Origin of the sequence: Pseudomonas lini (assembly GCF_964063345.1) — a bacterium.
Taxonomy (GTDB): domain Bacteria; phylum Pseudomonadota; class Gammaproteobacteria; order Pseudomonadales; family Pseudomonadaceae; genus Aquipseudomonas; species Aquipseudomonas lini_B.
Genome location: NZ_OZ061318.1, coordinates 1,659,591 through 1,773,986, shown reverse-complemented (window position 1 = coordinate 1,773,986; position 114,396 = coordinate 1,659,591). Strand labels below are relative to the sequence as shown.

The window sequence follows — 114,396 nt, the reverse complement described above, 5'->3', positions numbered from 1 at the left end:
CTCGACTTCATCCTGGAGGTTTTGCGCCGCTGCCGGCTGGCCGCAGCGCTCCAGCAACTCAGTGAGCTCGGCGCACAGGGTGGCGACTTCGCAATGATGTTGCTGCAAACCGCCGTTGCGGCATTCGTGCAGCACGGTCAGCGGGTTGATCGCACAATTGAGCGCCAGTTTTCGCCACAGCCTTGTGAGGATGTCCGTGCTCCACTCGTGGGGAATGCCGGCGGCACTCAAGTCCTCCAACCAGATTGGCGCCACCGGGTGGCCGGCATCTCCCAACCAGGTGTAGCCATGACCGGCGAACACCACACGCCAATCGCCATCGCGAAACGCGCCTTCGGTGCTTGAGGCGAAGATGCAGCGCGCCTGAGGCACCTGCGCGGCAACCGCGTCCTGACTGCCGAGGCCGTTCTGCAACAGGATCAGTTCAGCGTCGGGTGTCAGACGATGGGCAAGCCTGGCCACGGCTTCGTCGGCGTCGTAGGCTTTGCAGGCCACCAGCAGACGGCTGATGGGCTCGTCGCTGTCGGCTGTTTCGCCGGGCACCGGATACAGCTGCGCTTCACCGTGTTCGACGAGCGTCAAACCGCCCGCCGCCTGATAGGCCTGCAAGCGCGTCGCGTCCCGCAGGATCAGCCTGGTCGGCACGTCAGCCCGTGCCAGACGTGTGGCCCAAAGGGTGCCGAGGCTGCCGGCGCCCAAGATATGCCAAGGGGTAGACATCAGCTTTTTGCCCGGTTTGTCGCTGGCATGTGAGGCTCGCAGTATCGGTTGGAAAAGACCCGTTATAATGAGCCGGATTTTAACCGCAAGCCAAGCGCGCTCCATCATTATCGAGCGTGCCTTTTTATTGGAGAGATTACATGCCGTCGTTCGACGTGGTATCCGAACTGGACAAACACGAAGTCACCAACGCGGTCGAGAACGCCGTCAAGGAACTCGATCGTCGCTATGACCTGAAAGGCAAAGGCACCTTCGAGTTCAAGGAAAAGGACCTGACCGTCAACCTGACCGCGGAAGCCGATTTCCAGCTCGAAGCGATGATCGAGATCCTCAAGCTGGCCTTGGTCAAGCGCAAGATCGACGTGCAGTGCCTTGAAGTCAAGGACGCCTACGCATCGGGCAAGTTGATGAAGCAGGAAGCGGTCCTCAAGGAAGGCATCGACAAAGAGCTGGCGAAGAAAATCGTCGCTCACGTCAAAGACGCCAAGCTCAAGGTCCAGGCCGCCATTCAGGGCGAGCAAGTGCGCATCACCGGCAAGAAACGTGACGATTTGCAGGAAGCGATTGCAGCCCTGCGCGCCAAGACGTTCGACATGCCGCTGCAGTTCAACAACTTCCGCGACTGACTTTTCAAGCGGGAACCTCTTGGCGTTTTCGACGTCCGAGGCCCAAGCAACGGCAGAAACGATTGAATCCCCCCATGGGTTCGGTCTTTCTGCCGCTCATTTTTTGCGTGCCGGGTAGCCGGAAATCAGGAGAAAGAAGATGGATTTGAATGCTGAAGTGGACAACTTGGTCAAGGCATCCCAAGCCTGGATTCCGATGATCATGGAATACGGCAGCCGCGTGCTGTTGGCGGTGATCACACTGGCCGTCGGCTGGTGGCTGATCAACAAAGTCACGCAAAAGCTTGGCGGCCTGCTGGCGTTGCGTAATGCCGACCTGGCGCTGCAAGGTTTCATCAGCAGCCTGGCGAACATCATTCTCAAGGTTCTGCTGATCGTCAGCGTGGCGTCGATGATCGGTGTGGAAACTACTTCGTTCGTCGCAGCCATCGGTGCAGCCGGCCTGGCGATCGGTCTGGCCTTGCAGGGTAGCCTGGCGAACTTCGCCGGCGGCGTGCTGATTCTGTTGTTCCGCCCGTTTCGCATCGGTGACTGGATCGAAGCCCAAGGTGTTGCCGGTACTGTCGACAGCATTCAGATCTTCCACACCGTACTGCGCACTGGCGATAACAAAACCATCATCGTGCCTAACGGCAATCTGTCGAACGGCATCATCACCAACACCAACCGTCAAACGACGCGCAAAGTAGTGTTTGATATCGGTGTGGATCACCATGCGGATCTGCAAAAGGCCCGTGAAGTGTTGCTGGAATTGGCCAAGGATGAACGCGTGCTGGCTGAGCCGGCACCGGAAGCAGTCATTTCTATGCTGGGCGAAAGCTCGATCACTGTTTCGCTGCGAGTCTGGGTCAAGACCGCTGATTACTGGAATGTGCTATTCATGTTTAACGAGCACGCCCGCGATCGTTTGAAGGCAGCCGGTATCGATATTCCGTTTCCGCAGCGGGTTATTCGAGTGGTCCAGGAATCGGCAACGGTGTAAGGATCGGTCTTTCAGTTCATGTTTGACCTTTCGGTCAGACTTGTTCTGCAAGAGGCCCGAACCGTTAAACACAATGCTGTAGCCAAAAAAAAAGGCCCATCCGAAGATGGGCCTTTTTGTTTGTTACCGCAAACTAACTGGATGCGATTACAAAATCGACAGCGGGTAGTCGACGATCACACGGAACTCTTTCACGTCGCCTTCACCTTCGTCGGCGTTAGCAAAGTGCCAAGCTTGACGGAAGCGAACGGACAGATCTTTTGCCGGGCCAGACTGAACAACGTACTTGGCTTCGAAGTTGGTTTCGTTGTGCTTGCCATCTTCACCGTACAGGCCGGCGTAAGCGCTGCCTGCTGGAGTTTTGGTACCGTCGATGTCCCAACCTTTCACGTAACGGGTCATGAAGCTCAGACCAGGAACGCCGTACTCAGCCATTTTCAGATCGTAACGGATCTGGGCAGACTTCTCGCCAGGGGCGTTGAAGTCAGAGTACTGGATGGAGTTGGCGAGGAAGATCGAGTCGCCGCCGCGGTTGTTCTTGCCAATACCGACGTAGTCGAACGGCGTATCGCCATTAACCTTTTGGAAGGCCAGGGTGATGGTGTGTGCTTTCAGGAACGACAGAGCGGTGGCCAGCGAGAATGCTGTGTTGCTGATGTCGCCAGCTTTCGCGTCACCGGTATCGGTGGTGCGATAGATGTTGAAATCGGTGTTCAGCGACGTGTCACCACTGATTGGGGTGGTGAGGTTCACGTTGGCGTAGTACTGGTTCCAGATGTCTTCCAGCTTGGCGCCATACAGCGATGCGGAAAGGTTCTCGGTAATGCCGTACTTGCCACCGAAATAGTCGATGCTGTCGGCTTCAACGCCAGCGTAGTTTGCATACAGGCCGCCGTCACGGGCGTTTTTGTCCTGGCTGGAACCCGAGTAGAAGTGACCGGCTTCGAGGTCAAGGTCTTTGACTTCGCTGCTCTGCAGTTGGAAACCGCTGGCAACTTGAGGAAGGATACGGGAACCGCCAACAGCAAACACTGGAGCAGTGCTTGGCGACATGTCGCCGGCTTTCAGCTCGGTTTTGGAGACGCGGAATTTAATGGCCCCCCCAGCTTTACCCTGGCTGTCGTTGACGTTGCGGCCACCGTTGGCGTTGACGGTGTCGCTACGGCTCATGTTGCCCGAACCGGAAGTGCCATCGCCGCCATCCAGTTTGATGGCCAGGTAACCGAATGCATCAACGCCAACGCCAACAGTACCCTGGGTGTAACCGGAGTTGAAGGTGCCCCAAAGACCTTGGGTCCAGTCTTTAACGTCGCGGGCGCCATCTTTGTTGTCACGGTTGAAGTAATAGTTGCGAATCAGCAAGTCGAACTTGGCGTCTTCAACAAAACCTTTGGCTTCAGCCTGGTCACTTACGAACGGTGCGGCCGTAGCCATTTGAGTACTGGCTGCTGCTGCAACTGCCAGTGCGATCATGCTCCACTTCATCACGCGCATCGTGATTTGCTCCTTTGGTTTTTAGAAGAGTACTGCCGTCCCGCCTGTTTTATTATCCGGGCGGCTCTTTCTTTTTGTGTCGGCGCAAACTTATATCACGCCGACCATGTTGGCGATACTTGCGTATCTAACCTTTCAGCTTCTTTACGACCCTGTCGCAAATGGCTGGGTAGATGTCGCAAATTCACAATCCCGACGCAATCGGACTGACAACTTCAGCGTTGTTTTCCATGGCTTGCGCATCGGTAAAAAAGAGTCCCTGGTCCTGCACTTGAATCTCCATCGGGCAATCCTGCCACTGTTTTTATTGGCCTTAAGGCTTCCACTTCCAGCGGACGCCTTATAGGCGATATAGGTGTGAATGCAACAAGCGTGCACAAATCGGAATTCTGTTGCTGTTTTTTTCCAAAGACCTGCCTGCTGCTGTAAAAACCCCATAAAACCGGGGTGTTCAAGCTCGTTTTACTTGGGCTTGACGCCATGCTTCGCATCGTGTTTACCACATCGAACTGATGGGGGCGACAGCCAAAAACGTTACCGGTTCACCCCGTCAGTGAGTAGTTAGCGGATGCTGACGCACTGAGCGTAGACGCGTTGTGCGGTTTTGGTGCAAAAAATTTCAATTGCTGTACCGAATTCACACAGTATCGCTTTGTGATCGAATCGAGCAGCCCGTTGTTTATCGGTCATTTCGGCATTTTTTGTACGCCGGCTGGTTCTGTCATGGTGCATGCCGGATCAAGATGGCTCATGTCGGGGCGCCCGGAGGACGCTGCAGGCGGCAAGTCGTTGTGAAGCGCGTGGCATTCGCAGGTATGCTGCCGTCCTGTCGCTTGGTGTCGCCGTCTTTTGGTATGGGCGCTAAGCTGAAAAAAGATCACCAGAGGGGAGTGCGCGCTGTGTTCGCTTTAGATCCACGACTTCAACAAGACACCTTGCCTATCGGCGATTTCCCGCTCTGTCGGTTGCTGTTGTCCAATGATTCGAACTACCCATGGTTCATCCTCGTGCCACGCCGCGAGGATATCAGTGAGATATTTCAGTTAGATGTCGCAGATCAACAGCAGCTGTGGCAGGAAACGACCGCGCTGGCGGAAATGCTCAAGGATTCATTCGATGCGGACAAGTTGAACGTCGCGGCCCTGGGTAATGTAGTCAGTCAGCTGCACATGCATGTGATTGTGCGCAAGCGAGAGGACGCGGCCTGGCCAGCTCCGGTCTGGGGCAAGCAGCAGGCTTTACCCTACAGTCCAGAGCAGATCGCGACGATTCGTGAACGGCTGCGTCTGGTGTTGACCGATGATTTCACGTTTCTGGAGGGTTGAGTCATGAGCCTGGAAGAACGCGTTACCGATCTGGAAAGCCAGTTGGCGTTTCAGGATGACACCATCCAGACATTGAATGATGTGCTGGCGGCGCAGCAGCATGCGGTTGAGCGCCTGCAACTACAAATGATGGCGTTGCTCAAGCGGCAGGAGGAAATGGTCGGCCAGTTCGAGTCCTTCGAAGAAGAGGCCCCACCGCCGCATTATTGAGATGCGTTACTAAAAACAGGTCATAAAAAAACCGCGAACAGCCTGGGCTGTTCGCGGTTTTTTTTAGCCTTGAATCAGCGACGCGGCAGTGCGGCGATCACATCTTCGGCTTGCAGGCCTTTGTCACGGTTCATGACAGAGAACTCCACGCGCTGGCCTTCGACCAGAACACGGTGGCCTTCACCGCGAATTGCCCGGAAGTGCACAAAAATATCATCACCGGAATCACGGGAAATAAAGCCGAAGCCTTTGGAGGTGTTGAACCATTTAACGGTGCCAGTATCGCGGTTGCTCATGTCATAGCTTGGCGAGGCGGCGGCCGGTGAGGATTTGTAGAAGCTGACGGCCAGGTGCAGAAAAATGGCGATCAGGGCAGCGACCAGACTGAACAGAACGGCAGGTTGACCGGCGATGACAGGCATCGGGGCGATCAGCGTCAGGGTTTGCAGCACGACAGCCAGAACCAGCAAGGCACTGACCAGGTTTTGCAGTTGATGACGCGGGCCTTTGTTCCAGTAAGGGATAACAGGCGCAAGGGTGAGGTTGAGCAGGCCGAAAAAGGCCAGGTACAGCGCATCAGGTTGTTGCAGGTAAGGTACTGCTTCGGATCGCAGGCTAGGGATGAAGGACAGCAGCAGGGCTGCTGCGCCCATTAGCAGGTGGACGATTTTCAACATTTTGATTAACTCACGTTAAGACGGATCACAAGGAAGAGCTGATGGAGCACGGTTCGCTTCAGAACAATAAGAGGCGTTGGACACGTGCCCGGTATCAGCCTATGCGCAACCCCCGGAAAATAGGCGGTAGCGACACACTGCCTATTTAACAGCAAAGCCCGCGGCTACTCAAATCAGGCAGTCCAGCGGTGCTTTCCACTGGCCCGTGTGCGAATGACGCTTGCTGAGTGTTGTTCGCGCGCAGTGTTCCTCGGATTTTTTACCTTTTCAGTGAGTGATGTTGCGTCAGTTCTTGTGGGAAAACGTCCGGCCTAGGACGTGCTCCATGATCTCCCCTCCGTTGTTGGCTTATCCTACGTTGATGGTCATAAAGTCATCTGGATATGCCTGTGCGCCTGCGCTTTTATAAGGAAACGGAATATGACTCTTATAAGCAGCAAGGATGGCAAAGGAGTGTCAACGGTATGGTTTATGAAGACAGGCGAAACGAGGGGAGGGTCGGTCCACTCAAGGACGTGAGGGTTGATTCATTAGTCAGCGAATTCGATATGGGCCTGGCCCAGCCATTGTCCCGGTCTGTGCGCTTGAATGGCTTTGCGACCTGTTTGCGGCTGGAGCAGGTCTATTGGGATATTTTGGGTGATATGGCCAAGGTCAATTGCTGCTCGGTCAGTGCGCTGTTGTCCCGCGTGGATCGCGAAGTGCATCTGCGTCATGGCGGGGTGAAGAACTTCACCGGGCTGGTGCGGGTTGTCTGCGTCGTGCACAGCCTGAAGGAGGGAAGTTGCCTCGTCATGGCTTAGCGATTGGCGGTTGATCGGGTCGAGTGTCGGTCTGTGCAGTCTTACGGCTGCACAGGCTGCATTTAATGGATATAATCCCGCCCTTTGCCGCAAAGCCCAGCATGCGCGGTAGCAATCTGATCGCCGAGACAACCCCCATGCCGATGTACGACTATCAATGTGCTTCCTGTGGTCATCAGTTGGAAGCCATTCAAAAGATCAGCGCAGCACCGCTGGTCGACTGCCCTGCCTGCCAGGCGCCAGAGCTGAAAAAGATGCTGTCCATGCCGGGCTTCCGCCTCAGCGGCACCGGCTGGTACGAAACCGACTTCAAGACCGGTTCCAAGAAGAATCTGGCCGGTGGCGACAAAGCTGACTAGGGTCTAGCGCCCGGGCTGAATGACACGCGCGAGCTCTTGCATCATCTGGCACCTTGTTTAAGTGCGAGGGTGCGGCAAGACCTCCAACCGAATTTCGAATTACGAGAAGTGAAACCACGACCATGATGCGCAGCCATTATTGCGGCCAACTGAACGAAAGCCTGGAAGGCCAGGAAATTACCCTTTGCGGATGGGTTCACCGTCGCCGTGACCACGGTGGGGTGATTTTCCTCGATATCCGTGATCGTGACGGTCTGGCCCAGGTGGTGTTCGACCCGGACCGCGCTGAATCCTTCGCCGCCGCCGATCGCGTGCGCAGCGAATACGTGGTCAAGATCACCGGCAAGGTTCGCCTGCGTCCGGCCGGTGCCACCAACGCCAACATGGCGTCGGGCATGATCGAAGTGCTGGGCTACGAGCTGGAAGTGTTGAACGAAGCGGAAACCCCGCCGTTCCCGCTCAACGAGTTCTCCGACGTCGGCGAAGAAACCCGCCTGCGTTATCGCTTCCTCGACCTGCGTCGCCCGGAAATGCTCGAGAAGCTGCGTCTGCGTTCGCGCATGACCACCAGCATCCGTCGCTTCCTGGACGAGAACGGCTTCCTCGACGTCGAGACGCCGATTCTGACCCGCGCCACGCCAGAAGGCGCGCGTGACTATCTGGTACCGAGCCGTACCCATGCCGGTTCCTTCTTTGCCTTGCCGCAATCGCCACAGCTGTTCAAGCAACTGCTGATGGTCGCCGGCTTCGACCGTTACTACCAGATCGCCAAGTGCTTCCGCGACGAAGATCTGCGCGCCGACCGTCAGCCGGAATTCACCCAGATCGACATCGAGACCAGCTTCCTCGATGAAAAAGAGATCATGGGCATCACCGAACAAATGATCCGCAACCTGTTCAAGGAAGTGCTGGACCTGGAGTTCGGCGACTTCCCGCACATGACCTTCGAAGAGGCCATGCGTCGTTACGGTTCCGACAAGCCGGACCTGCGTAACCCGCTGGAACTGGTTGACGTTGCCGATCAGCTGAAAGAAGTCGACTTCAAGGTGTTCAGCGGCCCTGCCAACGACCCGAAATGCCGCGTTGCCGCTCTGCGCGTTCCAGGCGCGGCAAGCATGCCGCGCAAGCAGATCGACGACTACACCAAGTTCGTCGGCATCTACGGTGCCAAGGGCCTGGCGTACATCAAGGTCAACGAGCGCGCCAAAGGCGTTGAAGGTCTGCAATCGCCGATCGTCAAGAACATCCCTGAAGCCAACCTCAATGTGATCCTTGATCGCGTTGGCGCGGTTGACGGCGACATCGTGTTCTTCGGTGCCGACAAAGCCAAGATCGTCAGCGAAGCCCTGGGCGCGCTGCGGATCAAGGTCGGTCACGATCTGAACCTGCTGACCTGCGAGTGGGCACCGATGTGGGTCGTCGACTTCCCGATGTTCGAAGAGAACGACGACGGCAGCTTCACCGCGTTGCACCACCCGTTCACCGCGCCGAAGTGCACCCCGCAAGAACTGGAAGCCAACCCGGCAACCGCGCTGTCCCGTGCCTACGACATGGTTCTGAACGGCACCGAGCTGGGTGGCGGTTCGATCCGTATCCATCGCAAGGAAATGCAACAGTCGGTGTTCCGTCTGCTGGGTATCAGCGAAGCGGAACAGGAAGAGAAGTTCGGCTTCCTGCTCGACGCCCTGAAATACGGCGCGCCGCCGCACGGTGGTCTGGCCTTCGGTCTGGACCGTCTGGTGATGCTGATGACCGGCGCCCAGTCGATCCGTGAAGTGATCGCCTTCCCGAAAACCCAGAGCGCTGCCTGCGTCATGACTCAGGCACCGGGTCTGGTGGATGCCAAGGCATTGCGCGAATTGCACATTCGTCTGCGCGAAACGCCAAAGGCTGAGTAAGGCTGACCTAAGGGGCGCATCTGCGGATGCGCCCCTTCTTTTATAGACAGGGTCGAGATTTTTTTTTGCTGGCCGGCGCATCATGGCGTGGCGGGCAATGTTTCAAAGATAATTCGGAGCGAGTTATGGCGGGTCATTCCAAGTGGGCGAACATCAAGCACCGCAAAGAACGTCAGGATGCCAAGAAGGGCAAGATTTTCACCAAGTGGATTCGTGAACTGACGGTTGCTGCCCGTCAGGGCGGCGGTGATCCAGGCTCCAACCCGCGTCTGCGTCTGGCGCTGGATAAAGCGCTGGGCGCGAACATGAGCCGCGACATCATCGATCGCGCGGTTGCTCGCGGTGCCGGCGCCGCCGATACCGACGACATGGTCGAGCTGACCTACGAAGGTTACGGCCCGGGCGGTGTGGCGGTGATGGTCGAATGCATGACCGACAACCGCAACCGCACTGCAGCGGCTGTTCGCCATGCGTTCAGCAAGTGCGGCGGCAACCTCGGCACCGACGGTTCGGTGGCCTACCTGTTCGAACGCAAGGGGCAGATTTCCTTCGCTCCAGGCGTGGATGAGGATGCGCTGATGGAAGCGGCCATGGAGGCCGACGCCGATGACGTGGTCACTCACGAAGACGGTTCGATCGACGTGTTCACCTCGTTCGCCGGCTTCTATTCCGTGCGCAACGCTTTGGAGGCTGCCGGCTTCAAGGGTGATGATGCGGAAATCGTCATGCTGCCGACCACCAGTGCCGAACTGGACCTGGAAGGCGCCGAGAAGGTTCTGAAGCTGATCGACATGCTCGAAGACCTGGATGACGTGCAGAACGTGTATTCCAACGCCGACATTCCAGAGTCGGTGGCCGCACAGCTCGGTTAAGGGCGACTAAGATTCAGTGTGGGAGCGGGTTTGCCTGCGATGGCGGCGTGTCAGGCTACATCATTGTTTGATGTGCCTACGCCATCGCAGGCAAGCCAGCTCCCACATTTGTTATTCGCTGTAATGAATATCGTGCTTTTACTTGATCCGCAGGCGTTATGACTTTAATTCTAGGTATCGACCCCGGTTCGCGTATCACCGGTTATGGCGTGGTACGTGATACCGGGCGTGGCTGCGTGTACGTGGCGTCGGGCTGCATTCGCACGGGCTCCGGCGAGCTGCACGAGCGCCTGCAAATTGTCTATCGGGGTGTGCGCGAAGTCATCCAGACCTACGGCCCGGTGACCATGGGCATTGAAAAAGTCTTCATGGCGCGCAATGCCGACTCCGCCCTCAAGCTCGGTCAGGCCCGCGGCGCAGCCATCGTGGCCGGTGCCGAGGAAAGCCTGGAAATCGCTGAGTACACCGCGACCCAGGTCAAACAAGCTGTAACCGGGACTGGCGCGGCGAATAAAGAACAGGTGCAAATGATGGTCATGCACATGCTGAAGCTGACCAGCAAGCCGCAAATCGATGCCTCGGATGCCCTGGCCATCGCGATTTGCCACGCTCACACCCGTTCCAGTCTGTTGCCTCATGGTCTGGGCACGGCACGCAGTCGTGGCGGGCGCCTGCGTCTCTGATAGCATCAGCAATCATTTTTTATGGAATGAGGGTTTTGCGCCTGTGTTGTCGGCGCAAAATCCTTGTTCTGTCAGTCGCCAGCACTGATCTGGCCAAGGCTCAAGGATCTGAAACGTGATTGGACGCTTGCGCGGCACTTTGGCTGAGAAACAGCCGCCGCACCTGATTCTGGATGTAAACGGTCTGGGGTATGAGCTGGAAGTACCCATGACCACGCTTTATCGTTTGCCGTCGGTCGGTGAACCGCTGACCTTGCACACCCATTTGGTCGTACGCGAAGACGCGCAGTTACTCTATGGCTTCTTTGGCAAGCGCGAGCGAGACTTTTTTCGCGAGCTGATCCGTCTCAATGGTGTAGGGCCGAAACTGGCGCTGGCCTTGATGTCGAGCCTGGAGGTCGACGAGCTGGTTCGTTGCGTGCAGTCCCAGGACACTTCGGCGCTGACCAAGGTGCCGGGCGTGGGCAAGAAGACCGCCGAACGTTTGTTGGTGGAACTCAAGGACCGCTTCAAAGCGTGGGAAACCGTGCCGGCGATGTTCGCCTTGGTGCCAAACCAGCCGGGAGGGCCAGATGCGCCTCCGGTCGCCACCGCCGAAAATGACGCGGTCAGCGCGCTGATTTCCCTGGGTTACAAGCCGCAGGAAGCCAGCAAGGCGATTTCCGCGATCAAGGAGAAAGGTTTGAGCAGTGAAGACATGATTCGTCGTGCCCTTAAGGGAATGATCTAAGTGATTGAAGCTGATCGTCTGATCGCCGCCACGGGAGGTCCCCGTGACCGCGAGGAAGTCCAGGATCGGGCGATTCGTCCTGTCAGCCTGGCCGAGTACATTGGCCAGCCAACCGTTCGCGAGCAAATGGAGTTGTTCATCCAGGCTGCGCGCGGGCGCAATGAATCGCTGGATCACACGCTGATTTTCGGCCCTCCGGGCTTGGGTAAAACCACCCTGGCCAACATCATTGCCCAGGAAATGGGCGTGTCGATCAAAAGCACCTCGGGGCCGGTCCTCGAGCGTCCGGGTGATCTGGCGGCGTTGCTGACTAACCTTGAACCCCATGACGTGTTGTTCATCGACGAGATCCATCGGTTGTCGCCGATCGTCGAAGAAGTGCTGTACCCGGCCATGGAAGATTTCCAGCTCGACATCATGATTGGCGAAGGGCCGGCCGCGCGCTCGATCAAACTCGATCTGCCGCCGTTCACCCTGGTTGGTGCAACCACCCGGGCCGGCATGCTGACCAACCCGTTGCGCGACCGTTTCGGGATCGTCCAGCGCCTGGAGTTCTACAACACCGCCGACCTGGCAACGATTGTCAGCCGTTCGGCGAACATTCTCGGTTTGCCGCTGGACCCGGAAGGCGCCTTCGAAATCGCCCGCCGTGCCCGTGGCACGCCGCGGATCGCCAACCGCTTGCTGCGCCGGGTCCGGGATTTTGCCGAGGTCCGCGCCAAGGGTCACATTACCAAGCCGATCGCCGACCTGGCGCTGAACCTGCTGGATGTCGACGAGCGAGGCTTTGATCATCAGGACCGACGCCTGCTGCTGACCATGATCGAGAAATTCGACGGTGGGCCGGTCGGGGTGGACAGTCTGGCGGCGGCAATCAGCGAAGAGCGTCACACCATTGAAGACGTGCTGGAACCATATTTGATCCAGCAGGGCTATATCATGCGCACTCCGCGGGGGCGGGTGGTCACTCGGCATGCGTATCTGCACTTCGGTTTAAACATCCCGTCACGATTAGGCGAGATGCCCGTGGTAGACGAGTTCCTCGATGCCGTGGACGATTAGTCACCTTTGCGCGCTGATTTATTCGGGGTTTGTGCTGTCCCAGGACCGTACTTTCGCCAGAAAGCCGCGAATCAATGAAAAACAGTTGCCTGGCCGGATTGGCAACCTGAGGAGTAAGCACTAGAGTATGCGCGCGCAAAACGGGCTTGAGCCGTTCGCACATCGTTGTCGCGTTTATTACGAGGACACCGATGCGGGCGGCATCGTGTATTACGTCAATTACCTCAAGTTTATGGAACGGGCTCGAACCGAGCGGCTCCGGGAGCTGGGCTTTGCCCAGTCGGCGCTGGCAGGGGAGGACCTGTTGTTCGTCGTGCATTCCAGCGAAGCGCGTTACCACGCGCCGGCGCGACTGGATGACGAACTGCTGGTAAGCGCTGAAGTTATTGAATTGAACCGGGTCAGCCTGCGCTTCAAACAGCAGGTCAGGCGGGCTACGGATAATGTGCTGCTCTGCGAAGGGCAGTTTCTGGTGGCCTGTGTGCGCACTAACAGTTTAAAACCCCGGGCCATTCCCGAAGCTCTACGTGCGGCCTTTGCCGACGTGAGCGGCGCGGGTACACACTCAAAGCAGGAGATAAAGCGTGGAAGCTAACGTCGTCGACCATTCCTCCATGTGGAGCCTGGTCAGCAATGCCAGTATCGTGGTGCAACTGGTAATGCTGATCCTGGTAGCCGCATCGGTGACCTCATGGATCATGATCTTTCAGCGCAGCAATTTGCTGCGTGCCGGTCGACGCGCCCTGGAGAGCTTTGAAGAGCGCTTCTGGTCGGGTATCGACCTGTCCAAACTCTACCGTCAGGCCGGCAGCAACCCTGATCCGGATTCGGGCGTCGAGCAGATCTTCCGTGCCGGCTTCAAGGAATTCTCCCGTCTGCGTCAGCAGTCAGGCGTTGACCCGGAAGCGGTCATGGAAGGCGTGGCCCGTGCCATGCGTGTGGCCATCTCCCGTGAGGAAGAAAAACTCGAGCAGAGCCTGCCGTTCCTCGCCACCGTCGGTTCCGTCAGCCCGTACATCGGTCTGTTCGGTACGGTCTGGGGCATCATGAACTCCTTCCGTGGCCTGGCAACTGCCCAGCAAGCGACCCTGGCCACCGTGGCCCCCGGTATTGCCGAAGCACTGATCGCTACCGCGATCGGTCTGTTCGCCGCCATCCCGGCCGTTATCGCGTACAACCGTTTTGCTGCTCGCAGCGAAACCCTGCTGGGCCGTTACTACACCTTCGCCGACGAATTCCAGGCGATCCTGCACCGCAAAGTGCACACCAGCGAAGAATAAGCAGGTAATTTCCAATGGCTTTAATCGCTCGAGCTCGCAAAAAGCGCAAGCCGGTTGCCGAGATGAACGTGGTGCCTTACATCGACGTGATGCTGGTACTGCTGGTCATCTTCATGGTGACCGCGCCGATGCTCAATCAGGGCGTGAAAGTTGATCTGCCCAAGGTTTCCAGCGAAGCCTTGCCGCAGGACAACAACACTCAGGTCCTGACCATTTCGATCAAGTCTGACAAGACCTACTACTGGAACCTTGGCAGCGAAGTCGACACCGAAAAGCAGCAGGACAAGGCCATGACCTTGCCGCAAATGACCGACGCGGTGACCAAGATCATTCGCGCCGGTACTGAAGGCGGCAAGCGTACCCAGGTATTCATTCGCGGCGACAAGACTGTCGATTACGGCTCCGTCATGGGCGCGATGGGCGGGTTGCAGAAAGCCGGGGTCGGTAATGTTGGCTTGATTACCGAGGCACCCTGATGCAGCAAATGCGAGAGCCGTCCGCCTCGGAAAGCTATTTCTGGCCTAGTGTCTTGGCGATTGTCTTGCACGTGCTGGTTTTCGGCATGCTGTTTGTCAGTTTCGCCTTCACACCGGAGCTGCCGCCGGCCAAGCCGATCGTCCAGGCGACCTTGTACCAGCTGAAATCGAAAAGTCGGGCGACCACCCAGACCAATCAGAAGATTGCGGGTGAAGCGCAGAAATCCGCTGCGCGCCAGACCGAAGTCGAACAGATGGAACAGAAAAAGATCGAACAGGAAGCGATCAAGGCCGCGGAACAAAAGAAGGAAGATGCGGCTCAAAAAGCCGAAGAATCCAAGAAGGCCGACGAGACGAAAAAAGCGGAAGAGGCAAAAAAGGCTGATGAAGCCAAGAAAGCCGATGAAGCCAAGAAGACCGCCGAAGCCAAAAAGGCCGAAGAGAAACAATTGGCTGATATAGCCAAGAAGAAATCTGAAGAAGAAGCCAAGAAAGCGGCTGAAGAAGAGGCCAAGAAAGCGGCCGCTGAAGAAGCGAAGAAAAAGATCGTCGAAGACGCGAAGAAGAAAGCCGCCGAAGACGCCAAGAAGAAATCTGAAGCTGAAGAGGCGAAGAAGAAAGTCGCCGAAGACGCGAAGAAGAAAGCTGCTGCCGATGCCGCGAAGAAAAAATCGCAGGAAGCGGCACGTAAATCCGTCGATGAGAAAAAGGCTCAGGCCCTGGCAGATTTGCTTTCCGACACGCCGCAGCGTCAGCAGGCCTTGGCCGATGAGCAGGGTGACGAAGTCGCCGGCAGTTTCGATGATCTGATTCGTGCTCGTGCAGCGGAAGGCTGGGCTCGTCCACCTTCGGCACGCAAAGGCATGACGGTCGTGTTGCAAATCGGCATGTTGCCGGATGGTACGGTGACTTCGGTTGGCGTGGCCAAGTCCAGCGGCGATGGTCCGTTTGACGCTTCCGCAGTAGCGGCGGTCAAGAACATTGGACGTTTGACAGAAATGCAGGGAATGAAGCCGAGCGATTTCGCTCCGTATCGTTCATTCAAGATGACATTCACACCTGAGGATCTAGCCTTGTGAGAAACCTTCTTCGAGGAATGCTTGTCGTTATCTGCTGCCTGGCAGGGATAGCGGCAGCAGATGAAAAAAACATTCTGGTCACCAGCGGCAGTGATCGGGCCACCCCGATTGCAGTCGTTCCGTTCGGCAACCAGGGCGGCAGCGTGCTGCCGGACGACATGGCCGAAATCATCGGTAACGACCTGCGCAACTCGGGTTACTACTCGCCGATTCCAAAACAGAACATGATCAGCCAGCCAAGCCAGGCGAGCGAAATCATTTTCCGTGACTGGAAGGCTGTTGGCGCCCAGTACATTATGGTCGGCAGTATCGTTCCAGCGGGCGGTCGCCTGCAGGTTCAGTACGCACTGTTCAACGTCGCCACCGAGCAGCAAGTGCTGACCGGCAGCGTGTCGGGCAGCGTCGATCAACTGCGTGACATGGCGCACTACATCTCCGACCAGTCGTTCGAGAAACTCACCGGTATCAAAGGTGCGTTCTCGACTCGTCTGCTGTACGTGACGGCCGAGCGGTTCTCCGAGAAGAACACTCGCTACACGCTGCAACGTTCGGACTATGACGGTGCCCGTGCCGTGACCCTGCTGCAATCGCGCGAGCCGATCCTGTCGCCGCGTTTTGCACCGGATGGCAAGCGCATTGCCTATGTGTCGTTCGAGCAGAAGCGCCCGCGTATTTTCATGCAGAACATCGACACCGGTCGCCGTGAGCAGATCACCAACTTCGAAGGCCTGAATGGTGCGCCAGCATGGTCGCCGGATGGTCAGCGCCTGGCATTCGTATTGTCGAAAGATGGCAACCCGGACATTTATGTGATGAATCTGGGTTCACGTCAGATCAGTCGCGTCACCAACGGTCAAGGTATCAACACCGAACCGTTCTGGGGTAAGGATGGTTCGACCATCTACTTCACCTCCGACCGTGGCGGCAAGCCACAGATCTACAAGACCAGCGCAAGCGGTGGTGGTGCGGAGCGTGTGACCTTCATCGGTAACTACAACGCCAACCCTAAACTGTCGGCCGATGAAAAGACCCTGGTGATGATCCATCGTCAGGAAGGCTTCACCAATTTCAAGGTGGCGGCCCAGGATTTGCAGCGAGGTAGTGTAAAGATCCTCACTGATAGCACTCTGGACGAGTCGCCTACTGTTGCGCCCAACGGCACCATGGTAATCTACGCCACCCGCCAGCAGGGCCGGGGAGTCTTGATGCTCGTGTCCATTAATGGACGCGTGAGGCTCCCGCTTCCTACCGCACAAGGCGAAGTCAGAGAACCGTCCTGGTCCCCTTACCTGAACTGACGCGGCGCTACACGTTGTACTTAACACACTGGGGTTCATTAGGAGTTTCACGATGGAAATGCTGAAGTTTGGTAAATTTGCTGCGCTGGCTCTGGCCATGGCTGTAGCTGTAGGTTGCTCGTCCAAAGGCGGCGACAACGCCGGTGAAGGCGCTGTTGATCCAAACGCTGGTTACGGCGCTAACACTGGTGCTGTTGACGGCTCCCTGAGCGAAGAAGCTGCTCTGCGCGCAATCACCACCTTCTACTTCGAATACGACAGCTCGGACCTGAAGCCAGAAGCCATGCGCGCTCTGGACGTTCACGCCAAAGACCTGAAAGCAAACGGCGCTCGCGTTGTTCTGGAAGGCAACACCGACGAACGTGGTACTCGTGAGTACAACATGGCACTGGGCGAGCGTCGTGCGAAAGCCGTTCAGCGCTACCTGGTACTGCAAGGTGTTTCCCCAGCTCAGCTGGAACTGGTTTCCTACGGCGAAGAGCGTCCAGTTGCTACCGGCAACGACGAGCAGTCCTGGGCTCAAAACCGTCGCGTCGAACTGCGTAAGTAATTCGTCATGCGAACGTGCCGTCGTGCTGTAACTGTTTTGGCTCTCAGCCTCGCACCGCTTGCGGTGTGGGCTGCGGTTCCTGTGGTCGAGGACAACTCCGGCTATAACAATAGCGGGAGTAGTTATCCGCCTGCGGGTTACGGTACGAACGGCGCCTATGCCGGGGGAGGGGTTTCGGCCCCTGTCTCGGCACAGGGCGAGCTGTTCAACCAACTGCAATCGATGCAGGAGCAGATCTCACGCCAACAGGGTGTGATCGAAGTTCTGCAAAATGATGTAGCGCGCATGAAGCAAGAGAACCTGGAGCGATATCAGGATCTTGATCGGCGCATAGGAACCGGCGTTGCACCAGCCGCGACTCCTGATAATTCTTCCACCGGTGGCAGTTTGAATGCCCCCGGTGCAGCAGCCGGCGCAGGAGCGGCAGCCGCTGCCACTTCCACACAAGCGCCTGCCGCGGGTGGCGAACCGGCTGATCCGGCGAAGGAAAAACTGTATTACGATGCAGCCTTCGACCTGATCAAAGCCAAGGATTTCGACAAGGCCAGCCAGGCTTTCGCCGCATTCCTGCGCAAATACCCGAACAGCCAATACGCGGGCAACGCTCAGTACTGGTTGGGTGAAGTGAATCTGGCCAAAGGCGATCTGCAAGGTGCAGGTCAGGCTTTTGCCAAGGTTTCGCAGCTGTACCCCAAGCACCCTAAAGTGCCTGATTCGCTGTACAAGCTCGCTGATGTAGAACGCCGCCTCGGTCACACCGACAGGGTCAAAGGCATTCTGCAGCAGGTTGTGTCCCAATATCCGGGCACTTCCGCCGCTCAGTTGGCGCAACGTGACTTGCAGCGCATGTAAGCGTGCTTGACCCGTTTTGAAGAAACCCGCGCTTGTCGCGGGTTTTTTCGTTAGAATTCATCCCCTTTTTCTGAAACACGCTTTTTGGGATCTGCGCGTTGGCGGGGTTCCTTGAAGTGCCTGACGGAGGCGGACAGCCTGTTTAGCTGTTACGCCCGTGGCGACTATGCAAGACACATTGAGAATCACCGAAGTTTTCTACTCGTTGCAGGGTGAAACGCGGACTGCCGGGCTGCCCACTGTTTTTGTGCGCCTGACCGGTTGCCCATTGCGTTGCCAATACTGCGACAGCGCCTACGCGTTCACTGGCGGCACCCTTCGCACGCTCGACGACATCCTCGAGCAAGTCGCCGGTTTTCGCCCGCGTTATGTGTGTGTCACGGGCGGCGAACCCCTGGCGCAACCGAATGCCATTCCCTTACTCAAGCAGTTGTGTGACGCCGGCTATGAAGTGTCGCTGGAAACCAGTGGCGCGCTGGATATCTCAGCGGTCGATCCACGGGTCAGTCGCGTCGTCGACCTGAAAACCCCGGGTTCGAAAGAAGCGCACCGCAACCGCTACGAGAACATCGAGCTGCTCACGCCTAACGACCAGGTAAAGTTTGTCATCTGCTCGCGGGAAGACTACGACTGGGCCGTGTCCAAGCTGATTCAGTACGGTCTGGATCAACGTGCCGGCGAAGTCCTGTTCTCGCCGAGTCACCATGACCTGAACGCGCGTGATCTGGCGGACTGGGTGGTGGCGGACAATCTGCCTGTGCGTCTGCAATTGCAACTGCATAAATATCTTTGGAATGACGAGCCGGGGCGCTGAAATGACTGAACAAACAAACACCACCGAAAAACGTGCGGTCATCTTGCTGTCCGGTGGCCTCGACTCCGCGACTGTCGTGGCCATGGCTCGTGCCGAAGGCTATAGCTGCTACACCATGAGCTTCGATTACGGTCAGCGCTCTCACGCCGAATTGCACGCCGCCGCACGTGTTGCCCAAGACTTGGGTGTGGTCGAGCACAAGGTGATCGGCCTGAACCTGAACGGTATCGGCGGCTCAGCGTTGACCGACACTAGCATCGATGTGCCGGAAACGCCGGGTGAAGGTATCCCGGTGACTTACGTGCCGGCGCGCAACACCGTGTTTCTGTCCCTGGCGCTGGGCTGGGCTGAAGTGCTGGGCGCGCGTGACATCTTTATCGGCGTTAACGCGGTGGATTACTCCGGTTACCCTGATTGCCGTCCCGAGTTCATCGAAGCCTTCGAGCGCATGGCGAACCTGGCGACCAAGGCCGGGGTAGAAGGGCAAGGCTTCCGCATCCAGGCGCCACTGCAGAACCTGAGCAAGGCGCAGATCGTTCAGGCCGGCGTGAAGCTTGGCGTCGATTACGGGCTGACCGTTTCTTGCTATCAGGCAGACGATAATGGCCGTGCCTGCGGTAAATGCGACAGCTGCCGCCTGCGTGCAGAAGGCTTTGCGGCGGCCGGTGTGACTGACCCAACACCTTATTTTTGATTTATTTCAAATTAGGTGTTGAATAGTCCTTAAAAATCAGTATTATACGCGCCACCACACAGCGGGTCGTTAGCTCAGTTGGTAGAGCAGTTGGCTTTTAACCAATTGGTCGTAGGTTCGAATCCCACACGACCCACCATTTTAAAAAATCTGGAAGGCCCACGTAAGTGAGGATTTCCGGGTTTTTTTTTGCCTGCGATTTGAGCTCGGCTCAGTCTGGGTGACGCAGGTCAGAATCATCTTTTGCATCCACGGGATATTCTGTAGCCTTGCGCAGCTTCAACACTGTCCACGCCTGATGAACACTCACTCTCCCGGCGGTACCCTGAAGGGTCCGGAGCCGGGTGTATACTCGACTTTCGCGCGAAAGCGCCTGCAGGTCTTGCGAACATGACGCAGATTTCCGAACGCCTTCTGGTTCAAGCCCACCTCGACGCCAAGCAGCCCAAACCGCTGACCGCCGAGGAAGAGGCTTATTACCGTACTGCCATCGCTGCGGAGCTCAAAGCTCAGGACGCGGTGCTGGTTGCCCACTTCTATTGCGATCCGGTCATTCAAGCCCTGGCTGAAGAAACCGGTGGTTGCGTGTCCGACTCTCTGGAGATGGCCCGCTTCGGCAATGCTCACCCGGCCAAGACCGTGGTGGTCGCCGGCGTGAAGTTCATGGGCGAGACCGCGAAAATCCTCAACCCTGAAAAACGCATACTGATGCCGACCCTGGAAGCGACTTGCTCGCTGGACCTGGGTTGCCCGGTGGACGAATTCTCGGCGTTCTGCGATCAGCACCCGGAACGTACGGTGGTGGTGTATGCCAACACGTCGGCGGCAGTCAAAGCCCGGGCGGACTGGGTGGTGACTTCCAGCTGTGCGCTGGAAATCGTCGAAAGCCTGATGGATAACGGCGAAACCATCATCTGGGCCCCGGACAAGCACCTGGGCACCTACATCCAGCGCAAGACCGGTGCCGACATGCTGCTGTGGGACGGTGCCTGCATCGTCCACGAAGAGTTCAAGGCCAAGCAGCTCGAAGACATGAAAGCGCTGTACCCGGATGCGGCCATTCTGGTGCACCCGGAGTCGCCGACCGCCGTCATCGAGTTGGCCGACGCGGTAGGTTCCACCAGTCAGCTGATCGCTGCGGCGCAAAGTCTGCCGAACAAGACCCTGATCGTCGCCACCGACCGCGGCATCTTCTACAAGATGCAGCAGCTGTGCCCGGACAAGGTCTTTATCGAAGCGCCAACGGCCGGTAACGGCGCAGCGTGCCGCAGTTGCGCGCATTGCCCGTGGATGGCGATGAATACGCTTGAGCGCACGCTGAAGAGCTTGCGTGAAGGGACCAACGAGATCTTCGTTGATCCAGCGTTGATTCCGCAGGCGGTGCGGCCGTTGAAGCGGATGCTTGATTTCACGCAGGCGGCGCGGATGAAGTTGGCCGGAAACGCCTAATACTTACTGTGGCGAGAGCTGTTGTGGCGAGGGAGCTTGCTCCCGTTCGGTTGCGCAGCAGCCGCTTTGGGGGCGCTGCGCACCCCAGCGGGAGCAAGCTCCCTCGCCACAGTTACTTGGTTTTCTTTGGAATGCGCACCAGCTGGGTATTGGAGTAGATGTCATGCCAGCTGCGCTTCTGCTTGTCGAGCAGCGACCAGAAGAACCCCAGCCCGATACATAGCCAGGACGCGATCGACACCACAAAGCGCAGCAACGCCTGCCACAGGCTGATGGATGAGCCATCGGCGTTTTGCACGCGAATGCCCCAGACCTGCATCCCCAGCGTCTGCCCCGACCAAGTCCAGAACTTGGCAAAGAAGCCGAACAGCACGAACAGCAGCACCGTCGACAGCAATGGATCACCATCCAGCGCGCCGGCTTCGGTCAGGGCGTGCATTTTCTCTTCGCCGATGATCGCCATCTGAGTCATTTTATAAATGCCGCTGGTGACGATCAGTAAGGCAGTGCACAACAGAAAATCGTAGAACATCGCTGCCAGGCGACGACCCAGGCCGACGGCGGGGAAGTCGCCCTGTGGGTTGAGCAGGTGTTTCGACATGGCAGCCTCTGAACGGAAAAAGAAGCCATTTTACGGATTTGTGCGCACAAAAAAGCCCCTGATATCAGTATCAGGGGCTTTTTCGTTACAGAAGATCAGGCTTCTGCTTGTACTTCGTCAGCCTGCATGCCTTTCTGGCCTTGCACAGCAACGAAAGTCACTTTCTGGCCTTCTTTCAGGCTCTTGAAGCCGTTGCCCTGAATAGCGCGGAAATGTACGAACAGATCCGGACCGCTTTCTGGAGTGATAAAACCAAAACCTTTCTCGTCGTTAAACCACTTGACGGTACCGCTCTGACGTTGGGACATTTCTTATTTCCTTTGACGCAAAAATGAATGACAGTCTCCTTCTTGTGAAAGAGTACTGGGGCTGGTTGCAGGAGAGTAAGAAGACGTCGAACGGGATGTAGCTAACTTGTAGGCTACTGCCCAGGTCACGATTCCAAGCGACCCATGCAAACACAGTGAACAAACTCTACGCCAACTACGGGAGAAAAAACAAGCCCTGCGAAGGCGCGGATTTCCTTGGGTTGTGACAATCAAGGGGGGCACTAACGCAGGCTTATTCGATAGAGTTGTTCAGTTGCTTTCGATCGTTATAAGTAACGTTCATAAACGAAACGTACGCACTGTTTTATGGCGGCTGCGTTACAGATTAGTGCACTGTTAACGCAACCGCGTTACTTATAGAAACAGTCAATCAACCGCGATAGTAGCGTTGTGGAACAAATGGCATTTTGCTTACAAGCAAAGGCACCTTTTTCCCACGAACAATTGCCCAGACCGGCGTATCCAAACCGATATAAGCGTTGTCGAGGTAACCCATGGCCAAAGGACCGCCAAGGGTCGGACCGAAGCCGCCACTGCACACGCTGCCGATGATTTCGCCGGCTTCGTTGACGATTTCCGCACCTTCGCGCACTGGCGTACGTTCCTGCGGCAACAGGCCAACGCGTTTGCGGCTGATACCAGTTTGCTGCTGGGCGAACACGGTTTCAGCGCCGGGGAAACCACCGGCCCGCGCGCCATCGGCACGACGAGGCTTGGAGATGGCCCACAGCAGGCTCGCTTCGATTGGGGTGGTTTCGGTATTCATGTCGTGGCCGTAGAGGCACAGGCCGGCTTCCAGGCGCAGGGAGTCGCGAGCGCCGAGGCCGATGGCCGCCACTTCCGGTTCGGCCAGCAGGGCGCGAGCCAAGGCTTCGGCGTTGACCGCTGGTACGGAGATTTCGAAACCGTCTTCACCGGTGTAGCCCGAACGGCTGACAAAGCAGTCCACGCCCAACAGCTTCACGCGGGCGAATTGCATGAAGGTCATTTTCGCCACTTCAGGCGCCAGGCGTGCGAGCACGGTGACGGCGGCCGGGCCTTGCAACGCCAGCAGTGCGCGTTCTTCGAACAGCGGCTCGATGGTGCACTGGTCACCGATGTGCTTGCGCAGGTGCGCCAGGTCCTGATCCTTGCAGGCCGCGTTGACCACCAGGAACAGTTCGTCGTTACCCAGGTTGGCGACCATCAGATCGTCGAGGATGCCGCCGTTCTCGTTGGTGAACATCGCGTAACGCTGCATGCCCACCGGCAAGTCGATGATGTCCACCGGCACCAGGGTTTCCAGAGCTTTGGCCGCGTTGGCGCCGGTCAGGCGGATCTGGCCCATGTGCGAAACATCGAACAGACCGGCCTGATCACGGGTGTGCTGGTGTTCTTTCATCACGCCCAACGGGTATTGCACCGGCATGTCGTAGCTGGCAAACGGCACCATGCGGGCGCCGAGTTCGAGGTGCAGTGCGTGCAACGGGGTTTTCAACAGTTGTTCGGTGGACATATCCAGCTCCTGAAAATAGTGCAGATGCGCGCATCAGCACTCGATAATGTTGACCGCCAAACCGCCACGGGCGGTTTCCTTGTATTTGCTTTTCATGTCGGCGCCGGTCTGGCGCATAGTGCGGATGACTTTGTCGAGGGAGACGAAGTGCTGACCGTCGCCGCGCAAGGCCATGCGCACCGCATTGATGGCCTTGACCGAACCCATGGCGTTGCGCTCGATGCAAGGCACTTGCACCAGCCCGCCAATCGGGTCGCAGGTGAGGCCGAGGTTGTGCTCCATGCCGATTTCGGCGGCGTTTTCCACCTGCTGCACCGTGCCGCCCTGCACTTCACACAAGGCGCCGGCGGCCATGGAGCAGGCGACGCCGACCTCGCCCTGACAGCCGACTTCGGCGCCGGAGATCGAGGCGTTTTCCTTGTACAGAATGCCGATCGCGGCGGCCGTCAGTAGAAAGCGCACGACGCCATCTTCGTTGGCGCCTGGGATGAAGCGCATGTAGTAATGCAGCACCGCCGGGATGATTCCGGCCGCACCGTTGGTGGGCGCCGTGACCACGCGTCCGCCGTTGGCGTTTTCTTCGTTGACCGCCAGGGCGTATAGGTTGACCCAGTCCAGCACCGACAGCGGATCGCGTAGCGAGGATTCCGGGTTGTTGCACAGTTGCCGATGCAGCGCCGCGGCCCGACGTTTGACCTTCAATCCACCGGGCAGGATGCCTTCGTTGCGGCAACCGGCGGTGACGCAGTCTTGCATCACTTGCCAGATCTTCAGCAAGCCAGCACGGGTTTCCGCTTCGGGGCGCCAGGCACTTTCGTTGGTCAACATCACTTGGCTGATGGATAAACCGTAGGTGCTGCAATGACCGAGCAGGTCCTTGGCGCTTTTGAACGGGAAGGTCAGCGGTGTGGCGTCTTCGACGATGCGATCGGCGCCGGCGGCGTCTTCATCGACCACGAAGCCGCCACCTACCGAGTAGTACTCGCGGCTGCGGATTTGCAGACCCGCGGCATCGAACGCGCGGAAGATCATGCCGTTGGGGTGATAGGCCAACGGTTTGCGAATCATCGCCAGGTGTTCTTTCTCGTTGAACGCAATGCTGTGTTCGCCGAGCAGGTTCAAGCGACCGTTGCCGCGAATTTCTTGCAGGCGAGCGGCGACGGTTTCGGTGTCTACGGTGTCCGGGTGTTCGCCTTCCAGGCCCAGCAACACAGCCTTGTCGCTGCCGTGGCCTTTGCCGGTGGCGCCGAGCGAGCCGTAGAGCTCGACTTTGAGGCAGGTGGTTGCGGCCAGCAGCCCTTCACGGCGCAGACCTTCGGCGAAACGCGCAGCGGCACGCATCGGGCCGACGGTGTGGGAGCTGGAGGGGCCGATGCCAATCTTGAACAGGTCGAACACGCTTAACGACATGGTTGTTCTCCGGTTTCTTGTTATAGGAATTGGCGAAAATTTTTTGACTAAATACGATCCTGTGGGAGCTGGCTTGTCGGGTCGCCGCATCGCTGCGATGGCGGTGGGTCAGTCAGCATCCCGGTTGCCTGACACACCGCCATCGCAGGCAAGCCAGCTCCCACAGGATTTTGTGGTGTTCTTGAAAATGGGGGCGAGTAAACCCGCCCCCCTCATTCGTTTAAGCGTAGCTTTCGATCGACGGGCAGGCGCAGACCAGGTTGCGATCGCCGAAGACGTTGTCGACGCGACCGACCGGTGGCCAGTACTTGCCTTCGATCAGCGACGCTACCGGGTAAACCGCTTGCTCGCGGCTGTACGGGTGAGTCCACTCGCCGACGATTTCCGCGGCGGTGTGCGGTGCGTTTTTCAGCGGGTTGTCGTCCTTGTCCAGCGTGCCGTTTTCCACCGCGCGGATTTCTTCGCGGATGCGGATCATGGCGTCGCAGAAGCGGTCCAGTTCTTCTTTGGATTCGCTTTCGGTCGGCTCGATCATCAACGTGCCGGCCACCGGGAACGACATGGTCGGGGCGTGGAAGCCGAAGTCGATCAGGCGCTTGGCAACGTCATCGACACTGATGCCGCTGCTGTCTTTCAACGGACGCAGATCGAGGATGCATTCGTGCGCCACCAGGCCGTTGCTGCCGGTGTACAGCACTGGGTAATGCTCTTCGAGGCAACGGGAAATGTAGTTGGCATTCAGGATCGCCAGCTGCGAAGCACGCTTGAGACCCGCGCCACCCATCATTCGAATGTACATCCAAGTGATCGGCAGAATGCTCGCGCTGCCGAACGGTGCCGCGCAGACCGCGCCTTCCTTGCGTTCCATCTGGGCGTGGCCCGGCAGGAACGGCGTCAGGTGCGACTTGACGCCAATCGGGCCGACGCCCGGGCCGCCACCGCCGTGTGGAATGCAGAAGGTTTTGTGCAGGTTCAGGTGGGACACGTCGCCGCCGAACTTGCCCGGTGCGCAGAGGCCGACCATGGCATTCATGTTGGCGCCGTCGATGTACACCTGGCCGCCGTTGTCGTGAATGATGCCGCAGATTTCGCGGATGCCTTCTTCGAACACGCCGTGGGTCGACGGGTAGGTGATCATCAGCGCAGCGAGGTGTTCGCGGTGCTCGATGGCCTTGGCACGCAGGTCTTCGATGTCGACGTTGCCGCGGGCGTCGCACGCGGTCACGACCACACGCATGCCAGCCATGTTGGCGGTGGCCGGGTTGGTGCCGTGGGCGGACGAGGGGATCAGGCAGATGTCGCGACGGTCTTCGCCACGGCTCTGGTGGTAGGCGCGGATCGCCAGCAAGCCAGCGTATTCACCTTGGGAACCAGCGTTCGGTTGCAGGGAGATCGAGTCGTAACCGGTGGCAGCGCAGAGCATCGCTTCCAGTTCATCAGTCAGCTGCTGATAACCGGCGCTTTGCTCGGCCGGGGCGAACGGGTGCAGGGCACCGAATTCGGCCCAGGTCACCGGGATCATTTCGCTGGCGGCGTTGAGTTTCATGGTGCAGGAACCCAGCGGGATCATGGTGCGATCCAGGGCCAGGTCCTTGTCGGCGAGCTTGCGCAGGTAGCGCATCAGCTCGGTTTCGGAGTGATAGCGGTTGAACACCGGGTGGCTGAGGATCGGCGATTGGCGAACCAGAGCGGCCGGGATCGTGCTTTCAATGCTTGCGGCCAATGCGGCGAAGTCAGGCAGGGTTTTGCCGTCTGCCAGCAGGGCCCACAGGGTTTCCACATCAGCTTGCGAAGTGGTTTCGTCCAGGGACAGACCCAGACGCTCGCCATCCACAACACGCAGGTTGATCTTCTGAGCACGCGCCTTGTCGTGCAAGGCAGCTGTTTGCGCGCCGGTCTTGAGCGTCAGCGTGTCGAAGAAGCTGGTTTGCTCGACGGTCAGGCCCAATGCGCTCAAGCCTTGGGCGAGGATCGCGGTCAGGTGATGAATGCGCTGGGCGATCTGCGTCAGGCCTTTCGGGCCGTGGTACACAGCGTACATGCTGGCGATGTTGGCCAGCAGCACTTGGGCGGTGCAGATGTTGCTGGTGGCTTTCTCGCGGCGGATATGTTGCTCGCGGGTCTGCATGGCCAGGCGTAGGGCCGGCTTACCGAAACGGTCTACGGAAACACCGACCAGACGGCCTGGCATGTCGCGCTTGAACGCGTCCTTGGTGGAGAAGTAGGCCGCGTGCGGACCACCAAAGCCCAGCGGCACGCCGAAGCGTTGCGCGCTGCCGATGGCCACGTCGGCGCCGAACTCGCCCGGCGGGGTCAGTACGGTCAGGGCCAGCAGGTCAGCGGCGACTGCGACCAGCGCATTGGCGGCGTGGAAGCGCTCGGCCAGTTCGCGGTAGTCGAACACGTCACCGTTGCTGGCCGGGTATTGCAGCAGGACGCCGAAGAACGGCGTCACGTCAGTCAGTTCGCGCTCATCGCCGACCACCACGTCGATGCCCAACGGCTCGGCACGGGTGCGCAGCACGTCGAGGGTTTGCGGGTGGCAATGCACCGAGGCGAAGAACGCGTGGCTGCCTTTGTTCTTGCTCAGGCGTTTGCAGAAGGTCATGGCTTCGGCAGCGGCGGTGGCTTCGTCGAGCAGCGAGGCGTTGGCGATCGGCAGGCCGGTCAGGTCGCTGATCAGGGTCTGGAAGTTCAGCAGCGCTTCGAGACGGCCCTGGGAAATTTCTGGTTGGTACGGGGTGTAGGCGGTGTACCAGGCCGGGTTTTCCAGCAGGTTGCGCAGGATCGGCGACGGCGTGTGAGTGCCGTAGTAGCCCTGACCGATGTAGGTCTTGAACAGCTGGTTTTTGCCGGCGATGGATTTGATCAGCGCCAGGGCGTCCGCTTCACTCAGGCCGTCTTCCAGGCCGAGGACGCTGGTGCCTTTGATGCTGTCGGGAATGACGCTGGCGCTCAGGGCTTCCAGGGAGTCAAAGCCCAGGCTGTTGAGCATGGCTTGCTCGTCGCCGGCACGCGGGCCGATGTGGCGCGCGATGAATTCGTTGGCGGTGCTCAGATTTACAGAAACAGGAAGTACTTGAGTCATGTCAGCGCTCCTCAGGCTTCGGCGTTGGCTTTGATCAGACGGTCGTAAGCGTCTTGATCCAGCAGTTGGCCGACAGCCGAGGCGTCGGTTGGCTGGAAGCGGAAGAACCAGCCTTCGCCCAGCGGATCTTCGTTGACCAGTTCAGGGCTGCTGTCCAGCGCAGGGTTCACTTCCAGCACTTCGCCGTCGAGGGGCATGTACACGCCGCTGGCGGCTTTTACCGATTCCACGGTGGCGGCTTCAGCGCCTTTGTCGTAGGACTGCAGCTCAGGCAGTTGTACGAAAACCACGTCGCCCAGGGCGTTCTGTGCGAAAGCAGTGATGCCGACGGTGACGGTGCCATCAGCTTCGGTGCGCAGCCATTCGTGATCTTCAGTAAAACGCAATTCGCTCATGGAAACTCCTAAGGGGGCCAGACTCGTCTGGTGGACGCGATTGAATGCTTGGGCAAAAAGCCCTTCTTTATGGGTGGTTACTAAGCAAAAACGCGGCCAATGTTGTTTATTCTTTATAAATCAATGAGTTATTGGTTTTTACGAAAGACTGGAAGGAGCTGACTGTAGCGAAATCGCTACAGCGCGGACTGAATAAAAAAGCTGAGGTGGATCAAAGCCTTGCACAGCGGTGATCAGGAGAGGGTGTAGCGATATCATTCCACTGTAGCGCTTTCAGTACAGGTGGAGGTCGCTTTTAAAGACGATTTTGCGAAGCAGCGCAGACCCCTGTGGGAGCGGGCTTGCCCGCGATGAGGCCATCACATTCAACATTTATACTGAATTTTATATCGCCATCGCGGGCAAGCCCGCTCCCACAGGGTTTTGTGGCGTTGAGAGGATTTGTGTTTCAGCCACAAATCTTACGGCTTATTGGGTATGCCGTACTTACGCAATCGATGGGCAATCGCGGTGTGGGAGGTTTGCAGGCGGCTGGCCAGTTGGCGGGTCGAGGGGTAGCTGACGTAGAGCTTTTCCAGCAGGGTTTTCTCGAAATCTTCCATGGCCTGTTCGAGGCTGTCGACCTCGGTATCGCTCTGGCGCGCGACAGAGGTGCCGGCGATATCGAGGTCGCCGATGTCCACCAGGCTGCTTTCGCAAATCGCCGCGGCACGGAAGATTACATTCTGCAGTTGCCGCACATTACCCGGCCAGCGATTGCCTAGCAGCGCCGGGTAGGTGCCGGGGGCGAGTCGACAGACCGGGCGCTGGATCTGCGCGCAGGCCTGCTGCATGAAGTAGCGCGCCAGCAGCAAAATGTCCTGACCCCGTTCGCGCAGGGGCGGGACTTCGACGTTCAGCACGTTTAGGCGATAGAACAGGTCTTCGCGGAAGGCGCCTTCGCTGACCATTTTTTCCAGATCGCGGTGGGTCGCGCTGAGGATCCGTACATTGACCTTCACCTCGCGATCGCCACCGACCCGACGGAAGCTGCCGTCGTTGAGAAAGCGCAGCAATTTCGCCTGCAAGTACGGCGACATTTCACCGATCTCGTCGAGAAATACCGTGCCCTGGTTGGCCAGTTCCATCAGCCCCGGTTTGCCGCCTCGCTGCGCGCCGGTGAAGGCGCCGGGGGCGTAGCCGAACAGTTCGCTTTCGGCGAGGTTTTCTGGCAGTGCGGCGCAGTTCAAAGCCAGGAACGGCGAACTGTGGCGGGCGCTGATGGCGTGGCAGGCGCGGGCCACCAGTTCTTTACCGGTGCCGGTTTCGCCCTGGATCAGCAACGGTGCATCAAGGGCTGCGACCCGTTGAGCGCGCGCCTTGAGTGTACGAATCGCCGGGGATTCGCCGAGCAGGGCATCGAAGCCTTCGGCGTGATCGTGGTGCAGCGCCGAAAGACGTTCACCGATGCGGTTCGGTTGGTACAGGGTCAGCAGCGCACCGGCGTCGGTGATTGGCGTGGCATCCAGCAGCAGGGTCTGGCCGTTGACGGTGATCTCGCGCAGCGGCAGGCGGAAGCCGTTTTCCAGCAAAGTGTCGAGCAGCGCCGGGTCGGCAAACAGCTCGCTGATGCTTTCACCTGCCGGTTCGCGGCCGTACAGGGCAATCAGCGCCGGGTTGGCCAGCAGCACCTTGCCGGCGCTGTCGAGGGCCAACACCGGGTCGGTCATGGCGGCGAGCAACGCATCGAGTTGCAAGTGACGGCGCTGGCCGGGAAGGATGTCGACCACCGTCACCGCTTGCACGCCGCGCACGCTGAACAGCGCGTCGCGCAGCTCTTCGAGCACTGCCGGGCTCAAGGTCGGGGCGTCGATGTAGACGTTGGGCGGCACCATTTCCACCGCATCCAGATTGAGATTGCGCCCACCGAGCAGGGCCAGGACTTCCTGGGTGATGCCGACGCGGTCGATGAAACTGACGTGGATACGCATGGGGCGGTTGGGTTCTGGAGTGCGGAGGGTGGCAAGTATGCCTTGGGGCGGGCCAATGGTGAAATCCAGCGCAGGACTTCGGGGCAACGATGATCCCTGTGGGAGCGGGCTTGCCCGCGATAGCGGTGTGTCAGACAACATAGATGTTGAATGTTAAACCGCTTTCGCGGGCAAGCCCGCTCCCACAGGTACAGCGTTTATCCAGGGGAATAGGGTTATTCGAAGTTCTCAAGGTTTACCGGGTCGCCGGATTTCATATCCAATTGCTTCCGGATGTCTTCAAACATTAAATCGTAATGCTTGTGAATCGAGCCGATCTGGCTGTGTGTCTTCGGGATTCCATACTTCTCGGCGATTTTCGTCACGTTGTTGGCGAAGTTGTAAGCCTCCTCCTTGGGTAGAAAGAAGGTCTCCGTCATGTCCTTTCCCTGCATGCTGCCGTGCAGGGTGAACAGCATCCCTTTGCCTTTCTTGGGATCCTGCGCGACCTCATAGTCGAGGTGCACGTTGTAGTTGACATCATCCGGGGTCAGCGCGTGGCGCTCGATGTGCAGATGACCGGGCTCAAACGTTGCCATTGACGTCTCTCCTTACAAGTAAGTTATGCCAGGTGTCGCCGTACTGATGCGGGTGCCGGCCTTGCCCTGGACGATCGCCTCGATATCCGAGAGTGAGCCGATCACCGCGGTTTTTCCAGTATGGCGGGCAAACTCGCAGGCCGCCTGGACCTTTGGTCCCATGGAGCCGGCCGCGAAGCCGAGTTTTTCCATGTCATCCGGATGGGCCTGGGCGATGGCTTTCTGGGTGGGTTTACCGAAGTCGATGAACGCCGCGCTGACGTCGGTGGCGATCACCAATAGATCGCTTTCAAGCTGTTCGGCCAGCAGCGCCGAGCACAGGTCCTTGTCGATCACCGCTTCCACGCCCTGCAGTTTGCCGCTGGCGCCGTACATCGTCGGGATGCCGCCACCGCCCGCGCAAATCACGATGCTGCCTTTTTCCAGCAGCCACTTGATCGGGCGAATTTCGAAGATGCGTTTTGGTCGAGGGCTGGCCACCACGCGGCGGAATTTGTCGCCGTCCGGAGCAATCGCCCAGCCTTTCTCGGCAGCGAGTTTTTCCGCTTCGGCCTTGGTGTAGACCGGGCCGATGGGTTTGCTGGGGGTCTGGAACGCCGGGTCGTTGGCGTCGACTTCGACCTGGGTCAGCAGGGTGGCGAACGGGACTTCGAAGTCCAGCAGGTTGCCCAGTTCCTGTTCGATGATGTAGCCGATCATGCCTTCGGTTTCGGCACCGAGCACATCCAGCGGGTAAGCGGAAACCTGGGTGTAGGCCGCCGCTTGCAGCGACAGCAGGCCGACCTGCGGGCCATTGCCGTGAGCGATCACCAGTTGGTTGCCGGAATAAACCTTGGCGATCTGTTCGGTGGCGATCCGGATGTTGGCGCGCTGATTGTCCGCGGTCATGGGTTCACCCCGGCGGAGCAGGGCGTTACCGCCCAAAGCAACGACGATACGCATAATGCAGTCCTTCTAAACAGAGGTTGCGGGCGATTCGGCCCCGGTTGGAACTCGGTCAATGTGGGAGCTGGCTTGTCGGATCGCCGCACCGCTGCGATGGCATCACCTCGGTGTATCTGACAGACCGAGGCGATGCCATCGCAGGCAAGCCAGCTCCCACAGGGGCTTTGTTCCTGCAGGAGGAACCGGATCGGTCCTTAGATATCCGCCAGCGCCGACACCAGAATCGCCTTGATGGTGTGCATGCGGTTTTCCGCTTGCTCGAAGGCGATGTTGGCCGGCGATTCGAAGACTTCTTCCGTCACTTCGACGCCGTTGGCCAGGTGCGGATAGCGCGCGGCGATGTCTTTGCCGACCTTGGTTTCGCTGTTGTGGAACGCCGGCAGGCAGTGCATGAATTTCACGCGCGGGTTGCCCGAGGCCTTCATCATGTCGGCGTTGACCTGGTAGGGCAGCAGTTGTTCGATGCGCTCGTCCCACGCCTCAACCGGCTCGCCCATCGACACCCAGATGTCGGTGTGGATGAAGTCCACGCCCTTGACCGCCGCTTTCGGGTCTTCGGTGATGGTGATGCGCGCGCCGCTTTCGGCGGCAAAGGCCTGGCACTGATCGATGAAGTCCTGATGTGGCCACAGCGCTTTCGGAGCGGCGATGCGCACGTCCATGCCGAGTTTTGCGCCGATCATCAACAGCGAATTGCCCATGTTGTAGCGGGCATCGCCGAGGTAGGCGTAGCTGATGTCGTGCAGCGGCTTGTCGCTGTGTTCGCGCATGGTCAGGGTGTCAGCGATCATTTGCGTCGGGTGGAATTCAGCGGTCAAACCGTTGAACACCGGCACGCCGGCGAACTTCGCCAGCTCTTCGACGATTTCCTGTTCGAAGCCACGGTACTCGATGGCATCGAACATCCGCCCGAGCACGCGGGCGGTGTCTTTCATGCTTTCTTTGTGGCCGATCTGCGACGACACCGGGTCGATATAGGTGACGTGCGCGCCTTGGTCATGGGCCGCGACTTCGAAGGCGCAACGGGTGCGGGTCGAGGTTTTTTCGAAGATCAGCGCGATGTTTTTGCCTTGCAGGTGTGGACGCTCGGTGCCGGTGTACTTGGCGCGTTTGAGGTCACGGGACAGGTCCAGCAGGTAGTTCAGCTCGCGAGTGGTGTGGTGCATCAAGCTCAGCAGGCTGCGGTTGCGCATATTAAAAGCCATGATTGGATCTCCTTTGGTATCGGTTATCCCCCCGGGCCGCGCTGGATAAGCGGCGGCCAGGGTTTGAAAGTTAATAGTCGATAGGGTCGCGAATGATCGGGCAGGTCATGCAATGGCCACCGCCACGCCCGCGCCCGAGTTCACCGGCGCTGATAGTGATGACCTCGATGCCAGCCTTGCGCAGCAGGGTGTTGGTGTAGGTGTTGCGGTCATAACCGATCACCACACCGGGTTCCACGGCCACCACGTTGTTGCCGTCGTCCCATTGCTCGCGTTCGGCGGCGAAGCTGTTGCCGCCGGTTTCGACGACGCGCAACGCTTTCAGGTTGAGGGCCTTGGCCACGGTGTCGAGGAAGCTGGTTTCTTCGCGGCGGATGTCGACGCCGCCCGGTTTGCTTTCATCAGGGCGCACGCTGAAGGCGACGATCTGGTTCACCACTTCCGGGAAAATGGTCACAAGGTCGCGGTCGCAGAAGCTGAACACGGTGTCCAGGTGCATCGCCGCGCGGGACTTCGGCAGGCCGGCGACAATCACACGTTCGACCGCTTTGTTCTTGAACAGGTTGACCGCCAATTGACCGATGGCCTGGCGGGACGAACGCTCGCCCATGCCGATCAACACCACGCCATTGCCGATCGGCATCACGTCGCCGCCCTCAAGGGTGGCGCTGCCATGGTCCTGATCCGGATCGCCGTACCAGATCTGGAAGTCGGCGTTGGTGAATTGCGGGTGGAATTTGTAGATGGCCGTGGCCAGTAACGTTTCCTGACGGCGCGCCGGCCAGTACATCGGGTTGAGCGTCACGCCACCGTAGATCCAGCAGGTGGTGTCGCGGGTGAACTGGGTGTTGGGCAGCGGCGGCAGAATGAAGCTGGAGTGACCGAGAAATTCGCGGAACATCTGAATGGTCTTGCCGCCGAAGCTGTCCGGCAGGTCATCGGCGGAAACACCACCAATCAGGAATTCGGCAATCTTCCTCGGCTCCAGGCTACGCAGCCAGGAACCGGTTTCGTTGACCAGCCCAAGGCCGACCGAGTTGGCGGTGATCTTGCGTTCCAGAATCCAGTCCAGCGCTTCAGGGATGGCAACGATGTCGGTCAGCAGGTTGTGCATTTCCAGCACGTCGATGTTGCGTTCGCGCATCTTGGTGACGAAGTCGAAATGGTCACGCTTGGCTTGGGCAACCCACAGCACATCATCGAAAAGCAGTTCGTCGCAGTTGTTCGGGGTCAGCCGCTGGTGGGCCAGGCCTGGGGAGCAAACCATGACTTTGCGCAGTTTGCCGGCTTCGGAATGGACGCCGTACTTAACTTTTTCGGTGGTCATTACAGTGATCCTCCAGATGACAAATGGGTCGGGTGTTACAGAGTCAGGAAGCCGTCATACAGCCCGTAAGCTGCCACCAGGGCGCCCACGACGACCGCTGCGAAAATCAGCTTCTCGACGTTGGTGAAAACCGGTTTGTTGACTTCAAGTTTAGCTTTGGCGAACAGGATCACGCCGGGCGCATAGAGCAGGGCGGAGAGCAGCAGGTATTTGACGCCACCGGCATAGATCAGCCAGACCGCGTAGATCAACGCGACGGCACCGATGAACAGGTCTTTGCTGCGTTCGGCCGCGGCGTTTTCATAACTCTCGCCGCGCACCGCCAACAGCAGCGCATAGGCCGCCGACCACAGGTAGGGCACCAGAATCATCGAAGTGGCGAGGTAGATCAGCGACAGGTAAGTGCTGGCCGAGAACAGCGTGATGATCAGGAACAACTGGACCATGGCGTTGGTCAGCCACAGCGCGTTGACCGGCACATGGTTGGCGTTTTCCTTACGCAGGAAGGCCGGCATGGTGTGGTCCTTGGCGGCAGCGAACATGATCTCCGCGCACAGCAACACCCATGACAGCAGCGCACCGAGCAACGAGATGATCAGGCCAACGCTGATTAGCACTGCGCCCCAATGACCGACTACATGTTCCAGCACCGCGGCCATGGACGGGTTCTGCAGTTTCGCCAACTCCGGTTGGGTCATGATGCCCAGCGACAGCACGTTCACCAGCACCAGGAACAGCAGCACGGTGATGAAACCGATGACGGTGGCTTTACCCACATCGCTGCGTTTTTCCGCACGGGCCGAGAAGATGCTCGCGCCTTCGATGCCGATGAACACCCAGACGGTGACCAGCATCATGTTGCGCACCTGGTTCATCACGCTGCCCAGGTCAGGGTTTTTCACGCCCCAGATGTCAGCGGTGAAGATGTCCAGTTTGAACGCGAAAATCGCGATCAAGACAAACAGCAGCAGCGGTACGATTTTGGCGACGGTGGTCACCAGGTTGATGAACGCCGCTTCCTTGATGCCCCGCAGCACGAGGAAATGTACGCCCCAGAGCAGCACAGACGCACCGATCACGGCAGCAACCGTGTTGCCTTCGCCGAAGATCGGAAAGAAGTAACCAAGGGTGCTGAACAACAGAACGAAGTAACCAACGTTACCCAGCCAGGCACTGATCCAGTAACCCCAGGCGGACGAGAAACCCATGTAATCGCCGAAACCGGCCTTGGCGTAGGCGTAAACACCACCATCCAGATCAGGTTTTCGATTAGCGAGGGTCTGGAACACGAAGGCCAGGGTCAACATGCCCACTGCGGTAATTGCCCAACCGATAAGAACGGCACCGACGTCTGCACTGGCGGCCATGTTCTGGGGCAAAGAGAAGATCCCGCCACCAATCATTGAACCGACCACCAATGCAACGAGCGCGCCGAGTTTCAGTTTTTCGGGGGATTCAGACATTGCATGACTCCAATGCAGGAGAAGAGAGACAACAGGTTAATTTCGTTAGCTGTTCAATCATCTGACTTAGATCAATTCATGGTCACATTCCATTGTTAATTAAAGACTTATGCATCTTTGGCAGGCATAAGGCTAATGCCCGGAAAGCCCTTTCCAGAGGCCTCGGTTAAAAGTGAAAGAAATAAAGCGTATCAGTTGAGATTTAGACGCTAGTTTGTTTTCTTGTTTTGGCAAGTATTGGTCATTGGGTTTTGCAGTGATATTGATTTATTAGGATCTACCGACAAAACCGCTATTTCCGGACAGCTGCGATAGCGTGATCAGTTATAAATAAAAAATAGAAATTGGCGTTAATTTATAAACGTTATTACGCTTTATCTATTTAGTTAAAAACCGACTATGTGACGGTCTCGCGGCGATAGTGCAGCGGGGAAATGGAGACGCACGAATGTCGCAACCGACGCAAAAGCTTCGCCTGAATGCGCTGATCGCTTTGGTGGTGGGATCGATGGTTGGCGGCGGGATTTTTTCCTTACCGCAAAACATGGCGGCGCGTGCCGATGCCGGGGCGATATTGATTGGTTGGGCGATCACTGCCGTGGGCATGCTGACCTTGGCCTTCGTGTTTCAGACCCTGGCCAATCGCAAACCCGAACTGGACTCCGGGGTGTACGCCTACGCCAAGGCCGGATTTGGCGATTACATGGGATTCTCGTCTGCCTGGGGATACTGGATCAGCGCCTGGCTGGGCAATGTCGGTTATTTCGTGCTGCTGTTCAGTACGCTCGGTTATTTCTTTCCGGTGTTTGGCCAAGGCAACACGCCGATCGCCATCGGCTGCGCGTCGGTACTGCTGTGGGCGGTACATTTTCTGGTGCTGCGCGGAATCAAGGAAGCGACGTTTATCAATCAACTGACCACCGTGGCCAAGATCGTGCCGCTGATCATGTTCATCGTCATCGCCGCCGTGGCCTTCAAGGCCGACATCTTCACCCGCGATATCTGGGGCCGAAGCAACCCGAATTTCGGCGGCGTGATGGACCAGGTGCGCAACATGATGCTGGTCACCGTGTTCGTCTTCATCGGCATCGAAGGCGCCAGCGTGTATTCAGCGAGGGCGCAGAAACGTTCGGACGTGGGCCGGGCGACGGTCATCGGTTTTATCGGTGTGTTGGCGCTGCTGGTGCTGGTGAACGTGTTATCCCTCGGGATCATGAGCCAACCGGAATTGGCCACGTTGCAGAACCCGTCGCTGGCCGCGGTACTGGAACACGTGGTTGGTCATTGGGGCGCGGTGCTGATCAGCGTCGGCTTGGCGGTTTCGCTATTGGGGGCCTTGTTGTCGTGGGCGCTGCTGTGCGCCGAAATCCTCTTCGCCACGGCCAGGGACAAGACCATGCCGGCGTTCCTGCAAAAGGAAAACGCCAACCACGTGCCGGTCAATGCGCTGTGGCTGACTAACGTGATGATCCAGATTTTTCTGCTGATCACGCTGTTTTCCGCCGGTACTTACACCAGCCTGATCTACCTCGCCTCGTCGATGATTCTGGTGCCGTATCTGTGGTCGGCGGCGTATGCGGTGTTGTTGAGCGGTCGAGGGGAAACCTATGAGCATGCTTCGGCCGAGCGCACGAAAGACTTGCTGATCGGCGGCATTGCCCTGTGTTACGCGGTTTGGTTGCTGTACGCCGGCGGGGTGAAATACCTGCTGCTTTCGGCGTTGTTGTATGCGCCGGGGGTGATTCTGTTTGCAAAGGCCAAGCGGGAACAGGGCGAGCCTTTGTTTACCCATATCGAGAAGGGGATTTTCAGCTGTGTGGTTGCCGGGGCGGGGTTGGCGGCCTATGGGTTGTACAGCGGATTGTTGTCGTTGTGAGGTTGCTGCTGGCGTATCAACCGCCTTATGACTGGTCGGCGATGCTGGGTTTTTTGTCGGCGCGGGCGGTGGTCGGGATGGAAACCGTGGTCGATGGGGTGTACTCGCGCAGCATCGCATTGAACGGTGTTCACGGTGTGATTTGGGTCAGGCCAGGGGCAGGCGATGTGCTGGAAGTCACGCTGGATTTTCCTGATTCAGCGGCAGTGCCGGAGATTGTCGCGCGGCTACGGCGGATGTTTGATCTGGATGCGAATTTGCCAGCCATTCATCGACAACTGGCGGTTGATCCATTGATGGCGCGTTTGATTGCCGCGCGCCCGGGGCTGCGAGTGCCCGGGGCTTGGGATGGGCTGGAGTTGGCCATTCGTGCGGTGTTGGGGCAGCAGATTACTGTGGTCGCGGCGATTAAGTTGGCGGGGAAACTGGTGGTGCAATATGGACAGCCATTGCAGTCGCCGATGCCGGGGTTGAGTCATGTGTTTCCTGATGCTGGTGCATTGGCAGCGGCGGATCTGGCAACGTTGGGGATGCCGAGAAGTCGCGGCCGGACCTTGTCCGGCGTGGCTCAGGCGTTGCTGGATGATCCCCTGTTATTTGAACCGGGACGGGAAGGCGGTGTGGCGCGGTTGCTGGCGTTGCACGGGATTGGTGACTGGACGGCGCAATACATTGCCTTGCGGCAGTTGCGACAGATGGATGCGTTTCCGAGTGGGGATGTGGGGTTGATCAATTCGTTGGCGGCGCTGGAAGGTCGAGCGGTGACGGCTCGGGAGTTGTGGGTGAGGGCCGAGGCTTGGCGGCCCTGGCGAGGGTATGCGGCGCAGGTGCTTTGGACATTGTTGATCCGGCCGGATTGAGCTGAGATGTGTAGTGATTTTCCGGGCCTCTTCGCGGGCAAGCCCGCTCCCACAGTGACCGAGTTTCCTTGGAGGAATGCGATCACATGTGGGAGCCGGGCTTGCTCGCGAAGGGGCCCGAACAGTCACCACCACTGCGCGCGATGGGAACCCAATTCCCCGGCCGGCAGTGCCCACTGCAACGGCGTCCCGGTGATTTTCAGCGGCACCTGCAACCGATGGGCCGGCCCCCAAGGTGTCTGCTCAACCAGCATCCCTTGATCATTGTCATCCTCCGCCCGCAACGCCTCATCAGTCCCCGCACCATGCTCAATCAGCAACTTGGCGGTCCGCGCCAACGACAACCTGGCCGACCCGCCACGTCCCAATAACGTGATCGCCGCAGCTGCCATCAAATACCCGGTGGCATGATCAAGCGCCTGTACCGGCAGTGGTGTTGGCTTGTTTGCTTTCTTCCACTGCATCCCTGCTTCGGCAATCCCGCTGCTCATCTGTACCAAACTGTCGAACCCTCGACGGTTCTGCCAGGGGCCGCTCCAACCGTAGGCGTTGAGGCACACATCAATCAGGCCCGGCGCCAGTTTTTGACGCACTGCGACGCCGTAACCCAACCTTTCCAATGCATCGGCGCGGTAACCATGAAGCAAGATATCGGCGTCCTTGAGCAGGCTTTCGAACACTGCTCGATCAGTTTTGTCTTGCAGGTCCAGGCGCGTGCAACGTTTGCCCAAAGTGACTTCCGGCACCACGCCCGGTTCGTTCCAGGTTGGTGGGTCGATGCGCAAAACATCGGCGCCGAGGCCGGCGAGAAAACGGCTGGCGATGGGCCCCGCGAGCACGCGCGTGAGGTCCAGTACCTTGACCCCGGCCAGCGGTTGCGCCACCGAACCCCTCCACGGTTTGAGGTTTTGGCTGTTGTCGGCGCTGAACTGAATCAACGGCTCGGCGTTCACCGCCAAACCTTGGGGATGCGCTTGCCATTGCGCCCAGCTGCGCATTTCGGCCGCGCAACCACCGGCATCAACTACGGCCTGTTCCAGATCGCTTTTCGCCCATTGAGCGACTTTGCTCGCCATCGCGGCGCGGTCGACACAGGCGCCGAGCACGCTTTCAGCGGCGGCACGATGATGAGGCGCGTTAGTGTGCAAGCGAATCCAGCCGTCTTTGGTCGCATAGTCACCGGCAACCGGGTCCCATAACGGCGGGACGCTCCAGCCCATGGGACGGATTGACGTTGCAAACCAGAACGACGCCAGGCGGCGGTCGACTTCAAGGGCAGGCAAACGGCCGGTGTGTTGTTGCAGCAACTCACTGACAGCCTGACCGGCAGCGGCAATGCTCGCGCAGGCCAGATCAGTGACGGCAAACGCCGAGGGCAGGGCGCCGCTCGATTTGAACGGGATTGGGGTGTGCGGCAAGCCGAGTGTGGCTTGAATGGACGTGAGTAAATCAGTCATCGAAGGCCCTCCGGAACGAGAGCCCGAGCATAGTTCAAAATACCGCTCGATTAGATGAAAACGCCGATCGCCGACCGAATACCTGACCCTGTGGGAGCTGGCTTGCCTGCGATGGCGGTGTGTCAGCCAATAGAGATTCGGCTGACACACCGCCATCGCAGGCAAGCCAGCTCCCACAAGGATTTGTGATTGTTGCTACGCCCGGAGCTGGTCACGCTTTACCCACGCCCCAGCAGATAGGTCGCGTAATCCGGGATGCGGTGTTCGTGAGCCTGATCCATCAACGGGCTGCTGAGCAGGTAATCGGCACTGCACTCGTTGCAGGCCACCGGGATGTTCCACACTGCCGCGACCCGCAGCAGCGCTTTGATGTCCGGGTCATGAGGCTGCGGTTCGAACGGGTCCCAGAAGAACACCAGCATGTCGACCCGCTGCTCGGCGATTCGCGCGCCGAGTTGCTGATCGCCGCCCAGAGGACCGCTGATCATGCTTTCCACCGGCAGGTCGAGGCGTTGTTGCAACAACAACCCCGTCGTGCCGGTGGCGATCAATTCATGTTGCGCGAGTTTGTCTTTCTGCCGCTCGGCCCAATCCAGCAAAAATACTTTGCAGTGGTCGTGGGCAACCAGGGCGATACGCTTGCGCGCGGCCAGGGTTTTTTGCGTAAAGCTGATACCGATCATCGCTTGTTTCTCCAGACGAGAATGCGCCTGCGAAAACGCATTTTTCGGCGTTGCCAATACCTGTAGGAGCTGCCGAAGGCTGCGATCTTTTGATCCTGATCTTTTGTCGGTCTCACAATCGTCAAGATTAAAAGATCGCAGCCTTCGGCAGCTCCTACGTGGCCGCGTTCAACGTAGAGTGAGGCGCTTACTCGGCGTTGCAGAGCGCCAGGCAGTTATCGAGCATGCGGTTGGAGAAGCCCCATTCGTTGTCGTACCAGGCCAGCACTTTGAGCAGCTTGCCGCTGGATTTGGTGTGGTTGGCGTCGAAGATCGACGACAGCGGGTTGTGGTTGAAGTCGCTGGAAACCAGCGGCAGGGTGTTGTAACCCAGGATCTTCGAGTGCTGGCTGGCTTGTTTGAGCATCGCGTTGACTTCATCGGCCGACGCTTCGCGCTTGAGCTGCACGGTCAGGTCCACCAGCGATACGTTGATCACCGGAACACGCACCGCCATGCCGGTCAGTTTGCCTGCCAGTTCCGGCAGCACCAGGCCCACCGCTTCAGCGGCGCCGGTCTTGCTCGGGATCATGTTCTGTGTGGCGGAACGGGCGCGGTACGGGTCGGTGTGGTAGACGTCGGTCAGGTTCTGATCGTTGGTGTAGGCATGGATGGTGGTCATCAGACCGCTTTCGATGCCCAGCTCGCGATGCAGCACCTGGGCCACCGGGGCCAGGCAGTTGGTGGTGCACGAGGCGTTGGAAATGATCTGGTGCGATTGGCGCAGAATGTCGTGGTTGACCCCATAAACCACGGTGGCGTCAGCGCCTTTGGCCGGGGCCGAGATGATCACTTTGCGCGCGCCGGCCGTAATATGCGCGGCGGCTTTGGCACGGTCGGTGAACAGACCGGTGCATTCGAACACGACATCGACCTTTTCAGCGGCCCAAGGCAGCTCGGCCGGGTTGCGAATGGCGCTGACCGAAATACGGTCGCCGTTGACGGTCAGGCTTTCCTGATCGTGCTGGACATCGGCATCGAATGTGCCGTGAACGGTGTCGTACTTGAGCAGATGCGCGTTCATCGAGCTGTCGCCCAGATCGTTGATCGCTACGATCTGCAGATCCTGACGATAACCTTGGGTATACAGTGCGCGTAGGACATTACGGCCGATACGGCCAAAACCATTGATTGCGATTCGAAGAGTCATTTACAGCGCCGCCGTCGTTTTGTTGTTGGAATTACAAGATTATTCGCAAAAAAATAGAAAACAAGCCTTTTTAGTGGCAATATTTTGTTTTATCTACAACGAGTGACCTGAATCAACTGGTCCGAATGATCAAGAAAACCGTCTGTCATCCCAATCACAGCGGTGCTTGATCAGCATAGACAATCAGGTCGCCATATCCGTTAGCCTGGAGTTCTACACATGCATCCCCGCGTCCTTGAGGTCACCGAACGGCTTATCGCCCGCAGCCGCACCACGCGTGAGGCTTACCTTGCATTGATCCGCGGCGCCGCCAGCGACGGCCCGATGCGCGGCAAGCTGCAATGCGCCAACTTCGCCCATGGCGTGGCCGGGTGTGGCAGCGACGACAAGCACAGCCTGCGGATGATGAACTCCGCCAACATCGCAATAGTTTCGTCATATAACGACATGCTCTCGGCGCACCAGCCGTACGAAGTCTTCCCGGAACAGATCAAAAAAGCCCTGCGCGAAATCGGCTCCGTCGGCCAGTTCGCCGGTGGCACCCCCGCGATGTGCGATGGCGTGACCCAAGGCGAACCGGGCATGGAACTGAGCCTGCCAAGCCGCGAAGTGATCGCGTTGTCCACTGCGGTAGCGCTTTCCCACAACATGTTCGATGGCGCGTTGATGCTCGGCATCTGCGACAAGATCGTGCCGGGCTTGATGATGGGCGCGTTGCGGTTCGGTCATCTGCCGACGATTTTCGTGCCGGGCGGGCCGATGGTTTCGGGCATTTCCAACAAGCAGAAAGCCGATGTGCGTCAGCGCTACGCCGAAGGCAAGGCGACGCGCGAAGAGCTGCTGGAATCGGAGATGAAGTCCTATCACAGCCCTGGCACCTGCACCTTCTACGGCACCGCCAACACCAACCAGTTGCTGATGGAAGTCATGGGCCTGCACTTGCCGGGCGCTTCTTTCGTCAACCCGAACACCCCGTTGCGCGATGCCCTGACCCGCGAAGCGGCGCACCAGGTCACCCGACTGACCAAGCAGAATGGCGACTTCATGCCGATCGGCGAAATCGTCGACGAGCGTTCGCTGGTCAACTCCATTGTGGCCCTGCACGCCACGGGCGGCTCGACCAACCACACCCTGCACATGCCGGCCATCGCCATGGCTGCGGGCATCCAGTTGACCTGGCAGGACATGGCCGACCTCTCCGAGGTAGTGCCGACCCTGAGCCACGTGTACCCGAACGGCAAAGCCGACATCAACCACTTCCAGGCGGCGGGCGGCATGTCGTTCCTGATCCGCGAACTGCTGGAAGCCGGCCTGCTTCACGAAAACGTCAACACCGTGCTCGGTCACGGCCTGAGCCGCTACACCAAGGAACCGTTCCTCGATAACGGTGAACTGGTCTGGCGCGAAGGTCCGATCGAAAGCCTCGACGAAAACATCCTGCGTCCGGTTGCTCGCGCATTCTCGCCAGAGGGTGGCTTGCGCGTGATGGAAGGCAACCTCGGCCGTGGCGTGATGAAAGTATCCGCCGTCGCTTTGGAAAACCAGGTCGTCGAAGCACCGGCCATGGTGTTCCAGGATCAGCAGGATCTGGCTGATGCCTTCAAGGCCGGTTTGCTCGAGAAGGATTTCGTCGCGGTGATGCGCTTCCAGGGCCCGCGTTCCAACGGCATGCCGGAGCTGCACAAAATGACGCCGTTCCTCGGCGTGCTGCAGGATCGCGGTTTCAAAGTCGCGTTGGTCACTGACGGACGTATGTCCGGCGCTTCGGGGAAAATCCCGGCGGCGATTCACGTCAGCCCCGAAGCTTATGTGGGCGGCGCTTTGGCGCGAGTGCAAGAGGGCGATATCATCCGCGTCGATGGCGTCAAAGGCACCTTGGAGCTTAAGGTGGACGCCGAAGAATTCGCAGCGCGCGAACCTGCCAAGGGTCTGTTGGGCAACAACATTGGCAGCGGTCGCGAACTGTTTGGTTTCATGCGCATGGCCTTCAGCTCCGCAGAGCAAGGCGCCAGCGCCTTTACTTCTGCCCTGGAGACGCTTAATTGAAACTGGCTTTGGTCGGTGACATCGGTGGCACCAACGCACGTTTCGCGTTGTGGAAAAACCAGCAGCTGGAATCGGTCCAGGTGCTGGCGACGGCAGACCACGCCAGCCCGGAGGAGGCCATTGCGCTCTACCTGAGCGGGCTCGGTCTGGCGCCGGGTTCGATCGGTTCGGTGTGCCTGTCGGTGGCAGGCCCCGTGAGCGGCGATGAATTCAAGTTCACCAACAATCACTGGCGGCTCAGTCGCAAGGGGTTCTGCAAGACCTTGCAGGTGGATCAACTGCTGTTGATCAACGATTTTTCGGCAATGGCGCTAGGCATGACCCGCTTGCAACCGGGCGAGTTTCGGGTGGTCTGTGAAGGCACGCCGGAACCGTTGCGACCGGCGGTGGTGATCGGCCCGGGTACTGGCCTGGGCGTGGGCACGTTGCTCGATCTGGGCGAGGGCCGGTTTGCCCCGCTGCCGGGGGAGGGCGGTCACGTCGACCTGCCGCTGAGCAGCCCGCGAGAAACCCAACTGTGGCAGCACATCTTCAATGAAATCGGCCATGTCAGTGCTGAGACGGCATTGAGCGGCAGTGGTTTGCCGCGAGTCTACCGGGCGATCTGCGCGGTGGACGGTCACACGCCTGTGCTCGACACGCCTGAGTCGATTACGGCGGCCGGGCTGGCGGGCGATCCGATTGCCCTGGAAGTGCTCGAGCAGTTCTGCTGCTGGCTCGGTCGTGTGGCCGGTAACAACGTGCTGACCACCGGTGCACGGGGTGGTGTGTACATCGTTGGCGGAGTGATTCCGCGGTTTGCCGATTTCTTCATCAAAAGCGGTTTCGCCCGGTGCTTCGCCGACAAGGGTTGCATGAGCGATTACTTCAAAGGCATTCCGGTGTGGCTGGTGACGGCGCCGTATTCCGGCCTTGTTGGTGCGGGTGTGGCGCTGGATCAGGCTTGAAACCGCGTCGCCTTCATCGCGGGCAAACCTCGCTCCCACAGGATTACCTACATTCTGAAAATGTGCGCATAACCTTGTGGGAGCGGGCTTGCCCGCGATGAGGCCCTCACAGACAACATAGATCTTTGATCGATCAGGCATAATCCTCCCCAATACAAACAACAAGGACGCCGCCCCGTGAGCTCAGTCAACAAGTCGATTTTGTTGGTCGATGACGATCAAGAGATACGCGAGTTGCTGGACACCTATCTGACCCGCGCCGGTTTCCAGGTCCGCACCACGCCCGATGGTGCAGGCTTTCGTCAGGCCTTGAACGACGCGCCGAGTGATCTGGTGATTCTCGACGTGATGCTGCCGGACGAAGACGGTTTCAGCCTTTGCCGCTGGATCCGCCAACACCCGCGCCAGGCCCATGTGCCGATCATCATGCTCACCGCCAGCTCCGACGAGGCCGACCGCGTCATCGGCCTGGAACTGGGCGCCGACGACTACCTCGGCAAACCCTTCAGCCCCCGTGAATTGCAGGCGCGCATCAAAGCCTTGTTGCGCCGTGCGCAGTTCGGTCAGGAGCGTTCCGGCAGTGAAGTGCTGGCCTTCGATGATTGGCGGCTGGACATGGTCAGCCATCGACTGTTCCACATCGACGGCGAGGAAGTGATTCTCTCAGGCGCCGATTTTGCGCTGCTGAAACTGTTCCTCGATCACCCCCAGGAAATCCTCGATCGCGACACCATCGGCAACGCCACCCGTGGCCGTGACCTGATGCCGCTCGATCGCATCGTCGACATGGCCGTCAGCCGTTTGCGTCAGCGCCTGCGCGATACCGAAAAACCACCGAGGCTGATCCGTACCGTGCGCGGCAGTGGCTACCAACTGGCAGCCAACGTGGTTGCCAGCAATGGTCACTGACTTTCTGCGCAAGCTCGCCGGGCGAGTGCCGGTGCCACGCTCGCTGCTCGGGCGCATGTTGCTGCTGACCCTGCTGGCGGTGCTGTTCGCTCAGGCACTGTCGAGCGTGATCTGGGTTTCGCAATTGCGCGCCACGCAGCTCGAAGGTCTGGTCACCAGTGCCCGCAGCCTGGCCCATTCGATGACGGCCAGCGTCAGTTATTTCCGCTCGTTGCCGGTGGCGTTCAGGCCGTTGGTACTCGATCAATTACGCAGCATGGGTGGCACCCGTTTCGTGGTGACGCTCAACGACAAACCCTTGGGCATGGAAGTACTGCCGATCACCCCGCGCAAAGAGGCGGTGCTCAAGGCAGTGGACGAAGTGCTGCGCCAGTCGCTGGGGCAGGACACCGATATCTCGGTGACCTTCGTCAGCCCCGAAGACCTGCGGATTTTCAACGGTGGCCTGAAACTCGATGAGTTGCCGCGCTCCTGGGCGCATTACGCATTGACCCTGGAACCGGTGAACCCGCCGGTATTGGTCACGCAAATCCAGATGGCACCGGGCGAATGGCTGTACATCGCCTCGCTGTTGCCCGAGCCCTACACCAGTCTTGAAGAACAAGGCCTGCCGGCGCAGCAGGTCTGGTTCATCGTGCTCACCAGCGGTTTCCTGCTGCTGTTCATCGGCCTGCTGGTGCACTGGCAGAGCCGACCGCTCAAGCGATTGGCGCGGGCGGCGCGGGACATGTCGCTGGGTGCCGAAGTCGAGCCGGTGGCCGAGGGCGGCGGCAGTGAAGTGGTGGAAGTGGGCCGCGCCTTCAATGCGATGCGTGAGCGCATCAGCCGTTACCTGACCGAACGCAGCCAATTGTTCAGCGCGATTTCCCATGACTTGCGCACGCCGATTACCCGGCTGCGACTGCGGGTGGAATTGCTTGAAGACGAAAAGCTGCAAGCCAAGTTCGGTCGCGATCTGGATGAGTTGGAGTTGCTGGTCAAGGGCGCACTGCAATGCGTGAAAGACACCGACATCCATGAAAACATCGAGCCGGTGGACCTCAACCATGTGCTCGACTGCTTGGTGGAACCGTATCTGGCGCCCAACGGCAATGGCCGCGTGACTCAGCATGGCCGGGCGCTGGCGCCGTATCCCGGTAAGCCATTGGCGCTCAAGCGTTGCATCGGCAACCTGATCGATAACGCCTTGAAGTATGGGCAGAACGCGCATTTGCATATCGATGATGACGAGAGCGCGTTTGTCCTGCATGTCGACGATGAAGGGCCGGGCGTACCGGAACAGCGGTTGGAGCAGGTGTTCGAGCCGCACTTCCGCTTGGCCGGGCAGCAGCAGGGTTATGGCTTGGGGCTGGGGATCGCGCGCAACATTGCCCACAGCCATGGCGGTGAAGTCAGCCTGCAAAACCTGCGAGAAGGCGGGTTGCGGGTGACGTTGCAGTTACCGCGTAGTGTTGATTAACGGCACCGCGTTATCGTTCATCGCGGGCAAGTCGGATCGCCGCACCACCGCTCCCACAGGATTACCTGCATTTTCAAGGTATGTGCATAACCTTGTGGGAGCGGGCTTGCCCGCGATGGCGTCAGATCATTCAACACATGCCTGAGGGAATGTCACAACTCGGTGACATAACTCGCCCCCTTCGTTACCTGCCCGTCACCGCTCGTTGTTTAGACTGCCCTCAGTCATAACAACAAAAAAGGTACTCCCATGGACCCCTTCCAACCCGCCTTCAGCAGTTGGCTGAACGCGCCTGCCCATCAGCAATGGCTCGCCGCCGAAGGCCTGCGCCTGTTGGCGTTTGCCAAGGCTTCAAAGATTGCCGAAGGCTTCGGCAATCTCGACGAAAAGGGTCGCCTGCCGGCCAACGCGCAAGCTGAAACCATGAACACCGCCCGCATGACCCACAGCTTCGCCATGGCCCATATCCAGGGCCTGCCGGGTTTTGCCGAGCTGGTGGATCACGGCATCCAAGCCCTCAGCGGACCGCTGCGTGATGCCGAACATGGAGGCTGGTTTGCCACGCCCGAACACCGCGATGGCAATACCGGCAAAGCCGCTTACCTGCATGCTTTCGTGGCGTTGGCCGCGAGTTCTGCGGTGATCGCTCAACGCCCCGGTGCACAAGCCTTGCTCGACGACGCGATCCACATCATCGACACCCATTTCTGGTGCGAGGAGGAGGGCGCCATGCGCGAATCCTTCAACCGCGACTGGAGTTGCGAGGAAGCCTATCGCGGCGCCAACAGCAACATGCACGCCACCGAAGCCTTTCTCGCCCTGGCCGATGTCACCGAGGACAACCGCTGGCTGATTCGCGCCCAGCGCATCGTCGAGCGCGTCATTCACGATCACGCCGCGGCCAACGATTACCTGGTGGTCGAGCATTTCGACCGCGACTGGCAGCCGCTGCGCGACTACAACCACGACAATCCGGCCGACGGTTTCCGCCCTTACGGCACCACGCCGGGCCATGGTTTTGAATGGGCGCGGCTGTTGCTGCATCTTGAAGCGGCGCGTGTACAGGCCGGGATACTCACGCCGGGCTGGCTCTCCACCGATGCGCAAAAACTCTTCGAGCACAATTGCCGTCATGGCTGGGACGTCGACGGTGCGCCGGGGATTGTCTACACCCTCGACTGGGATAATCGCGCAGTGGTTCGCCATCGTTTGCACTGGACCCACGCCGAAGCCAGCGCCGCCGCCAGTGCGCTGCTCAAACGCACCGGTGACGAGCAATACGAGCACTGGTACCGACTGCTCTGGGAATTTTGTGACAGTCACTTCATTGACCGCTGCGATGGCAGCTGGCATCACGAACTCGACCCGCTGAACCGTCCGAGCGCCGATATCTGGGCCGGCAAACCCGACCTGTATCACGCCTGGCAAGCCGTTTTGATCCCGCGCCTGCCGCTGGCGCCGAGCATGGCCAGTGCGCTGGCGCAATTGTCCCAGAGCGCTCCTGTGTAACCATGTGGTGACATTCGCGCGTCCCTTCGTTACCTGCGAAGGGGCATCCCCTGTTTAGAATCCTATGCAGCGCAAGCACCAGACTTGCATGCATAACAACAAGAAAGGTACTACTAGATGAATGCGATTTCTCGCCTCGCTACTGTCATTTCTCTCGCTTCGCTGCTTCCCGTTGCTGCATTCCCCGTCAGTGCCCTTGCCGCCGATGCCAAAGGTTCGGTTGAAGTCGTTCACTGGTGGACGTCTGGTGGTGAAAAAGCGGCCGTCGATGTGCTCAAGGCTCAAGTCGAAAAAGACGGCTTCACCTGGAAAGACGGCGCAGTCGCCGGCGGTGGCGGCTCCACAGCCATGACCGTACTCAAAAGCCGCGCCGTGGCCGGTAACCCGCCGGGCGTTGCCCAGATCAAGGGGCCAGACATCCAGGAGTGGGGCAGCACAGGCCTGCTCAGCACCGACACCCTCAAAGAGGTTTCCAAGTCCGAAGGCTGGGATGGCCTGCTGTCGAAGAAAGTCTCCGACACCGTCAAGTACGAAGGTGACTACGTCGCCGTGCCGGTGAACATCCACCGCGTCAACTGGCTGTGGATCAACCCGGAAGTCTTCAAGAAAGCCGGGATCGAAAAAGCGCCGACCACCCTCGAAGAATTCTATGCCGCTGGCGACAAGCTGAAAGCCGCCGGCTTCATCGCGCTCGCTCACGGTGGCCAGCCTTGGCAGGACAGCACTGTGTTTGAAGACGTAGTGCTCTCGGTCATGGGCGCAGACGGTTACAAGAAAGCCCTGGTCGACCTGGACCAGAAAACCCTCTCGGGCCCCGAGATGGCCAAGGCCTTCACCGAGCTGAAAAAAATCACCGGCTACATGGACCCGAACCGCGCCGGTCGTGACTGGAACATTGCGGCCGCCGACGTCATCAACGGCAAGGCCGGCATGCAGATGATGGGCGACTGGGCCAAGAGCGAATGGACCGCCGCGAAGAAAGTCGCGGGCAAGGATTACCAGTGCGTGCCGTTCCCGGGCACCGAAAAAGCCTTCACCTACAACATCGACTCGATGGCTGTGTTCAAGCTCAAAGCCGATCGCAAAGGCGACATCGCCGCCCAGCAAGACCTGGCCAAGGTTGCTCTGGGCAAAGACTTCCAGAAAGTCTTCAGCATCAACAAAGGCTCGATCCCGGTGCGTACCGACATGCTTAACGACATGAGCGCGCTGGGCTTCGATTCTTGCGCTCAAGCGTCCGCCAAGGATTTCCTGGCTGACGAGAAAACTGGCGGCCTGCAACCAAGCATGGCGCACAACATGGCCACGTCCCTGGCCGTGCAGGGCGCGATCTTCGATGTGGTCACCAACTTCATGAACGACAAGAACGCTGACCCGGCGACGGCCAGCAAGCAACTGGCGTCGGCCGTCAAAGCTGCCCAGTAACTCCTGACACAACCTGATCCTGGGTGGAATGGGATTGTGTGGGAGCGGGCTTGCCCGCGATGCAGGCGACTCGGTTTAACTTCGAACCGTGTTGATGCCATCGCAGGCAAGCCAGCTCCCACAGGGTCCTGCTCCTCCAGAGATCACTGTGTCGATTCATTTCTCTTCACCTGGATTATCCCGATGAGCTCTGTGGCGGTTTTCAGCAAAGCCTCACCGTTCGACGCATTGCAGCGCTGGCTTCCCAAGCTGGTTTTGGCGCCTAGCATGCTGATCGTCCTGGTTGGTTTTTACGGTTACATCATCTGGACATTTGTTCTGTCCTTCACCAATTCCAGCTTCATGCCGAGCTACAAGTGGGTCGGCCTGCAGCAATACATTCGCTTGATGGATAACGATCGCTGGTGGGTCGCGAGCAAAAACCTCGCGGTGTTCGGCGGCATGTTCATCGGCATCAGCCTGGTGCTGGGCGTGTTCCTCGCCGTGCTGCTGGATCAGCGCATTCGCAAGGAAGGCTTCATCCGCACCGTTTACCTGTACCCGATGGCGCTCTCGATGATCGTTACCGGTACCGCGTGGAAATGGCTGCTCAACCCAGGCCTGGGCCTGGACAAGATGTTGCGTGACTGGGGCTGGGAAGGCTTCCGTCTCGACTGGCTGGTGGATCAGGATCGCGTGGTGTATTGCCTGGTGATCGCCGCCGTGTGGCAAGCCTCCGGGTTTGTGATGGCGATGTTCCTGGCTGGCCTGCGTGGCGTCGATCAATCGATCATCCGCGCAGCGCAAGTCGACGGGGCGAGCCTGCCGACCATCTACCTGAAGATCGTATTGCCGAGCCTGCGCCCGGTGTTCTTCAGCGCCTTCATGATCCTCGCGCACATCGCGATCAAGAGCTTCGACCTGGTGGCGGCAATGACCGCGGGTGGCCCGGGCTACTCGTCCGACCTGCCCGCGATGTTCATGTATTCCTTCACCTTCAGCCGTGGCCAGATGGGCATTGGTTCGGCGAGCGCCATGATGATGCTCGGCGCGATCCTGGCGATTCTGGTGCCGTACCTGTACTCCGAATTGCGAGGCAAGCGCCATGAGTAATCAACTCGGAAAACCGGCGATCAGCTTCAGCCGCATCGCCATTTACGCAACCCTGTTGCTGGCCGCGGCGATCTATTTGGTCCCGCTGGTGGTGATGCTGCTGACCAGTTTCAAATCGCCGGAAGACATCCGCACCGGCAACCTGTTGAGCTGGCCGCAAGTGATTGATGGCATCGGCTGGATCAAGGCCTGGGACAGTGTCGGCAGCTACTTCTGGAACTCGGTGAAAATCACCGTGCCGGCGGTACTGATCTCTACGTTCATCGGTGCCATGAACGGCTACGTGCTGTCGATGTGGCGCTTCCGTGGTTCGCAACTGTTCTTCGGCCTGTTGTTGTTCGGCTGCTTCCTGCCGTTCCAGACCGTGCTGCTGCCAGCCTCGTTCACCCTCGGCAAGATCGGCCTGGCCAACACCACCACGGGCCTGGTGTTGGTGCACGTGGTCTACGGTCTGGCGTTCACCACGCTGTTCTTCCGCAACTACTACGTGAGCATTCCGGATGCGCTGGTCAAGGCGGCGCGGCTGGATGGCGCGGGCTTCTTCACGATTTTCTGGAAGATCCTGCTGCCGATGTCGATCCCGATCGTGATGGTCTGCCTGATCTGGCAGTTCACGCAGATCTGGAATGACTTCCTGTTCGGCGTGGTCTTCGCCAGTGGCGATGCCCAGCCGATTACCGTGGCCCTGAACAACCTGGTCAACACCAGCACCGGGGCCAAGGAATACAACGTTGATATGGCCGCCGCGATGATCGCCGGGCTGCCGACACTGCTGGTCTACATATTCGCTGGCAAGTATTTCCTGCGTGGGCTGACGTCCGGCGCGGTCAAGGGGTAGAACATGGCAACTCTCGAATTACGCAACGTCAACAAGACCTACGGTGCCGGTTTGCCGGACACCCTGAAAAACATCGAACTGAAGATCAATGACGGTGAGTTCCTGATCCTGGTCGGTCCATCGGGCTGTGGCAAATCCACGCTGATGAACTGCATCGCCGGTCTGGAGAACATCAGCGGCGGGGCGATCCTGGTGGATGATGCCGACATCAGCGGCATGAGCCCGAAAGATCGCGACATCGCCATGGTGTTCCAGTCTTACGCGCTGTACCCGACCATGAGCGTGCGCGACAACATCGCGTTCGGCCTGAAGATTCGCAAAATGCCCACCGCCGAAATCGACGAAGAAGTCGCTCGCGTGGCCAAGCTGCTGCAAATCGAACACCTGCTGAGTCGCAAACCAGGCCAGCTCTCCGGCGGTCAACAACAGCGCGTGGCCATGGGCCGGGCGCTGGCGCGGCGGCCGAAGATTTACCTGTTCGACGAACCGCTGTCCAACCTCGACGCCAAGCTGCGGGTCGAGATGCGCACCGAAATGAAACTGATGCACCAGCGCCTGAAAACCACCACGGTCTACGTGACCCACGACCAGATTGAAGCCATGACCCTGGGCGACAAAGTGGCGGTGATGAAGGACGGGATCATTCAGCAGTTCGGCACGCCGAAAGACATCTACAACAACCCGGCCAACCTGTTCGTGGCGAGCTTCATCGGTTCGCCGCCAATGAACTTCATCCCTCTGCGTTTGCAGCGTAAGGAAGGTCGGTTGGTAGCGCTGCTCGACAGCGGTCAGGCGCGCTGCGAATTGCCGCTGGGCATGCAGGACGCCGGGCTCGAAGACCGCGAAGTGATCCTCGGCATGCGGCCGGAGCAGATCGTGCTGGCGGGCAGCGAGCCGAATGGTTTGCCGACCATTCGTGCCGAAGTGCAAGTCACCGAACCGACCGGTCCCGACACCCTGGTGTTCGTCAATCTCAACGACACAAAAGTCTGCTGCCGCCTGGCACCGGACGTCGCGCCGGCCGTGGGCGAGACCCTGACCCTGCAGTTCGATCCATCGAAAGTGCTGTTGTTCGATGCCAAGACCGGTGAACGCCTGGGGGTGGCCGGCCAGCCAAAAACCGAAGCTCACAGCGCCAACGTAGCCCAATTCAAAGGCCGCTGAAGATCAAAAATGTGGGAGCGGGACTATGTGGGAGCTGGCTTGTCGGATCGCCGCACCGCTGCGATGGCATCAACTCGGTTCGACGTTAAACCGAGTCGCCTGCATCGCAGGCAAGCCAGCTCCCACACAAGCCGCTCCCACAGGGGGGATTCGCGGCAGATGGGGACATCTGCCGCAACCGTTGTAAACCGCGTTAGATAAAAACAGTTAATAACAATAAAGACGAGGATGTAGGGATGAAGAAGAAGAACAACGCTCAGCTTATCTGCCAATTGTCGGCTCTTGCGGTGATGACTATGGCCGGTAGCGTACACGCGGCTGACGCGTTCAGTGCCGACTCGCAGTGGATGACCGGTGATTGGGGCGGCGAGCGGACCAGGCTGATTGAGCAGGGTATCGACATCAAGGCCGATTACGTCGGTGAAGTGGGCGCCAACCTGCATGGCGGCTACAACGACGACAAGACGGCGCGTTACGCCGACCAGTTTGGCTTGGGCGTGGCGCTGGACCTGGAAAAACTGTGGGGCTGGGATAACACCCAGGCCAAGATCCAGCTCACCAACCGTAACGGTCAGAACATCTCCAATGACCGTGTCGGCGACCCGCGTGCCGGCACCTTGAGTTCCTCCCAGGAAGTCTACGGCCGTGGCCACATGGTCCGTCTGACCCAATTGTGGATCAAGCATCAGTTCCTCGACGGCAAACTGGACGTCAAGGCTGGTTACTTCGGCGAAGGCGAAGACTTCAACACCTTCCCTTGCGAGTTCCAGAACCTGGCGTTCTGCGGTTCACAAGCGGGTAACTGGGCGACCGGTATCTGGTACAACTGGCCGGTCATGCAGGCGGCAGTTCGCGTGAAGTACAACATCACGCCTGAGTTCTATGCGCAGATCGGCGCGTACAACCAGAACCCATCGCAACTGGAGCACGGTAACGGCTTCAAGCTCAGCGGCAGTGGTACCAAGGGTACCGTTTTGCCGGTCGAACTGGTCTGGTCACCGAAGGTCAACAACCTGCCGGGCGAATACCGTGTCGGTTACTACAAGAGCACGGCCGATGCGGATGACGTCCGTAAAGATGACAACGGCAATGATGCAGCGACCACCGGCAACGCCTATCGCAGCCACGACAGCAAGCACGGCTACTGGTTCGTGGCACAGCAACAGCTCACCACCCACAATGGTGATGCTTCCCGCGGTCTGAACATCGCGGCCAACGCCACCTTCCACGACAAGGACACCAACTTCGTCGACAACTACCAGTCGCTGATGTTTGTGTATAAAGGCCCGTTTGATGCTCGTCCAAAAGACGACGTCGGGATCGGTTTCTCCCGTATCCATGTCAACGATGACGTGAAGAAAAACGCCGAGTTGGTCAACACCGCCAATGGTGTCAGCGACTACGAAGACCCGCTGTTCTCGCCGCTGCGTACCACCGAGTACAACTACGAGATCAACTACGGCTTCCACGTTACCAACTGGCTGACCGTACGTCCTAACCTGCAATACATCACTCATCCGGGCGGTGTGGATGAAGTTGATAACGCGCTGGTCGCCGGCCTGAAAATTCAGTCGGTGTTCTAACGCTGTTGCGATAAGCTCCTCTCCATGTGCGCATTTTTGCGGACGGCCAAGGCTGTCCGCTTTTTTTTGGGGCTGATCAGCCGAACTGCTGGCGAATGCATTGTGGCGAGGGAGCTTGCTCCCGCTCGGCTGCAAAGCAGTCGTAAACGCGGCGAATGCGGTTTGGCTGAAGCACCGCAGTGAATGGTTTTAGGGCAGCTTCGCAGCCCAGCGGGAGCAAGCTCCCTCGCCACAGAGAATTCACTGTCTACAAAAGCGCTGTTGTTTTCAGGGGTTGTGAGTACACCAATGATTTTCAGGACCGTGGCACATGCTTGAGCATCCGCTACAACGCTTCTTCAAATCCTTGCGCGAACGTCCGGTGTTTGCGTGGGAGCGCTATCAGATGCGCGATGTGCTGGTGATCGACCATCCGCTGTGTCAGGCGGTGTTCAGTCGGCAGGGCGCGCAATTGCTGCACTTCCAGCCAAAGGGTCAGAAACCCTGGCTGTGGTGCGCGGCGAAGTGGCCGCATGTCGGTGCGATTCGCGGCGGTGTACCGGTGTGCTGGCCGTGGTACGGCCGCCATCCGAGCGAAAACGCCTGGCCGTCCCATGGCTGGGCGCGTTTGCTCGACTGGAAACTGCTCGACAGCAGCAGTGATGACGATGGCGTGCACCTGCACTGGCAGTTACAGCTGTGCGACTGGCAGGTGGACTTGCACGCACACCTTGGTGAACGCATGGATTTGCACCTGAGCACCGAGCATCAGGACGACATGCCGTGCCAGTTGAGCCAGGCGTTGCACGCCTATTGGCGTATTGGCGACGTGGGCGAGGTAGCGCTGTCTGGGCTCGACGGTGCGCACGGTTACGACCAGTTGAGCCGCCAGGTTTGCCAGCAGGAAGGCGAGTTACGGGTCGACGGCGGTTGTCAGCGCGTGTTCCAGCATGACGGCGAATTGCAGCTCAAGGACCACGCCTGGCAGCGCGAGTTGTGCATCGACACCGGTGACCATGCGGACACGGTGGTCTGGCATCCGGGCTCGCGGCCGTTGCTGGGCGTGAGCTGGAACGAGGTTTTAGAGTTTGTCTGCGTGGAAGCGGCCAGCGGCGGGACCGACAGCCTGTGCCTGCCGCCGGGGGAGCGGGCGCATTTGAGTTTGCAGGCGCGGGTTGGGGTTTAGCTCAAAATCTGCGGTGTTGCGTCGGGCCTCATCGCGGGCAAGCCCACTCCCACAAGGATATTCAGTGAACACAGATTTGTGTGCGCCGTAGATTTCTGTGGGAGCGGGCTTGCCCGCGATGAGGTCCGAACAGGCAATGAAGATCCTGGGTTAGTTGAATTCATCCCCAATCGGATACCGACTGGCATTCAGGCTTTCCTTGATCTTGCGCAAATGCGGCTGGAAATCCACGCCCCGGCGCAGGGTCATGCCGGTGGCGAGCACATCGAGCACGGTCAGCTGAATGATCCGTGACGTCATCGGCATATAGATATCGGTGTCTTCCGGCAACGGGATGTTCAGACTCAGAGTGCTGGCCTTGGCCAGCGGCGAACCTTCGGCCGTCAGGCCCAGCACCGAGGCGCCGTTTTCCCGGGCAATGCGCGCCACTTCCACCAGTTCGCGGGTGCGACCGGTGTAGGAAATGATCACGAACAACTCCCCGGTATGGGCCACCGAAGCAATCATGCGTTGCATCAGCACGTCGGCATGGGCGGTCACCGCCAGGTTGAAGCGGAAGAACTTGTGCTGCGCATCCAGCGCCACCGGGGCCGAGGCACCAAGGCCGAAGAAGTGGATCTGCCGGGCCTGGATCAGCAGGTCGACGGCGCGGCTGATCAGGCTCGGGTCAAGCGCCTGCAACGCACTGTCCAAAGAGGCGATGGCGCTGCCGAAAATCTTTTTTGTATACGCTTCCGGATTGTCATCGGCTTCCACTGCGCGGCTGACATACGCCGCGCCACTGGCCAGGCTCTGGGCCAGCTGCAGTTTCAGTTCCGGGTAGCCGCTGACACCGAACGAACGGCAGAATCGGTTGACCGTCGGCTCGCTGACCTTAGAGGCTTGGGCGAGGGCGGCGATGCTGAACCGGGTGGCCTGCTCTGGGTTGAGCAGGATCACTTCGGCGACTTTGCGTTCCGCCTTGTTCAGGTCTTCAAGGCGATTCTGGATCTGTTCCAGTAAATTTCGCACGCGGTCCATTTCATGTTCCTTAGGTCAGCAGCGCAAATAAGCGTTCGGCTAATGCAAATTGGGCCTTTGATACGGCCCATAACGGTGGCCTATCCTACTGATGGCTCCGACCGACCACCACTCGGAATCTGTATTTTGCGAAAATGTTGTGGTTATTACTACATTTTCCCTTGAGTGATGCCTTGAAAAAAGGTATTTGTAGCTTAACTTGATAAAAGAACAAACATCATGCCTTCGATTACGGTTGAACCTTGCACCTTTGCCTTGTTCGGCGCTCTCGGCGATCTGGCCCTGCGCAAGCTGTTTCCTGCCCTCTATCAACTCGATGGTGCCGGCCTGCTTCATGAGGATACGCGCATTATCGCGCTGGCCCGTGAGCCCGGCAGCGAGCAGCAGCATCTGGCATTCATCACCGCCGAGCTGCGCCGTTACGTGGGTGCCAAAGAGCTGGATGAAGCGGTGGTCGAGCGCTTCCTGGCCCGTTTGAGCTACCTGCACGTCGACTTCCTCAAGGCTGACGATTACGTCGCCCTGGCCGAACAGGCTGGCAGCGCCCAGCGGGTGATTGCCTACTTCGCTACCCCGGCAGCGGTTTATGGCGCTATTTGCGAGAACCTGTCGAAGGTCGGCCTGACCGAAAACACCCGTGTGGTGCTGGAAAAACCCATCGGCTCGGACCTGGAATCCTCGCGCAAGGTCAACGACGCCGTGGCGCAGTTCTTCCCGGAGAACCGCACCTACCGCATCGACCATTACCTGGGCAAAGAAACCGTACAAAACCTGATCGCCCTGCGTTTCGCCAACAGCCTGTTCGAAACCCAGTGGAACCAGAATTACATCTCCCACGTGGAAATCACCGTGGCCGAGCAGGTCGGGATCGAAGGCCGTTGGGGCTATTTCGACAAGGCCGGGCAGCTGCGGGACATGATCCAGAATCACCTGCTGCAATTGCTCTGCCTGATCGCCATGGACCCGCCGGCTGACCTGTCCGCCGACAGCATCCGCGACGAGAAAGTCAAAGTCCTCAAGGCACTGGCGCCGATCAGCCCGGAAGGCCTGACCACTCAAGTGGTGCGCGGCCAGTACATTGCCGGCCACAGCGAAGGCAAATCAGTGCCCGGGTATCTGGAAGAACCTAACTCCAACACCCAGAGCGACACCGAAACCTTCGTCGCCCTGCGTGCCGATATTCGCAACTGGCGCTGGGCCGGCGTGCCGTTTTACCTGCGCACAGGCAAGCGCATGCCGCAAAAGCTGTCGCAGATCGTCATCCACTTCAAGGAACCGTCGCACTACATTTTCGCCCCCGAGCAGCGCTTGCAGATCAGCAACAAACTGATCATCCGCCTGCAACCGGACGAAGGTATTTCCTTGCGCGTGATGACTAAAGAACAAGGCCTGGACAAGGGCATGCAGCTGCGCAGCGGTCCGTTGCAGCTGAATTTTTCCGACACCTATCGCAGCGCGCGGATTCCCGACGCCTACGAGCGGTTGTTGCTGGAAGTGATGCGCGGCAATCAGAACCTGTTTGTCCGTAAAGATGAAATCGAAGCCGCGTGGAAGTGGTGTGACCAGTTGATCGCCGGGTGGAAAAAATCCGGTGATGCGCCCAAGCCGTACGCGGCCGGGTCGTGGGGGCCGATGAGCTCCATTGCACTGATTACGCGGGACGGGAGGTCGTGGTATGGCGATATCTGAATTGAAACTGCCTCAGGGCGTTAGCGCTCATGAGTTCAAAAGCCCGGTGCTGCTGGCCGAAGGCCTGGCATTGACGGTGGCCAAGCAACTGAGCGACGCGATTGCCGCACAAGGCGCCGCGACGCTGGTGGTGTCTGGCGGACGCAGCCCGGTGGCGTTTTTCCAGCACCTGGCCAAGCAGGCACTGGACTGGTCGAAAGTGGTTGTCAGCCTGGCTGACGAGCGCTGGGTGCCGGTGGAACATGCCGACAGCAATGCCGGTCTGCTCAAGCGTTACCTGTTGCAAGGCCCGGCGGCCAAGGCTCAGTTCCTGAGCCTCTACAGTGCCACCGCCAACCTGGAACAAGCCGCCGAGCAGGCGGATCGCTTGCTCGCCGAATTGCCGTCGATCGACGTGCTGGTGCTGGGTATGGGTGACGACGGTCATACCGCGTCGCTGTTCCCCAACAGCCCGAACCTGGCCGAGGCCTTGAAAGTCGACGGTACCCGTCGTTGCTGGCCGATGCTGGCGCCGACCGTCCCCCATCAACGCCTGACCATGAGTCGCGCGCTGCTGGCCTCGGCGAAGCACACCGTTCTATCGATTTCCGGTCAGTCCAAGCTGACCACCCTGAATGCCGCACTGGCCGGTGACGATGTCGCCGCCATGCCGATTCGGGCGTTTCTGCAACCGACGTTAGAGATTTACTGGTGCCCATGAACCAAGGATCAGCCGCTATGACAAACACATCCCCGACCGTTTCCATGGCGGACAAAGTTGCCCTGATCGACAGCCTCTGCGCCAAGGCGCGGATCCTGCCGGTGATCACTATCGCTCGTGAACAGGACGTACTGCCGTTGGCCGACGCCCTGGCGGCCGGTGGCCTGACGGCGCTGGAAGTGACCCTGCGTTCGCAGTTCGGCCTCAAGGCGATCCAGATCCTGCGCGAGCAGCGTCCGGAACTGATGACCGGCGCCGGCACCGTGCTTGACCGCAGCATGCTGGCCGCTGCCGAAGCGGCGGGTTCGCAATTCATCGTCACGCCGGGCATCACCCGTGACTTGCTTGAAGCCAGTGTCGGCAGTCCGATCCCGCTGCTGCCTGGCATCAGCAATGCCTCCGGCATCATGGAAGGCTATAGCCTGGGTTATCGCCGCTTCAAGCTGTTCCCGGCGGAAGTCAGCGGCGGCGTCGCAGCCATCAAGGCGCTGGGCGGCCCATTTGGCGAAGTAAAATTCTGCCCGACTGGCGGCGTCAGCCCGGCCAACATCAAGAGCTACATGGCGTTGAAAAACGTGATGTGCGTGGGCGGTAGCTGGATGCTTGACCCTGAGTGGATCAAGAACGGCGACTGGGCCCGCATCCAGGAGTGCACCGCCGAGGCATTGGCCCTGCTGGACTGATTAACCGGATTTTTACCAAACACTTCGTTGTGTGTTCTACGGCTTTACGGTGCACTTGGTCGGTGCGCCGTTTTTTTTTGCCTGAAATAAAACCCTTATGGCTGCAACGCCTTTTTTTTTGCCAAAAAGAAACCTGTAGGAGCGAGGCTTGCCCGCGAAGGCGATCTTCCAGCCACATCAATACTGAATGTGCCGACGCCTTCGCGGGCAAGTCGGATCGCCGCACCGCTCGCTCCTACAGGACATCATGCGATACATAGTTACCGCATCTCGCCGCTCGTCCAGCGTTAACCTGCGTTCATCTTAGGAAGAGAGAACGTCATGGAAGACAACACTGCAATTACACCCCCACCTCCGGCTTGCCAACTGTCACCCGAACAGATCGCCGGCCCGTATTTTCGAAACCCGAAACTGATCAGACGAAACATCAGCGAAGGCATGGACGGCGTTCCCCTTGTGCTGCGGCTGACGATCGTCGATGCCATGACCGGTCAACCAGTCACGGGGGCGTTGGTCGATATCTGGCATTGCAACGCGCGGGGGGCGTATTCGGGCTGGAGCAAGGTCGACCCGGACAAGGAAGTCGACGTCGATGCCATCGGTTCGATCCCGCGTACCGATGACGATACCTATCTGCGTGGCGGGCAATTTACCGATCACTGGGGTGTGGTGCGATTTACCACCATCTACCCGGGATTTTATGCCGGCCGCGCCCTGCATATTCATGTGGCGGTACGAATCACAGCCGGCAACAACTACCTGGAAGAGCGGCATGTCGCCTGGGTCGGCCAGCTGTACTTTCCCGAGGTGGCCTCGCGGGCGGTACTCAATGCCCGCGAGTACCGTGGGCGCGGCACCTGCGCGCTGAACAACGAGCAGGATGAGTTCTATCAGGGCATGGGGGGTGAGGCCTCGACCTTGAATGTCCATACCATTGCTCGAGACTCGAACGAAGACGGCTTTTTCGGCCACATGACCATCGGTGTCGACACGTTTGCGTTGTCATCGCAAATCAAGCCCGAGGACTTCGACAAATACACCGTGTGACGTCAGCGCAATTCAGTCAGCGCCCGGGCCAGCAGATCCATGTCGGCTGCGGTGGTGGTGAGCCCCGGCGTAATGCGGATGCACGGGCCACATGCCGCACCGCTGCGTGCCACGGTAAACAGGTTGTAGTCGTTGAGCAGTTGCTCGACCATCACCTGCTGATCGGCATGCCGGGTAAAGCGCATCGAGGTGATGCCGCAATACAGGCGCGGGTCATTCGGGGTCATGACTTCGATTCCCGGTAACCCCCGAACGGCATCGACCCATCGGTTGCGCAGGTAATGGAGCCGCGTGCCCTTGGCGATAGAACCGCCCATCGCGTGATGTTCTTCGAACACTAGCGGCAGGGTGAGCAGGGCCGGGATGTTCGGGGTGCCATGCGGCGCACGGGCACGAATGTCAGTGACCGGGAAATGCATTTCGCCCATGTCCGGATCGATATCAGCCAGGCGTTCGGGTGCGATGTAAATGAAGCCGAGGCTCAGCGGCGCACCGATCCATTTCTGCAGGTTGTAGCCGGCAAAGGCGATGCCCAGCGCATCGAGATTGAACTCGATCTGGCCGAGAGCATGGGCGCCGTCGAGGATCACGTCGATGCCGTGTTCCCTGGCGGCAACGGCAATCGCCTGTACCGGCATGACCAGTCCGGTGCGATGGGTGACGTGGGTCAGGGCCATCAGCTTCAGTCGCGGATAACGCACGAAAGCTTCGCGGTAAGAGGTGAGTAAACTGTCGAAACTGGCGGGGTGGCGGTGTTCGATCTCGATCACTTCCACGCCTCGATAGCGCTCCGGCCAACGCATCGCGCCCTTGACCGTGTCGTGCTCCAGATCGCATATCAGCACCTGATCGCCCGGCTCCAGGCGGTTGTAGTTGCGGATCAGCGATTGCAGGCCATCCGAGGCGTTGCGGGTGAGGGCGACGGCTTCGGCGGGGGCACCGATCAGCTCGGCTAATTGCCCACGAATCTTGACGCTTTCGCCTTGTTCGAAGCGCTGGCGCACGTGCACCGAGTTGCCACGGTTGATGAGTTCGATGTTGCGCTGATACTCCTCGACCACGGTGCGCGACATGCGCCCGAAGTAGCCGTTCTCCAGGTTCAGGGGGCCCGGTTCGACAGCATAGCGGTCGGCAAAGGTCTGCCAAAAGGCTTCATCGCGGGAACGGCGGGTGTTATCGGGCATGAGCTACTCGGTGAAATCAGGCGGATCAGTGGCGAGGGGCTGGTTTGCCATGTTTGGCGCGCAGCGGTTCAAGCAGCTCCGACAAGCCGTTGTGGTCGATCTCCTGCATCAAGGCCAGCAAACCGCCCAGTTCACCGTGAGGGAAACCTTCGCGAGCGAACCAGTTCAGGTACTGGCCGGGCAGGTCAGCAATGATGCGGCCCTTGTATTTGCCGAAGGGCATTTCGCGGGTAATCAGCAGTTCGAGCTTTTCGGGATTCATCATCAGTCGTCTTGATTCAAAACAGTCTGGAAAATACAGGCATTCTGCATGCAGGCCAAATGACAGATCATGCAAAAAAAGCGGATACAGATTTCACCTTAAACACTAACTTATTGAAATATAGGTAAAAAGACGTCAATTCAAAGCTGGCATGCAGGGTGCAACTACTAATTGCATCTTTCATCAACCGCAAGGAATTGAAAAATGACCGACATTAATAAAGACGCGATCTCTGTACTCAACGACCTGATTGAAACCAGTAAAGACGGTCAGGAAGGGTTCAAGACTTGCGCTGAAGACATCAAACATCCAGAACTCAAAAACCTGTTCATTCAGCGCTCCGCCGACTGCGCTGCTGCCGCTGCCGAACTGCAGGCCACTGTGCGTTCCCTGGGCGGTGATCCGGAAACCTCCACCAGCGTCAGCGGCGATTTGCACCGTCGCTGGGTCGACGTGAAGGCGATGTTCACCGGCAAGGATGAAGAGGCAGTGCTGAACGAAGCCGAACGCGGTGAAGACCACGCGCTGAAGGCTTACAAGGACGCACTGGAAAAAATCAACAAGGACAATCTGGTGAGCATTCGTGACATCGTTGAACGCCAGTATCACGGCGTACAACGCAACCACGATCAGGTGAAAGCCCTGCGTAACCAGGCTCGCGCACGCTCATAAGCGTTCGTTAATCTGTCAAAAACGCCAGCGAGTCTGGCGTTTTTTATGTTCGGGATTGTAGGATCTTTCATGCCGAACGACTGCAGGCGCAGGAAGGAGAACAATAACGCTGCATTTCACTGTGGCGAGGGAGCTTGCTCCCGCTGGGGTGCGCAGCGCCCCCAATCGGGCACCTCGACTCACCTGATCAGGCGCGGTGGCAGCTTTTACGACTGCTGCGCAGCCGAACGGGAGCAAGCTCCCTCGCCACAGGCAAGTCCCCTGGCCGCAGAAGGCCATCCAGGCCGCAGATGGAGCGGTAAATCAGCCGATGCTGATCGCTGGCAACGTCGGCAACGTCACGGTCTGTTGCTTGCGCGGCGCCAGAATCTCCGCCTCGCCATCCACCACCAACTCATCGCGCTGGTTGAACACCCGAGTGGCGATGCGCACACGAAACTTCGGCAGTTTCTCGAGAATTTCCAGACGCACAGTCAGTGTGTCGCCAATTTTCACCGGTTTCTGAAAGCTCATCGTCTGACCGATATAAATAGTCCCCGGCCCAGGCAACTCGCAAGCCACCGCCGCGCTGATCAACGCGCCGCTGAACATGCCGTGGGCGATACGCTCCTTGAACATGCTGGCGGCGGCGAATTCGGCGTCCAGGTGCACCGGGTTGTGATCGCCAGACATCGCGGCGAACAACTGAATGTCACGCTCCTCGACAGTCTTGCTGTAGCTGGCGGTCTGGCCGATTTCGAGGGCTTCGTAAGGGGTGTTGGTAACCTGGGTCATCTGTCTCGATTCCTGTGACGAATTAAATAAATCCACAAAAAACTACTCGGCCCTGAGTGGCCGACGGTTGCTCAAGGCCTGGGCGATCCAGTTCAGCACATCGGCAGTCACTTCGTCGCGGTTGCTCTCGTTAAACAGTTCATGCCGGGCCTGCGGGTAAACAGTCAGCTGCAGGCTCTGGCAGCCAGCGTCGCGCAGGGCGTGGGCCAGATCTTTCAGACGTTTGCCTTCGCTCACCGGATCACATTCACCGCCAATTATCAGCAGCGGCAGGCCCGGATCGATCTGGGCGAGATTGGACGCTTTGCTAATTTGCTGCAAGCCGCCGAGCAAATCGATCCACAGTTGATTGGTGCAGCGAAAGCCGCAGAGCGGGTCGTTGGCGTATTTGTCGACTTCGGCCGGGTCGCGGCTCAGCCAGTCGAACGGTGTGCGCGCCGGTTTGAATTTCTTGTTGAATGAGCCAAACGACAGCCACTCGATCAGCGCGCTCCGCCCCCTGGGCCCTTGGCGCAGTCGTTCGAGGCGAGCAATCTGTCGCGCTGCGCGATAGAGCGCCACGGGCTGGAAGTTCGAGCCGCTGAGAATCGCCCCGTGCAAGCTGGCGCTGTGGTGCAGCAAATAAGCCTGGGCGATGTAGCTGCCCATACTGTGGCCCAGCAACACGATCGGAACGCCGGGATGCTGTTGGCCGATATGTTGGTTAAGGCTGGCCAGGTCGCCGACCACTTTGCACCAACCCTCATTGTCGGCGAAATGGCCCAGCGTACCGTTTTCGGCGGATTTGCCATGTCCACGCAGGTCCGGCGCATAAACGCCGTAATCCTGATCACAGCATGCTTGCGCCAGACGGGCGTAGCGACCGCCGTGTTCTGCCATGCCGTGGGCCAGCAAGATCACCGCCTTGAGCGGCGCGGACGGCAGCCACTGGTTGACGAAGAGGCGGCTGCGGTCACTCGCGGTCAGCCAGAAAGTGTCGTGGATCATGGCGATTCCTTTGCGTTGGGCAAGCAGGGCTGCCGGGTGGGAAACAGCCTCGATGCATTGTATAGCGCATCCGTCGCCGACCGTCTGATCAGGCCACGGCGGGGCAGCAAGATTCACGCGATCTATGACGCCCGTGCGCATATTTGCCTGAATCACCATAGCTGCTAGTGTCCGAGAAGCACCGTTTTTCGCTTCCTGCTTTTTATGGAATGAGAGAGAAGAACAGAAAAGCGGCCCCGGATGGCTCAGGTAAAGAGGACAAAAATAATGCAACCTGATTTCTGGAATGACAAACGCCCGGCCGGCGTGCCCCTGGATATTGATCTTGGGGCCTATAAGTCGGTGATCGAGGTGTTCGAGCGTTCCTGCAAGAAATTTGCCGACCGCCCGGCGTTCAGCAACATGGGCGTGACCCTGACCTACGCCGAACTGGAACGCTACAGCGCCGCGTTTGCCGGGTACCTGCAAGCCCACACCGACCTGGTGCCGGGGGATCGCATTGCGGTGCAGATGCCCAACGTCCTGCATTACCCGATTGCCGTGTTCGGTGCCTTGCGCGCCGGGCTGATCGTGGTCAATACCAACCCCTTGTACACCGCGCGGGAGATGCGTCATCAGTTCAAGGACTCCGGTGCCCGGGCGCTGGTCTATCTGAACGTGTTCGGACAGAAGGTCCAGGAAGTGCTGCCCGACACCGACATTCAGTACCTGATCGAAGCGAAGATGGGCGACTTGATGCCCACCGCCAAGGGCTGGCTGGTCAATACCCTGGTGAGCAAAGTCAAGAAGATGGTCCCGGACTATTCCTTGCCGCAGGCGATTTCCTTCAAGAGCGCGCTGCGTCTGGGTCGAGGTCTGGGCATCAAACCGCTGAACGTCGGCCTCGACGACATTGCTGTGCTGCAATACACCGGCGGCACCACCGGGCTGGCCAAGGGCGCCATGTTGACTCACGGCAACCTGGTGGCAAACATGCAACAGGCGCGGGCCTGTCTGGGACAATTCGGCGCTGACGGTCAGCCGCTGCTGCGCGAGGGCCAGGAAGTGATGATCGCGCCGCTGCCGCTTTACCATATCTATGCATTCACGGCGAACTGCATGTGCATGATGGTGACCGGCAACCACAACGTGCTGATCACCAATCCACGGGACATTGGCGCCTTCATCAAGGAACTGAAGAACTGGCGGTTCTCGATGCTGCTGGGGCTCAACACGCTGTTCGTCGCGCTGATGGATCATCCCGACTTCAAGACCCTGGATTTCTCCAGCCTCAAACTCACCAACTCTGGTGGCACGGCGCTGGTCAAGGCCACGGCCGAGCGCTGGGAACAGCTCACCGGTTGCCGGATCACTGAAGGTTACGGCCTGACCGAAACCTCGCCAGTGGCCTGTACCAACCCTTACGGCGACAAGTCGCGCATCGGCACGGTCGGCCTGCCAGTGCCGGGCACCACCCTGAAAGTGATCAACGATGAAGGCGTCGAGCAGCCGCTGGGCGAGCGTGGCGAACTGTGCATCAAGGGCCCGCAGATCATGAAGGGCTACTGGCAGAAGCCCGAAGCCACCGCCGAAGTGCTGGACGCCGACGGCTGGTTCAAGTCGGGCGACATCGCGGTGATCGACCCGGACGGTTTCGTGCGCATCGTCGATCGTAAAAAAGACATGATCATCGTTTCGGGCTTCAACGTGTACCCCAACGAGATCGAAGACGTGGTGATGGCCCACCCGAAAGTCGCCAACTGCGCGGTGATCGGCGTGCCGGACGAGCGTTCGGGGGAGGCGGTGAAGTTGTTTGTGGTGGCCCGTGAATCCGGAGTCAGCCTTGAAGAGTTGAAGGCGTACTGCAAAGAAAACTTCACGGCGTACAAAGTACCCAAGCACATCGTCTTGCGTGAGTCGTTGCCGATGACGCCGGTGGGCAAGATTCTGCGGCGGGAGTTGCGTGAGATCGCCTGATCGTTGAATGGCCGCGCTTCGCACGGTTCGCGGGCAAGCCACGCTCCCACAGGTTTAGTGTTGTGCACAAAGAATGTGTACGACGCGGACCTTGTGGGAGCGGGCTTGCCCGCGATGCTTTTGAGGGAAGAGGTCCAAAATACGGGGCTTCCAAGGTCTTATAGAATTTTTGCTCTAAAATGACCGTTTGTTTGTCTTGAGTCATTAAAGTGACCGTGAAGGCTGTTTTAGGCTCTAGTCGGCCCTTGGCAAAGCTGCTACTCTCGGCGCGTTTTGTGACTTCTCGGCCTTGTAAAAGCCAGACTCACCAATAATCAAACATCAATAATAATCGCATCAAATGCGGTATTTGAATTCGCGTTGCTGAGGAGTGGGCTTCCATGATCGAAGACTTTTGGAAGGATAAGTACCCAGCTGGAATTGCTGCCGAGATCAATCCAGACGAGTATCCGAATATTCAGGCAGTGTTGAAGCAATCCTGCCAACGCTTCGCTGACAAACCGGCATTCAGCAACCTGGGCAAGACAATCACCTACGGTGAACTGTACGAGTTGTCGGGTGCCTTTGCTGCTTACCTGCAACAGCATACCGATTTGCAGCCAGGCGATCGAATCGCCGTGCAATTGCCCAACGTGTTGCAGTACCCGGTCGCCGTTTTCGGTGCGATCCGCGCCGGGCTGATCGTGGTCAATACCAACCCGCTGTACACCGCGCGGGAAATGGAACACCAATTCAACGACTCCGGTGCCAAAGCCCTGGTCTGCCTGGCCAACATGGCGCATCTGGCCGAGACCGTGGTGCCGAAAACCGGCGTCAAGCACGTAATCGTCACTGAAGTGGCCGACCTGCTGCCGCCGCTCAAGCGCCTGCTGGTCAACAGTGTCATCAAGTACGTGAAGAAGATGGTCCCGGCGTATCACTTGCCCAAGGCCATCAAATTCAATGACGTGCTGAGCAAGGGCCATGGCCAGCCAGTGGCTGAAGCCAACCCGGCCAGCAGCGACGTTGCCGTGCTGCAATACACCGGCGGCACCACCGGCGTGGCCAAGGGCGCGATGCTGACCCACCGCAATCTGGTGGCGAACATGCTGCAGTGCAAGGCGCTGATGGGCTCCAACCTCAACGAAGGTTGCGAAATCCTGATCACCCCGCTGCCGCTGTACCACATCTATGCGTTCACCTTTCATTGCATGGCGATGATGCTGATCGGCAACCACAACATCCTGATCAGCAACCCGCGCGACCTGACGGCGATGGTCAAGGAACTGTCGAAGTGGAAGTTCAGCGGTTTCGTCGGCCTTAACACGCTGTTCGTTGCGCTGTGCAATAACGAAGCGTTCCGCAAGCTGGATTTCTCCAGTCTGAAAATCACCTTGTCCGGCGGCATGGCCTTGCAACTGGCTGCGGCCGAACGCTGGAAAGCGGTCACCGGTTGCCCGATCTGCGAAGGTTACGGCATGACCGAAACCAGCCCGGTGGCTACGGTGAACCCGAGCCAGAACATCCAGATCGGCACCATTGGTATTCCAGTGCCTTCGACTCTGTGCAAAGTCATCGACGATGCCGGTGTTGAACAGCCGTTGGGCGCCATCGGTGAACTGTGTGTGAAAGGTCCGCAAGTCATGAAGGGCTACTGGCAGCGTCAGGACGCCACCGATGAAATACTCGACAGCGAAGGCTGGTTGAAGACCGGTGACATCGCGCTGATCCAGCCTGACGGTTACATGCGCATTGTCGATCGCAAGAAAGACATGATCCTGGTCTCCGGTTTCAACGTGTACCCCAATGAGCTTGAAGACGTGCTGACGACCCTGCCGGGCGTGCTGCAATGCGCGGCCATCGGAGTGCCGGACGAGAAGTCGGGGGAGGCGATCAAGATTTTCATCGTCGCCAAACCGGGCGTGACCCTGACCAAGGAGCAGGTGATGGAGCACATGCGCGCCAACGTCACCGGCTACAAAGTGCCCAAAGCCGTGGAGTTCCGCGACGCGCTGCCGACCACCAACGTCGGCAAGATCCTGCGACGCGAACTGCGCGACGAAGAGCTGAAGAAACTGGGCGTGAAGAAAGTCAGCGCCTAGTCAAACAAAAAGCCCCGCAGATGCGGGGCTTTTTGTTTAAAGAGGTATCAAGAGCGCTTTTGTGGCGAGGGAGCTTGCTCCCGTTCGGCTGCGCAGCAGTCGTAAACGCTGTCATCAGGTGAATCGAGGTGCCTGATTTGGGGGCGCTGCGCACCCCAGCGGGAGCAAGCTCCCTCGCCACAATAGTTCTCAGTACAGACGGGTGGTTACTGCCGGAACTGCGCGAAATCAACGTTGGTACCTGCCGGGCGCATGTCCTGCAGGTAGGAGTCCTTGTCGGCGCTCAGTTCCAGGCTCAGGGCTGCCTTGCGCTTGCCTTGGTTGCGCACCACCAGGCCTTCGAGTTTCTCGCGCAGGAACACCGTCGGCACTTTCAGGTGCAGCAGTTCGTCGGTATCCGGGGTGTGCATCAGCAAGTGAATCCATTCGTACTGACCAACGGCCAGGCGCGCGACCGGAATATCGAACCAGAAGATATTGCGGTTGCGGTTCAATTCGGTGAAATGGCAGTTGTTGACGCCAAGCACTGCACCGCCGAGTTCCTGATTTCTGCGGGCAATGGCCAGTTTTTTATCGAGTTTCATAACGTTCCTACGGGATTGGATCTTCAGCGCCATGGCCTGAATACGTTGCGCATTCTCGGGGCAAAGCCTGTAAACATAAAGCCTGATCTGCGAAATGTCCGGTTAATAAATAAATGAAACTCCGCGTAAAGGCCCCCGGTCAACCCTTGTGTAACCATTTTCCCCGTTGAAATGTTCACAGGAGAAATGCCATGAGCAGCACCGGCGATAAAGTTAAAGGTATGGCAAACGAAGCGGCCGGCAACGTCAAGCAAGGCGTCGGCAAGGCCACCGGCAACGAAAGACTGCGCTCCGAAGGCGTGGCGCAGGAGAGGAAAGGCGAAACCCAGCAAGCGATCGGCAAAGCCAAGGATGCTCTTAAAAAAGGCATCGACAAGGCGTAATCCGGACTTTGACGAGTAATAGAAACGGCCATCCACGGATGGCCGTTTCTGTGTCAGCTTGAACTTGAGTAAGGAAATTGTTTCAAAGTCGCCAAGTAGGCTACTTTGTTGTAGAAAACGGCCCTTGAGTCGCCATGACTTCAACCTTTTTGCGGCGAAAGGAGACGCTAATGTTTTTTCCGACCATGAAAGGTTTGCCCCTGCATCGGGTGATGATGCGCACGGTCACCGAGTTCGTCGACGACGAGATGTCGACCTATGCCTCGGCACTGGCCTATCAAATGCTGTTCTCGCTGTTCCCTTTCATCCTGTTCCTGATCGCCCTGATTGGCTTCCTGCATTTGCCGGACTTCTTCTCCTGGCTGCGCCTGCAATCAGAACTGGTTTTGCCGCCCCAGGCGCTGGAGCAGGTGAACCCGGTGATCGACCAGCTCCAGCAATCCAAAGGGGGGCTGCTGTCGGTAGGTATCGTGATCGCCCTGTGGACCGCATCCGCCGGTGTGCGGCTAATGATGAGCGCGATGAATGCCGCGTACGACGTGGTCGAACGTCGTCCAGTCTGGAAACGCTTTCCGCTGTCGATTTTCTACACCATCGGCATCGCCGGCATGTTGCTGATGGCCGCCGCGCTGATGGTACTCGGGCCGCAGGTGATGGGCTGGATCGCCGCGCAAGTCGGCCTTGAAGATTTCATCGTGACTGTCTGGACCATCGTTCGCTGGCCGGTGGTGGTGATTCTGCTGATGATGGCGGTGGCGCTGATTTACTACGTCATGCCCGACGTCAAACAAGAGTTTCGCTTTATCACCCCGGGTGCGGTGTTGTCCGTGGTGGTCTGGATCATCGCTTCGCTGGGCTTCGGTCTCTACGTCAAAACCTTCGCCAACTACAACGCCATGTATGGCAGTATCGGCGCGATCATCGTGTTGCTGCTGTACTTCTATATTTCCGCCGCAGTGTTGTTGCTCGGCGCGGAAATGAACGCGGTGATCGAGCACATGTCATCCGAAAACAAGAAACACGGCGAAAACGTGCCCGAAGAACCCAAACACCACGTTTCGGGACTGGGACGGGACCACTCAATCAAGCCGACCACTGACGAAGCCATAAAATGATCCGTGAAATTCTGAAAATGGGCGATGAGCGCCTGCTGCGTATTGCCCCACCGGTGCCGGCAGAAATGTTCGACAGCCCAGAGTTGTGGCAGCTGATCGACGACATGTTCCAGACCATGGAAAGCGTCGGCGGGGTTGGCCTGGCTGCGCCGCAGATCGGTGTCGACCTGCAACTGGTGATCTTTGGTTTTGAACACAGCGAACGCTATCCGGACGCCGAAGCGGTGCCGCAGACGATTCTGATCAATCCGTTGATCACGCCATTGAGCCCGACCCTCGAAGAGGGTTTCGAAGGCTGCCTGTCGGTGCCGGGCCTGCGCGGGGCGGTGGATCGTTATCAGCAGATTCGCTATGAAGGTTTCGATCCCAAGGGCGAGCCGATCGTGCGCATCGCCTCGGGATTTCACGCGCGGGTGGTGCAGCATGAATGCGATCACCTGATCGGCCGTTTATACCCGTCGCGTATCAGTGATTTCAGTAAGTTCGGGTTTACCGAGGTGATGTTCCCGGATCTCGATCCAGCGGCGGACGATTAACCTGTCAGACACCGCCGAACCTGTGGGAGCGGGCTTGCCCGCGATAGCAATCTGTCTGACAACATTCATGTTGAATGTGCCGGCCTCATCGCGGGCAAGCCCGCTCCCACAGGTATCTCCACTGTTCAGGCCGCACGCGGTTCCAGCCCCATGGCAATCATCGGTTTGCTGCGCGCATAACGGCTCAACCGTTCAGCCATCGCGTAGGGCAGGGGCGGGTCGAACGTAAAGCCGCGATGCTCATAAAAGCCACGTAAATCCGGATGACAGAACAGCCAGACCGGCTCTTCGAGATGCTTGACAGCGTGGGCGATCAACGTCGCGGCGATCCCTTGCTCGCGACAGCGCGGGTCGACGAACAGCCCGGTCAGCCAATGCCCGCCGGCCACTGGCCGCAAACATAACGCCGCAATGATTTCATCGCGTTTTGCCACCCACAGCCGAGCGTCGCGGACAGCTTTCATCGACGATTGGTGGGCGCGGTAAAATTTGTTCATCAACGGCCATAGCGGCTCGTCGAGCAAGGTGTACTGGGTGTTGGGCATGGCCTGGACTGTCAGTGTGCAAAGCGGGTGATTATAAAAGAACGCCGGCTCAGGGATAGGTGTATACCTGATCTCACATCCCCTATGAGTGGAGTACGTATCATGTCCAAAGGCATGGATTCAAAGAAAGCGGCAAAGAAGAAGCCGGCGAAAACCGCCGATGAAAAACGTTCGGACAAGAAGGCCAAGAAGGTGGGTGTGTTCGGTCACTGATCCCGCGTCAACGGAGCCCGAGTCCTCGGGCTCCTGCTTTTTACGTCTATCGAAATAACCAGACAATCTGCAAGAAACCCCGGTGCCGTTGCACAGAGAGGGATAGGTTCCCATTCTGAGCAAAGCCATGCCCCATTACTTTGACGCTGTCCATCGTGAAGAAATCGAAACCCTGCGCCAACGCCTGACCGCTCGCACCGAGTGGCCGACCTGGCTGCTGTTGGTCGGCGTATACGTCGGCTGGTTCACCATTGTTCTGGGCAGTGACCGATTGGGTTTGTGGTGGAGCACGTTGTTGCTGATTCCACTGTTGGTTTTGTGGTTGTCGGTGCAGCACGAATTGCTGCACGGCCATCCCACCCGTTGGCAAACGCTGAACAAAGCCCTCGGCTATGCGCCATTCGCGGTCTGGTATCCCTACACCCTGTACCGCGACAGTCATTTGCGGCATCACCGCGACGAGGACCTGACCCTCCCCGGTCGCGATCCGGAAAGCCGTTACCTGAGCGCTGAACAGTGGCAACGTAGTTCGTTGTTCGAACAGAGCCTGCACTGGCTGAACAAAACCGTGTTCGGGCGCTTTGTCCTCGGTGCGCCACTGGCCTTGCTGGCGCTGGCCCGGGAAGAGCTGCAACGGCTAAAAACGGGTGAGCGCCAAGCCTGGTTGATGTGGCTGACCCACGGCGCGCTGACGCTGTTGATGCTGACGTTCATCGCGCGCTACAGCGCGTTGCCAGTCTGGCATTACCTGTTGCTGATCAGCGTGCCGGCGCTGTCGATTGCGATGATCCGCTCCTACTATGAACACCGTCCCCACGTGCAACCCGAGCAACGCACCGTCATCAACGAAGCTGCATGGCCGTGGCGCTGGCTGTTCCTGAACCTCAACCTGCACCTGGTGCATCACGACTTGCCGGGCCTGTCCTGGTACGACTTGCCACGGGTCTATCACGCTCGTCGCGAGCAATGGCTGGCGCGCAGTGGCGGGTTTGTGGTGCAGGGTTATGCTCAGTTGGTGCGTCAGTATGGGGTGAAGGCCATCGACAGTCCGCGGCATCCGTTTAGTTGATGCATGGTCACCATTGAACCCTGTGGGAGCGGCGGTGCGGCGATCCCACAGGGTTACTTGTTGTCTGGAAGATTTTGATGACTCAACACCTCGCGAAATTACTGATGTACGTCGCCCCCGAGCCGATCCGCGCGGCGAGTGAGCGCTGGCTCTCGCGCATCCTTGAACACTTGGGTCATGCCCGTTTGAGTGCCGAAGGGCTGTCGCTGATGGACCTTTGGCTGTCCCCGCACCTATTGCTGGCCCAGACCTGCGGCTATCCGCTGATGACGCAACTGCGCGGTAAAGTTCGGGTTATCGGTCGTCCTCGTTACGAACTTCCGGATAGCAACGGCGGTAACCATTGCAGCCTGTTACTGACACGCGCCGATGATCCTCGAAGAACCTTGTCAGCCTTGCGCGGCAGTCGCTGTGTGATCAACGGTGAAGACTCCAACAGTGGCATGAACCTGTTGCGCCATCGATTGGCACCGTTGCAGCGCGATGGGGAGTTTTTGGCAACCGTCGCCATCAGCGGCAGCCACCGCGAAAGCCTGCGTTGGTTGCGTGATGACCTGGCGGACCTGGCCGCCATCGACAGCGTGACCTTCGCCTATCTCGCGCAATATGCGCAGGCGGAGGTCGAAGGCCTGCGGGTGTTGGCACGTACGGCGTTCAGCCCGACGTTGCCCTACATCGCAGCCGCTGGTACCACCGATGAGCAGGCTGAACAGCTTCGACGGGTGATGAACACGTCATTGCGTGAGTTGCCCGATGTCGCGCAAATCCTCGGGCTGCAAGAAGTGCTGCCGGCCACCGAAAGCGACTATCAAGTCATTCTCGATTATCAGCAGGAGGCCGAAGCGCTGGGGTACGGGCGGTTGCGATGAGGCTTGAGACTTGAGACTTGTGCCCACAGTTACATCAATCGCGGGCAAGCCACGCTCCCACAGGATTTCGGTGAACTAGTGGGAGCGTGGCTTGCCCGCGATAGCGATGTGTCAGGCGTCGCTTATTTAAATTCATTAATGGAATATAAAAATTCGTTTTAAGTATTTTTAATGAATAAGGCTCCTTGCTAGGATCGCGCCACCGGATCACCGGACAGTCAGCGACCCCTAACCATGGAGCCTCTATGTCCGGCGCCGACCTTTCTCATCGCAACGACGTGGGCGGATTGTTCCGCGCCCACTACGCCTGGCTGTGCGCACGGCTGCGCCGATACCTGGGAGCCAGTCCCGGCGTCGAAGACATCGCTGCCGAGACCTTCGTGCAGTTGCTCGAATCGCCAGGCCTGACGCCAATTCGCGAACCTCGCGCCTTGCTCACCACCATTGCCCATCGGTTGATTTATCAGCTGTGGCGCCGTCGCGATCTGGAACGCCAGCACCTCGATCAGCTATCGCCGATTGACCCGCTCGGCGGACCATCGCCTGAAGATCTGGCGCAGTTTTCCCAGACTCTGACGCGCCTGGATCGAACCCTCGACCGCTTGCCGGGAAAGGTCAGAGCCACCTTCCTGCTGTCGCGAATCGATGGCCTGACCTACCCACAAATCGCCGCCGAACTGGGCATTTCCCTGCGCTCGGTCAGCGTCTACATGACCCGCTCCCAAGCACTGTGCGCCCAGCACAGCGCCAACGAACCCTTGAACCGACCACCTTTGACCCAGAGGTCCGCATGAGATCGATCAAAACCCTGCTCGGCAGTTCGCTGCTGGCCCTGAGCCTTGTGGCTGGGCCCGTTCCGGCCGCAGAAAAAACCACGCCCATCCACTTCGGTGACATCACTTGGGAAAGTGGCAGCCTGATCACCGAGATCCTGCGGTTGATCGTCGAGAAAGGTTACGGCTACCCGACCGACACCTTGCCGGGCAGTACCGTCAGCCTCGAAGCAGCCTTGGCGAAGAACGATATTCAAGTGATCGGCGAAGAGTGGGCGGGGCGCAGTCCGGCTTGGGTCAAGGCGGCATCGGAGGGCAAAGTGTTTGGCTTGGGCGACACGGTCAAAGGCGCAACCGAAGGTTGGTGGGTGCCGGAATATGTGATCAAGGGCGACCCGGAACGCGGCATTAAACCTTTGGCGCCGGAGCTGAAATCCGTCGCCGACCTGGCGCGCTACAAGGACGTGTTCCGCGACCCGGAAGACCCAAGCCGCGGACGTTTCCTCAACAGCCCGACTGGCTGGACGTCGGAGATCGTCAACAGCCAGAAACTCAAGGCTTATGACCTGACTGCCAGCTACGTCAACTTCCGCACCGGTTCCGGCGCGGCGCTGGACGCCGAGGTCGCTTCATCGATCCGTCGTGGCAAACCGGTACTGTTTTACTACTGGTCGCCGACGCCACTGTTGGGCCGCTTCAAACTGGTGAAACTCGAAGAACCGCCGTTCGACGCGCAAGCCTGGAAGACCCTGGCCGATGCCAACAACCCGAACCCCAAGGGCACGCGTTCGATGTCGGCCAGCCTGGCCATCGGCGTGTCGGCGCCGTTCAAGGCGCAATATCCGGACTTGGTGGCGTTCTTCGAAAAGGTCGATTTGCCGATCGATCTGCTGAACCAGACCCTCGGGCAAATGAGCGAAAAACGCCAGCAACCGCGTCAGGTCGCTGAAGCATTTTTGCGCGATCAGCCGCAGGTGTGGAAGGGCTGGGTGCCGGGGGAGGTGGCCACGAAGGTGAGTGGGAGTTTGTAAGTTCACCTGGTGTTTCTATGGTGCATGAACCACCGCTATCGCGAGCAGGCTCGCACATTGGGTAAATGTCGGTCACAAATGGATGGGCCGACATAAATTCCCTGTGGGAGCGAGCCTGCTCGCGATTGATCTAACGCCTTATACCAATTCCGCAGCCAACGCCGCTTTCACGCTTGGCCGCGAATCAACCCTGGCCTGAAATTGCGCCAACGCCGGCCATTGATTCAAATCGATGCTAAACAACTGCGTCCAGCGCAACACGGTAAACAGATAAGCATCAGCAATACTGAATCCGCCAGCCAGCAAATAATCCTGTCTCTCCAGCGTCTGACTCAACACGAAAAAACGCTTGAACAGCTTCTCTTTGATGAGCACCTTCACGTCATCCGGAAACTGCGAATTGAACAGCCAACCCAGCCCGCCATGAATCTCGGTAGAAACGAAATTCAGCCACTCCTGCAAACGTACCCGCTCGAACGTCCCGTTTGCCGGTGCCAGGTTCGCCTCGGGCCGTAGATCCGCCAGGTACTGCAGAATCGCCGGGCCTTCGGTCAGCACATCACCATTTTCCAGCTGCAATGCGGCGACGTAGCCTTTGGGATTAATGGCCAGGAAGTCCTCTCCGGTGACGGTTTGCTTGGTGCTGTTGTCGATTCGGATCAACTCGAACGGCAAATCCAGTTCGCGCAGCACAATGTGCGGCGCCAATGAGCAGGCTTGCGGGGCGTAATACAACTTCATGGGCAGGGCTCTGGTTGCGGGTTTGCGCCAGTGTCATAGTGCGCGGCACGCTCGGTAAAATTAATCTTTCAGAACACTGCCATTAGGAAAGCTACTGCCATGATGAACCTGATGCACTGGCGAATGGTGGTGGCGGTGGCCGATACCGGCAACATCACCCGGGCCGCCGAGCGGGTCGGAATGACCCAGTCCGGTGCCAGTCAGGCGCTGGCACTGATCGAAGAAACCCTGGGCGTTCAGCTGTTCAGCCGGGAAAACCGTCAGACCTTGCCGACAGCCATCGGCTTGCCTGTGATCGAACAGGCGCGAACCATGCTGGGTGCCCTCGAAAACATTCGCAGTACCGTCGACGCCACTAAAGATATCCAGCGCGGGACAATTCGCCTGGCCAGTTTCCCGTTGGTGCTGGCGACCTTTCTGCCGCCGCTGCTGCGCCAGTTCAGTCGGCTGTATCCCGGCATTCAAGTGGTGGCGCTGGAGGTCAGCGACGATGAAGTGGAAACGTTGCTCGGCGCCGGACTGGTGGATGTCGGCGTGGTGTTGAACCCGGCGCCCGCGCGCAATGCCGGTCGTTTGGGGCGTGATGCCTGGGTAGCAGTTCTGCCCGGTGGCCATTCCTTGGCGCGACGCTCGAATGAAGAGGGCGTCTCACTGGCGGAACTGGCGGAGCAACCCTTTGTGCTGGCCACCGGCGGCTGTTCGACCAATGCCCGCAGCCTGGCCGCCGATGCCAGGTTGCAGTTGCAGGATGTGCGGGCCGAGGTGCGTGAATGGAGCAGTGCGTTCACCCTGGTGCGGGAAAACATCGGCGTGACCCTGGTGCCGGAAATGACCCTGCCGGCCAATCGCCAAGGTTTGCGCGTAGTGCCTGTGACACCACGTATCGATCGCGAGTTTGCGTTGGTGGTTGCGCCCAATAAAGAACCTTCGGCGGCGGTGCGGGCGTTGTTGGGCATGCTCGCAGATCATCAGTTTTCGGCTGGCTAGCCAGGGAACCGAAAGAGGCCCATTGACGGGTAATGCCAGTCAGTTCAGAGCAATCCATGTGGGAGCGGGCTTGCTCGCGAAGACGGCGGCACAATCAACATCGATGTCACCTGATACACCTCTGTCGTCGGAACGCCGCCGAGCGGCAGAGGTCGACCGCACACCCTCGGGTTACAGCGCAAGAACCACGTTGCCCGGATTCTGGAGAAGCACCGTCAAGAAAACCCAATAGGAATGTCGAACTCCTGAAACGCATCATCCACCGGCCTATAACCCAACACCCGGGTAGTTTCACTGAGGTCCAGGCGTTTGAAACGGTTATTGGAAATACCGTGGGCGATCAGGTGTTGCACACCTTTGACCTCTACCGAGAGTTGCAGCAACTGCACTGCATCACGAGGGCTGAGCCATGCGCTCAGGTCGCGAGCGTTGGTCAATTCGTGACGGTCCGCAAACTCGAAAGCGCCGATGCGTATGGCGATGGTCGAGAGGTTGTGTTTGGCAGCGTAGAACGCACACAACGCTTCGCCATAACACTTGCTGACGCCATACAGATTGGCCGGCATCACCTGCATGCCCGGTGTGATCTGCCGGTCCACCGGATAGCCCTCGATGGTCTGCGCGCTGCTGGCGAACACCAACCGCTGACAACCCGCCGCCACGGCGGCTTCGAACAGGTAAGTGGTGGCCAGAATATTGTTGGGCAGTAACTCATCGAAAGAGGCGGTGGCGTGAGGGATGCCGGCCAGATGCACGATGACGTCGATGCCTTTCAGCACTTCGCTTGTGGCGGTGAGGTCGGACAGGTCCAGGCGTACAAAGCGATGCGGTGCATCGACATTGAAGTCGGGCTCGATGCGATCCGTCAGCACGAAGGTGTAGCGGTCCTGCGAAGCTTCGAAAAAGGTTCTGCCAATTCTGCCGCAGGCGCCGGTCAGCAGTACGTTGAGTCCATTCATGGCTTTCTCTTTTTATGGAAGGGTAGAGGGGGCGGGTGTGGCGTTATGGCACGCCGTTGCAAGCGTGTTCCATGAAACCCGGCCGCAGTGCCAGTCGTTGGCAATAGGCGTCGACGGCGGGGTAGTCCGGGCGTTCCATCGGTGTCATGCGCCAGCGGTTGATCGACAGCCCGATGAGAATATCGGCCAGTGTGAAGCGTGGTCCGGCAACATACGCATCGGTTGCCGCGAGTTGCTGTTCGAGGATGCCCATTTTCGCGTTCCAGCCGCGAACGCCATCAGCAATCCGCTGCGAGTCTTGAAAGTTCGGCACTTGCCGCACCAGCGCAAAAAAGGCGTAGCCCCACGACGGATTGAGTTCGGTGGCTTGCCAGTCCATCCACTGCTCCACGCGAGCGCGAGCCGCCGGTTCGATGGGCAACAGGTCAGTGTTTTGGTGTTTACCGGCCAGGTACCGGCAAATGGTGTTGGACTCCCACAGCACGCCGGCTTCGTCGATGAGCACCGGCACCTGTGCGTTGGGGTTGAGCTGGAGAAATTCCGGGCTCTGGGTCGACGCGAAACCGCTACCCCAGTCTTCGCGTTCGTATGAAACGCCCAGTTCGTCGCAGGTCCACAGGACTTTTCTGACGTTGATTGACGAGGCCCGACCCAAAATCTTCAGCGTATGTCCCATTGAGCTACTCCGTTTGCTGTTCCAGGTATCGGAATCTAGCACGCGGAGCGTGGGAATGGTCGCGCGTCAGGTGCTCTCGCGCACCTTCAATTCAAACCCCATATCTTGTACCGGTTTGCTCACTGAATTGCCGGCCAGCAAGGTCAGCATCAGCTCTGCCGAACGACGGCCGATGGCTTCTCGTGGGGTGCTGATGCTGCTCAGGCGCGGGACCATGTGGGCCGAGGCCGGCAGGTCGTTGAAGCCGAGGATCGCCACTTGTTCGGGGATCTTGATGCCATTGCGCAATGCTTCGAGCATCGCCCCCTGCGCCAGGTCGTCGTTGCCGAAGAAGATCGCATCGACATCGGGATGGCTGGCGAGCAGTTGCAGGAACAGCTCGCCCCCCAAGCCGACGGACGAGGCTCGCGGCGTCAGCACTTCCAGGTCCGGATCATACAAACCGGCCTTTTGCAGCGCGCGGCGGAAACCTTCGCCACGCAGCAGCGTGCGTTGATCCAGTTGCGCGCCGATGTAGGCCAGGCGTTTACGACCGCGGGAGAGCAAATGCCCGGCTGCGGTTTCGCCGGCGGCGACTTGAGAAAAACCGACGCAATTGAGCCCGGCCGCGCTGTCCAGTTCCATCATGTAGACGCAGGGAATGTTGCTGGCCTCGATCATTCGTCGCGAACTTTCGGTGCGGTCGAAACCGGTCAGCAGCAAGCCGCGAGGCTGATAAGCCATGTAATTGCGCAGCAGGTTTTCTTCTTCATCACGCGAGTAATGGAAGTTGCCGATCAGCACTTCGAAGCCCTTTGGTCGCAAAACCTGATGAATGGCTTCCAGCGTGTCGATGAACAGCAGGTTGGACAGCGACGGCACCAAAACCACCACGGAATGGCTCTGGGCCGAGGCTAACGCGCGGGCGGCAGGGTTGACCACGTAGTTGAGGTCGAGGGCGGCTTTCTGGACTTTTTCCACCAGTTCGGTGGCCACGGTGCTGACGCCGCGCAGCGCGCGGGACGCGGTAATCGGGCTGACACCGGCCAGGCGCGCGACTTCGTTGAGGGTAGGGCGGCCAGTGGTGCGAGTATTTTTATCGTTTTTAGGGGTGATCATCGGACGGCTTGCCAAACAAAATTCAAGGTACTAAGGTAGCGCTGTCTCGAGGCGGCTGCAAATGCATGAGCGGGGTTTGCCTGATCCTCGCTTTTTGGCATCGAGAACGAACATGCTGCAACCCACAAAAATGACAAGAAGGCGTCGGCAACTTCTGCTTTTGCACTAGAGTCTTACGTAGCAAAGGTAGCGCTGTCTGCGCGCTGAGGTGTTACATGAATCATCCCATCACCGCCCTGGTCATCATGGGCGTTGCCGGTTGCGGCAAGACATGCGTCAGCCAGTCCCTGTGCCAGCTTAGCGGCGCGACCGCCATTGAAGGCGACACTTTCCACCCTGCCGCCAATATCGAAAAGATGAGCGCGGGTATCCCCCTGAACGATGAAGACCGTGCCGGCTGGCTCGACAGCCTGTGCGATGAACTGCGCCGCGTCGATGCCAAGGGCGAGCGCCCGGTGCTGACTTGCTCGGCCCTCAAACACAGTTACCGCGAACGCTTGCGCAGTGCCTTGCCGGGCCTGGGCTTCGTTTTCCTTGAGCTGACCCCCGAAGTCGCCGCCGATCGTGTGTCTCATCGGCCGGGCCACTTCATGCCGTCGACCTTGATCGACAGTCAGTTCGCCACACTTGAATCGCCCGTTGGTGAGCCCCTGACCCTGGCTCTGGATGCTTCAAGTCACAGTGTCGATGAATTGGCCGCTCTGGCCCACCGTTGGTGGCTCGATCATGGCCTGAAACTCGCCAGTTGAGTTTTACTCCAAGAGATAGCGCTGTCCTGACGGCATTTGAATAATTGCTTTCATAACAACAACAAACAACGGAGACACCCCCCATGTTTGGCATGTCCCACGAGTCATTCCTGCTGCTAGACGCAGTGGTCACAGTGATCGGACTTATCGTCCTGATCACCAAGTTCAAGTTGCACCCCTTCATCGCCCTGATCATCGCCGCAGCCTTTCTCGGGCTGACCTCCGGTATGCCGATCGGCACCATCATCAAGGCGTTCCAGGACGGCTTCGGTGGGGTGCTCGGTTTTGTCGGGATCATCCTGGCGCTGGGCACCATGCTCGGCAAAATGATGGCGGAGTCGGGCGGGGCGGACCAGATCGCCCAGACCCTGATTCGCGCCTTCGGCAAGGACAAGGTGCAGTGGGCCATGATGTTCGCGGCCTTCCTGGTCGGCATCCCGCTGTTCTTCGAAATCGGCTTCGTATTGCTGATCCCGCTGGTGTTCATCGTCGCCCGTCGTACCGGCGTGTCGATCATCAAGATCGGTATCCCGCTGCTGGCCGGTCTGTCCGCCGTGCATGGTCTGGTTCCGCCGCACCCGGGTCCGTTGCTGGCCATCGGCGTGTTCGGTGCCGACATCGGTAAAACCATCCTTTACGGCCTGATCGTTGCGCTGCCGACGGCCATTATTGCCGGCCCGATCTTCGGTACGTTCATTGCCAAGCACATTCCTGGTCATCCGAATCAGGAACTGGTGGATCAACTGGTGCGCGATGAGGATGCAGGGGATCTGCCGAGTTTCGGCATTACCTTGGTCACCGTGCTGTCGCCCGTGTTCCTGATGCTGCTCAAGACCTTTGCCGATGTGGCGCTGCCGGACGGCAACTTCTTCCGCACCTTCATGGACCTGATCGGTCACCCGATCTCGGCGCTGTTGCTGGCATTGCTGCTGTCGCTGTACACCTTCGGCTATAAGCAGGGCATCGGTTCGCAACAGATGCTCAAATGGCTGGACGCGAGCCTTGCACCGACCGCCGCGATCATCCTGATCATCGGTGCCGGTGGCGGCTTCAAGCAGATGCTGGTGACCAGCGGTGTTGGTGATGTGATCGGTCACATGGCGGTGGCGGCACAGATCTCGCCGATTCTGCTGGCCTGGCTGGTGGCGGCGGTGATTCGCATCGCGACCGGTTCGGCAACCGTGGCAACCATTACTGGCGCGGGCATCGTGGTGCCAGTGGTGGGGATGATTCCGGGTGTGAACCGTGAGCTGCTGGTGCTGGCCACCGGTGCCGGTTCGTTGATCCTGTCTCACGTCAACGACGCAGGTTTCTGGCTGGTGAAGCAGTACTTCAACATGACCGTGGCGGAAACTTTCAAGACCTGGACCGCAATGGAAACCATCCTGTCGGTGGTGGGCCTGGGCTTCATCCTACTGTTGTCGTTGTTCGTCTGATACGATCGACAAACACAAAAAAACCGCAGCGATGCGGTTTTTTTGTGGGAACGATCAATGTGTCAGGCGTTGGTTTTGGTAACCAATCCATCCGTCCGGAACATCCCGCGAATCCCGCGTACGGCCTGACGAATCCGGTCCTGGTTTTCGATCAGTGCGAAGCGCACATGATCATCCCCATACTCGCCAAATCCCACACCCGGTGAGACACAAACCTTGGCCTCGGCCAGCAGTTTCTTGGCGAATTCCAGCGAGCCCATGTGTGCATAAGCCTCGGGAATCTTGGCCCAGACATACATCGAGGCTTTCGGGTTTTCGACCATCCAGCCCAGTTCATGCAGGCCTTTGACCAGCACGTTGCGCCGCTGCCGATACTGATCGGCAATGTCTTTGACGCACTGCTGATCGCCTTCCAGCGCCGCAATGGCCGCGACTTGCAGCGGAGTGAACGTGCCGTAGTCGTGATAGCTCTTGATCCGCGCCAGGGCGTTGACCAGCTCCGGGTTGCCGACCATGAAACCGATGCGCCAGCCGGCCATGTTGTAGCTCTTGGACAAGGTGAAGAACTCCACCGCGATGTCCTTGGCGCCGGGCACCTGCATGATCGACGGGGCTTTCCAGCCGTCGTAGACAATGTCGGCATAGGCCAGGTCGTGCACCACCAAAACGTCGTACTGTTTGGCGAGGGCAATCACCCGCTCGAAGAAATCCAGCTCCACGCACTGGGCGGTAGGGTTGGACGGGAAGCCGAGAATCATCATCTTCGGTTTCGGGATCGAGCCGCGAATCGCTCGTTCCAGCTCGGCGAAGAAATCCACGCCAGGGATCAGCGGCACCGAGCGCACCTGGGCGCCGGCAATCACGGCACCGTAGATGTGAATCGGGTAGCTCGGGTTCGGCACCAGCACGGTGTCGCCCTGGTCGAGGGTGGCCAGCATCAAGTGCGCCAGACCTTCCTTGGAGCCGATGGTGACGATGGCTTCGGTTTCCGGGTCGATGTCGACTTCGTAGCGATCCTTGTACCAATTGGAAATCGCCCGGCGCAGGCGCGGAATCCCTTTGGACGTGGAGTAGCCGTGGGTGTCTTCGCGCTGGGCGACGGTGACGAGTTTTTCGACAATGTGCGGCGGCGTGGCGCCGTCGGGGTTGCCCATGCTCAAGTCGATGATGTCTTCGCCACGACGACGGGCGGCCATCTTCAGCTCGGCAGTGATGTTGAAAACGTAAGGGGGGAGTCGATCTATGCGCGCAAAGCGGCGCGGCGAACCTTGTTCGGCCATTGTTGCCTCGGATAACGTAAGCGCCCGGAACCGTCCGAGCGACGCTGGCCACTGCGGTGGCCTGTGGCGGAATGTAAGGGCAGTCATGGCAAACTGTCTAGCCCGCGCATCAATAAATTTTTTCCAAGGATATGGTCGATGGAATTTACCAGTGGCTTCTTGTTGAGCCTTTCGCTGTGCCTGGACATTGGCGTTGCCAATATCGCGATGATCACTCTGGCGATGCAGCGCGGCTATTTTCAAGGCTTTGCGCTGGGGTTGGGGACGTGTGTCGGCGACCTGATTTACGCAGTGCTGGCATTGGCTGGCATGACCGTATTGCTGCAGTACGAGACCGTGCGCTGGGTGTTGTGGATTGGCGGGTCGGCGTTGCTGCTGTATTTCGCGGCGAAGATGATTTATTCGGCGATTCATCATGAAGCGCTACTGGCGCAAACCCCGGAGGTGGGGCACAACTCACACCGTCGCGAGTTTTTTCGCGGGATTTTTCTCGCCATGTCATCGCCCAGTGCGATTCTCTGGTTCGCCGCGGTGGGCGGCACGCTGATCGCCCGTTCCGGCGGCGGTGGCGCCCTCAGCTCGGCGCTGTTTCTCGGCGGCTTCTTGTGCGCGGGGGTGCTTTGGTGTGTCGGTCTGTGCTTCGCTGCGAGCCACGGCGGCAAATTGCTCGGTGACAAACTGCTGCGTTATTCATACATGGCATCGGCAGCGATCTTCTGCTATTTCGCGGTCTACGTGATTCTATCGGGTTATAACGAGTTCATTGGCCCAGGCGCCATCGAACAGTTGCACGCACTGTAATTGGGCGAATCGGGTTTGGCTTCTATACTCCCAGCCGAACCCCTCTTTCAGTACCAGGAGTTGAGTCATGGATGAGCAAACAGGCGTCGAAAAGATTGAGCCACGCTTCGAAAACGGGCAGTTCATGCTCATTGCGGGGCTTGGCGGACAATTTACTGCGGATACGACCAAGGCGATCCCCGACCTGTGGGAGAAATTCATTCCCGAGATTGGCAAAATTCCCGGCCAGAAAAGCGAAGTAACCTACGGCATCTGCTGCAATCCGGATGGCAAGGGTGGTTTCGAATACATAGCCGGTGTCGAAATCAGCAAGCTCGACGACCTGCCCGAGAAGTACCGCTGGATCGAAGTTCAGCCTCAGAAGTATGCAGTCTTCGAACACAAGGGCTCTCTGGATACCTTGCCCCAGACCTTTCAATACATCTGGAAAACCTGGTTGCCGAAGTCCGGTCATGAAGCGGCGGACGCTCCGGAGTTCGAACGCTACAGCGACGATTTCAACCCGAAGCTCAATACCGGCGTGCTGGAAATATGGCTGCCGCTAAAACCCTAAAGAACGGGTCGAGAGGCGGATCGATGATTCGCCTCTCGATGTCGTGTTGATGCTGATTTATGATCCCCAACCTTTCCCACGCCGATTCCGAGCTGCCATGAACACCGTCATTCGCCATGTCAGCCCCGCTGACCTGGACCGCTGCTATGCCATCGAAACCGTTGCCTACGAAGGCGATGAAGCCGCTACCCGCGAGAAAATCGCCACCCGCATCGCCACTTGGCCCGAAGGCTTCATCGTTGCTGAAGTGGATGGGGTTGTAGCCGGTTTCATCAATTCCGGTGCGGCATTTCAGGTGGAAATGTCGGACGAGGCGTTCAAGGAACTGATCGGCCACGACCCGGCCGGCCCGCACGTAGTGATCATGTCGGTGGTGGTGCATCCGGACTACCAAGGGCAGGGCCTGGCGAAACGCTTGATGAGTGAGTTCATCCAGCGCATGCGCGCACTGAACAAGGCCAGCATCCACCTGATGTGCAAAGAGCGGCACATTGCGCTGTATGCCGGGTTTGGTTTTGCCTACATCAAGCCTTCGGCGTCCGACCATGGCGGGATGGCTTGGCATGAAATGGTGTTGACGCTGTAGTGTGGGAGCGGGCTTGCTCGCGAAGAGGGCGTGTCAGTCGATATTAAAATTGCCTGATACACCGCATTCGCGAGCAAGCCCGCTCCCACAGGGGCGGTGTTAATCACAAGCCTCAATCGATTCCGACAAACCCACCGGTCTGGTGCTGCCACAACCGCGCATACAAGCCGCCATGGGCCAGCAGTTCGGCGTGGCTGCCGGTTTCGGCGATCTTGCCGTTTTCCAGCACCACCAACCGGTCCATCCGCGCGATGGTCGAGAGACGGTGGGCGATGGCGATCACGGTTTTGCCCTGCATCAGGGTTTCGAGGCTTTCCTGAATCGCCGCTTCGACTTCCGAGTCCAGTGCCGAGGTGGCTTCGTCCATGATCAGGATCGGCGCGTCCTTGAGCAGCACCCGAGCGATGGCAATCCGCTGACGCTGGCCACCAGAGAGTTTCACTCCGCGTTCACCGACGTGAGCATCGAAACCGGTGCGGCCTTCGGAGTCCGATAGCAACGGGATGAATTCGTCAGCCCGGGCCTTGCGCACCGCTTCCCAGAGTTCGGCGTCGGTGGCGTCGGGTTTGCCGTACAGCAAATTGTCGCGGATCGAGCGGTGCAGCAGCGAGGTGTCCTGGGTGATCATGCCGATGCGTTCGCGCAGGCTTTCCTGGCCGACTTCGGCGATGTTCTGTCCGTCGATGAGAATCCGCCCGCCCTGCACGTCATAGAGGCGCAGCAGCAGATTGACCAGTGTCGATTTGCCGGCGCCGGACGGGCCGATCAGGCCGATTTTCTCACCGGGTTTAATCGTCAGGTTGAGGTCGCCGATGATCCCGCTCTTCTTGCCGTAGTGGAAATCGACGTGCTCGAAACGCACCTCGCCGCGCGCCACATTCAAAGGCTTGGCCTGCTCGCGATCGGTGATGCTGACTGGCTGGGAAATGGTCTGCAAGCCGTCCTGAACCATGCCGATGTTTTCGAAAATGCCAGTGACCACCCACATGATCCAGCCAGACATGTTGACGATGCGGATCACCAGGCCAGTCGCGAGGGCGATGGCGCCCACCGTGATCAGCGACTGAGTCCACAGCCATAGCGCGAGGCCAGTGGTGCTGACGATCAGCAGGCCGTTCATGCTGGTGATGACCACGTCCATGCTGGTGACCACACGGCCGGCCAGTTGGGCTTTTTCGGTTTGTTCCTTGATCGCTTCGCGGGCGTATTGCTGCTCGAAGTTGGTGTGGGCGAACAGCTTCAGGGTGGTGATGTTGGTGTAGCCATCGACGATCCGCCCCATGAGTTTGGAGCGCGCATCGGACGACACCACCGAGCGTTCCTTGACCCGTGGAACGAAGTAGTAGAGGGCGCCGATGAAGGCGGCGATCCAGGTCAGCAGCGGGATCATCAGGCGCCAGTCGGCTTCGGCGAACAGCACCAATGAACTGATCGCGTAGATCAGCACGTGCCATAGCGCGTCCACCGCTTGCACAGCCGAATCGCGGAGCGAGTTGCCGGTTTGCATGATGCGTTGGGCGATGCGCCCGGCGAAGTCGTTCTGGAAGAAATTGAGGCTCTGTTTGAGCACGTAACTGTGGTTTTGCCAGCGGATCAGGCTGGTCAGGCTGGGGCTCAAGGTCTGGTGCACCAGCAAATCATGCAGGCCAACAAATATGGGGCGCAGGACCAGCGCAACCACCGCCATCCAGGCCAGTTCGATGCCGTGTTCCTTGAAAAAATTGACGTTGGGCGTGCCTTGGGCGAGGTCAATGATGCGGCTCAGGTAGCTGAACAGCGCCACTTCGATCAACGCGCCGAACAGGCCGACGATCAGCAGGACGGCGAAACTCGGCCAGACCTGCTTCAGGTAATAGGTATAGAAGGGGAGAACCCGATCCGGCGGAGCCGCCGTCGGTGCATCGCGGAAAATGTCGATCAGTTTTTCAAAACGGCGATAAAGCATCAGTTCTCCGCCCGCGCACGGGCTCTCCTTTAAACGATATGAGCGGCGCCGGAAGCACCGGCGGCCGCTCAAAACTCCCTGTTCAGCTTACGCTCAGTCGATGCGCTTGGCCGACTTGATGAAGACCGGGTCGGCCGGCACGTCTTTCATGCCACCGCGGGTAGTGGTTGGCGAGTTGACGATGATGTCCACCACGTCCATGCCTTTGACGACTTTACCGAACACCGCGTAGCCGTCGCCCTGGTCGAGGAAGTCATTGTCTTTGACGTTCACGAAGAACTGGCTGGTGGCCGAATCCGGGACAGACGTACGGGCCATGGACAGCGTGCCGCGCACGTTATGCAGGCCGTTTTTGGATTCGTTCTTGATCGGTGCCTTGGTTTCTTTTTGCTGCATCTGTTGAGTGAAACCGCCGCCCTGGACCATGAACCCAGGAATCACACGGTGAAAAATCGTGTTGTTGTAGAAGCCGCTGTCGACGTACTCAAGGAAGTTCTTGGTACTGATCGGCGCCTTGACCGGGTCCAGTTCGATTTCGATCTGGCCATTGGTGGTTTCCAGCAGCACGTGCGGCGCCTTGGCGGGCGTGGCGGCCATCAGGTTGGCGGCAAACAGAACGGAGCCGGCGACGAGGGCGATTTTTTTCAGCATGGGTCAGTGATCCTGAGTGGTGGTGTCGACTGCGGTGAGAAACTCGAGCAGCGTTTGGTTGAAGCGTTCGGGTTGATCCAGCGGGGTGGCGTGGCGCGAGTCGGCGATCACTACCAGCCGCGCATCGGGCAGCAGTTTTACATAGGTTTCTTTCAACGCGACCGGGGTGTAGTCACGGTCGGCGCTGACGATGAGGGTTGGACAGGAGACCTTGGAAAGTCGTTCCTGAACCCCCCAGCCAACGATGGCATCGAAGCTGGCGAGATAAGCATGTTTGTCGTTTTTTGCCCAGCGCGCCGCTATTTTTTGTCGTAACGAAGCTTGTTCGGGCTTGGGAAACAGTTTGGCGCCCAAGGCCTTGCCGATGGTGCCCATGCTCAGCGCGCGCATCAGGCTCCAGCGCTTGAACCACTGCCAGTAGTCGCTGCGGCTACGCAGTTTGACCTCGGGTGCGCTGTTGACGATGCACAGGCTCTTGAGCAATTGCGACTGATCCACGCCCAGTTGAAAACCGATCATTCCGCCCATGGAAAGTCCCACATAATGTGTCGGGCCGAGGTTCAAATGCTCCATCAACGCGACCAGGTCAGCGCTGAACCCGGCGATGCTGTAGCGCTCGCGGGGTTTGTCGGAGCGCCCGTGGCCGCGAATATCCGGGACGATCACCCGATAGCGGGCAGACAGCGCCGGGATCTGCATTTCCCAGTCCAGGGTGCTGGAACCCAGCCCGTGGACCAGCAGTAACGGCGTACCGTGGCCATATTCCTCATAGTGCAGGTTGCAACCTTCATGTTCGAAATAGGCCATGGGTACACTCCGTGTCAGGCTTGTTCAGGGGCGGCGAAAGGCGCATCCAGCGGCGCGGTATCAAAGGTGCGCAGCAGTTCGATGAGAATCTGCGTAGCCGGGCCCAAGGGTTTGTCCTTGTTCGAATACAGATAGAAGCTCGGGTTGCGGCTGCCGCCCTGATCCAACGGTAGCACTTTGAGCGTACCTTCCTTGAGTTCGCGCTCAATCATGTGCCGAGGCAGCCAGGCGAAGCCCAGGCCGCTGCTGACGAAGGTCGCGGCGGTGGCCAGGCTGCCAACGGTCCAGCGCTGTTCGGCGCCGAGCCAGCCGACGTCTCGCGGTTGTTGACGGCCGGAGTCGCGGATCACCACTTGCATCTGGCTTTCCAGGTCCTGGAAGTTCAGTTCGCGGTTCAAGCGATGCAAGGAATGCTCGGGGTGGGCCACCGCGATGAATTCGACATCGCTCAATTCCGCGCCCAGATAACCGGGAATGCTGAAACCGGTGATGGCCAGATCGGCCACGCCTTCAAGCAACACTTCCTCGACACCCGACAACACTTCTTCGCGCAGACGCACCCGGCAGCCACGGCTTTGCGGCATGAACGCAGTCAGTGCGCGGACGAGGCGGGCGCTGGGGTAGGCGGCGTCGACCACCAGCCGCACTTCCGCTTCCCAGCCCTGTTCCATGTGATGGGCCAGGTCTTCCAGTTGGCTGGCCTGTTTCACCAATTGCCGGGAGCGGCGCAGCAGTACGCCGCCGGCCTCGGTGAGCACCGCTTTGCGGCCGTCGATGCGCAACAGCGGCACGCCGAGCTGGTCCTGCATGCGCGCTACGGTGTAGCTGACCGACGATTGCGAACGGTGCAGCGCTTCGGCGGCCTGGGCGAAACCGCCGTGATCGACCACGGCCTGCAACGTTCGCCATTGATCAAGGGTCACGCGGGGCGCTTTCATGTTGAGCTCCTCTTGTCCTAAGCTGGCAGTCCTTATTGGAGGCTGCTGAATGAAAAAACTTTGTGGTGTGATGGCGGGTTGTGCGGTGTTGGCAATGCTGCCGCTGACTGCGTTTGCTTATCCGATCGACGTTCAAAAGCAATTGAACGGCTTGAGCATCGACTACAACTCGTACGACACGGATAACGACATCGCCTCCATTCAAGTGAACAACTACGGCAGCACCGATGCGATCTGCAGGGTGGTTTTCAACAATGGCCCGGAAGCGCCGCGCACCCGCACAATCGAAGTGCCCGCCGGTAAACACAAAAACGCCACCGCCAAGTTCACCCGGACCATCATCAAGATGCGTATCAACCTGACCTGCACCCCGAAATGACTCTACAACCCTGTGGGAGCGCTGTGGCGAGGGGGCTTGTCGGAACGCCGCACCGCCCCGTTTGAGTGCATGGCACTCACAAGGTTTTTGGTATATCAGCGATTTTGGGGCTGCTTCGCATCCAGCGGGGCCGTGCGGCGTTCCGACAAGCCCCCTCACCACACTAGCTCCCGCAGGGCATGCTCCGGTTATAAACGAATTTATCGATGCTTTATAGCAGTTATTTGCGCTTTTTCATCGATATGACTCTGTTTAACCTTCACTCCATCGACCTACAGCATTCTCAGATGGAGGCTACATCCCATGTCCCGCGTTCTGATCATCGAAAGCAGCGCCCGTCAGCAAGACTCGGTTTCCCGCCAGCTGACCCAGACCTTCATCAGCCAATGGAAAGCCGCACACCCGGCCGACCAGATCACCGTCCGTGACCTGGCCACCACCCCGGTGCCGCACCTGGACATCAACTTGTTGGGCGGCTGGATGAAACCTGCCGAACAACGCAATGACATCGAACAAGCCTCGCTGGAACGCTCCAACCTGCTGACCGATGAACTGCTGGCCGCCGACGTACTGGTAATGGCCGCGCCGATGTACAACTTCGCCATTCCGAGCACCCTCAAAGCCTGGCTCGACCATGTGCTGCGTGCCGGCGTGACCTTCAAGTACACCGAAACCGGCCCGCAAGGTTTGCTCAACGGCAAGCGTGCTTATGTGCTGACCGCTCGCGGTGGTATCCATGCCGGAGCCGCCTCGGATCACCAGGAACCGTACCTGCGCCAGGTCATGGCCTTCATCGGCATCCACGACGTAACGTTCATTCACGCCGAAGGCATGAACCTGGGCGGTGGCTTCCAGGAGAAAGGCCTGAACCAGGCCAACGCCAAGCTTTCCCAGGTCGCCTGAGCCGTTAATCGCCAGATAATCGCTGGATGGTCTAGTGACCTGGCGCAACCCTTCAAGCCTGTACGCGTATCGAACCTCCCTTTGCACTTGTTGCTCCTGAGTGCTCTAGCCCGATTGAACGCATTAGCGAGATCGGGCTTTTTTTTGCCTGCGATTTGCTGAGCGGACACACAACCCTGTGGGAGCGGGCTTGCCCGCGATGGCGGTGTGTCAGGCAGCATTGAAATCGACTGACACACCGCTTTCGCGGGCAAGCCCGCTCCCACAGGGTTTTGTGTGTTGGCTGACTGTCGCGATGAAGGGCAAAACCCGCTATCGTCGCCGCCATTCGAAATGAGGCGATCATGGGCTATCTACTTTTTGTCACGCTGATCCAGGCGTTTTCCTTCAGCTTGATCGGTGAATACCTGGCCGGGCATGTCGACAGTTACTTTGCGGTGCTGGTGCGGGTGCTGCTGGCGGGGCTGGTGTTCATTCCGCTGACGCGCTGGCGTCAGGTCGAACCGGCGTTCATGCGTGGGATGTTGCTGATCGGCGCGTTGCAGTTCGGCGTGACTTACGTCTGCCTGTACCTGAGCTTCCGGGTGTTGACGGTGCCGGAAGTGTTGCTGTTCACCATCCTCACGCCGCTGCACGTGACCCTTATCGAAGACGCGCTTAACCGGCGCTTCAATCCGTGGGCATTGATCGCTGCACTGGTGGCGGTGGCGGGCGCGGCAGTGATTCGCTTTGACCGGATCAACCCAGACTTTTTCATGGGCTTTTTGTTGCTGCAACTGGCCAACTTCACCTACGCCGCCGGGCAGGTGCTCTACAAACATCTGGTGGCCCGTCATCCGAGCGATCTGCCGCATTACCGACGCTTCGGTTACTTCTACCTGGGCGCGTTGGCGGTGGCGTTGCCGGCGTTTCTACTGTTCGGCAAACAGAACTTCCTGCCTGAAGCGCCGCTGCAATGGGGCGTGCTGCTGTTCCTCGGCCTGGTCTCGACCGCGCTGGGTTTGTACTGGTGGAACAAGGGCGCGTGTCTGGTGAACGGCGGGACGTTGGCGGTGATGAACAACCTGCATGTGCCGGTGGGGTTGCTGATCAATTTGCTGATCTGGAATCAGCATGAAGAATTGGGGCGGTTGTTGTTTGGTGGGTCGGTGATTTTGATGGCGGTGTGGATTAGTCGGTTGGGTGTACGCAAATTTGTGGCTATCCACTGAACCCTGTGGGAGCGGGCTTGCCCGCGATAGCATTGTGTCGGGCAATATTAATATCGACCGACATGGCCTCATCGCGGGCAAGCCCGCTCCCACAGGTTAGGGGGGGTGCTACATGATGTGTTTTTCGGCTTCGGGAATGTGGCTTGCGCCCAACACCGCCGGAAGCAACCCCGACCGCAAATCCCCACCGCTCGGCTGCTGATAAAGGCTTAAGCCAAACTCCGGCAATACCGCCAGCAGGTAATCGAAAATATCCCCCTGAATCCGCTCGTAATCAGCCCACACGGTAGTGCGGGTGAAGCAGTAGATTTCCAGCGGAATGCCCTGGGCCGTGGTCTGCATCTGGCGAACCATGCAGGTCATGTTCGGTTGGACCTCCGGGTGGCTTTTCAGATACGCCAGCGCATAGGCGCGGAAAGTCCCGATATTGGTCATGCGTCGACGGTTGGCCGACATCGCCGCGACGTTGCCCTGAGCTTCGTTCCAGGCCTTGAGTTCGGCCTGTTTGCGATTGATGTAGTCGGTCAGCAGATGCACCTGGGACAGCTTCAGTTCTTCGTCATCGCGAATAAACCGCACGCCGCTGGCGTCGATGAACAGGCTGCGCTTGATCCGTCGCCCACCGGACTGCTGCATGCCGCGCCAGTTCTTGAACGATTCGGACATCAGGCGCCAGGTCGGGATCGACACAATTGTCTTGTCAAAATTCTGCACCTTGACCGTGTGCAGGGTGATGTCCACCACGTCACCGTCGGCGCCGACTTGCGGCATCTCGATCCAGTCGCCGACCCGCAGCATGTCATTGCTGGTCAGTTGCACACTGGCGACGAATGACAGCAGGGTGTCTTTGTAGACCAACAGAATCACCGCCGACATGGCGCCCAGACCCGACAGCAGCAACAGCGGCGAACGGTCGATCAGCGTGGCGACGATGATGATCGCACCAAACACGAACAGCACCATTTTCGCCAGTTGCACGTAGCCTTTGATCGAGCGGGTGCGGGCATGTTCGGTGCGGGCATAGATATCCAGCAGGGCATTGAGCAATGCGCTGACGGCCAGCACCAGGAACAGAATGGTGAACGCCAGCGCCACGTTGCCGAGGAAATTCAGGCTGGTCTTGCTCAACCCCGGCACCAGGTGCAGGCCGAACTGGATCAGCAGCGAGGGCGTCATCTGTGCCAGGCGATGAAACACTTTGTTGTGACGAAAATCGGTGATCCAGTGCAGCGACGGCTGGCGACCGAGGATTTTGGTCGCGTGAAGAATGAGGAACCGCGCCACTCGTCCGAGCACCAGCGCCACCACCAGCAGCAACATCAGCGCGAGCGTGGAATGCAGGAGCGGATGCTGATCGAGAGCACCCCAGAGGTCTTGGGCGTTGAGCCAGAGCTGTTTGATATCCATGGGCAAAAACGGTTCTTCTATAGGACGCGACGGAGCGATTAGAGCATTTAAGACGTTCCGGATGACGTTTTTGGACAGAACGGACAACAAAAAAACCATTGTTTAGCGCCGTTTGTATAAAGAAACTCGGCCTTCGCGCTCGAAACCGTTACCCTATGCAGCTGTTTTTTTGTATTTCTTCGAGGTAGCACCCGTGTTTTCCCAATTCGCCCTGCACGAACGCCTGCTCAAAGCCGTGGCCGAGCTTAAATTTGTCGAGCCAACGCCTGTGCAAGCAGCGGCTATCCCGCTCGCGCTCCAGGGGCGTGACCTGCGGGTGACAGCGCAAACCGGTAGCGGCAAAACCGCTGCATTCGTTTTGCCGATCCTCAACCGCTTGATCGGCCCGGCTAAAGTCCGCGTCAGCATCAAGACCCTGATCCTGCTGCCGACCCGCGAGCTGGCCCAGCAGACCATCAAGGAAGTCGAGCGCTTCGCTCAGTTCACCTTCATCAAGTCCGGCCTGATCACCGGCGGTGAAGACTTCAAGGTCCAGGCCGCCATGCTGCGCAAGGTGCCGGACATCCTGATCGGTACGCCGGGCCGGATGATCGAGCAACTGAACGCCGGCAACCTCGACCTCAAGGAAGTCGAAGTGCTGGTGCTCGACGAAGCCGACCGCATGCTCGATATGGGCTTTGCCGAAGACGTGCAGCGTCTGGTGGAAGAGTGCACCAACCGTCAGCAGACCATGCTGTTCTCCGCTACCACCGGCGGTTCGGGCCTGCGCGAGATGGTCGCCAAGGTCCTGAACAACCCTGAACACTTGCAGCTGAACAACGTCAGCGATCTGAACGCCACCACGCGTCAGCAGATCATCACCGCCGACCACAATCAGCACAAAGAACAGATCGTCAACTGGCTCCTGGCCAACGAGACCTATCAGAAGGCCATCGTGTTCACCAACACCCGGGCCATGGCCGACCGTATCTACGGCCGTCTGGTGGCGCAAGACTACAAAGCGTTCGTGCTGCACGGTGACAAAGACCAGAAAGACCGCAAACTGGCCATCGACCGTCTGAAGCAGGGCGGCGTGAAGATCCTCGTGGCCACCGACGTCGCGGCCCGTGGCCTGGACGTGGAAGGCCTGGACCTGGTGATCAACTTCGACATGCCGCGCAGCGGCGACGAATACGTTCACCGCATCGGTCGCACCGGCCGCGCCGGCAACGATGGCTTGGCCATCTCGCTGATCTGCCATGGCGACTGGAACCTGATGTCGAGCGTCGAGCGCTACCTCAAGCAGAGCTTCGAGCGCCGCACCATCAAGGAAGTCAAAGGCACCTACGGCGGACCGAAAAAGGTCAAGGCCTCGGGCAAAGCCGTTGGCGTGAAGAAGAAAAAGGTCGACGCCAAGGGCGACAAGAAGAAAACCGGCGCCAAGGCCCCGACCAAGCGCAAGATCGCCAACCGCCCGAAGACCGACGCCTTGTCGCTGGTCAGCAAGGACGGCATGGCCCCGCTCAAGCGCCGCAAGCCGGAAGCGCCGGCTGCTGAATAAAGCGCGGTAGCGATCCAATAAAAAAACCCGGACAGTGTCCGGGTTTTTTACGTCAAAAGATCGCAGGCTTCGCCAGCTCCTACACAGGTTTAAGCGTGCACCTGTAGGAGCTGGCCAAGGCTGCGATCCTTTGATCTTGCCTTTTAACCCTTGGCTTTCTTCTCCGCCGATTCCAGCTCCTTGAGACGCTGATCAATCAACTGGCACTTATCCGGCAAATCCTTGCTGGCCGTCTCCAGGTCCATCTTCTGCAACTCATCATTGATCTCCTTGGCCTTGGCCGGATTCTGCTCAGTGATCTTGGCGACCTCCTTGGCCAGCTGTTCGCGCTTGGCGGTGGCTTCGTCGGGAGGGCAGGCCCAAACGGGGAGGGTGCAGGCGAGGGTGGCGGCGAGGGTGAGTTTGAGCAGGGTTTTCATAAAGTCAGGCCTCGGTTCCGGTTAAGGCGGGTTATCCGGTTGAGGGTTGAAGGGTGGAAAAAGTTCAGTGACAGAAATGGGCGACCCACAGGTCACCCGATTTCATTCACTCCGCAGCCTGCGCTACCCGTCAACACCACAAATCCCCTGTAGGAGCGAGCCTGCTCGCGATGACTGAGTGACATTCAGCTACGTAGAGCACGTGTCTTGATGCCAGCTATCCCCTTTTCTTTTTCTCAGAGGATGATTACCTTTTTTATTTAGAGCTGCTTGCCGAGCAGGCCAACAAATAGGCGTGTGAAATTCACGCTTGGTGTCTGATGACTAATCATGTTCATTTGTTGATTAGCCCTCATGAACACGGCAGTGCAAGTTTGCTTATGAAGGAATAGGGCAGCGCAATACATAAATCGTACATACGGACGTAGTGGGACTTTATGCGAGGGAAGCTTCCGTTCGGGAAACGTAGTTTTCCCCATTTTTAGTAGGGTTTTTACTTGTTGTTAAGCCTTGTTCCTACGCACTTTCCTGGTTTTTTCAGCGATTCCCTTAGTGAACAAATTTCCTATGCGATTGTCGGGCACCGGACGCAAAAACTGTGTATGGTTCGCGCCAAAATCTGTAGGGCATTTCGCTATGTCCGTTACTCTCACTTAAAGGAATTAAGTATGCGATTTTTTCGCGTGGCTTCAGTGTTGTCGTTGTGGGCGGCGGCGTTTTCGGTGCAGGCCGAGCAACTGCCCATCGAAGTGCTGAGTGCGGTGGTCAAGGACCAGAAGATCGCCGACGCCGAGCTGCTGTTGCAGCGCAACGGCGCACAAAACGTCGTGGGTCGCACCAATGCTCAGGGCCAGGTCAGCCTGACCACCGAGTTTGCCGATGATGCGGGCAATCTACTGATCATCAAGAAGCCCGGCTACTCCAATCTGGTGGTCAAGTGCCCGTGCAAGGGCATGACCTATGCCATCAGCCCGGTGATGCAGAACCTCGACGGTCTGCGCGTGGTGCTGACCTGGGGTGCGACCCCGTCGGACCTCGACTCCCACATGATCTTCCCCGGCAACAACATCTATTTCCAAAAACGGCAGGGTGACGATGCCAATCTGGATGTCGACGACACCACCAGCTATGGCCCGGAAACCATCACCCTGGAGAAGAAGCACTTCGGCGAAAGTTACGTCTACGCCGTGCATGATTTCAGCAATGGCAGCGAGTCGGGTTCGCGCGATCTTTCCAACAGCCAGGCCAAGGTGTTCGTGTACATGGGCCAGTCGCTGGTGCGCACTTACTACGTGCCGCAGAACCGCAGCGGCAACCTGTGGACCGTGTTCCGCATGACCGGCAATGGCGACTTCCAGGACATCAACAGCATTACGGGGGCCAGGGTCGATGCGGCAAACGTGTTGAACGAAGTGTCGCCGTTGCTGGATGACAGCGTTGCCCTGACGGCGGTGGCGGTCAGCGCTTCGGCACAGGCCGATGCGAAAGGCCTGAACACCAAAGGCGAAGCGGCCTACAAAACCGGTAATCTGCCGCTGGCAATCGACTTCTTCCGTCAGGCGATCGATCTGAATAACAGCTACGGTCAAGCCTACGGCAACCTGGGCCTGGCGTATCAGAAGGCCGGCAACACCGCCGAGTCGATCTGGGCCAACCGCAAGGCCATTGCCCTGGCCAGCGGCAATTCGGCCGCCACCGTACGTGCCGGTTCCTACTACAACATTGCCCGTATCTATGAAGCTGCCGGTCAGTTCCCCGACGCCCTGCGTCATTACCAGTTAGCCAAGACACAGAAAGCCAACCCGGTGTATGACACGGCCATCGAGCGCGTACAAAACCGCTGATCGCCTAGTGTTGATCTGACCCCCACAACGCGCCGCACTCCGGCGCGTTGTGCATTCATGGGGAGGTGAATCCAGGCCGGGCTCCATCTTCCTGTATCAACCCGTATTCTTTTCTACCCGGTATTTTCTCGACTCGCTAACCGCCCGAAGACCGACGCCCTGTCGCTGGTCAGCAAGGACGGCATGGCCCCGCTCAAGCGCCGCAAGCCGGAAGCGCCGGCTGCTGAATAAGGCGCTGTAGCGATCCAATAAAAACCCGGACAGTGTCCGGGTTTTTTATTGCGTAAAAAGATCGCAGGCTGCGCCAGAACCTACAGGAAGCGGGTACCCGTTAAATTGCGGATGCATGCGGTCGGTGTAGCTGGCGCAGCCTGCGATCCTTTGATCTTGCCGTTCAACTCTTGGCTTTCTTCTCCGCCGATTCCAGCTCCTTGAGACGCTGATCAATCAACTGGCACTTGTCCGGCAAATCCTTGCTGGTCGTCTCCAGGTCCATCTTCTGCAACTCATCGTTGATCTCCTTGGCCTTGGCCGGGTTCTGCTCAGTGATCTTGGCGACTTCCTTGGCCAGTTGTTCGCGCTTGGCGGTGGCTTCGTCGGGAGGGCAGGCCCAAACGGGAAGGGTACAGGCGAGGGTGGCGGCGAGGGTGAGTTTTCGAAGGATTTTCATCGGTCAGGCTTCGGGCGCCGTATCGAACGGTTAATCGGTTGAGGCCGAGCAGTTCTGAAAGTTCACACGTCATCAGTCCAACTTGCCGTAGGCATTTAACAATGACTTGGCTCTTACGGGGATTTTTCGGCCTCCGCTCAAGAAATGTCCTGCACGCCTCTCGGAACTGCCTCATATAGCCATTATCAATTGTTAAATATCCTTATCCCAAGGATCCATTATTTGACGCCAGAATAATGGCTATCTAATATCGTGCCACTATTATGATATCAGTCTCCATTCAAGGGATCGAACATGTACCCACCCGCCCTCGTGGCGAGGTTGTGCCTGGCTTTGCTGTGCCTCTCTCCGCTAAATCTTGCTCACGCCGCCCCCACCCCCGGTGAAACCGATCTGATCCGCGAACGTCAGGATCGCTTGCTCGAAGAGCAGCGTCGGCGTCTCGAGGAACTCAAGGAATTACCCGGCAAGGAAGCCAAACCCACGCAACCGACGGCCCCCGCCGACGCGCGTTGCTTCCCCATCAAGGACATCGAACTCAAAGGCGCCGACAGTCTCTCGGACAGCGAGAAAAATCGCCTGCTCAAGCCTTATATCGCCCAGTGCCTGGGTGTCACGCAGCTCAACGAACTGCTGAAAGTGATTACCAATTACTACATCGAGAAAGGCCTGGTCACCAGCCGCGCGTACTTGCCGCAGCAGGATTTGTCCGGTGGGCATCTGAAAGTGCTGGTGGTCGAGGGCCGGCTGGAAGGGGTGAAGGGCGCGGAAGGCAGCAAGCTGTCAGACCGTGAGTTGGGGATGGCTTTCCCCGGCAGGAGCGGTGACCTGGTCAATCTGCGGGAAATCGAGCAGATGGTCGATCAGCTGAATCGCTTGCCGTCGAATCAGGCGCAGATGGAATTGTCGCCGGGCAAGAACGTTGGTGGCAGCGAAGTGTTGGTCAAGAACACGCCGCAGAAGCCTTGGCGCGCCGGGTTGTCCCGTAGTAATGACGGCCAGCGCAGCACCGGCGAGCAGCAGTGGGGCACGACATTTGATTGGGACAGCCCGCTCGGCCTGGCTGATCAATTGATGTTGCGTGGCGGTCACGATGCGATGACCGATCACCAGCACACCTCCAACAACGCGATGCTCAATTACAGCCTACCGTGGGGCTGGTGGAATTTCAGTTACACCTACAGCCAGAGCGAATACCGCTCGCAAGCGCAGGCCAACGGTTTCAATTTCAAGCAGACCGGCGACAGTGAAAATCATCAACTGCATGCCGAGCGGGTGATCCATCGCGATGCCGTAAGCAAGACCTCTCTCAGTACCGGTCTCTCGTACCTGCGCACCAACAATTTCATCGAAGACAGCAAGCTCAAGCTGAGCAGCAATCGCATCAGCGAAGCACAGTTCGGCATCAACCACGGTCGGCGGGTCGGCAGCGCGTTCGTCAACCTCGACCTGGGGATGCAGGAAGGCATCGGCGCGTTCGACGCTCAGGGCAACGGGCACCCGGGCCCCGGCGAGCCGGACGCGCGTTACCGCAAATACACCGCCACCGCGAGTTATTTGCAGCCGTTCAAACTGTGGGGCGAGTCGTTCAGTTTCAGCAGCCTGATGACCGGCCAGCGCAGCGAAGATGTGCTGTTCAGCCCGCAGCGCACCAGCCTCGGTGGGCAGTCGTCGATCCGTGGTTACAAAGATCAATCCTTGTCTGGCGACAGCGGCGGCTACTGGCGCAACGACTTGCGCTGGAGCCGTCCGGTGGCCCTGGAATGGCTGCGCCCGGTGTTCGCCGAATACGGCACCAGCCTCGGTTACGACCAGGGTGTGATCCGTGGCGATCGCTACAACGGCGATCAGCACGGGCGCATGTCCAGCAACTCGGTGGAGTTGTTTGCCCGTGGTCAGCACCTGGCCGCCAGCGTGACCTTTGCTCACTCCCTGGAACGCCCGGACACCCTGACCGAGCGTGAAGCGCCGATCTATTTTCGCGTGGATTTCTTCCTCTAAATTCCGCTTTAACGAGATTCAAATCATGGATGTTCGCCACTACGCCTTCCTCGCGCGCCAGCCTTCTGCGGACCTGAAAACCCGCGAACACTTCTGGGGCATGCCCAAGCGAGGGTTGGCGTTTCTGTTGGCCAACGTCATGTTCTGGCAGCCGATGTGGGCGCAGGCAGACGGGATTGTGGTGGCCTCGCCGGGCTCCAGTCTCGGTCAGGCCGGCAATGGGGTGCCGATTATCCAGATCGCCACGCCCAACGGCGCGGGCCTGTCGCATAACCAGTTTCACGATTACAACGTCGGCACCCAGGGCGTGATCCTCAACAACGTCGCCAACCAGACCGGCGCGACGCAGCTAGGCGGGATCATCGTCGGCAACCCGAATATGACCAATCGTATTGCGGCACAAACCATCCTCAACGAAGTGGTCGGCGGCAGCCCCAGCCAGTTGCGCGGTTACACCGAAGTGGCGGGGCAGTCGGCACGGGTCATCGTCGCCAACCCTTATGGCATCAGCTGCAACGGTTGCGGCTTCATCAACACCCCGCGTGTGACGCTGACCACCGGCAAACCGGTGCTGGACAACGGTCGGCTGGATCGCTTCCAGGTCGATCAGGGCAGCGTTGCCATCGACGGTGCAGGGCTGAACGCCAACAACGTCGACCGCTTCGAAATAATCACCCGCAGCGCCAAGATCAACGCCGAGATTCAGGCGAAAAACCTGACCATTATCGCCGGCCGTAACGACGTCAACGCCGACAGTCTCAACGCCACCGCCCGTGCCGATGACGGCAGCGCCAAACCACAACTGGCCATCGATTCCTCGGCATTAGGCGGCATGTACGCCGGAGCGATCAAACTGGTGGGTACGGAGGCCGGGGTCGGGGTGAAACTCGACGGTAACCTGGCGGCCAGCGGCGGAGATATTCAACTGGATGCCAATGGGCATCTCAGCCTCGCGCAGACTTCTGCTACGGGGGCTGTGAACGTCAAAGCCGTCAGTCTCGACGCCCAGGGACCGGTCTACGCCGGCACGGCGCTGAACGTGCAAACCCAAGGCAACCTGACCAACCAGCAAACCCTTGTTGCCCGCGACAGCATCGCGCTGAGTGCCGGCGGTGTGCTGTCCAACAACGGCATCATCGAAGCAGGGGTCAACGCCGACACCAGCCGCAACGCCACGGGTGATGTGAGCCTGAATGCACAGAACCTCAACAACATCGGCAAGACTGTGGTGGCCAGCCGCACCCTGACGGTCAACACCCGCCAGACTCTGAACAATCAGAACGGCACGCTGAGCGCTGCGCTAACCACCAACATTACCGCCGGGACCCTGGACAACCAGAACAACGGCCGAGTGTTGAGCAAGGGCAACCTCAATCTAACGGCCAATCAGGTCCTCAACAGCAACGGTCTGATCACCAGTACCGGTAATCTCAACGCCACCCTTGGACATCTGAACAACCGCAATGGCGAGGTATCGAGCACTGGCATCACCACAGTTGCGGGCCAGAGTCTGGATAACAACGATGGCAGTCTTGTCGCTCAGCGCGGGCTGAACATTCGCCTCGACAACGCTTTGAGCAACGTCGAAGGCCTGATCAGCAGTGAAGGCACTCTGACGGTCAACGCGGCCAGCCTCGACAGCACCCGCGGCAGCTTGTCGAGCGCGGGCGCGCTGGCGCTGACCACCACGGGAATGCTGAACAATCAGGACGGTTCGATCACCACCGATAGCCGCTTGACCCTCAAAAGCGCAAGCCTGAACAACCGCCAGAACGGCCTGATCAGCGGCAAAAGCGCGACCACCGTTACGACCGGTACGTTCGACAACACTCAGGGCGGGCAATTGATCGGCGGCGATACGCTCGACCTGACCGCGACCCAGGTCAGCAACGGTGTTGCCAGCCGAATCGCCAGCGATAAAGCCCTGACAGGCAGTGTCACCGGGTTTGATCAGCAGGGCGGTCAACTGTTCAGCAAAACCTCCCTGAGCCTGGACTTGAACCAGGGCCAATTGAACAACCTGAACGGGCTGATCAACGCGCCGTTGCTGATGTTGAAAAACCTCAAGGACGTCAACAACCAAAACGGTGAAATCTCCAGCGCCGAGGCCTTCACACTGGCCGCGCAGAACCTGGACAACAGCAACGGCAAACTGCTGAGCATTCAGAACCTGACCCTGCGCATCGATCAGGCGCTGACCAACCTCAAAGGTCTGATCGCCGCCGCGGCACTCGACGTCAAAGCCGCCAGCCTGGACAACAGCGGCGGCACGCTGACCAGCCGTGCCAACCTCGACCTGAACATCGACGGGCTGTTGACTAACCAGAACCAGGGGCTGATCAACGCCACCACCAGCCTGACGATCAACAGCAGCGGCCTGAATAACCAGAACGGTTCTTTGCTGGGCAGCGCCATTGCCATCGATTTCGGGGCGGCCACCGGGGACCTGAACAACAGCGGCGGGCTGATCACCACCGCAGGCTTGCTGAGCCTTCAGCACCTGCGCGACCTGAACAACCAGAACGGCGAAATCTCCAGCAGCCAAAGCCTCGATCTGACGGCCCGCGCCCTGAATAACAGTGACGGCAAACTGATCAGCAGCAACCTGCTGACGGTCAACGCCGACACGGTACTCAACCAGGGAGGCCTGATCTCTGGCTGGCAAGGCCTGAGCCTCACCGGCAACAGCCTGGACAACCGCAACAAAGGCACGCTGTCGAGTCATGACGCCGATGTGGCCGTCAGCGTCAGCGGTGCACTTCTCAACAGTGGCGAAGGTGCGCTGGTCAGCCAGAAAACCTTGAGCGTCAACGCAGCGAGCCTGGACAACAGTAATGGCGGCATCCTCTCCAGTGGCGGCGCCCAGACCCTGACTATCAGCGGTCTGTTGAACAACGCCCAAGGCGGTTTGATTGACAGCGGTGCGACGCTAGCCATGCAGGCCATGACCTTGGGTAACGCCGGCGGCACGGTCAACGCAAAACAGAACCTCAGTTTCACCGGCACCACACTGGATAACACCGGCGGCAATCTGATCGGCAACGCTGCCGTGACCCTGGACCTGCTCGGCGCCTTGACCAACACCAAAGGCAAACTGGCCAGCGCCGGCCCGCTACTGGTGCAGCGCGCCACGCAAATCAATAGCCAGGGTGGCCAACTCTCCAGCCAAGGTTTGATGACGCTGCTCACCGGTGGCGTGGACAACCGCAATCTCGGCACCATCGCAGCCAACGATCTACTGACCATCACCACGGCCGGTATGCTTCAGAACAGCGCCGACGGCCAGATCTACAGCCAGAATGGCGACCTGCAAATCCAGGCCGCCAGCCTCGCTAACGCCAAAGGTAGCCTGCAAAGCCAAGGGGCCTTGAACCTCACCATCGGCGGTGATATCGACAACCAGAGCGGCCGCATCGTCGCAAAGGACGGTGACCTGTCCATCAAGGCCACCAACCTCGATAACCGCGGCGGCGTGCTCGCCAGCCTGCAAGCAGCGTTCACGGCCAACCTGACCGGCGTGCTGAAAAACGGTTATGACCTGAACAATAACCGCCGCAGCGGCGTCACCCAGGCCCAGCGCCTGAACCTGACTGCGCTGGCCGGTATTGACAACTATGGCGGCCGTATCGCTGCGCAAAGCGGTGACGCGATCATCGCCACCGGCAACTTCGACAACCGCAACGGCGGCCTCTATGCCAAAGGCAAGATCAACGTCACCGGCAACAACTTTGACAACAGCGGCGACAACGATGGCCAGATCGCCGGTCAACAGATCGACCTCAACCTCAGCGGCGCCCTGAATAATCGACTGGGCATCATCGAGAGCGACAGCACTCTGTCGATCAAGGCCGCTAGCCTCGACAACCAGACCGGCCAACTGCGCGCCCTCGGCGACAGTGGCAAAACCAGCTTCCAGATCGGTGGCCTGTTCGACAACCGCAACGGCACCCTGGAAAGCGCCAACACCGACCTGACCCTGGCCGTGGGCAGTTTTCTCAACGGTGGCGGCAGTCTGCTGCACGTGGGCAATGGCACCTTCGACATTTCCACCGCCAACGTCACCGGCGCCGGCGGCAGCATCGTCACCCGCGGCGACCTGACCCTCAACGCCAATAGCTGGACCAACAGCGACGTCATCCAGGCCGGGCGCCTGAACGTCAATGTCAACAATTTCAGCCAGACCGCGAGTGGGCAACTGCTGGCCTCTGACAGCTTCGTTGGGACTGGCGGCAATTGGTACAACGATGGGCTAATTGCCAGTGACGGCACCCTGCAGCTAAACCTCAGTGGTGCCTATACCGGTGCAGGTCGAGTCACCAGCCTGGGTAGTCTTTCGCTCAACGCGACCAGTCTGAATCTGTCCGAAGCGGGCCGAATTGCCGGCGGCGGGCCGACAGATATCAATGTCTCCGGCCCGATCATCAACGCTGGGCGGATAACGTCAAATGACGATCTGCTGCTCAATACGGCATCCCTCAGCAACTACGGCACGGTGGGAAGTGCGCAAGACCTTACGGTTAACGCTGCGCAATTGCTCAATCAGCAGGGCTTGATTTTCAGCGGCGCGGACATGCAGCTGCGCAGCAATACGCTGACGAATAACTATGGCGACATTTACAGCCTGGGTGATTTGACCGTCTCCCGGAACGCGGCGGGCGAGCGGGCAGACGTTATCGAAAACATCTCCGGCAGCCTGGAAAGCGCCGGTGACATGCGTTTGCTGGCAACTTCGATCAGCAACCGCAGGGACGTGCTGACCCTCACCGAGCAACGGGTGAATGGCACTATCACCCACAGCTGCAGCCATTGCTCCGACGAGTGGAACGTCTGGTACTACATCACTGAAGTGTATGAACGCACGGTCGATAAAGACTCGCCGTCTGCCTTCCTGACGTCCGGGGGCAACCTCGATGTCTCCGGGTCGAGCTTCCTCAATCAATACAGTTCAGTGTCGGCCGCCAAAGACATCAAGATCACGGTCGACACGTTCAAGAATGAAGGGGGGAACCTGGAGACCATTACCTATCGCAGCAACTATAAAAACCCCGCTGACCAGGAGCCGGGAAGCATCTACCTGGGGTTGATCGATCCGGGCGGAGCGGTCAATGAGTACAACAAATACAGCGCTAAATACGTGCCGTTATACCGGAGGGCCGATGGCGGTTACTTCTACCAACAGGAGAGCGGACTAAGCACCGAGCTCAACCCTGATTACGACCCGTCGAAAAACCTGCCGGTGCCTGAAGCGGTCACCAAATATGGGGTTTTCTCGGCCACGCAAACCGCCAGCACGGGTAAAAGCATCAACGCCGTTATTCAGTCCGGCGGCAATACCACCATCAATGCTTCGACTTCTTTCAACAACAGCGTGCAAACGGTCAACGCGCCCATCGTTACCAACGACAGCAAGGTGGACGACACCGGCACCCCACGTGCGACCACCCCGTTCATAGTCCACCTCAACAGCCAACTCCCGCCGGACCTGGCCCAACAACGGGTCGATCCCCTGACACTGCCAGGCTTCGTGTTGCCGCAAGGTACAAACGGCCTGTTCCGCCTCAGCACGCAAGGCAGCACCTCCGGCGCCGCCAACAACGGTCCGCAGAGCTGGATCATGGGCAGTGCCAGCATCACCCCGACGCAGCGACAGCAAACGGTACCGGCCAGCAGCGCCGTCACGATCAACCGTGTCCAGGGCTTGCCGACCAGCAGCGCTCCGTCCAAACCGCAGAAATACCTGATCGAAACCAACCCGGTGCTCACCGACCTCAAGCAATTCATGAGTTCGGACTACCTGCTGAACGAGCTCGGTTACGACCCGGATCAAAGTGCCAAACGCCTGGGCGATGGCCTCTTCGAACAACGTCTGGTGCAACAGGCCGTGGTGGCCCGCACCGGTCAACGCTTCATCGACGGCCAGACCAGCGACGAAGGCTTGTTCAAATACCTGATGAACAACGCCGTCGCCAGCAAACAGGCACTCAACCTGGCGCTGGGCGTCAGCCTGACTTCCGAACAGGTCGCGGCCCTGACCCACGACATTGTCTGGATGGAAAACGCCGAAGTGAACGGTGAGCAGGTGCTGGTGCCGGTGCTCTACCTGGCCAATGCCAACAACCGCCTGGCCCCCAATGGCGCGTTGATTGCCGGCAACGACATCACCCTGATCGCCGGCAAGGACCTGAACAACGCAGGCACCTTGCGCGCCGCCAACAACCTGTCGGCCACCGCCACTAACGACCTGGTCAACAGCGGCCTGGTGGAAGCCGGTGAACGGCTGACGCTCAAGGCCGGCAACGATCTGACCAACAAGGCCGGCGGCATCATCGCCGGTCGGGACGTCGAGCTCAGCACCACCCGAGGCGACGTGATCAACGAACGCACCGTCAGCAGTTACGACGACCAGAACGGCCAATGGTCCTGGTCCCAAGACTTTGCCGACAGCGCGGCACGAATCGAAGCGGCCAACAGCCTGACCATCGGTGCCGGGCGCGATTTCAATACCATCGGCAGCGTGCTCAACAGCCGGGGTGAGCTGACGATTAAAGCGGGTCGGGACGTAAACATCGTGTCGGCGCAGACGGCCAACAGCATCACCGATGGTCGGGATCATAACGATGCGTCGGTGACGCAGCTTGGCTCGCACGTGTCCGCGGGTCGCGACATGACCATTACCGCTGGCCGCGACCTGAGCGCCATTGCCAGTCAGATCGATGCCCAAGGCGACATCGCCATGGCTGCCGTAAACAACCTGACGCTGGCCTCGGCGGCGGATGAACAGCACTCGTACGAAAAAACCAAGACAGTCACCAAGCAGGAAGACCACGTCAGTCAGGTGTCCACGGAAATCACTGCGGGGGGCAGCGTTGCCCTGAAGGCGGGCAAGGATTTGACGCTGATCTCGAGCAAGGTCACCGCCGGGGATGAGGCTTATCTGGTGGCCGGTGACAAGCTCGAGCTGCTGGCGGCGCAAGACCGCGACTACACGCTGTATGACATGAAGAAAAAGGGCGGCTTCGGCGCCGAGAAAACCCAGCGCGATGAAGTCACCGATGTGAAAAACATCGGCAGTGCAATCACCACCGGAGGCAACCTGACGTTGGTCAGCGGTGGGGATCAGCGGTATCAGGTGGCGAAGCTGGAGAGTGGTAAGGACATCATTCTCGACAGCGGTGGGGCGATCACCTTTGAGGCGGTGAAAGACTCCCACCAGGAGAGCCACGACAAGAGCAGCAATAGCTCGGCGTGGACCAGTATGGAGAGCAAGGGCCAGTTCGATGAAACGCTGCGGCAAAGCCAGCTGATTGCCAAGGGCCAGACGCTCATCAAAGCGGTTGATGGGTTACACATCGATATCAAAGACATCAACCAACAAAGCGTGAGCCAGGCGATCGATGCCATGGTGCAAGCTGACCCGAGCATGGCCTGGCTCAAAGACGCTGAAGCGCGGGGCGACGTGGATTGGCGCCGGGTTAAAGAGCTGCATGACAGCTGGGATGAAAGCCATTCCGGGCTGGGTGGTCCGGCGATGATCATTATCATCATCATCGTCACCTACTTCACGGCCGGTGCAGCCTCCGGTTTCGTGGCTTCTGCCGCAAACGCAGGGGCGGGCAGCGCATTCGCAGCCGGCGCTGCAGCGACCGCAACGACGCAAGCGGTCGCCGCTGGTTGGGCGAACGCTGCCCTCACTGCCGTGCTCACCTCCGCAGCCAGCACGGCCACGGTCAGTACCATCAACAATAAAGGCAATCTTGGCGCGGTGGTCAAAGAAGTCTTCAGCGCCGACAGCATGAAAAACTACATCGTTGCTGGGGCAGTGGCGGGTTTTACCTCCGGTCTGTTCAACGATTGGACCAGTACCAGCACAGATCCAGGCACTGCGTTGACTGACTCCACCAACGGGGCTTTAGCTAATACGGGCAAGGTCGTAGTTTCCAATTCCGGCGGGTTGAGCAGCCTGGAAGGCATCGCCCAGTTCACTGCGAACCAGGCCCTGCAAAACACCACCTCTGCGCTGCTCAATAAAGCATTGGGTCGCGACGGCAGCCTTGGCGATGCCTTGCAAAGCAGTCTGGTGAATGCGTTTGCTGCCTATGGTTTCAACCTAGTGGGTGATATCGGTCTTCAGAACGGTTTGCCAGACGGTGGGCTCGCCAAAATCGGTCTGCATGCGGTGATGGGTGGCTTGGCCTCGCTCGCTGCTGGTGGTGATTTCAAAACGGGCGCGTTGGCGGCAGGGGTGAACGAAGCCCTGGTCGACGGTTTGGCTTCGGTCTATGCCGGGATGTCGAAAGCGGATAGGGATCGACTGTTGCTGATGAACTCGCAACTGATCGGGGTGCTGACGACTGCTGTTCAAGACCCTGATGCCGATACCGACAAGTTGCAAACAGGAGCGTGGGTTGCGCAAACCGGCACGCAGTACAACTTTGGGGAGCACCTGCCTCCAGGCTTGTCTGAATATGGGCAAGCGGCAACCTCCCTTGTCGAATACATGCAAGGACAGGGAGCCACAGCTGAAGAAATAGCCAATGCACAGCTTGCGCTCGCTCAAGGAGAAGGATTTGCTGGTGTCCAGCCTGCTAATGAGTTCGTCAAGGCCTGGGGCGCATTCATAGCCGGGGAGTTCCTCAGTATAGGAGCGGGGATTGCGCTAGGTGCAAAAGGCACGTTGAACACTTCTTTGCTTGATGAGCTAATTGCTAATGGCGTGAAATTTACCCCAGAGAATGTCATTGCGACGGCTCGCAGTTCTAGCGGGAAAGTTGTATTTCTAGAGACTGGAAACTCAAAAGCAGGATTGCAGCATATTATTGAGGAGCACGGTAGCCAATTCGCTCAGATGGGCGTGTCTGAGGCTCAGATTCCGGGCGTGGTAATGAAGGCTGTTTCTGAGGGGAAACTCATTGGTTATCAAGGCTCTGGAGCAGGGCGCCCAATTTATGAGTTAACTATTAATGGTCAACAGCAACGTATTGCTGTGACTGTTGGCGACAACGGCTTTGTTGTTGGCGCAAATCCAAGAGGAAGCGTTAAGTGAAAAGCATAAAGTTGATGGCGGATTATCAGTGTCATCCGCTTTGGAATATGTCCCCCGGTGAGTATGGGGACATAGCTCCTTGCGAGCTTCCTATTTCTAAAGAGCTTCAGTTGCGCCTATCAAAATGGGCCGCTATGTACGATGAAACACTTGATGCTGATTACCCTCCAAACTCTGGGTTCAAGAGTGAGGAACTAGAGCGTGAATTCAAGCTGGAAGGAGAACGATTAGCTGAAAGCCTGAGGAGCGAACTCGGTCCGGAGTTTTCTATTTTTCTGAAAGTTTAGTTGGTGTTATAGAGGAAAAGAGGGCGACAGGAGCCCTGAGGGATCCCCACGAATCTACTCCAGCGCCTGCGCCTGTTGATGTACCTCTGCTCGCAACGCGCGCTCAAGTCTCTCCAAGGTTTTTCGAGAGTTTGAACCGCGTCCACTGCGCCAGTATTCCAAGCCCAGTCGCCACAGCGACAACACCCGTCGGCGTTTAAGGCTATTGCTTTGAAAACGATGTTCATGACCCGCTTCCGCGGGCCTGCAACCCCGTTAAACAAATGATGTAATTGGCCAAAGCCGAGATCAGTAAAAGCACTTCGATTCGGCGCGGGCAGTGACTCCGATGGCGAGTCACACCAACGCCAAAGTGCTCGCTTTTTACATCCCTGAACCCTTCTTCTATCTGCATACGCTGCTTGTAAATGGCCACGATTCTCGATGGATTCCATTGATCCTCCGATAGGTTGCTGGCCAATAACCAAGGCTCTCGTTCACGATTGGCCGATTGCCTGCTGAGTTTGTTTTTGGCGATTGAACCGGTGACACGCTGATGTTTGCGACCCTTTGCCGAATGCCTGATACAGTTCAAATGGATGAAGTGCGGAGCGCTTTGGGTCATCTCGATCCGACCCAGTGATTTGGGTGAGGACGATGCCAGAGCGTAGAGGTTTTTAACCGGCAGCCAAGTGTGTGCGTCGTTGCGGTAGAGGTCTCGGTTACGCCTCGACCCACGTAATACCAGCCTTGCGCCTCGACGGCTTTGATCCATGGCCGGCGAAAGCCTGCATCAGCTACTAGGATCGGAACACAGTCTTTGGGGAGCATTTCGGCCAACGTTTGTAGCTATATTTGTATGCACTGTATGAAGCGGGCGACCTTCAGGTCGCCCGTTTTCATTTCACTCCGCAGCCTGCGCCCGCAGCCGTCTGCCAATGACATCCATCAAATCACAACCATCCCGCAACGGTATAGCCAGCAGTTTGGAAAAGTCAGAAAGCACCACCGTGTCGCAACCGATCTCGGCGCGAAAGGCGATGTTTTCCAGCACTTGGGTGACGGTGCGAATGCGGTAGTCGGCCATGGCTTGCAGGACGTCGAGTGGGGCTTGGGTGTCGATGAGCAGGGAGGCCGGGATCAGGTCGATTCCGGTTAAGGGCATGTATCTATCCATAGTTGAAGCCTCGTTTAGTTTGCTGAGACTGCCAGCAGTTCGTCGCCAAACGAAAAGGGTGGCAGCTGTACGCAGGTTGGCGAACCGGAAACGAGTAACCGGCAGACCCGAAGGTCTCCCGCGCACAGCTGCCATAAAAAAGCAGCTTTGCGGATGCGGAGGCACCTGCAAATAAGCAGACAGCTTTCGCACTCGTATAACAGGTCGCCAAACCCGGTCGCCATGTGAGCGACGGGCGGACTATAAGCTTCATCGTTCCAGCGGTGCAAGGTGCCAGATTCCGAGGTTGGTGTAGGGCATTTGCCGCAGTTGCAGTCAGGCAACCGGTCGCACCTACAGAACACCACATAACCTTGTGGGAGCGAGCTTGCTCGCGATAGCGGTGTATCAGTCGTCATCAATGTTGCATGTCAGTCAGTCATCGCGGGCAAGCCCGCTCCCACAGGGGATTTGTGGTGTTGACGGATGTTGTGTTCAGCCCGAACCAATGCCCCGCGATGGCTGCGGTCTATCCCCCATGACAGCAACTGGCCGGTGCCTTGTCCTCATACCGGTCGTGATGCCTCACCCAATCCATGATCTCCTCTTCATTACGCCCCTTAGGCGTGAGGTCCAGATAGTTGTAGGCGCCGACCAGCAGGTCCAGGCCTCGTGCATACGTTGAATAGGTATGGAAAATCTCCCCCGCTTCATTACGATAAAACACGCTGAGCCCTGGTAGTTCTTCCTCGGCGCCGTCGGATTTTTCGTAGTTGTAGGTAGCTTTTCCCGCGGCGACGTCTTCGGCTCGAGCCGAGACGCCAAAGTCGTAGTTGAAGTCGCAGCCTTCCGACGACACCCAGGCGAACTTCCAGCCCATGCGCTGTTTGAAAGGCTGAAATTCGGCGAACGGTGCGTGGGAAACCGCTACTACAGCCACGTCATGGTGGGCCAGGTGTTGATTGACGCCGTCGATGTGGTCGGACAGGAACGAGCAACCGGGACAGCCTTCATTCCAGCCAGCGGCGAACATAAAGTGATAGACGATCAATTGGCTGCGGCCGCCGAACAGGTTGGCCAGGCTCAATTCGCCCTTGGGGCCCTGGAACCGGTAGGGTTTGTCGATTTTCACCCAGGGCAGGGCGCGGCGTTCGGCGCTGAGTTTGTCTCGTTCCTTGGTGAAGGCTTTTTCGTGGGCCAGGTGTTGTTTGCGGGCTGCGAGCCATTCTTCCCGGGACACGACCGGATGATTCTGAATGTTCATGGTGATTTCTCCTGCATGCTTTGGCGAAAGTCGATCCGCGCAGAGGGGTAAACCGTCTTACACAGCCTAGTCGTTTGGTCTGTGCCCTATTCGACATACCGCCGGTCGGTAGAGCGAAATACCTTGGCTGAACGGCTGCCCACCTCGTCGGTCACAACCTATGAAGGCCATCTCACTCGCGGGCACTGGAGGTTGATCAGGATGACTTATAACTGGGATTTGATTGAACGCTTGCTGCATGAAGTGCAGAACGGCGCCGGCCACAGTTTCACCCCACGGCCTTATGCCGAGCAGTATGCGGCGGCGAAAGCCAACGCGGGCGAACCGTTCGAGAACCTGGATCACCTGAAAACGGTGGCTGGTGAGTACGAAAAGTTACTGCTGCTGCGGGGTTATATCGAGCCTCGGCCGGAGGACCAGGGTGGCAATGGCGAGAATTACATTTTGACGCCCCGGGGCTCGAGATTGTTGAGCCTGATCGACAGCAGCATTCCGGGTAATGAGCATCCACGGCAGGTGCTGGATGAGCAGGAAGATGCGCTGGAAGAGTTGACGTTTGATGAGCTGGCATCGAAGGCGCAGATTGCCTGATAGCGTAAAAAGCTTCGCGGGCAAGCCTCGCTCCTACGGGGTCTATGTTGTTCACAAAATGAGTGAATGACGCTTACCTGTAGGAGCGAGGCTTGCCCGCACACATTGGATTGTGGTGGTCCGTTTAATCTTGCCGCGCCGCTTTCAGGCATTTCAAATCAGTGAAATCCTTGCGCACGCCTTCAATCTTCTGCAGCAACCGTTCACGCTGAATCGGTGCGCTCTCGGTCATTATGTCCACCAGCAACGCCCGAGCCTGGGCTTCGGTGTTGGCGTAGGCCACGCGGTAAGCCGGCGTCCACAAACTCTCGCGATTCACCAGAAGTGTCTCGATTTGCTGTGGGAATCCTGGGCTCTGCCGTTGCGCGACTGCCGCGCTGAATTGCTGTTGCCAATGGGCGCGGTTGGCAATCCATTGCTTGTTCTGATCACCCAAGGCATTTGACCAGGCCGTGACCCGTTGCTGTTGGGTTGGGCTGAGCGGGCCAAGCCAGTCATTCAAGCGTTTCTCCATGCGCTTGCTCCGTTCTTTGATCTGTTGCTCCAGAGACGGCTTGAGGTAAGCCTCCTGACGTTTGCGCTGGTCCTTGGCGAAGGCATCGTTCATTTCCACGACTTGCTTGTCATCAAGGCCCTGCAGCAGCTCGATGGCTGACGGAGTGATTTCCCGGGCGGTTTCGGCGATGGCCTGTTTGGCTTCCTGGGTGCGGGTTTGCAGCGCGGCGTCGGTGATTTGGTTGGCCTCGACCATGGCCTGTAAGCGATCCAGCCAGTCGAGGTAGCCGGGCAGTTGCGTGGTGCAGTGCCAGCTCAGGTGTTCCTTGAGGCGCTCGTTGAACCAGTCTTTTTGCTCGTGGTTCATCTCCAGGTAATCGCTGAGCGTCCAGGGAATGATCACGTCGAGGTTGCGGTAAGCCAGGCCCACGCGGCTGCACGCGGCGACGGTGAGGCTGAGGGTGATGATGACGCCGATCTGTTTCAACCAGTGCGACATGGCGAGTCCTTGCGAAGACCTGGTTTCTTTTGGGTTCTCTTGTGTGATCGCGGGATGAGCCCGGCAGTTCAGCCGATTAATAGAAGCTGTGCGCAGCCTTGAGCGTCACCAGGCCGTCGCACTCGCTATTGTGGCCGGAATAGGCGGAGCAGTCGCTGCCGCTCAGGCTTGAATCACTGTAGATCAAGTCCAGGTCAATGCCCATGAATGGCCGGGACAATTTCACTGACCAGTCGGTAAAACTGCCGACATACCCATCGTCAACGGACACCGGTGTGTTGAGTTGATGGGTGGTGTATTTCAGGCTGATCCCGATGCCGAACGGCTGATTGCCACTGAGGTCGGCGAAGAGGGTGCTGTTCTGTTTGTCCGGGTCGTTGCTGAAGG

General features: G+C 58.7%; 105 protein-coding genes, 1 tRNA gene and 1 pseudogene (2 of these 107 running past the window's edge). 65 read left to right on the top strand and 42 right to left on the bottom strand.

Features of this window, described 5'->3' with window-relative positions:
- Nucleotides 1–720: the 5' portion of a putative 2-dehydropantoate 2-reductase gene (locus AB3226_RS08045; RefSeq protein ID WP_367372681.1), read on the bottom strand. Its footprint begins 198 nt before the window's first position; 720 of the gene's 918 nt are visible here — the first part of the coding sequence; it begins with the start codon at nt 718–720; its stop codon lies off the left edge, out of view.
- Nucleotides 721–860: 140 nt separating this feature from the next.
- Between AB3226_RS08045 and AB3226_RS08040 the strand changes: the two genes are divergently transcribed.
- The gene (locus AB3226_RS08040) at nt 861–1,346 is read left to right on the top strand and encodes a YajQ family cyclic di-GMP-binding protein (RefSeq protein ID WP_007906601.1); all 486 of its coding nucleotides are present in this window, start codon (nt 861–863) and stop codon (nt 1,344–1,346) included.
- Between the two features lie 139 nt (nt 1,347–1,485).
- Nucleotides 1,486–2,328: a mechanosensitive ion channel family protein gene (locus AB3226_RS08035; RefSeq protein WP_367372680.1), complete on the top strand. Its 843-nt coding sequence runs from the start codon at nt 1,486–1,488 to the stop codon at nt 2,326–2,328.
- 147 nt (nt 2,329–2,475) lie between these two features.
- On the opposite strand, the gene AB3226_RS08030 is transcribed toward AB3226_RS08035, so the two are convergent.
- Nucleotides 2,476–3,822 (bottom strand): OprD family porin, encoded by a 1,347-nt coding sequence (locus AB3226_RS08030; RefSeq protein WP_367372679.1) that lies wholly within the window; start codon nt 3,820–3,822, stop codon nt 2,476–2,478.
- An 899-nt stretch (nt 3,823–4,721) separates the two neighbouring features.
- On the opposite strand from AB3226_RS08030, the gene AB3226_RS08025 reads away from it, so the two are divergent.
- Both AB3226_RS08025 and AB3226_RS08020 read left to right on the top strand, forming a co-directional pair.
- The gene (locus tag AB3226_RS08025) at nt 4,722–5,147 is read left to right on the top strand and encodes an HIT domain-containing protein (protein ID WP_007897048.1); all 426 of its coding nucleotides are present in this window, start codon (nt 4,722–4,724) and stop codon (nt 5,145–5,147) included.
- Between the two features lie 3 nt (nt 5,148–5,150).
- Nucleotides 5,151–5,357 carry a SlyX family protein gene (locus AB3226_RS08020; protein WP_253550924.1) on the top strand — a complete coding sequence of 69 codons (207 nt, stop codon included), beginning with the start codon at nt 5,151–5,153 and terminating at the stop codon, nt 5,355–5,357.
- 74 nt (nt 5,358–5,431) lie between these two features.
- On the opposite strand, the gene AB3226_RS08015 is transcribed toward AB3226_RS08020, so the two are convergent.
- Nucleotides 5,432–6,034, bottom strand: coding sequence for a cold shock domain-containing protein membrane protein (locus AB3226_RS08015; protein WP_367372678.1), 603 nt, complete (start codon nt 6,032–6,034; stop codon nt 5,432–5,434).
- 464 nt (nt 6,035–6,498) lie between these two features.
- Between AB3226_RS08015 and AB3226_RS08010 the strand changes: the two genes are divergently transcribed.
- The 18 genes from AB3226_RS08010 (at nt 6,499) to nadA (ending at nt 20,933) form a co-directional block, all read left to right on the top strand.
- Nucleotides 6,499–6,837, top strand: a complete 339-nt coding sequence (locus AB3226_RS08010) for a ribbon-helix-helix domain-containing protein (RefSeq protein WP_367372677.1) — start codon at nt 6,499–6,501, stop codon at nt 6,835–6,837.
- 137 nt (nt 6,838–6,974) lie between these two features.
- Nucleotides 6,975–7,196, top strand: coding sequence for an FmdB family zinc ribbon protein (locus AB3226_RS08005; protein WP_010457489.1), 222 nt, complete (start codon nt 6,975–6,977; stop codon nt 7,194–7,196).
- Nucleotides 7,197–7,318: 122 nt separating this feature from the next.
- A complete protein-coding gene (gene aspS, locus AB3226_RS08000) occupies nt 7,319–9,094 on the top strand; it encodes an aspartate--tRNA ligase (protein WP_367372676.1) in 1,776 nt (591 codons plus the stop codon).
- 125 nt (nt 9,095–9,219) lie between these two features.
- Nucleotides 9,220–9,966 (top strand): YebC/PmpR family DNA-binding transcriptional regulator, encoded by a 747-nt coding sequence (locus AB3226_RS07995; RefSeq protein ID WP_008072427.1) that lies wholly within the window; start codon nt 9,220–9,222, stop codon nt 9,964–9,966.
- A 158-nt stretch (nt 9,967–10,124) separates the two neighbouring features.
- On the top strand, nt 10,125–10,649 hold the full coding sequence (ruvC, locus tag AB3226_RS07990) for a crossover junction endodeoxyribonuclease RuvC (protein ID WP_008147379.1): 525 nt from the start codon (nt 10,125–10,127) through the stop codon (nt 10,647–10,649).
- A gap of 115 nt (nt 10,650–10,764) precedes the next feature.
- The gene (gene ruvA / locus AB3226_RS07985) at nt 10,765–11,379 is read left to right on the top strand and encodes a Holliday junction branch migration protein RuvA (protein ID WP_038981959.1); all 615 of its coding nucleotides are present in this window, start codon (nt 10,765–10,767) and stop codon (nt 11,377–11,379) included.
- Nucleotides 11,380–12,441 (top strand): Holliday junction branch migration DNA helicase RuvB, encoded by a 1,062-nt coding sequence (ruvB, locus tag AB3226_RS07980; protein ID WP_008006678.1) that lies wholly within the window; start codon nt 11,380–11,382, stop codon nt 12,439–12,441.
- 127 nt (nt 12,442–12,568) lie between these two features.
- Nucleotides 12,569–13,036, top strand: a complete 468-nt coding sequence (gene ybgC, locus AB3226_RS07975; RefSeq protein WP_007933231.1) for a tol-pal system-associated acyl-CoA thioesterase — start codon at nt 12,569–12,571, stop codon at nt 13,034–13,036.
- Nucleotides 13,026–13,721, top strand: a complete 696-nt coding sequence (tolQ, locus tag AB3226_RS07970) for a protein TolQ (RefSeq protein WP_007897030.1) — start codon at nt 13,026–13,028, stop codon at nt 13,719–13,721. The genes ybgC and tolQ overlap by 11 nt, the downstream gene beginning before the upstream one ends.
- Before the next feature lie 23 nt (nt 13,722–13,744).
- A complete protein-coding gene (gene tolR, locus AB3226_RS07965; RefSeq protein ID WP_162556275.1) occupies nt 13,745–14,197 on the top strand; it encodes a protein TolR in 453 nt (150 codons plus the stop codon).
- The gene (gene tolA, locus AB3226_RS07960) at nt 14,197–15,276 is read left to right on the top strand and encodes a cell envelope integrity protein TolA (RefSeq protein ID WP_367372675.1); all 1,080 of its coding nucleotides are present in this window, start codon (nt 14,197–14,199) and stop codon (nt 15,274–15,276) included. The genes tolR and tolA overlap by 1 nt, the downstream gene beginning before the upstream one ends.
- 17 nt (nt 15,277–15,293) lie before the next feature.
- Nucleotides 15,294–16,574, top strand: coding sequence for a Tol-Pal system beta propeller repeat protein TolB (tolB, locus tag AB3226_RS07955; RefSeq protein WP_367372674.1), 1,281 nt, complete (start codon nt 15,294–15,296; stop codon nt 16,572–16,574).
- A gap of 52 nt (nt 16,575–16,626) precedes the next feature.
- Entirely contained in the window at nt 16,627–17,124 is a 498-nt protein-coding gene (pal, locus tag AB3226_RS07950) for a peptidoglycan-associated lipoprotein Pal (protein ID WP_003178634.1), read from the top strand.
- 6 nt (nt 17,125–17,130) lie between these two features.
- Nucleotides 17,131–17,976, top strand: a complete 846-nt coding sequence (ybgF, locus tag AB3226_RS07945) for a tol-pal system protein YbgF (RefSeq protein ID WP_367372673.1) — start codon at nt 17,131–17,133, stop codon at nt 17,974–17,976.
- 166 nt (nt 17,977–18,142) lie between these two features.
- A complete protein-coding gene (gene queE, locus AB3226_RS07940; RefSeq protein WP_095632171.1) occupies nt 18,143–18,790 on the top strand; it encodes a 7-carboxy-7-deazaguanine synthase QueE in 648 nt (215 codons plus the stop codon).
- A gap of 1 nt (nt 18,791) precedes the next feature.
- Nucleotides 18,792–19,484 carry a 7-cyano-7-deazaguanine synthase QueC gene (gene queC / locus AB3226_RS07935; protein ID WP_367372672.1) on the top strand — a complete coding sequence of 231 codons (693 nt, stop codon included), beginning with the start codon at nt 18,792–18,794 and terminating at the stop codon, nt 19,482–19,484.
- A 63-nt stretch (nt 19,485–19,547) separates the two neighbouring features.
- A tRNA-Lys gene (locus AB3226_RS07930) sits at nt 19,548–19,623 on the top strand.
- A 251-nt stretch (nt 19,624–19,874) separates the two neighbouring features.
- The gene (gene nadA / locus AB3226_RS07925; RefSeq protein WP_052964278.1) at nt 19,875–20,933 is read left to right on the top strand and encodes a quinolinate synthase NadA; all 1,059 of its coding nucleotides are present in this window, start codon (nt 19,875–19,877) and stop codon (nt 20,931–20,933) included.
- A 112-nt stretch (nt 20,934–21,045) separates the two neighbouring features.
- On the opposite strand, the gene AB3226_RS07920 is transcribed toward nadA, so the two are convergent.
- From AB3226_RS07920 to arcD (AB3226_RS07865), 12 genes are all read right to left on the bottom strand, one after another.
- Complete coding sequence (locus AB3226_RS07920) at nt 21,046–21,534, bottom strand: RDD family protein (RefSeq protein ID WP_367372671.1); 489 nt, start codon at nt 21,532–21,534, stop codon at nt 21,046–21,048.
- Nucleotides 21,535–21,629: 95 nt separating this feature from the next.
- Entirely contained in the window at nt 21,630–21,842 is a 213-nt protein-coding gene (locus AB3226_RS07915; RefSeq protein ID WP_003175786.1) for a cold-shock protein, read from the bottom strand.
- A 391-nt stretch (nt 21,843–22,233) separates the two neighbouring features.
- Complete coding sequence (gcvT, locus tag AB3226_RS07910) at nt 22,234–23,358, bottom strand: glycine cleavage system aminomethyltransferase GcvT (protein ID WP_367372670.1); 1,125 nt, start codon at nt 23,356–23,358, stop codon at nt 22,234–22,236.
- Between the two features lie 33 nt (nt 23,359–23,391).
- The gene (locus tag AB3226_RS07905) at nt 23,392–24,768 is read right to left on the bottom strand and encodes an L-serine ammonia-lyase (protein ID WP_367372669.1); all 1,377 of its coding nucleotides are present in this window, start codon (nt 24,766–24,768) and stop codon (nt 23,392–23,394) included.
- A gap of 220 nt (nt 24,769–24,988) precedes the next feature.
- The gene (gene gcvP, locus AB3226_RS07900) at nt 24,989–27,856 is read right to left on the bottom strand and encodes an aminomethyl-transferring glycine dehydrogenase (RefSeq protein WP_367372668.1); all 2,868 of its coding nucleotides are present in this window, start codon (nt 27,854–27,856) and stop codon (nt 24,989–24,991) included.
- 11 nt (nt 27,857–27,867) lie between these two features.
- Nucleotides 27,868–28,251, bottom strand: coding sequence for a glycine cleavage system protein GcvH (gene gcvH / locus AB3226_RS07895; RefSeq protein ID WP_008005432.1), 384 nt, complete (start codon nt 28,249–28,251; stop codon nt 27,868–27,870).
- Nucleotides 28,252–28,712: 461 nt separating this feature from the next.
- Nucleotides 28,713–30,221, bottom strand: coding sequence for a sigma-54-dependent transcriptional regulator (locus AB3226_RS07890; protein WP_367375770.1), 1,509 nt, complete (start codon nt 30,219–30,221; stop codon nt 28,713–28,715).
- Nucleotides 30,222–30,436: 215 nt separating this feature from the next.
- Entirely contained in the window at nt 30,437–30,799 is a 363-nt protein-coding gene (locus AB3226_RS07885) for a DUF5064 family protein (protein ID WP_367372667.1), read from the bottom strand.
- 12 nt (nt 30,800–30,811) lie between these two features.
- Entirely contained in the window at nt 30,812–31,741 is a 930-nt protein-coding gene (gene arcC, locus AB3226_RS07880) for a carbamate kinase (protein WP_367372666.1), read from the bottom strand.
- Between the two features lie 197 nt (nt 31,742–31,938).
- The gene (locus tag AB3226_RS07875; RefSeq protein WP_367372665.1) at nt 31,939–32,949 is read right to left on the bottom strand and encodes an ornithine carbamoyltransferase; all 1,011 of its coding nucleotides are present in this window, start codon (nt 32,947–32,949) and stop codon (nt 31,939–31,941) included.
- A 70-nt stretch (nt 32,950–33,019) separates the two neighbouring features.
- Entirely contained in the window at nt 33,020–34,276 is a 1,257-nt protein-coding gene (arcA, locus tag AB3226_RS07870; protein WP_038981971.1) for an arginine deiminase, read from the bottom strand.
- Between the two features lie 35 nt (nt 34,277–34,311).
- On the bottom strand, nt 34,312–35,739 hold the full coding sequence (gene arcD / locus AB3226_RS07865; protein ID WP_367372664.1) for an arginine-ornithine antiporter: 1,428 nt from the start codon (nt 35,737–35,739) through the stop codon (nt 34,312–34,314).
- Nucleotides 35,740–36,187: 448 nt separating this feature from the next.
- Here arcD (AB3226_RS07865) and arcD (AB3226_RS07860) point away from each other — a divergent pair, with 448 nt between their 5' ends.
- Nucleotides 36,188–37,615, top strand: a complete 1,428-nt coding sequence (gene arcD, locus AB3226_RS07860) for an arginine-ornithine antiporter (protein ID WP_367372663.1) — start codon at nt 36,188–36,190, stop codon at nt 37,613–37,615.
- The gene (locus tag AB3226_RS07855) at nt 37,612–38,475 is read left to right on the top strand and encodes a DNA-3-methyladenine glycosylase (RefSeq protein WP_367372662.1); all 864 of its coding nucleotides are present in this window, start codon (nt 37,612–37,614) and stop codon (nt 38,473–38,475) included. Before arcD (AB3226_RS07860) ends, AB3226_RS07855 begins: the two co-directional genes overlap by 4 nt.
- A gap of 125 nt (nt 38,476–38,600) precedes the next feature.
- On the opposite strand, the gene AB3226_RS07850 is transcribed toward AB3226_RS07855, so the two are convergent.
- The 3 genes from AB3226_RS07850 to gap form a co-directional block, all read right to left on the bottom strand.
- Complete coding sequence (locus AB3226_RS07850; protein WP_367372661.1) at nt 38,601–39,932, bottom strand: CoA transferase; 1,332 nt, start codon at nt 39,930–39,932, stop codon at nt 38,601–38,603.
- Nucleotides 39,933–40,150: 218 nt separating this feature from the next.
- Nucleotides 40,151–40,615, bottom strand: coding sequence for a methylglyoxal synthase (locus AB3226_RS07845; RefSeq protein ID WP_367372660.1), 465 nt, complete (start codon nt 40,613–40,615; stop codon nt 40,151–40,153).
- Between the two features lie 187 nt (nt 40,616–40,802).
- Nucleotides 40,803–41,804, bottom strand: coding sequence for a type I glyceraldehyde-3-phosphate dehydrogenase (gene gap / locus AB3226_RS07840; RefSeq protein ID WP_008013978.1), 1,002 nt, complete (start codon nt 41,802–41,804; stop codon nt 40,803–40,805).
- A 219-nt stretch (nt 41,805–42,023) separates the two neighbouring features.
- Here gap and edd point away from each other — a divergent pair, with 219 nt between their 5' ends.
- The 11 genes from edd to AB3226_RS07785 all read left to right on the top strand — a co-directional run bounded on the left by edd (nt 42,024) and on the right by AB3226_RS07785 (nt 55,941).
- Nucleotides 42,024–43,850, top strand: a complete 1,827-nt coding sequence (gene edd, locus AB3226_RS07835) for a phosphogluconate dehydratase (RefSeq protein WP_218397901.1) — start codon at nt 42,024–42,026, stop codon at nt 43,848–43,850.
- Nucleotides 43,847–44,797, top strand: a complete 951-nt coding sequence (locus AB3226_RS07830; protein ID WP_367372659.1) for a glucokinase — start codon at nt 43,847–43,849, stop codon at nt 44,795–44,797. The genes edd and AB3226_RS07830 overlap by 4 nt, the downstream gene beginning before the upstream one ends.
- Before the next feature lie 177 nt (nt 44,798–44,974).
- The gene (locus AB3226_RS07825) at nt 44,975–45,706 is read left to right on the top strand and encodes a response regulator (protein WP_095054331.1); all 732 of its coding nucleotides are present in this window, start codon (nt 44,975–44,977) and stop codon (nt 45,704–45,706) included.
- The gene (locus AB3226_RS07820) at nt 45,696–47,165 is read left to right on the top strand and encodes an ATP-binding protein (protein ID WP_367372658.1); all 1,470 of its coding nucleotides are present in this window, start codon (nt 45,696–45,698) and stop codon (nt 47,163–47,165) included. The genes AB3226_RS07825 and AB3226_RS07820 overlap by 11 nt, the downstream gene beginning before the upstream one ends.
- A 249-nt stretch (nt 47,166–47,414) precedes the next feature.
- Nucleotides 47,415–48,674 carry an AGE family epimerase/isomerase gene (locus AB3226_RS07815; protein WP_367372657.1) on the top strand — a complete coding sequence of 420 codons (1,260 nt, stop codon included), beginning with the start codon at nt 47,415–47,417 and terminating at the stop codon, nt 48,672–48,674.
- Nucleotides 48,675–48,791: 117 nt separating this feature from the next.
- Nucleotides 48,792–50,099, top strand: coding sequence for an ABC transporter substrate-binding protein (locus AB3226_RS07810; RefSeq protein WP_367372656.1), 1,308 nt, complete (start codon nt 48,792–48,794; stop codon nt 50,097–50,099).
- Nucleotides 50,100–50,282: 183 nt separating this feature from the next.
- Nucleotides 50,283–51,191: a carbohydrate ABC transporter permease gene (locus tag AB3226_RS07805; RefSeq protein ID WP_007902369.1), complete on the top strand. Its 909-nt coding sequence runs from the start codon at nt 50,283–50,285 to the stop codon at nt 51,189–51,191.
- Nucleotides 51,184–52,029 (top strand): carbohydrate ABC transporter permease, encoded by an 846-nt coding sequence (locus AB3226_RS07800; protein WP_030131859.1) that lies wholly within the window; start codon nt 51,184–51,186, stop codon nt 52,027–52,029. Before AB3226_RS07805 ends, AB3226_RS07800 begins: the two co-directional genes overlap by 8 nt.
- A 3-nt stretch (nt 52,030–52,032) precedes the next feature.
- Nucleotides 52,033–53,193, top strand: coding sequence for an ABC transporter ATP-binding protein (locus tag AB3226_RS07795; RefSeq protein ID WP_367372655.1), 1,161 nt, complete (start codon nt 52,033–52,035; stop codon nt 53,191–53,193).
- A 236-nt stretch (nt 53,194–53,429) separates the two neighbouring features.
- Nucleotides 53,430–54,776: a carbohydrate porin gene (locus AB3226_RS07790; RefSeq protein ID WP_367372654.1), complete on the top strand. Its 1,347-nt coding sequence runs from the start codon at nt 53,430–53,432 to the stop codon at nt 54,774–54,776.
- A 310-nt stretch (nt 54,777–55,086) separates the two neighbouring features.
- A complete protein-coding gene (locus tag AB3226_RS07785) occupies nt 55,087–55,941 on the top strand; it encodes a D-hexose-6-phosphate mutarotase (RefSeq protein WP_367372653.1) in 855 nt (284 codons plus the stop codon).
- A gap of 150 nt (nt 55,942–56,091) precedes the next feature.
- Here the strand turns inward: AB3226_RS07785 and AB3226_RS07780 are convergent, their stop codons facing one another.
- Entirely contained in the window at nt 56,092–56,952 is an 861-nt protein-coding gene (locus AB3226_RS07780; RefSeq protein ID WP_177319492.1) for a MurR/RpiR family transcriptional regulator, read from the bottom strand.
- 228 nt (nt 56,953–57,180) lie between these two features.
- Here AB3226_RS07780 and zwf point away from each other — a divergent pair, with 228 nt between their 5' ends.
- The 4 genes from zwf to AB3226_RS07760 all read left to right on the top strand — a co-directional run bounded on the left by zwf (nt 57,181) and on the right by AB3226_RS07760 (nt 61,080).
- Nucleotides 57,181–58,650 carry a glucose-6-phosphate dehydrogenase gene (zwf, locus tag AB3226_RS07775; protein WP_367372652.1) on the top strand — a complete coding sequence of 490 codons (1,470 nt, stop codon included), beginning with the start codon at nt 57,181–57,183 and terminating at the stop codon, nt 58,648–58,650.
- Nucleotides 58,637–59,350, top strand: a complete 714-nt coding sequence (gene pgl, locus AB3226_RS07770; RefSeq protein WP_367372651.1) for a 6-phosphogluconolactonase — start codon at nt 58,637–58,639, stop codon at nt 59,348–59,350. The genes zwf and pgl overlap by 14 nt, the downstream gene beginning before the upstream one ends.
- A gap of 17 nt (nt 59,351–59,367) precedes the next feature.
- Nucleotides 59,368–60,033, top strand: a complete 666-nt coding sequence (locus tag AB3226_RS07765; RefSeq protein ID WP_367372650.1) for a bifunctional 4-hydroxy-2-oxoglutarate aldolase/2-dehydro-3-deoxy-phosphogluconate aldolase — start codon at nt 59,368–59,370, stop codon at nt 60,031–60,033.
- Nucleotides 60,034–60,354: 321 nt separating this feature from the next.
- On the top strand, nt 60,355–61,080 hold the full coding sequence (locus AB3226_RS07760; protein WP_367372649.1) for an intradiol ring-cleavage dioxygenase: 726 nt from the start codon (nt 60,355–60,357) through the stop codon (nt 61,078–61,080).
- A 2-nt stretch (nt 61,081–61,082) separates the two neighbouring features.
- Here AB3226_RS07760 and AB3226_RS07755 read toward each other — a convergent pair whose 3' ends face one another.
- Both AB3226_RS07755 and AB3226_RS07750 read right to left on the bottom strand, forming a co-directional pair.
- Nucleotides 61,083–62,264: an aminotransferase class V-fold PLP-dependent enzyme gene (locus tag AB3226_RS07755; protein WP_367372648.1), complete on the bottom strand. Its 1,182-nt coding sequence runs from the start codon at nt 62,262–62,264 to the stop codon at nt 61,083–61,085.
- A 25-nt stretch (nt 62,265–62,289) separates the two neighbouring features.
- A complete protein-coding gene (locus AB3226_RS07750) occupies nt 62,290–62,526 on the bottom strand; it encodes a DUF3820 family protein (RefSeq protein ID WP_007949456.1) in 237 nt (78 codons plus the stop codon).
- A 204-nt stretch (nt 62,527–62,730) separates the two neighbouring features.
- Between AB3226_RS07750 and AB3226_RS07745 the strand changes: the two genes are divergently transcribed.
- Complete coding sequence (locus AB3226_RS07745) at nt 62,731–63,198, top strand: PA2169 family four-helix-bundle protein (protein ID WP_367372647.1); 468 nt, start codon at nt 62,731–62,733, stop codon at nt 63,196–63,198.
- A gap of 303 nt (nt 63,199–63,501) precedes the next feature.
- Here the strand turns inward: AB3226_RS07745 and AB3226_RS07740 are convergent, their stop codons facing one another.
- Nucleotides 63,502–63,972 carry a MaoC family dehydratase gene (locus AB3226_RS07740; RefSeq protein WP_007934748.1) on the bottom strand — a complete coding sequence of 157 codons (471 nt, stop codon included), beginning with the start codon at nt 63,970–63,972 and terminating at the stop codon, nt 63,502–63,504.
- A gap of 42 nt (nt 63,973–64,014) precedes the next feature.
- A complete protein-coding gene (locus AB3226_RS07735) occupies nt 64,015–64,959 on the bottom strand; it encodes a lysophospholipase (protein WP_367372646.1) in 945 nt (314 codons plus the stop codon).
- Between the two features lie 267 nt (nt 64,960–65,226).
- Here AB3226_RS07735 and fadD2 point away from each other — a divergent pair, with 267 nt between their 5' ends.
- Together fadD2 and fadD1 are read left to right on the top strand one after the other, a co-directional pair.
- Nucleotides 65,227–66,915 (top strand): long-chain-fatty-acid--CoA ligase FadD2, encoded by a 1,689-nt coding sequence (gene fadD2 / locus AB3226_RS07730; protein WP_367372645.1) that lies wholly within the window; start codon nt 65,227–65,229, stop codon nt 66,913–66,915.
- A gap of 380 nt (nt 66,916–67,295) precedes the next feature.
- Entirely contained in the window at nt 67,296–68,996 is a 1,701-nt protein-coding gene (gene fadD1 / locus AB3226_RS07725; RefSeq protein ID WP_367372644.1) for a long-chain-fatty-acid--CoA ligase FadD1, read from the top strand.
- A 206-nt stretch (nt 68,997–69,202) separates the two neighbouring features.
- Here fadD1 and AB3226_RS07720 read toward each other — a convergent pair whose 3' ends face one another.
- Nucleotides 69,203–69,580 carry a hypothetical protein gene (locus AB3226_RS07720; protein WP_095054314.1) on the bottom strand — a complete coding sequence of 126 codons (378 nt, stop codon included), beginning with the start codon at nt 69,578–69,580 and terminating at the stop codon, nt 69,203–69,205.
- A 191-nt stretch (nt 69,581–69,771) separates the two neighbouring features.
- Here AB3226_RS07720 and AB3226_RS07715 point away from each other — a divergent pair, with 191 nt between their 5' ends.
- From AB3226_RS07715 to def, 3 genes are all read left to right on the top strand, one after another.
- The gene (locus AB3226_RS07715) at nt 69,772–69,963 is read left to right on the top strand and encodes a CsbD family protein (protein WP_095054313.1); all 192 of its coding nucleotides are present in this window, start codon (nt 69,772–69,774) and stop codon (nt 69,961–69,963) included.
- Nucleotides 69,964–70,133: 170 nt separating this feature from the next.
- The gene (locus AB3226_RS07710) at nt 70,134–71,078 is read left to right on the top strand and encodes a YihY/virulence factor BrkB family protein (RefSeq protein ID WP_367372643.1); all 945 of its coding nucleotides are present in this window, start codon (nt 70,134–70,136) and stop codon (nt 71,076–71,078) included.
- The gene (gene def / locus AB3226_RS07705; RefSeq protein ID WP_008009487.1) at nt 71,075–71,614 is read left to right on the top strand and encodes a peptide deformylase; all 540 of its coding nucleotides are present in this window, start codon (nt 71,075–71,077) and stop codon (nt 71,612–71,614) included. The genes AB3226_RS07710 and def overlap by 4 nt, the downstream gene beginning before the upstream one ends.
- 125 nt (nt 71,615–71,739) lie before the next feature.
- On the opposite strand, the gene AB3226_RS07700 is transcribed toward def, so the two are convergent.
- Entirely contained in the window at nt 71,740–72,159 is a 420-nt protein-coding gene (locus AB3226_RS07700) for a GNAT family N-acetyltransferase (protein WP_367372642.1), read from the bottom strand.
- 340 nt (nt 72,160–72,499) lie between these two features.
- On the opposite strand from AB3226_RS07700, the gene AB3226_RS07695 reads away from it, so the two are divergent.
- The 4 genes from AB3226_RS07695 (at nt 72,500) to AB3226_RS07680 (ending at nt 76,114) form a co-directional block, all read left to right on the top strand.
- A complete protein-coding gene (locus tag AB3226_RS07695; protein WP_367372641.1) occupies nt 72,500–73,441 on the top strand; it encodes a fatty acid desaturase in 942 nt (313 codons plus the stop codon).
- 77 nt (nt 73,442–73,518) lie between these two features.
- Entirely contained in the window at nt 73,519–74,310 is a 792-nt protein-coding gene (locus tag AB3226_RS07690; RefSeq protein ID WP_367372640.1) for a phosphate/phosphite/phosphonate ABC transporter substrate-binding protein, read from the top strand.
- Nucleotides 74,311–74,555: 245 nt separating this feature from the next.
- Nucleotides 74,556–75,104, top strand: a complete 549-nt coding sequence (locus AB3226_RS07685; protein ID WP_367372639.1) for a sigma-70 family RNA polymerase sigma factor — start codon at nt 74,556–74,558, stop codon at nt 75,102–75,104.
- Entirely contained in the window at nt 75,101–76,114 is a 1,014-nt protein-coding gene (locus AB3226_RS07680; RefSeq protein WP_367372638.1) for an ABC transporter substrate-binding protein, read from the top strand. Before AB3226_RS07685 ends, AB3226_RS07680 begins: the two co-directional genes overlap by 4 nt.
- Before the next feature lie 138 nt (nt 76,115–76,252).
- Here the strand turns inward: AB3226_RS07680 and gstA are convergent, their stop codons facing one another.
- Entirely contained in the window at nt 76,253–76,855 is a 603-nt protein-coding gene (gene gstA / locus AB3226_RS07675; RefSeq protein ID WP_367372637.1) for a glutathione transferase GstA, read from the bottom strand.
- A gap of 99 nt (nt 76,856–76,954) precedes the next feature.
- On the opposite strand from gstA, the gene AB3226_RS07670 reads away from it, so the two are divergent.
- Nucleotides 76,955–77,842, top strand: coding sequence for a LysR family transcriptional regulator (locus AB3226_RS07670; RefSeq protein WP_367372636.1), 888 nt, complete (start codon nt 76,955–76,957; stop codon nt 77,840–77,842).
- Nucleotides 77,843–78,057: 215 nt separating this feature from the next.
- Here the strand turns inward: AB3226_RS07670 and AB3226_RS07665 are convergent, their stop codons facing one another.
- The 3 genes from AB3226_RS07665 to AB3226_RS07655 form a co-directional block, all read right to left on the bottom strand.
- A complete protein-coding gene (locus AB3226_RS07665) occupies nt 78,058–78,801 on the bottom strand; it encodes an NAD-dependent epimerase/dehydratase family protein (RefSeq protein ID WP_367372635.1) in 744 nt (247 codons plus the stop codon).
- A 43-nt stretch (nt 78,802–78,844) separates the two neighbouring features.
- Nucleotides 78,845–79,477, bottom strand: coding sequence for a glutathione S-transferase family protein (locus tag AB3226_RS07660; RefSeq protein ID WP_367372634.1), 633 nt, complete (start codon nt 79,475–79,477; stop codon nt 78,845–78,847).
- Nucleotides 79,478–79,543: 66 nt separating this feature from the next.
- Nucleotides 79,544–80,575: a LacI family DNA-binding transcriptional regulator gene (locus AB3226_RS07655; RefSeq protein ID WP_367372633.1), complete on the bottom strand. Its 1,032-nt coding sequence runs from the start codon at nt 80,573–80,575 to the stop codon at nt 79,544–79,546.
- 215 nt (nt 80,576–80,790) lie between these two features.
- Between AB3226_RS07655 and AB3226_RS07650 the strand changes: the two genes are divergently transcribed.
- Nucleotides 80,791–81,324, top strand: coding sequence for a gluconokinase (locus tag AB3226_RS07650; protein ID WP_367372632.1), 534 nt, complete (start codon nt 80,791–80,793; stop codon nt 81,322–81,324).
- Nucleotides 81,325–81,407: 83 nt separating this feature from the next.
- A complete protein-coding gene (locus AB3226_RS07645; RefSeq protein ID WP_367372631.1) occupies nt 81,408–82,760 on the top strand; it encodes a GntP family permease in 1,353 nt (450 codons plus the stop codon).
- Between the two features lie 62 nt (nt 82,761–82,822).
- On the opposite strand, the gene alaC is transcribed toward AB3226_RS07645, so the two are convergent.
- The gene (gene alaC, locus AB3226_RS07640; RefSeq protein ID WP_367372630.1) at nt 82,823–84,040 is read right to left on the bottom strand and encodes an alanine transaminase; all 1,218 of its coding nucleotides are present in this window, start codon (nt 84,038–84,040) and stop codon (nt 82,823–82,825) included.
- Between the two features lie 138 nt (nt 84,041–84,178).
- Here alaC and AB3226_RS07635 point away from each other — a divergent pair, with 138 nt between their 5' ends.
- The 3 genes from AB3226_RS07635 (at nt 84,179) to AB3226_RS07625 (ending at nt 85,980) form a co-directional block, all read left to right on the top strand.
- A complete protein-coding gene (locus tag AB3226_RS07635; RefSeq protein ID WP_367372629.1) occupies nt 84,179–84,841 on the top strand; it encodes a LysE family translocator in 663 nt (220 codons plus the stop codon).
- 67 nt (nt 84,842–84,908) lie between these two features.
- A complete protein-coding gene (locus AB3226_RS07630; RefSeq protein ID WP_367372628.1) occupies nt 84,909–85,394 on the top strand; it encodes a GyrI-like domain-containing protein in 486 nt (161 codons plus the stop codon).
- A 97-nt stretch (nt 85,395–85,491) separates the two neighbouring features.
- Nucleotides 85,492–85,980: a GNAT family N-acetyltransferase gene (locus tag AB3226_RS07625; RefSeq protein WP_367372627.1), complete on the top strand. Its 489-nt coding sequence runs from the start codon at nt 85,492–85,494 to the stop codon at nt 85,978–85,980.
- 112 nt (nt 85,981–86,092) lie between these two features.
- Here AB3226_RS07625 and AB3226_RS07620 read toward each other — a convergent pair whose 3' ends face one another.
- The 4 genes from AB3226_RS07620 to AB3226_RS07605 all read right to left on the bottom strand — a co-directional run bounded on the left by AB3226_RS07620 (nt 86,093) and on the right by AB3226_RS07605 (nt 90,321).
- Nucleotides 86,093–87,925: an ABC transporter ATP-binding protein gene (locus AB3226_RS07620; protein ID WP_367372626.1), complete on the bottom strand. Its 1,833-nt coding sequence runs from the start codon at nt 87,923–87,925 to the stop codon at nt 86,093–86,095.
- Nucleotides 87,926–88,018: 93 nt separating this feature from the next.
- A complete protein-coding gene (locus AB3226_RS07615) occupies nt 88,019–88,576 on the bottom strand; it encodes a peptidylprolyl isomerase A (RefSeq protein WP_008013582.1) in 558 nt (185 codons plus the stop codon).
- 3 nt (nt 88,577–88,579) lie between these two features.
- Nucleotides 88,580–89,383, bottom strand: a complete 804-nt coding sequence (locus AB3226_RS07610) for an alpha/beta fold hydrolase (RefSeq protein WP_367372625.1) — start codon at nt 89,381–89,383, stop codon at nt 88,580–88,582.
- Nucleotides 89,384–89,397: 14 nt separating this feature from the next.
- Nucleotides 89,398–90,321 carry a LysR family transcriptional regulator gene (locus AB3226_RS07605; protein ID WP_008069097.1) on the bottom strand — a complete coding sequence of 308 codons (924 nt, stop codon included), beginning with the start codon at nt 90,319–90,321 and terminating at the stop codon, nt 89,398–89,400.
- Nucleotides 90,322–90,370: 49 nt separating this feature from the next.
- Here AB3226_RS07605 and AB3226_RS07600 point away from each other — a divergent pair, with 49 nt between their 5' ends.
- The 3 genes from AB3226_RS07600 to AB3226_RS07590 all read left to right on the top strand — a co-directional run bounded on the left by AB3226_RS07600 (nt 90,371) and on the right by AB3226_RS07590 (nt 92,814).
- Nucleotides 90,371–90,700 (top strand): 3-phosphoglycerate kinase, encoded by a 330-nt coding sequence (locus tag AB3226_RS07600; RefSeq protein ID WP_367372624.1) that lies wholly within the window; start codon nt 90,371–90,373, stop codon nt 90,698–90,700.
- A gap of 303 nt (nt 90,701–91,003) precedes the next feature.
- Nucleotides 91,004–91,603, top strand: coding sequence for an FMN-dependent NADH-azoreductase (locus tag AB3226_RS07595; protein ID WP_258620587.1), 600 nt, complete (start codon nt 91,004–91,006; stop codon nt 91,601–91,603).
- Nucleotides 91,604–91,947: 344 nt separating this feature from the next.
- Nucleotides 91,948–92,814, top strand: a complete 867-nt coding sequence (locus AB3226_RS07590; RefSeq protein ID WP_367372623.1) for a carboxylate/amino acid/amine transporter — start codon at nt 91,948–91,950, stop codon at nt 92,812–92,814.
- 108 nt (nt 92,815–92,922) lie between these two features.
- Here the strand turns inward: AB3226_RS07590 and AB3226_RS07585 are convergent, their stop codons facing one another.
- A complete protein-coding gene (locus AB3226_RS07585; protein WP_367372622.1) occupies nt 92,923–94,221 on the bottom strand; it encodes a mechanosensitive ion channel family protein in 1,299 nt (432 codons plus the stop codon).
- Between the two features lie 193 nt (nt 94,222–94,414).
- Here AB3226_RS07585 and AB3226_RS07580 point away from each other — a divergent pair, with 193 nt between their 5' ends.
- A complete protein-coding gene (locus AB3226_RS07580; RefSeq protein ID WP_090181378.1) occupies nt 94,415–95,761 on the top strand; it encodes a DEAD/DEAH box helicase in 1,347 nt (448 codons plus the stop codon).
- A gap of 143 nt (nt 95,762–95,904) precedes the next feature.
- Here AB3226_RS07580 and AB3226_RS07575 read toward each other — a convergent pair whose 3' ends face one another.
- Entirely contained in the window at nt 95,905–96,180 is a 276-nt protein-coding gene (locus tag AB3226_RS07575) for a hypothetical protein (protein WP_367372621.1), read from the bottom strand.
- A 320-nt stretch (nt 96,181–96,500) separates the two neighbouring features.
- Here AB3226_RS07575 and AB3226_RS07570 point away from each other — a divergent pair, with 320 nt between their 5' ends.
- Both AB3226_RS07570 and AB3226_RS07565 read left to right on the top strand, forming a co-directional pair.
- Nucleotides 96,501–96,572, top strand: a complete 72-nt coding sequence (locus tag AB3226_RS07570; protein WP_367375769.1) for a hypothetical protein — start codon at nt 96,501–96,503, stop codon at nt 96,570–96,572.
- 276 nt (nt 96,573–96,848) lie between these two features.
- Entirely contained in the window at nt 96,849–98,024 is a 1,176-nt protein-coding gene (locus tag AB3226_RS07565) for a hypothetical protein (RefSeq protein WP_367372620.1), read from the top strand.
- Nucleotides 98,025–98,418: 394 nt separating this feature from the next.
- Here the strand turns inward: AB3226_RS07565 and AB3226_RS07560 are convergent, their stop codons facing one another.
- The gene (locus tag AB3226_RS07560) at nt 98,419–98,694 is read right to left on the bottom strand and encodes a hypothetical protein (RefSeq protein WP_367372619.1); all 276 of its coding nucleotides are present in this window, start codon (nt 98,692–98,694) and stop codon (nt 98,419–98,421) included.
- 294 nt (nt 98,695–98,988) lie between these two features.
- On the opposite strand from AB3226_RS07560, the gene AB3226_RS07555 reads away from it, so the two are divergent.
- From AB3226_RS07555 to AB3226_RS07545, 3 genes are read left to right on the top strand one after another with little or no spacing between them, the layout of a single operon-like run.
- Complete coding sequence (locus AB3226_RS07555) at nt 98,989–100,695, top strand: ShlB/FhaC/HecB family hemolysin secretion/activation protein (protein WP_367372618.1); 1,707 nt, start codon at nt 98,989–98,991, stop codon at nt 100,693–100,695.
- A 25-nt stretch (nt 100,696–100,720) separates the two neighbouring features.
- Entirely contained in the window at nt 100,721–109,738 is a 9,018-nt protein-coding gene (locus AB3226_RS07550; RefSeq protein WP_367372617.1) for a DUF637 domain-containing protein, read from the top strand.
- The gene (locus AB3226_RS07545) at nt 109,735–110,025 is read left to right on the top strand and encodes a hypothetical protein (RefSeq protein WP_367372616.1); all 291 of its coding nucleotides are present in this window, start codon (nt 109,735–109,737) and stop codon (nt 110,023–110,025) included. The genes AB3226_RS07550 and AB3226_RS07545 overlap by 4 nt, the downstream gene beginning before the upstream one ends.
- Nucleotides 110,026–110,079: 54 nt before the next feature.
- Here AB3226_RS07545 and AB3226_RS07540 read toward each other — a convergent pair.
- The 3 genes and pseudogenes from AB3226_RS07540 to AB3226_RS07530 form a co-directional block, all read right to left on the bottom strand.
- Nucleotides 110,080–110,871, bottom strand: a pseudogene (locus AB3226_RS07540) (IS4 family transposase); the annotation flags it as partial.
- Nucleotides 110,872–110,908: 37 nt separating this feature from the next.
- On the bottom strand, nt 110,909–111,181 hold the full coding sequence (locus tag AB3226_RS07535) for a hypothetical protein (RefSeq protein ID WP_008076699.1): 273 nt from the start codon (nt 111,179–111,181) through the stop codon (nt 110,909–110,911).
- A gap of 508 nt (nt 111,182–111,689) precedes the next feature.
- Nucleotides 111,690–112,424 carry a DUF899 domain-containing protein gene (locus tag AB3226_RS07530; protein ID WP_367372615.1) on the bottom strand — a complete coding sequence of 245 codons (735 nt, stop codon included), beginning with the start codon at nt 112,422–112,424 and terminating at the stop codon, nt 111,690–111,692.
- Between the two features lie 201 nt (nt 112,425–112,625).
- Between AB3226_RS07530 and AB3226_RS07525 the strand changes: the two genes are divergently transcribed.
- Nucleotides 112,626–113,015: a transcriptional regulator gene (locus tag AB3226_RS07525; RefSeq protein ID WP_367372614.1), complete on the top strand. Its 390-nt coding sequence runs from the start codon at nt 112,626–112,628 to the stop codon at nt 113,013–113,015.
- Nucleotides 113,016–113,139: 124 nt separating this feature from the next.
- On the opposite strand, the gene AB3226_RS07520 is transcribed toward AB3226_RS07525, so the two are convergent.
- A complete protein-coding gene (locus tag AB3226_RS07520) occupies nt 113,140–114,009 on the bottom strand; it encodes a DUF6279 family lipoprotein (protein ID WP_367372613.1) in 870 nt (289 codons plus the stop codon).
- 76 nt (nt 114,010–114,085) lie between these two features.
- Nucleotides 114,086–114,396: the 3' portion of a TorF family putative porin gene (locus tag AB3226_RS07515; protein ID WP_367372612.1), read on the bottom strand. It continues 406 nt past the right edge of the window; only the last 311 of its 717 coding nucleotides appear in the window; its start codon lies off the right edge, out of view; it ends in the stop codon at nt 114,086–114,088.

Bases quoted from the DNA above. Each gene is read 5' to 3' on its own strand.
- AB3226_RS08030 (WP_367372679.1), bottom strand. From the start codon at position 3,822: ATGCGCGTGATGAAGTGGAGCATGATCGCACTGGCAGTTGCAGCAGCA.
- AB3226_RS07805 (WP_007902369.1), top strand. From the start codon at position 50,283: ATGAGCTCTGTGGCGGTTTTCAGCAAAGCCTCACCGTTCGACGCATTG.
- AB3226_RS08015 (WP_367372678.1), bottom strand. From the start codon at position 6,034: ATGTTGAAAATCGTCCACCTGCTAATGGGCGCAGCAGCCCTGCTGCTG.
- AB3226_RS07520 (WP_367372613.1), bottom strand. From the start codon at position 114,009: ATGTCGCACTGGTTGAAACAGATCGGCGTCATCATCACCCTCAGCCTC.
- AB3226_RS07670 (WP_367372636.1), top strand. From the start codon at position 76,955: ATGATGAACCTGATGCACTGGCGAATGGTGGTGGCGGTGGCCGATACC.
- AB3226_RS07735 (WP_367372646.1), bottom strand. From the start codon at position 64,959: ATGATCCACGACACTTTCTGGCTGACCGCGAGTGACCGCAGCCGCCTC.
- AB3226_RS07655 (WP_367372633.1), bottom strand. From the start codon at position 80,575: ATGATCACCCCTAAAAACGATAAAAATACTCGCACCACTGGCCGCCCT.
- gstA (WP_367372637.1), bottom strand. From the start codon at position 76,855: ATGAAGTTGTATTACGCCCCGCAAGCCTGCTCATTGGCGCCGCACATT.
- AB3226_RS07555 (WP_367372618.1), top strand. From the start codon at position 98,989: ATGTACCCACCCGCCCTCGTGGCGAGGTTGTGCCTGGCTTTGCTGTGC.
- AB3226_RS07750 (WP_007949456.1), bottom strand. From the start codon at position 62,526: ATGAATCCCGAAAAGCTCGAACTGCTGATTACCCGCGAAATGCCCTTC.
- AB3226_RS07905 (WP_367372669.1), bottom strand. From the start codon at position 24,768: ATGTCGTTAAGCGTGTTCGACCTGTTCAAGATTGGCATCGGCCCCTCC.
- AB3226_RS07820 (WP_367372658.1), top strand. From the start codon at position 45,696: ATGGTCACTGACTTTCTGCGCAAGCTCGCCGGGCGAGTGCCGGTGCCA.
- AB3226_RS07660 (WP_367372634.1), bottom strand. From the start codon at position 79,477: ATGGGACATACGCTGAAGATTTTGGGTCGGGCCTCGTCAATCAACGTC.
- gcvH (WP_008005432.1), bottom strand. From the start codon at position 28,251: ATGAGCGAATTGCGTTTTACTGAAGATCACGAATGGCTGCGCACCGAA.
- gcvT (WP_367372670.1), bottom strand. From the start codon at position 23,358: ATGTCCACCGAACAACTGTTGAAAACCCCGTTGCACGCACTGCACCTC.
- AB3226_RS07815 (WP_367372657.1), top strand. From the start codon at position 47,415: ATGGACCCCTTCCAACCCGCCTTCAGCAGTTGGCTGAACGCGCCTGCC.
- AB3226_RS08040 (WP_007906601.1), top strand. From the start codon at position 861: ATGCCGTCGTTCGACGTGGTATCCGAACTGGACAAACACGAAGTCACC.
- AB3226_RS07620 (WP_367372626.1), bottom strand. From the start codon at position 87,925: ATGCTTTATCGCCGTTTTGAAAAACTGATCGACATTTTCCGCGATGCA.
- AB3226_RS07585 (WP_367372622.1), bottom strand. From the start codon at position 94,221: ATGGATATCAAACAGCTCTGGCTCAACGCCCAAGACCTCTGGGGTGCT.
- aspS (WP_367372676.1), top strand. From the start codon at position 7,319: ATGATGCGCAGCCATTATTGCGGCCAACTGAACGAAAGCCTGGAAGGC.
- fadD1 (WP_367372644.1), top strand. From the start codon at position 67,296: ATGATCGAAGACTTTTGGAAGGATAAGTACCCAGCTGGAATTGCTGCC.
- AB3226_RS07800 (WP_030131859.1), top strand. From the start codon at position 51,184: ATGAGTAATCAACTCGGAAAACCGGCGATCAGCTTCAGCCGCATCGCC.
- AB3226_RS07760 (WP_367372649.1), top strand. From the start codon at position 60,355: ATGGAAGACAACACTGCAATTACACCCCCACCTCCGGCTTGCCAACTG.
- ybgF (WP_367372673.1), top strand. From the start codon at position 17,131: ATGCGAACGTGCCGTCGTGCTGTAACTGTTTTGGCTCTCAGCCTCGCA.
- AB3226_RS08035 (WP_367372680.1), top strand. From the start codon at position 1,486: ATGGATTTGAATGCTGAAGTGGACAACTTGGTCAAGGCATCCCAAGCC.
- nadA (WP_052964278.1), top strand. From the start codon at position 19,875: ATGACGCAGATTTCCGAACGCCTTCTGGTTCAAGCCCACCTCGACGCC.
- AB3226_RS07605 (WP_008069097.1), bottom strand. From the start codon at position 90,321: ATGAAAGCGCCCCGCGTGACCCTTGATCAATGGCGAACGTTGCAGGCC.
- arcD (WP_367372664.1), bottom strand. From the start codon at position 35,739: ATGTCTGAATCCCCCGAAAAACTGAAACTCGGCGCGCTCGTTGCATTG.
- AB3226_RS07530 (WP_367372615.1), bottom strand. From the start codon at position 112,424: ATGAACATTCAGAATCATCCGGTCGTGTCCCGGGAAGAATGGCTCGCA.
- AB3226_RS07615 (WP_008013582.1), bottom strand. From the start codon at position 88,576: ATGCTGAAAAAAATCGCCCTCGTCGCCGGCTCCGTTCTGTTTGCCGCC.
- AB3226_RS07740 (WP_007934748.1), bottom strand. From the start codon at position 63,972: ATGACCCAGGTTACCAACACCCCTTACGAAGCCCTCGAAATCGGCCAG.
- AB3226_RS07610 (WP_367372625.1), bottom strand. From the start codon at position 89,383: ATGGCCTATTTCGAACATGAAGGTTGCAACCTGCACTATGAGGAATAT.
- arcA (WP_038981971.1), bottom strand. From the start codon at position 34,276: ATGACCACCGAAAAAGTTAAGTACGGCGTCCATTCCGAAGCCGGCAAA.
- AB3226_RS07845 (WP_367372660.1), bottom strand. From the start codon at position 40,615: ATGATCGGTATCAGCTTTACGCAAAAAACCCTGGCCGCGCGCAAGCGT.
- AB3226_RS07915 (WP_003175786.1), bottom strand. From the start codon at position 21,842: ATGTCCCAACGTCAGAGCGGTACCGTCAAGTGGTTTAACGACGAGAAA.
- pgl (WP_367372651.1), top strand. From the start codon at position 58,637: ATGGCGATATCTGAATTGAAACTGCCTCAGGGCGTTAGCGCTCATGAG.
- AB3226_RS07795 (WP_367372655.1), top strand. From the start codon at position 52,033: ATGGCAACTCTCGAATTACGCAACGTCAACAAGACCTACGGTGCCGGT.
- AB3226_RS07720 (WP_095054314.1), bottom strand. From the start codon at position 69,580: ATGAAACTCGATAAAAAACTGGCCATTGCCCGCAGAAATCAGGAACTC.
- AB3226_RS07710 (WP_367372643.1), top strand. From the start codon at position 70,134: ATGTTTTTTCCGACCATGAAAGGTTTGCCCCTGCATCGGGTGATGATG.
- ybgC (WP_007933231.1), top strand. From the start codon at position 12,569: ATGCGCGCGCAAAACGGGCTTGAGCCGTTCGCACATCGTTGTCGCGTT.
- ruvC (WP_008147379.1), top strand. From the start codon at position 10,125: ATGACTTTAATTCTAGGTATCGACCCCGGTTCGCGTATCACCGGTTAT.
- AB3226_RS07565 (WP_367372620.1), top strand. From the start codon at position 96,849: ATGCGATTTTTTCGCGTGGCTTCAGTGTTGTCGTTGTGGGCGGCGGCG.
- tolB (WP_367372674.1), top strand. From the start codon at position 15,294: ATGCTTGTCGTTATCTGCTGCCTGGCAGGGATAGCGGCAGCAGATGAA.
- AB3226_RS07850 (WP_367372661.1), bottom strand. From the start codon at position 39,932: ATGACTGATTTACTCACGTCCATTCAAGCCACACTCGGCTTGCCGCAC.
- arcD (WP_367372663.1), top strand. From the start codon at position 36,188: ATGTCGCAACCGACGCAAAAGCTTCGCCTGAATGCGCTGATCGCTTTG.
- AB3226_RS07590 (WP_367372623.1), top strand. From the start codon at position 91,948: ATGGGCTATCTACTTTTTGTCACGCTGATCCAGGCGTTTTCCTTCAGC.
- AB3226_RS07690 (WP_367372640.1), top strand. From the start codon at position 73,519: ATGACTCAACACCTCGCGAAATTACTGATGTACGTCGCCCCCGAGCCG.
- AB3226_RS07890 (WP_367375770.1), bottom strand. From the start codon at position 30,221: ATGCGTATCCACGTCAGTTTCATCGACCGCGTCGGCATCACCCAGGAA.
- AB3226_RS07700 (WP_367372642.1), bottom strand. From the start codon at position 72,159: ATGCCCAACACCCAGTACACCTTGCTCGACGAGCCGCTATGGCCGTTG.
- AB3226_RS07695 (WP_367372641.1), top strand. From the start codon at position 72,500: ATGCCCCATTACTTTGACGCTGTCCATCGTGAAGAAATCGAAACCCTG.
- tolA (WP_367372675.1), top strand. From the start codon at position 14,197: ATGCAGCAAATGCGAGAGCCGTCCGCCTCGGAAAGCTATTTCTGGCCT.
- AB3226_RS07755 (WP_367372648.1), bottom strand. From the start codon at position 62,264: ATGCCCGATAACACCCGCCGTTCCCGCGATGAAGCCTTTTGGCAGACC.
- arcC (WP_367372666.1), bottom strand. From the start codon at position 31,741: ATGCGTATCGTCGTTGCTTTGGGCGGTAACGCCCTGCTCCGCCGGGGT.
- AB3226_RS07550 (WP_367372617.1), top strand. From the start codon at position 100,721: ATGGATGTTCGCCACTACGCCTTCCTCGCGCGCCAGCCTTCTGCGGAC.
- AB3226_RS07885 (WP_367372667.1), bottom strand. From the start codon at position 30,799: ATGGCAACGTTTGAGCCCGGTCATCTGCACATCGAGCGCCACGCGCTG.
- AB3226_RS07790 (WP_367372654.1), top strand. From the start codon at position 53,430: ATGAAGAAGAAGAACAACGCTCAGCTTATCTGCCAATTGTCGGCTCTT.
- gap (WP_008013978.1), bottom strand. From the start codon at position 41,804: ATGACTCTTCGAATCGCAATCAATGGTTTTGGCCGTATCGGCCGTAAT.
- AB3226_RS07595 (WP_258620587.1), top strand. From the start codon at position 91,004: ATGTCCCGCGTTCTGATCATCGAAAGCAGCGCCCGTCAGCAAGACTCG.
- AB3226_RS07600 (WP_367372624.1), top strand. From the start codon at position 90,371: ATGAAAAAACTTTGTGGTGTGATGGCGGGTTGTGCGGTGTTGGCAATG.
- AB3226_RS08020 (WP_253550924.1), top strand. From the start codon at position 5,151: ATGAGCCTGGAAGAACGCGTTACCGATCTGGAAAGCCAGTTGGCGTTT.
- AB3226_RS07745 (WP_367372647.1), top strand. From the start codon at position 62,731: ATGACCGACATTAATAAAGACGCGATCTCTGTACTCAACGACCTGATT.
- AB3226_RS07785 (WP_367372653.1), top strand. From the start codon at position 55,087: ATGCTTGAGCATCCGCTACAACGCTTCTTCAAATCCTTGCGCGAACGT.
- queE (WP_095632171.1), top strand. From the start codon at position 18,143: ATGCAAGACACATTGAGAATCACCGAAGTTTTCTACTCGTTGCAGGGT.
- AB3226_RS07650 (WP_367372632.1), top strand. From the start codon at position 80,791: ATGAATCATCCCATCACCGCCCTGGTCATCATGGGCGTTGCCGGTTGC.
- AB3226_RS07765 (WP_367372650.1), top strand. From the start codon at position 59,368: ATGACAAACACATCCCCGACCGTTTCCATGGCGGACAAAGTTGCCCTG.
- AB3226_RS07995 (WP_008072427.1), top strand. From the start codon at position 9,220: ATGGCGGGTCATTCCAAGTGGGCGAACATCAAGCACCGCAAAGAACGT.
- AB3226_RS07715 (WP_095054313.1), top strand. From the start codon at position 69,772: ATGAGCAGCACCGGCGATAAAGTTAAAGGTATGGCAAACGAAGCGGCC.
- AB3226_RS07685 (WP_367372639.1), top strand. From the start codon at position 74,556: ATGTCCGGCGCCGACCTTTCTCATCGCAACGACGTGGGCGGATTGTTC.
- gcvP (WP_367372668.1), bottom strand. From the start codon at position 27,856: ATGACTCAAGTACTTCCTGTTTCTGTAAATCTGAGCACCGCCAACGAA.
- AB3226_RS07645 (WP_367372631.1), top strand. From the start codon at position 81,408: ATGTTTGGCATGTCCCACGAGTCATTCCTGCTGCTAGACGCAGTGGTC.
- AB3226_RS08010 (WP_367372677.1), top strand. From the start codon at position 6,499: ATGGTTTATGAAGACAGGCGAAACGAGGGGAGGGTCGGTCCACTCAAG.
- AB3226_RS07625 (WP_367372627.1), top strand. From the start codon at position 85,492: ATGAACACCGTCATTCGCCATGTCAGCCCCGCTGACCTGGACCGCTGC.
- AB3226_RS07560 (WP_367372619.1), bottom strand. From the start codon at position 98,694: ATGAAAATCCTTCGAAAACTCACCCTCGCCGCCACCCTCGCCTGTACC.
- queC (WP_367372672.1), top strand. From the start codon at position 18,792: ATGACTGAACAAACAAACACCACCGAAAAACGTGCGGTCATCTTGCTG.
- AB3226_RS08005 (WP_010457489.1), top strand. From the start codon at position 6,975: ATGCCGATGTACGACTATCAATGTGCTTCCTGTGGTCATCAGTTGGAA.
- AB3226_RS07635 (WP_367372629.1), top strand. From the start codon at position 84,179: ATGGAATTTACCAGTGGCTTCTTGTTGAGCCTTTCGCTGTGCCTGGAC.
- AB3226_RS07535 (WP_008076699.1), bottom strand. From the start codon at position 111,181: ATGGATAGATACATGCCCTTAACCGGAATCGACCTGATCCCGGCCTCC.
- AB3226_RS07680 (WP_367372638.1), top strand. From the start codon at position 75,101: ATGAGATCGATCAAAACCCTGCTCGGCAGTTCGCTGCTGGCCCTGAGC.
- AB3226_RS07810 (WP_367372656.1), top strand. From the start codon at position 48,792: ATGAATGCGATTTCTCGCCTCGCTACTGTCATTTCTCTCGCTTCGCTG.
- AB3226_RS07665 (WP_367372635.1), bottom strand. From the start codon at position 78,801: ATGAATGGACTCAACGTACTGCTGACCGGCGCCTGCGGCAGAATTGGC.
- alaC (WP_367372630.1), bottom strand. From the start codon at position 84,040: ATGGCCGAACAAGGTTCGCCGCGCCGCTTTGCGCGCATAGATCGACTC.
- AB3226_RS07525 (WP_367372614.1), top strand. From the start codon at position 112,626: ATGACTTATAACTGGGATTTGATTGAACGCTTGCTGCATGAAGTGCAG.
- zwf (WP_367372652.1), top strand. From the start codon at position 57,181: ATGCCTTCGATTACGGTTGAACCTTGCACCTTTGCCTTGTTCGGCGCT.
- AB3226_RS07575 (WP_367372621.1), bottom strand. From the start codon at position 96,180: ATGAAAACCCTGCTCAAACTCACCCTCGCCGCCACCCTCGCCTGCACC.
- AB3226_RS07875 (WP_367372665.1), bottom strand. From the start codon at position 32,949: ATGGCTTTTAATATGCGCAACCGCAGCCTGCTGAGCTTGATGCACCAC.
- AB3226_RS07630 (WP_367372628.1), top strand. From the start codon at position 84,909: ATGGATGAGCAAACAGGCGTCGAAAAGATTGAGCCACGCTTCGAAAAC.
- fadD2 (WP_367372645.1), top strand. From the start codon at position 65,227: ATGCAACCTGATTTCTGGAATGACAAACGCCCGGCCGGCGTGCCCCTG.
- edd (WP_218397901.1), top strand. From the start codon at position 42,024: ATGCATCCCCGCGTCCTTGAGGTCACCGAACGGCTTATCGCCCGCAGC.
- def (WP_008009487.1), top strand. From the start codon at position 71,075: ATGATCCGTGAAATTCTGAAAATGGGCGATGAGCGCCTGCTGCGTATT.
- AB3226_RS07920 (WP_367372671.1), bottom strand. From the start codon at position 21,534: ATGTCGAAACACCTGCTCAACCCACAGGGCGACTTCCCCGCCGTCGGC.
- pal (WP_003178634.1), top strand. From the start codon at position 16,627: ATGGAAATGCTGAAGTTTGGTAAATTTGCTGCGCTGGCTCTGGCCATG.